At 67.2% G+C, this 84,848-nt stretch carries 80 protein-coding genes and 1 other RNA gene (1 of these 81 only partly in view); 38 read left to right on the top strand and 43 right to left on the bottom strand.

Going from position 1 to position 84,848, the window contains the following annotated elements:
* The first annotated feature begins 245 nt into the window (after positions 1-245).
* On the top strand, positions 246-1,928 hold the full coding sequence (gene ettA, locus IEW15_RS04160; RefSeq protein ID WP_188575197.1) for an energy-dependent translational throttle protein EttA: 1,683 nt from the start codon (positions 246-248) through the stop codon (positions 1,926-1,928).
* 176 nt (positions 1,929-2,104) lie between these two features.
* Here the strand turns inward: ettA and IEW15_RS04155 are convergent, their stop codons facing one another.
* Both IEW15_RS04155 and IEW15_RS04150 read right to left on the bottom strand, forming a co-directional pair.
* Positions 2,105-2,797 (bottom strand): MlaC/ttg2D family ABC transporter substrate-binding protein, encoded by a 693-nt coding sequence (locus tag IEW15_RS04155; RefSeq protein ID WP_188575195.1) that lies wholly within the window; start codon positions 2,795-2,797, stop codon positions 2,105-2,107.
* Between the two features lie 91 nt (positions 2,798-2,888).
* Positions 2,889-3,626 (bottom strand): MlaA family lipoprotein, encoded by a 738-nt coding sequence (locus tag IEW15_RS04150; protein WP_188575192.1) that lies wholly within the window; start codon positions 3,624-3,626, stop codon positions 2,889-2,891.
* 374 nt (positions 3,627-4,000) lie between these two features.
* Here IEW15_RS04150 and IEW15_RS04145 point away from each other — a divergent pair, with 374 nt between their 5' ends.
* The 6 genes from IEW15_RS04145 (at position 4,001) to IEW15_RS04120 (ending at position 13,055) form a co-directional block, all read left to right on the top strand.
* On the top strand, positions 4,001-5,008 hold the full coding sequence (locus tag IEW15_RS04145; RefSeq protein ID WP_229707809.1) for an ArsR/SmtB family transcription factor: 1,008 nt from the start codon (positions 4,001-4,003) through the stop codon (positions 5,006-5,008).
* A gap of 76 nt (positions 5,009-5,084) precedes the next feature.
* Complete coding sequence (gene metF / locus IEW15_RS04140) at positions 5,085-6,044, top strand: methylenetetrahydrofolate reductase [NAD(P)H] (protein WP_188575191.1); 960 nt, start codon at positions 5,085-5,087, stop codon at positions 6,042-6,044.
* 53 nt (positions 6,045-6,097) lie between these two features.
* Positions 6,098-9,607, top strand: coding sequence for a methionine synthase (gene metH / locus IEW15_RS04135; protein ID WP_188575189.1), 3,510 nt, complete (start codon positions 6,098-6,100; stop codon positions 9,605-9,607).
* Positions 9,608-10,085: 478 nt separating this feature from the next.
* The gene (locus tag IEW15_RS04130) at positions 10,086-11,225 is read left to right on the top strand and encodes a Re/Si-specific NAD(P)(+) transhydrogenase subunit alpha (protein WP_188575188.1); all 1,140 of its coding nucleotides are present in this window, start codon (positions 10,086-10,088) and stop codon (positions 11,223-11,225) included.
* The gene (locus IEW15_RS04125; protein WP_188575186.1) at positions 11,225-11,641 is read left to right on the top strand and encodes an NAD(P) transhydrogenase subunit alpha; all 417 of its coding nucleotides are present in this window, start codon (positions 11,225-11,227) and stop codon (positions 11,639-11,641) included. The genes IEW15_RS04130 and IEW15_RS04125 overlap by 1 nt, the downstream gene beginning before the upstream one ends.
* Positions 11,642-11,705: 64 nt before the next feature.
* Positions 11,706-13,055, top strand: a complete 1,350-nt coding sequence (locus IEW15_RS04120) for an NAD(P)(+) transhydrogenase (Re/Si-specific) subunit beta (RefSeq protein ID WP_372402862.1) — start codon at positions 11,706-11,708, stop codon at positions 13,053-13,055.
* 108 nt (positions 13,056-13,163) lie between these two features.
* On the opposite strand, the gene IEW15_RS04115 is transcribed toward IEW15_RS04120, so the two are convergent.
* The 4 genes from IEW15_RS04115 to IEW15_RS04100 form a co-directional block, all read right to left on the bottom strand.
* Positions 13,164-13,655: a winged helix-turn-helix transcriptional regulator gene (locus tag IEW15_RS04115; protein ID WP_188575182.1), complete on the bottom strand. Its 492-nt coding sequence runs from the start codon at positions 13,653-13,655 to the stop codon at positions 13,164-13,166.
* A 29-nt stretch (positions 13,656-13,684) separates the two neighbouring features.
* A complete protein-coding gene (locus tag IEW15_RS04110; RefSeq protein WP_188575180.1) occupies positions 13,685-14,662 on the bottom strand; it encodes an NAD(P)H-dependent flavin oxidoreductase in 978 nt (325 codons plus the stop codon).
* Between the two features lie 69 nt (positions 14,663-14,731).
* Positions 14,732-16,441, bottom strand: a complete 1,710-nt coding sequence (locus IEW15_RS04105) for an alkaline phosphatase family protein (RefSeq protein WP_188575178.1) — start codon at positions 16,439-16,441, stop codon at positions 14,732-14,734.
* A 188-nt stretch (positions 16,442-16,629) separates the two neighbouring features.
* On the bottom strand, positions 16,630-17,196 hold the full coding sequence (locus IEW15_RS04100; protein WP_188575176.1) for a TIGR02444 family protein: 567 nt from the start codon (positions 17,194-17,196) through the stop codon (positions 16,630-16,632).
* A 129-nt stretch (positions 17,197-17,325) separates the two neighbouring features.
* Between IEW15_RS04100 and purE the strand changes: the two genes are divergently transcribed.
* Together purE and IEW15_RS04090 are read left to right on the top strand one after the other, a co-directional pair.
* Positions 17,326-17,871, top strand: a complete 546-nt coding sequence (purE, locus tag IEW15_RS04095) for a 5-(carboxyamino)imidazole ribonucleotide mutase (RefSeq protein WP_229707805.1) — start codon at positions 17,326-17,328, stop codon at positions 17,869-17,871.
* A 72-nt stretch (positions 17,872-17,943) separates the two neighbouring features.
* Positions 17,944-19,095 (top strand): 5-(carboxyamino)imidazole ribonucleotide synthase, encoded by a 1,152-nt coding sequence (locus tag IEW15_RS04090; protein ID WP_188575174.1) that lies wholly within the window; start codon positions 17,944-17,946, stop codon positions 19,093-19,095.
* On the opposite strand, the gene IEW15_RS04085 is transcribed toward IEW15_RS04090, so the two are convergent.
* Together IEW15_RS04085 and IEW15_RS04080 are read right to left on the bottom strand one after the other, a co-directional pair.
* On the bottom strand, positions 19,096-19,839 hold the full coding sequence (locus tag IEW15_RS04085; protein ID WP_188575172.1) for a COQ9 family protein: 744 nt from the start codon (positions 19,837-19,839) through the stop codon (positions 19,096-19,098).
* Between the two features lie 51 nt (positions 19,840-19,890).
* The gene (locus IEW15_RS04080) at positions 19,891-20,607 is read right to left on the bottom strand and encodes a TenA family protein (RefSeq protein WP_188575170.1); all 717 of its coding nucleotides are present in this window, start codon (positions 20,605-20,607) and stop codon (positions 19,891-19,893) included.
* Positions 20,608-20,937: 330 nt separating this feature from the next.
* Between IEW15_RS04080 and rpsU the strand changes: the two genes are divergently transcribed.
* Complete coding sequence (rpsU, locus tag IEW15_RS04075) at positions 20,938-21,144, top strand: 30S ribosomal protein S21 (RefSeq protein ID WP_188575168.1); 207 nt, start codon at positions 20,938-20,940, stop codon at positions 21,142-21,144.
* A 237-nt stretch (positions 21,145-21,381) separates the two neighbouring features.
* On the top strand, positions 21,382-21,696 hold the full coding sequence (locus IEW15_RS04070; protein ID WP_188575167.1) for a Dabb family protein: 315 nt from the start codon (positions 21,382-21,384) through the stop codon (positions 21,694-21,696).
* Here IEW15_RS04070 and IEW15_RS04065 read toward each other — a convergent pair.
* A complete protein-coding gene (locus tag IEW15_RS04065) occupies positions 21,654-22,745 on the bottom strand; it encodes an AraC family transcriptional regulator (protein ID WP_188575164.1) in 1,092 nt (363 codons plus the stop codon). The two genes, IEW15_RS04070 and IEW15_RS04065, sit on opposite strands and share 43 nt — an antisense overlap.
* Positions 22,746-22,929: 184 nt before the next feature.
* On the opposite strand from IEW15_RS04065, the gene IEW15_RS04060 reads away from it, so the two are divergent.
* The gene (locus tag IEW15_RS04060) at positions 22,930-23,877 is read left to right on the top strand and encodes a TauD/TfdA dioxygenase family protein (RefSeq protein ID WP_188575162.1); all 948 of its coding nucleotides are present in this window, start codon (positions 22,930-22,932) and stop codon (positions 23,875-23,877) included.
* 8 nt (positions 23,878-23,885) lie between these two features.
* Here IEW15_RS04060 and IEW15_RS04055 read toward each other — a convergent pair whose 3' ends face one another.
* Complete coding sequence (locus IEW15_RS04055) at positions 23,886-24,479, bottom strand: UbiX family flavin prenyltransferase (protein WP_188575221.1); 594 nt, start codon at positions 24,477-24,479, stop codon at positions 23,886-23,888.
* 168 nt (positions 24,480-24,647) lie between these two features.
* On the opposite strand from IEW15_RS04055, the gene IEW15_RS04050 reads away from it, so the two are divergent.
* On the top strand, positions 24,648-24,815 hold the full coding sequence (locus IEW15_RS04050; protein ID WP_188575160.1) for a YdcH family protein: 168 nt from the start codon (positions 24,648-24,650) through the stop codon (positions 24,813-24,815).
* Positions 24,816-25,021: 206 nt separating this feature from the next.
* On the opposite strand, the gene IEW15_RS04045 is transcribed toward IEW15_RS04050, so the two are convergent.
* Together IEW15_RS04045 and IEW15_RS04040 are read right to left on the bottom strand one after the other, a co-directional pair.
* Positions 25,022-26,659: an acyl-CoA synthetase gene (locus IEW15_RS04045; protein WP_188575158.1), complete on the bottom strand. Its 1,638-nt coding sequence runs from the start codon at positions 26,657-26,659 to the stop codon at positions 25,022-25,024.
* Between the two features lie 92 nt (positions 26,660-26,751).
* Complete coding sequence (locus IEW15_RS04040) at positions 26,752-28,668, bottom strand: acetate--CoA ligase (protein WP_188575156.1); 1,917 nt, start codon at positions 28,666-28,668, stop codon at positions 26,752-26,754.
* A 703-nt stretch (positions 28,669-29,371) separates the two neighbouring features.
* Here IEW15_RS04040 and IEW15_RS04035 point away from each other — a divergent pair.
* Positions 29,372-30,658: an MFS transporter gene (locus IEW15_RS04035; protein WP_188575154.1), complete on the top strand. Its 1,287-nt coding sequence runs from the start codon at positions 29,372-29,374 to the stop codon at positions 30,656-30,658.
* 7 nt (positions 30,659-30,665) lie between these two features.
* On the opposite strand, the gene IEW15_RS04030 is transcribed toward IEW15_RS04035, so the two are convergent.
* The 4 genes from IEW15_RS04030 to IEW15_RS04015 all read right to left on the bottom strand — a co-directional run bounded on the left by IEW15_RS04030 (position 30,666) and on the right by IEW15_RS04015 (position 35,436).
* The gene (locus IEW15_RS04030) at positions 30,666-32,435 is read right to left on the bottom strand and encodes a serine hydrolase domain-containing protein (RefSeq protein ID WP_229707804.1); all 1,770 of its coding nucleotides are present in this window, start codon (positions 32,433-32,435) and stop codon (positions 30,666-30,668) included.
* A gap of 192 nt (positions 32,436-32,627) precedes the next feature.
* Positions 32,628-33,218 carry a DUF1013 domain-containing protein gene (locus tag IEW15_RS04025; RefSeq protein WP_188575151.1) on the bottom strand — a complete coding sequence of 197 codons (591 nt, stop codon included), beginning with the start codon at positions 33,216-33,218 and terminating at the stop codon, positions 32,628-32,630.
* A gap of 195 nt (positions 33,219-33,413) precedes the next feature.
* Entirely contained in the window at positions 33,414-34,424 is a 1,011-nt protein-coding gene (locus IEW15_RS04020; RefSeq protein WP_188575148.1) for an NAD(P)H-quinone oxidoreductase, read from the bottom strand.
* Between the two features lie 178 nt (positions 34,425-34,602).
* A complete protein-coding gene (locus IEW15_RS04015; protein WP_229707803.1) occupies positions 34,603-35,436 on the bottom strand; it encodes an MBL fold metallo-hydrolase in 834 nt (277 codons plus the stop codon).
* Between the two features lie 296 nt (positions 35,437-35,732).
* On the opposite strand from IEW15_RS04015, the gene IEW15_RS04010 reads away from it, so the two are divergent.
* Positions 35,733-36,587 (top strand): MBL fold metallo-hydrolase, encoded by an 855-nt coding sequence (locus IEW15_RS04010; RefSeq protein ID WP_372402053.1) that lies wholly within the window; start codon positions 35,733-35,735, stop codon positions 36,585-36,587.
* 216 nt (positions 36,588-36,803) lie between these two features.
* Here IEW15_RS04010 and IEW15_RS04005 read toward each other — a convergent pair whose 3' ends face one another.
* Positions 36,804-37,727 carry a cyclase family protein gene (locus IEW15_RS04005; RefSeq protein WP_188575213.1) on the bottom strand — a complete coding sequence of 308 codons (924 nt, stop codon included), beginning with the start codon at positions 37,725-37,727 and terminating at the stop codon, positions 36,804-36,806.
* A 602-nt stretch (positions 37,728-38,329) separates the two neighbouring features.
* On the opposite strand from IEW15_RS04005, the gene IEW15_RS04000 reads away from it, so the two are divergent.
* Together IEW15_RS04000 and IEW15_RS03995 are read left to right on the top strand one after the other, a co-directional pair.
* Complete coding sequence (locus tag IEW15_RS04000) at positions 38,330-39,106, top strand: 3-hydroxybutyrate dehydrogenase (RefSeq protein WP_306432578.1); 777 nt, start codon at positions 38,330-38,332, stop codon at positions 39,104-39,106.
* A gap of 62 nt (positions 39,107-39,168) precedes the next feature.
* Entirely contained in the window at positions 39,169-39,996 is an 828-nt protein-coding gene (locus IEW15_RS03995; RefSeq protein WP_188575144.1) for an alpha/beta fold hydrolase, read from the top strand.
* Here IEW15_RS03995 and rutR read toward each other — a convergent pair.
* Genes rutR through IEW15_RS03970 form a run of 5 tightly spaced genes read right to left on the bottom strand, consistent with a single transcriptional unit; the run spans position 39,980 to position 45,301 of the window.
* Positions 39,980-40,633, bottom strand: coding sequence for an HTH-type transcriptional regulator RutR (gene rutR, locus IEW15_RS03990; protein WP_188575142.1), 654 nt, complete (start codon positions 40,631-40,633; stop codon positions 39,980-39,982). The two genes, IEW15_RS03995 and rutR, sit on opposite strands and share 17 nt — an antisense overlap.
* A gap of 4 nt (positions 40,634-40,637) precedes the next feature.
* On the bottom strand, positions 40,638-41,582 hold the full coding sequence (locus IEW15_RS03985; RefSeq protein WP_188575140.1) for an ABC transporter permease: 945 nt from the start codon (positions 41,580-41,582) through the stop codon (positions 40,638-40,640).
* On the bottom strand, positions 41,579-42,700 hold the full coding sequence (locus tag IEW15_RS03980; RefSeq protein ID WP_188575138.1) for an ABC transporter permease: 1,122 nt from the start codon (positions 42,698-42,700) through the stop codon (positions 41,579-41,581). The genes IEW15_RS03985 and IEW15_RS03980 overlap by 4 nt, the downstream gene beginning before the upstream one ends.
* Positions 42,697-44,265, bottom strand: coding sequence for an ABC transporter ATP-binding protein (locus tag IEW15_RS03975; RefSeq protein WP_188575136.1), 1,569 nt, complete (start codon positions 44,263-44,265; stop codon positions 42,697-42,699). The genes IEW15_RS03980 and IEW15_RS03975 overlap by 4 nt, the downstream gene beginning before the upstream one ends.
* Before the next feature lie 55 nt (positions 44,266-44,320).
* Positions 44,321-45,301 carry a BMP family protein gene (locus IEW15_RS03970; RefSeq protein WP_188575134.1) on the bottom strand — a complete coding sequence of 327 codons (981 nt, stop codon included), beginning with the start codon at positions 45,299-45,301 and terminating at the stop codon, positions 44,321-44,323.
* 310 nt (positions 45,302-45,611) lie between these two features.
* Here IEW15_RS03970 and IEW15_RS03965 point away from each other — a divergent pair, with 310 nt between their 5' ends.
* Entirely contained in the window at positions 45,612-46,667 is a 1,056-nt protein-coding gene (locus tag IEW15_RS03965) for an isopenicillin N synthase family dioxygenase (protein WP_188575132.1), read from the top strand.
* 33 nt (positions 46,668-46,700) lie between these two features.
* Here the strand turns inward: IEW15_RS03965 and gloA are convergent, their stop codons facing one another.
* Positions 46,701-47,237 carry a lactoylglutathione lyase gene (gloA, locus tag IEW15_RS03960; protein WP_188575130.1) on the bottom strand — a complete coding sequence of 179 codons (537 nt, stop codon included), beginning with the start codon at positions 47,235-47,237 and terminating at the stop codon, positions 46,701-46,703.
* A gap of 299 nt (positions 47,238-47,536) precedes the next feature.
* On the opposite strand from gloA, the gene IEW15_RS03955 reads away from it, so the two are divergent.
* The 3 genes from IEW15_RS03955 (at position 47,537) to IEW15_RS03945 (ending at position 49,536) form a co-directional block, all read left to right on the top strand.
* Positions 47,537-48,010, top strand: a complete 474-nt coding sequence (locus IEW15_RS03955) for a 2,4'-dihydroxyacetophenone dioxygenase family protein (protein WP_188575128.1) — start codon at positions 47,537-47,539, stop codon at positions 48,008-48,010.
* Positions 48,011-48,088: 78 nt separating this feature from the next.
* A complete protein-coding gene (locus tag IEW15_RS03950) occupies positions 48,089-48,451 on the top strand; it encodes a nuclear transport factor 2 family protein (protein WP_188575126.1) in 363 nt (120 codons plus the stop codon).
* A 125-nt stretch (positions 48,452-48,576) separates the two neighbouring features.
* Entirely contained in the window at positions 48,577-49,536 is a 960-nt protein-coding gene (locus IEW15_RS03945; protein WP_188575125.1) for a helix-turn-helix domain-containing protein, read from the top strand.
* Positions 49,537-49,581: 45 nt separating this feature from the next.
* Here IEW15_RS03945 and IEW15_RS03940 read toward each other — a convergent pair whose 3' ends face one another.
* The 19 genes from IEW15_RS03940 to tkt all read right to left on the bottom strand — a co-directional run bounded on the left by IEW15_RS03940 (position 49,582) and on the right by tkt (position 68,984).
* The gene (locus IEW15_RS03940) at positions 49,582-51,003 is read right to left on the bottom strand and encodes a PepSY-associated TM helix domain-containing protein (protein WP_188575124.1); all 1,422 of its coding nucleotides are present in this window, start codon (positions 51,001-51,003) and stop codon (positions 49,582-49,584) included.
* Positions 51,004-51,066: 63 nt separating this feature from the next.
* A complete protein-coding gene (locus IEW15_RS03935) occupies positions 51,067-51,483 on the bottom strand; it encodes a hypothetical protein (protein ID WP_188575122.1) in 417 nt (138 codons plus the stop codon).
* Positions 51,484-51,545: 62 nt separating this feature from the next.
* Entirely contained in the window at positions 51,546-52,040 is a 495-nt protein-coding gene (locus IEW15_RS03930; protein WP_188575119.1) for a cache domain-containing protein, read from the bottom strand.
* A gap of 115 nt (positions 52,041-52,155) precedes the next feature.
* On the bottom strand, positions 52,156-53,037 hold the full coding sequence (locus IEW15_RS03925) for a glycine betaine ABC transporter substrate-binding protein (protein WP_188575117.1): 882 nt from the start codon (positions 53,035-53,037) through the stop codon (positions 52,156-52,158).
* Between the two features lie 80 nt (positions 53,038-53,117).
* Positions 53,118-53,963: an ABC transporter permease gene (locus IEW15_RS03920; RefSeq protein WP_188575115.1), complete on the bottom strand. Its 846-nt coding sequence runs from the start codon at positions 53,961-53,963 to the stop codon at positions 53,118-53,120.
* Complete coding sequence (gene proV / locus IEW15_RS03915) at positions 53,963-55,303, bottom strand: glycine betaine/L-proline ABC transporter ATP-binding protein ProV (RefSeq protein ID WP_188575114.1); 1,341 nt, start codon at positions 55,301-55,303, stop codon at positions 53,963-53,965. The genes IEW15_RS03920 and proV overlap by 1 nt, the downstream gene beginning before the upstream one ends.
* 503 nt (positions 55,304-55,806) lie before the next feature.
* The gene (locus IEW15_RS03910) at positions 55,807-56,256 is read right to left on the bottom strand and encodes an Hsp20 family protein (protein WP_188575112.1); all 450 of its coding nucleotides are present in this window, start codon (positions 56,254-56,256) and stop codon (positions 55,807-55,809) included.
* A 323-nt stretch (positions 56,257-56,579) separates the two neighbouring features.
* Entirely contained in the window at positions 56,580-56,801 is a 222-nt protein-coding gene (gene rpmE / locus IEW15_RS03905) for a 50S ribosomal protein L31 (RefSeq protein ID WP_188575110.1), read from the bottom strand.
* A gap of 128 nt (positions 56,802-56,929) precedes the next feature.
* Positions 56,930-58,225, bottom strand: a complete 1,296-nt coding sequence (locus tag IEW15_RS03900) for a peptidoglycan -binding protein (protein ID WP_188575107.1) — start codon at positions 58,223-58,225, stop codon at positions 56,930-56,932.
* Positions 58,226-58,297: 72 nt separating this feature from the next.
* Complete coding sequence (locus IEW15_RS03895; RefSeq protein WP_188575105.1) at positions 58,298-59,473, bottom strand: flagellar motor protein MotA; 1,176 nt, start codon at positions 59,471-59,473, stop codon at positions 58,298-58,300.
* A gap of 219 nt (positions 59,474-59,692) precedes the next feature.
* Positions 59,693-60,199 (bottom strand): OmpA family protein, encoded by a 507-nt coding sequence (locus IEW15_RS03890; RefSeq protein ID WP_188575103.1) that lies wholly within the window; start codon positions 60,197-60,199, stop codon positions 59,693-59,695.
* Positions 60,200-60,428: 229 nt separating this feature from the next.
* Complete coding sequence (locus tag IEW15_RS03885) at positions 60,429-61,307, bottom strand: inositol monophosphatase family protein (protein WP_188575101.1); 879 nt, start codon at positions 61,305-61,307, stop codon at positions 60,429-60,431.
* Positions 61,308-61,457: 150 nt separating this feature from the next.
* Positions 61,458-62,024 (bottom strand): elongation factor P, encoded by a 567-nt coding sequence (gene efp, locus IEW15_RS03880; protein ID WP_188575099.1) that lies wholly within the window; start codon positions 62,022-62,024, stop codon positions 61,458-61,460.
* Positions 62,025-62,248: 224 nt separating this feature from the next.
* Positions 62,249-62,917, bottom strand: coding sequence for a thiamine phosphate synthase (gene thiE / locus IEW15_RS03875; protein WP_188575097.1), 669 nt, complete (start codon positions 62,915-62,917; stop codon positions 62,249-62,251).
* Complete coding sequence (locus IEW15_RS03870; protein WP_188575095.1) at positions 62,914-63,834, bottom strand: class I fructose-bisphosphate aldolase; 921 nt, start codon at positions 63,832-63,834, stop codon at positions 62,914-62,916. The genes thiE and IEW15_RS03870 overlap by 4 nt, the downstream gene beginning before the upstream one ends.
* A gap of 203 nt (positions 63,835-64,037) precedes the next feature.
* Positions 64,038-64,421 carry a hypothetical protein gene (locus IEW15_RS03865; RefSeq protein WP_188575093.1) on the bottom strand — a complete coding sequence of 128 codons (384 nt, stop codon included), beginning with the start codon at positions 64,419-64,421 and terminating at the stop codon, positions 64,038-64,040.
* A gap of 73 nt (positions 64,422-64,494) precedes the next feature.
* Complete coding sequence (locus IEW15_RS03860; RefSeq protein ID WP_188575091.1) at positions 64,495-65,703, bottom strand: phosphoglycerate kinase; 1,209 nt, start codon at positions 65,701-65,703, stop codon at positions 64,495-64,497.
* Positions 65,704-65,820: 117 nt separating this feature from the next.
* The gene (gap, locus tag IEW15_RS03855) at positions 65,821-66,828 is read right to left on the bottom strand and encodes a type I glyceraldehyde-3-phosphate dehydrogenase (RefSeq protein WP_188575089.1); all 1,008 of its coding nucleotides are present in this window, start codon (positions 66,826-66,828) and stop codon (positions 65,821-65,823) included.
* 146 nt (positions 66,829-66,974) lie between these two features.
* Positions 66,975-68,984, bottom strand: coding sequence for a transketolase (tkt, locus tag IEW15_RS03850; RefSeq protein WP_188575087.1), 2,010 nt, complete (start codon positions 68,982-68,984; stop codon positions 66,975-66,977).
* Positions 68,985-69,379: 395 nt separating this feature from the next.
* Between tkt and IEW15_RS03845 the strand changes: the two genes are divergently transcribed.
* From IEW15_RS03845 to ybgC, 10 genes are all read left to right on the top strand, one after another.
* Positions 69,380-69,694, top strand: a complete 315-nt coding sequence (locus IEW15_RS03845; protein ID WP_188575085.1) for a hypothetical protein — start codon at positions 69,380-69,382, stop codon at positions 69,692-69,694.
* A gap of 28 nt (positions 69,695-69,722) precedes the next feature.
* On the top strand, positions 69,723-70,073 hold the full coding sequence (locus tag IEW15_RS03840; RefSeq protein WP_188575083.1) for a cell division protein ZapA: 351 nt from the start codon (positions 69,723-69,725) through the stop codon (positions 70,071-70,073).
* Between the two features lie 13 nt (positions 70,074-70,086).
* Positions 70,087-70,295, top strand: a non-coding RNA gene (ssrS, locus tag IEW15_RS03835) — 6S RNA.
* 62 nt (positions 70,296-70,357) lie between these two features.
* Complete coding sequence (locus IEW15_RS03830) at positions 70,358-71,020, top strand: 5-formyltetrahydrofolate cyclo-ligase (RefSeq protein WP_229707801.1); 663 nt, start codon at positions 70,358-70,360, stop codon at positions 71,018-71,020.
* Between the two features lie 68 nt (positions 71,021-71,088).
* Positions 71,089-71,967: a TIGR00282 family metallophosphoesterase gene (locus tag IEW15_RS03825; RefSeq protein ID WP_188575081.1), complete on the top strand. Its 879-nt coding sequence runs from the start codon at positions 71,089-71,091 to the stop codon at positions 71,965-71,967.
* Between the two features lie 238 nt (positions 71,968-72,205).
* Positions 72,206-72,955 (top strand): YebC/PmpR family DNA-binding transcriptional regulator, encoded by a 750-nt coding sequence (locus tag IEW15_RS03820; RefSeq protein ID WP_188575079.1) that lies wholly within the window; start codon positions 72,206-72,208, stop codon positions 72,953-72,955.
* Between the two features lie 63 nt (positions 72,956-73,018).
* Entirely contained in the window at positions 73,019-73,519 is a 501-nt protein-coding gene (ruvC, locus tag IEW15_RS03815) for a crossover junction endodeoxyribonuclease RuvC (RefSeq protein ID WP_188575077.1), read from the top strand.
* Positions 73,520-73,548: 29 nt separating this feature from the next.
* Positions 73,549-74,202 carry a Holliday junction branch migration protein RuvA gene (gene ruvA, locus IEW15_RS03810; RefSeq protein WP_188575075.1) on the top strand — a complete coding sequence of 218 codons (654 nt, stop codon included), beginning with the start codon at positions 73,549-73,551 and terminating at the stop codon, positions 74,200-74,202.
* The gene (gene ruvB, locus IEW15_RS03805; RefSeq protein ID WP_188575073.1) at positions 74,199-75,260 is read left to right on the top strand and encodes a Holliday junction branch migration DNA helicase RuvB; all 1,062 of its coding nucleotides are present in this window, start codon (positions 74,199-74,201) and stop codon (positions 75,258-75,260) included. The genes ruvA and ruvB overlap by 4 nt, the downstream gene beginning before the upstream one ends.
* A gap of 114 nt (positions 75,261-75,374) precedes the next feature.
* Positions 75,375-75,812, top strand: coding sequence for a tol-pal system-associated acyl-CoA thioesterase (ybgC, locus tag IEW15_RS03800; RefSeq protein ID WP_229707800.1), 438 nt, complete (start codon positions 75,375-75,377; stop codon positions 75,810-75,812).
* 42 nt (positions 75,813-75,854) lie between these two features.
* On the opposite strand, the gene IEW15_RS03795 is transcribed toward ybgC, so the two are convergent.
* Entirely contained in the window at positions 75,855-77,252 is a 1,398-nt protein-coding gene (locus IEW15_RS03795) for an amidase (protein ID WP_188575071.1), read from the bottom strand.
* A gap of 523 nt (positions 77,253-77,775) precedes the next feature.
* Between IEW15_RS03795 and tolQ the strand changes: the two genes are divergently transcribed.
* The 7 genes from tolQ to tilS all read left to right on the top strand — a co-directional run.
* The gene (tolQ, locus tag IEW15_RS03790) at positions 77,776-78,510 is read left to right on the top strand and encodes a protein TolQ (protein ID WP_188575069.1); all 735 of its coding nucleotides are present in this window, start codon (positions 77,776-77,778) and stop codon (positions 78,508-78,510) included.
* 4 nt (positions 78,511-78,514) lie between these two features.
* Positions 78,515-79,003 carry a protein TolR gene (gene tolR, locus IEW15_RS03785; RefSeq protein ID WP_188575067.1) on the top strand — a complete coding sequence of 163 codons (489 nt, stop codon included), beginning with the start codon at positions 78,515-78,517 and terminating at the stop codon, positions 79,001-79,003.
* A gap of 712 nt (positions 79,004-79,715) precedes the next feature.
* Entirely contained in the window at positions 79,716-80,228 is a 513-nt protein-coding gene (locus IEW15_RS03780; protein WP_188575065.1) for a TonB C-terminal domain-containing protein, read from the top strand.
* A 113-nt stretch (positions 80,229-80,341) separates the two neighbouring features.
* Positions 80,342-81,604: a Tol-Pal system beta propeller repeat protein TolB gene (gene tolB, locus IEW15_RS03775; RefSeq protein ID WP_229707807.1), complete on the top strand. Its 1,263-nt coding sequence runs from the start codon at positions 80,342-80,344 to the stop codon at positions 81,602-81,604.
* A 153-nt stretch (positions 81,605-81,757) separates the two neighbouring features.
* Complete coding sequence (gene pal / locus IEW15_RS03770) at positions 81,758-82,267, top strand: peptidoglycan-associated lipoprotein Pal (protein ID WP_188575061.1); 510 nt, start codon at positions 81,758-81,760, stop codon at positions 82,265-82,267.
* A gap of 201 nt (positions 82,268-82,468) precedes the next feature.
* Positions 82,469-83,467, top strand: a complete 999-nt coding sequence (ybgF, locus tag IEW15_RS03765; RefSeq protein ID WP_188575059.1) for a tol-pal system protein YbgF — start codon at positions 82,469-82,471, stop codon at positions 83,465-83,467.
* A 12-nt stretch (positions 83,468-83,479) separates the two neighbouring features.
* A protein-coding gene (tilS, locus tag IEW15_RS03760) for a tRNA lysidine(34) synthetase TilS (RefSeq protein WP_188575057.1) crosses the window boundary here: on the top strand, positions 83,480-84,848 show its 5' portion. 164 nt of this gene lie beyond the right edge of the window; the window shows 1,369 of its 1,533 coding nt (coding positions 1-1,369); the start codon lies at positions 83,480-83,482; its stop codon lies beyond the right edge, outside the window.

The raw sequence follows: 84,848 nt of genomic DNA, 5'->3' as shown, positions 1-84,848 counted from the left end.
GGCCATCAGCGCGCAATCCCGTTGAAACCAACGGAATCATCGCACCGCTCGCACGCTGGGGAAAGTCCGACAGGCTGCTAGGACAGGCCATTGCCGCCCCGTATGGTCCCGGTCGGCGTTGAAGCCGTCTGGCGCATGCGGTACAACCGGGACCGAACCGGGCCCGTCAGTGGCGGGCAGTCCGGATGGTGTTTTCTGCCCATGGGCCGGCTTCGGCCGGCACAAGGGCTCGATCGGGGTGGCAGATGGCTTCCTATCAGTACGTCTATATGATGCGCGGCCTGAACAAGGCCTATCCCGGCGGCCGTCAGGTCGTGAAGGATGTGACCCTCTCATTCCTGCCGGGCGCCAAGATCGGCGTGCTCGGCGTGAACGGCTCGGGCAAGTCCACCCTGCTGAAGATCATGGCGGGGCAGGACACTGATTATACCGGCGAGGCCTGGGCGGCCGAGGGGCTGAAGGTCGGCCTGCTGTCGCAGGAGCCGCAGCTCGACGCCTCGAAGTCGGTGCTGGAAAACATCATGGATGGTGTCCGGTCGGTCAAGGATCTGCTGGACAAGTTCGAGGCGGTCAGCGCGAAGTTCGCCGAGATCGAAGACCCTGACGAGATGGACGCGCTGATCAACGAGCAGTCCGAGCTTCAGGAAAAGATCGAGGCGGTCAATGGCTGGGACATCGACCGGACGGTCGAGATCGCCATGGATGCGCTGCGCTGCCCGCCGGCCGAGAGCGACGTGACCACGCTGTCGGGTGGTGAGCGTCGCCGCGTGGCCCTGTGCCAGCTGCTGCTGTCGAAGCCCGACATGCTGCTGCTCGACGAGCCGACCAACCATCTGGACGCGGAATCGGTCGCGTGGCTGGAGCGGTTCCTGCACGATTATCCGGGCACCGTGGTGGCGGTCACCCATGATCGTTACTTCCTCGACAACGTCGCCGGCTGGATTCTGGAGCTGGATCGCGGCCGCGCGCTGCCGTTCGAAGGCAATTACTCGGCCTGGCTTGAGCACAAGTCGAAGCGGCTCGCCCAGGAAGAGAAGGAAGAAAGCTCCCGCCAGAAGACCCTCAAGCAGGAGCTGGAATGGGTTCGGTCCTCGCCCTCCGCCCGGCGCACCAAGTCGAAGGCCCGTCTTGCCGCCTATGAACGGCTGCTGGAACAGGATCGCGAGCGCGTCACCGATGCGGCGCAGATCGTCATCCCGGCCGGGCCGCGTCTTGGCAATGTGGTGGTCGAGGCCGAGCACGTCTCGAAGGGCTTCGGTGAGCGGCTGCTGATCGACGATCTGAACTTCCGCATCCCGCCCGGCGCGCTGGTGGGTGTGATCGGCCCGAACGGTGCCGGCAAGTCGACGCTGTTCAAGATGATCACCGGCGCCGAAACGCCGGATACCGGCAGCTTCCGCGTCGGCGAGACGGTCAAGCTCGCCTATGTCGATCAGAGCCGCGACGCGCTCGACCCCAACAAGACCGTCTGGGAGGAAATCTCCGGCGGTCATGAAGACATCGTGCTCGGCAAGCGCACGGTGAAGAGCCGGGCCTATTGTGGCGCCTTCAACTTCAAGGGCTCCGACCAGCAGAAGAAGGTCGGCCAGTTGTCGGGCGGTGAGCGCAACCGCGTGCATCTGGCTCGGACCCTGAAGTCGGGCGGCAATCTGATCCTGCTCGACGAGCCGACCAACGATCTGGACGTCGACACCCTGCGGGCGCTGGAAGACGCGCTGCTCGACTTCGGCGGTTCGGCCATCGTCATCAGCCATGATCGCTGGTTCCTCGACCGTATCGCCAGCCATATCCTCGCCTTCGAGGGCGACAGCCATGTCGAATGGTTCGAGGGCAATTTCGAGGCCTATGAAATCGACAAGCGCCGCCGCCTGGGTGACGCCGCCGTCGAGCCGCACCAGATCAAGTACAAGCCGCTGACCCGCGGCTGAACCTGACACGTCGAGCATAGCCGATATGTGATCATCGCCCGCCTCCGGCCATCCGAGGGCGGGTGATTTTCATTTGACCCCTCGGCCGGACACATCAGACACGAAAAACCGGCCGCTCCCCGGGGAACGGCCGGTCTCATGTCGTGGCGCGCCTGTAAAGCCGTGCCTTGTCGGGGTCAGGAATTGCGGGCGGTGGCCTGCTCTGTCCGGCGGTTCAGTTCGGTGACCAGACCGTTGATGCCCGAGCGTTCGATCACCGACGAGAATTCCGAGCGCTGGGTGATGGCCATGCTCACGCCCTCGATGGCGATATCGATGATCTTAGGGGTTGGGCCATCGACCCGGACGCGGAAGTCCAGCGGCACCGGCGGTCCGTCGGGGCGCCACATGCGGCCCGAGACCACGGCCATCCGATCGTCATTGCTGTCAGGCCTCGCACCCGTGGTGGTGAAGGCCTTGGCCTGTCCGGACTGGGCCAGCTTCTGGCTGTAGGTGCCTGCGACATAATCGGAAAACCGGCTGGAATAGGTCGAGACGACATAGGCGTCGAAGGCGTCGCGGAACGCCGCGCGCTGGCTTTCATCGGCCGCGCGCCAATGGCGTCCCAGCACGAAACGCGAGATCCAGTCGAAGTCGAAGCCTTCGTGGAACAGGGCGCGGAAGCGCTCGGTCCGCTGCTCGGCCGACAGGCCCGGCTCGGACAGCGCCGCAATCGCGTTGTTGCCGAACGCCTCGATGGCAGCCGATGCCGCTTCGGGGTTCGCTTGTGCCGAGGCGGCGGTGATGGCCGTCGACCCGATGACAGGCAGGACCGGTATGGCTGCGCCAAGGGCGAGCGCAACGGCGAGCCTGCGAAGGCGGATGGTCATCGTGATGACTCTCCCGGTGTGGCGGCATGGGCCACCGCATGTATGGCCACACGCCCGAACGAGGTGCGCGCTCTTCTATATGGTCCGCGGATCACTCCGCGTCGAGGTCCAGCCGGAAGACGTCGTCATTCTGGCGGCCACTGGTCGTTTTGCCATTGGCGATCAGGTTCAGGCGCCGCTGCCAATAAGCGCTGCGCACCGCCGCATAGAAATCGACCGAACTGCGCTGCAGATCGTCGAGCGCCTCGATTGCGCCTTCGCGGGCGACGATGCCGTTGGCGATGGCCAGGCCCAGCATGACGTCGCTGTCGTCGATGGCATAGCTGACCGGATCGGCAAAGGAACTGGCACCACGGCCGACCGTGTGCCGCAGGGTCGAGGGACCAAGGATCGGCAGAACGATATAAGGTCCGGGGCCGATGCCCCAGACCGCGAAGGTCTGGTCGAAATCCTCGTCATGCGCGGGTGGCATGCCGGCATCGGATGCCACATCGATCAGGCCGCCGACGCCGGCGATGCTGTTCAGCATGAAACGGCCGGCGGTATCGGCGGCGCGCTGGGGCTCGCCCTGTGCCACATCGTTGATGAACACCAGCGGCAGCGACAGGTTGACCAGGAAGTTGCCGATGACGGTGCGGATCGGGGGCGGCACCATCTGGCGATAGAGCAGGGCGACCGGCTTGATGATCAGCCCGTCGACGAACGTATTGGCCGAAAACACCGCCCGGTTCAAGGGTTCCAGCGGGTCCGACAGCTCAACCGGCTGGGCGGCGGGGCCAGTGGTCGCCACCGGCGCATCGCTACCGGCCGTGGCGCAGGCCTGCAGCATCAGGGCCGCCGCGACGGCGATGCCTGCCCGCCGGATTGTTCGGTCACTCCGTGCCGACGTGCCGACAGGCGCCGCATTTCGGACAGATACACCGGTTTCAGTGACCAAAGGTTCAAACTCCGCCCGGCTTGCGTCTGTGGCCATACGCTGCTGTCCTCCGTGTCCACGGCCCGCCCCTGGTGCCGCGTGCATTCATCCCCTGGAAAATACAAGGGACACGATGACCTATCATAATCGGTTGTTCCAGACCACGGAAAAGCCGCTTGCCCCCGTGGCCCGGGGGTATGGCGGTTGTGCCGCGCTGCCGGCTTGCAACAGGCCGCCAAAAGATATAAAGATATGTTTATGTCTTCCAGGGGGAATGTGACGGTATGATGGGTATGGTGGCCGGTGAAACTCTGTCGGGCAGGGGGGACATGGTCGGTGTCGCGGCCATGGATACGCTGCTCGACGGGCTGAAGGCCGCGGCCGAGCCGACACGTCTCAGGCTGCTGGCGCTTCTGGCCCATGGCGAGTTGACGGTGACCGAGCTGACCCAGATTCTGGGCCAGAGCCAGCCACGCGTCTCGCGCCATCTGAAGCTGATGTGCGAGGCGGGGCTGCTCGACCGGATTCCGGAAGGCGCCTGGGTGTTCTATCGCCTGGCACGCGAAGGGGCCGCCGCCGGGCTCGCCCGCCGCCTGGTGGAACTGTTGCCGAGCGATGATGCGGCTCTGGCTGTGGATGCCGGCCGTCTGAAGCGGGTGAAGGAAGATCGCGCGCGTCAGGCCGAAGCCTATTTTCGCGCCAATGCCGCCGAATGGCGCCGGATACGGTCGCTGCACGTTCCGGAGGCGCAGGTCGAGGCGGCCTTGAAGACCCTGATCGGCGGCTTCGCACCCCGCAGCCTGCTGGATATCGGCACCGGCACCGGCCGCGTGCTCGATCTTCTGGGGCCGCTGGTGGAATTCGGTCTGGGCGTCGACCGGTCACGGGAAATGCTGGCGGTGGCGCGCGAACAGTTGGCGGCATCGCGGCTGGATCATTGCCAGGTGCGGCTGGGGGATCTGAACCAGCTTCCAGTGGCCGATGCCGCCTTCGACGCCGTGATCGTGCATCAGGTGCTGCATTATCTGGACGATCCGGGACATGCGCTGGCCGAGGCGGCGCGGGTGTTGCGGCCGGGTGGCGTGATGGTGCTGGTCGATTTCGCGGCCCACGCCCTTGAAGACCTGCGACGGGATCATGCCCATCGCCGGCTGGGATTTTCAGATGCCGAGGTGAAGGACTGGCTGATCGGCGCGGGGCTGGTGCCATTGCCGCCGGAACGGCTGCCGGGCGATCCGCTGACCGTGGTGTTGTGGCCGGCCACGCGGCCGGCCGTCGGCCATGGCGGCGCCTGAGACGAGACGATATCGCGAACAGAAGCACCCGGACCACGAACCGGGGCCGGATCGAGATCATTGGGGAGAGGGTGTGATGACGGTGACCAGCGACAGGCGCGCATTCGTGCCGGCGGCACTCTGGGACCAGCCGGCACCAGTGCCGGAGCTTGGGGTCTCGTTCGAGTTCTTTCCGCCGCGCGGGGCACAAGGAGAGGCGCGGTTGTGGGAAACGGTGGAACGGCTGGCGGCCTATGCGCCCGATTTCGTGTCGGTGACCTATGGCGCCGGCGGCTCCACCCGCGATAAGACCCACGACACCGTGGTGCGGATGCGCGACGAATTCGGTCTGGATGCTGCCGCTCATCTGACCTGTGTCGATGCGGCAAAGCGTGATGTGATGGCGGTGGCCGACGCCTATGACGCGGCCGGCATCAACCATATCGTGGCGCTGCGCGGCGATCCGCCCCAGGGCGGCGGTGCCTATGTGCCCCATCCCGAAGGCTTTGCCTTCGCGGTCGATCTGGTGCGGGCGCTGGCGGCCCGCGGCGGGTTCGAGATCAGCGTCGCGGCCTATCCCGAGGTTCATCCCCACGCGTTGAACCCTGATGCCGATCTGGACAATCTGAAGGCCAAGCTGGACGCCGGCGCCACCCGCGCGATCACCCAGTATTTCTTCGATCCGGCGGCGTATCTGCGGTTCCGCGACCGGGCGGCGGCGGCGGGTATCACTCGGCCGATCCTGGCCGGATTGATGCCGGTGCTGGGTTTTGCCCAGATCCGGCGGTTTTCGGCGGCCTGTGGTGCCGGCATTCCGGACTGGATGATCCGGCTGTATGATGGCGCCGAGGATGACGAGGCCACGCATCAGGCGGTGTCGGCGATGCTGCTGGCGGAACAGGCGCGGCTGCTGGCGGCCGAAGGCTGCCACGATCTGCATTTCTATACGCTGAACAAGGCCGATCTCACCATCGCCGCCTGCCATCTGCTGGGCATCCGGCCGCGACGGGCGGCGGCGGATGGCAGGTCGGTGGAATCGGCCGCCGCCGCCGGCTGACCCGGCCATCCGGCATCACGATCATTTCCAGACCCCAGCGCGATCGAGGCAAGATGTCACGGCTTCTCGACTTTCTAGGCTCCAACGTCCTGCTGCTCGATGGCGGCATGGGCAGCCAGCTTCAGGCGCGTGATCTAAGCGTCGACGGCGATTACTGGGGCAATGAAAACTGCTCCGAAATCCTCAATCTCAGCCGCCCGGATATCATCCGCGACATCCACACCGCCTATTTCGAGGCAGGGGCCGATGCGGTCGAGACCAACACCTTCGGCGGGTCTCCGATCACGCTTGGCGAATTCGACCTCACCGACCGGGCGTTCGAGATCAATGTCCGGGCCTGCGAGCTGGCGCATGAGGCGGCGGAGCGGTTCAAGGGCGATGGCCGCGAACGCTTCGTCATCGGCTCGATCGGGCCGGGCACGCGTCTGCCGACCCTGGGCCATATCGATTATGACCGCCTTGAAGCGGCGCTTGCCGTGCAGGCAAGGGGCCTGATCGCCGGCCGGGCCGATGCCTTCCTGATCGAGACCTGCCAGGATCCGCTGCAGATCAAGGCGGCGGTGAACGGGGTCAAGATCGCCCGAGCCGAGGCCGGCGTCGACCTGCCGATCATGGTGCAGGTGACGGTGGAAACCGTGGGTACCCTGCTGGTCGGCACCGATATCGCGGCGGCGACCGCCATCATCGATGCGCTGGATGTGGACGTGATGGGGCTGAACTGCGCCACCGGTCCGCAGGAAATGCAGGAACATGTCCGCTATCTGGCCCAGACCTGGCGGCGGCGGATTTCGGTACTGCCCAATGCCGGCCTGCCGGAACTGGTCGACGGTGCGACCCATTATCCGCTGGGCGCGCGTGAACTGGCGCAGTGGCTGGAACGCTTCATTGCCGAGGACGGCATCGACATCGTCGGCGGCTGCTGCGGCACCGACCATACCCACATCGCCGCCATCGACCAGATGCTGCGGCGGCGTGGCGGCGCGCGGCATCGGCCGGCGCCGGTGAAGCGCGATGTCCATTGGGTGCCGGGTGTGGCCTCGCTGTTCGGATTCGTGCCGTATTTCCAGGAAAACGCCTATTTCTCGATCGGTGAGCGTTGCAACGCCAACGGTTCGAAGAAATTCCGCGAGATGCAGGATGCCGGCAACTGGGATGGCTGCACGGCCATGGCGCGCGAGCAGGTGAAGGAAGGCTCGAATGCCATCGACCTCTGCGCGGCCTTTACCGGCCGCAACGAGATCGCCGACATGACCGCGCTGACCACGGCGATGCGGGGCGCGGTTTCGGCGCCGCTGGTGATCGATTCCACCGAGCTCAACGTCATCGAGACCACGCTGAAGCTCTATGGCGGCAAGCCGATCATCAACTCGATCAATTTCGAGGATGGCGAGGCGCCGGCACGGGCGCGCCTGGAGCTGGCGCGCAAATTCGGCGCCGCCATGGTGGCGCTGACCATCGACGAAGAGGGCATGGCCAAGACGGTGGATCGCAAACTGGCGATCGCCGAACGGCTCTATGCGCTGGCGGTGGATGAATACGGCCTGGCGCCCGAGGATCTGCTGTTCGACCCGCTGACCTTCACCATCGCCACCGGCAATGAGGACGACCGCAAGCTGGGCGTCCAGACGCTTGAGGGTATCCGGCTGATCCGCGAACGGTTCCCGCGCTGCCAGATCATCCTGGGCCTGTCGAACATCTCGTTCGGCCTGAAGGCGGCGGCCCGCCATGTGCTGAACTCGGTGTTCCTGGACCATGCGCTCAAGGCCGGGATGAGCGGTGCCATCGTGCATCTGTCGAAGCTGATGCCGCTGCACAAGATCCCTGAGAACGAGGTGAAGATCGCCGAGGATCTGATCTTCGATCGCCGGGCCAAGGACTATGACCCGCTGATGGAATTCATGGCGCTGTTCGCCGACCGCAAGGTCGAGACGGCCGCAACCCGCGTGCGGCCCGACACAGTGGAGGAGCGGCTGAAATTCCGGATCATCGATGGCGACCGCGAGGGGCTGGGCGCCGATCTGGACGAGGCGATGGCCAGGATGCCGCCGCTTGAGATCATCAACACCGTGCTGCTCGACGGCATGAAGGTGGTGGGCGAGCTGTTCGGCTCGGGCAAGATGCAGCTACCCTTCGTGCTTCAGTCGGCCGAGACCATGAAGGCTGCGGTCGCCTGGCTTGAACCGCATATGGAAAAGGTCGACGGCGAGGAGAAGGCCACCATCGTGCTCGCAACCGTCAAGGGCGACGTGCACGACATCGGCAAGAACCTGGTCGACATCATCCTGACCAATAACGGCTATCGGGTCATCAATCTGGGCATCAAGCAGCCGGTGGCGTCGATCATCCAGGCCGCACGCGAGAACAGGGCCGATGCGGTGGGCATGTCGGGCCTGCTGGTCAAGTCGACCGTGATCATGCGCGAGAACCTTGAGGAAATGACCCGCGAAGGGATGGACGTGCCGGTACTGCTGGGTGGCGCCGCCCTGACCCGGAAATATGTCGAGGAAGACTGTGTCGCCGCCTATGGCGCCCAGCGTGTTGCCTATGCCCGCGACGCCTTCGACGGCCTGTCGCTGATGAACGCCGTGGTCGACGGCAGGTTCGATGACGCGCTGGCCGAGGCGAAGCGCAAACGCGAGGCCCGGCCGTCGACCAGCCGTGGCCCGAAGAAGCGGGCATCGAGCGACGAAGAGCTGAAGGCGATGCTCGACCGGCCGGTCGATTTCGACGAGGTGCGCATCCGCCGCTCGGAACTGCATGCCGATGTCGAGGTTGCCGAGCCGCCATTCTGGGGCGCGCGGGTGATCGAGCATGTGTCGCTGAAATCGGTGGTGCCGTATCTGAACGAGACCATGCTGTTCCAGTTCCACTGGGGCTATAAGCGCGCCGGCCGCAAACCGGCCGAGTTCGAGGCTTATGTGAAGCAGGAGCTGTGGCCGAAGCTCGAAGCCCTGCTGAAGACCTGCGCCAAGGAGAAGATCCTCGATCCGCAGGCCGCCTATGGCTATTGGAAGGCGGCGGGCGAGGGCAATGATCTGGTGCTGTTCCAGCCCGACGGCACCACCGAACTGGCCCGCTTCCGGCTGCCGCGCCAGGATCGCGAGGGCGGCTTGTGTCTGGCCGATTTCGTCCGCGACATATCGGACCCGGTGCGCGACGTGGTCGGGCTTCAGGTGGTGACGGTGGGGCAGCATGCCTCCGATGTGGCGCGGGAATGGTTCGCCGCCGACCGCTATCAGGATTATCTGTATCTGCACGGCCTGGGCGTGGAAGTGGCCGAGGCGATGGCCGAATACGTCCACAAACGCATCCGCGCCGAACTGGGCTTCGCGGCCGAGGATGCCCGCGAGATCGACCGGATGCTGAAGCAGGGCTATCGCGGTTCCCGCTACAGCTTCGGCTATCCGGCCTGCCCGAACCTGGCCGATCAGCGCAGGCTGCTGGACTTGCTGGGGGCCGAGCGGATCGGCGTGGTGATGGGGGATGAGGACCAGTTGCATCCCGAACAGTCGACATCGGCGATCGTGCTGTTGCACCCGCAGGCGAAATACTTCTCGGTCTGACCGCGCCGGCCGCCCGCGGCGACGCCACCCACCCGGCATCCTGCGATCATGATCGAAGCGGATGCCGGGTGTTTTGTCCCGTGAAGCAGCTTGTGGTTGAAGAAGCCGGTGCGTGATCCGTGACCGTCCGGCGCAGGCTTTCTGCGACGGATCGATCTAACGTCATGAATCGGGCGTTGAACCCTGCCGCCGATCGGGCGATAAGTGCTGTGGGGGCCTTGGCCGGCGATCGGCCGTCATCGGCGGCGGAGGGGCGCCGGAATGCCCGCGCGGTGACAGGCGGCACGCGCTGCCGATATGGGTGCCGGATCGCGGTGCAGCGCGGCAGGATGCAGTGCCGTATGGAACGGTGTTCCAACAAATCGCGTGCTTGGCAAATAAAGTTACTTGAGGCAAGGATGCCTGCCTCATAATATTGCTGCGCCGCAGCGCTGACCGCGTTGCGCACCGCAGCGACAGAACGAGGGCCGGAGAGACCATGAGGATCGCAGTTCCGAGGGAGACCCGTGCGCATGAGAGGCGCGTCGCGGCGACCCCCGAGACGGTCAAGAAATATCGCGAACTCGGATGTGAGGTCGTGGTAGAGACCGGTGCCGGGCTTGGCGCCGCCATCACCGACGATGCCTTCAAGGCCGCCGGGGCCGAGATCGCCGCCAGTGCGGCCGAGACCGTGGCCGGCGCGACGCTGGTGTTGAAGGTGCAGGCCCCCGATGCGGGGACGGAAACCGAGGCGCTGCCCGCGGGCGCCGCCCTGGTCGCCATGCTGAGCCCTTATGCCAATCGCGAACTGGTGCAGCGGCTGGCTGCGGCCAACGTCACCGCCTTCGCCATGGAACTGGTGCCGCGGATCACCCGTGCCCAGTCGATGGATGTGCTGTCGTCGCAGAGCAATCTGGCCGGCTATCGCGCGGTGATCGATGCCGCGGCCGAGTTCGGCCGTGCCATGCCGATGATGATGACCGCGGCCGGGACCGTGCCGCCGGCGCGTGTTCTGGTGCTGGGCGCCGGCGTCGCGGGCCTTCAGGCGATCGCCACCGCCCGGCGTCTGGGTGGTGTGGTGTCGGCCTTCGACGTGCGTCCGGCGGTGAAGGAGCAGGTGGAAAGCCTTGGCGCCTCGTTCGTGGAAGTGCCGAATGACGAGGCCGCAACCGCCGAGACCAAGGGCGGCTATGCCCGCGAGATGAGCGACGCCTATAAGGCGCGTCAGGCGCAGGTGCTGGCCGATCATGTCAAGAAGATCGACATGATCATCACCACCGCCCAGATCCCCGGCAAGCCGGCCCCGATTCTGATCACCGAAGAGATGGTCCAGGCCATGAAGCCGGGCTCGGTGATCGTCGATCTGGCGTCCGAGACCGGGGGCAACTGCGCGCTGACCCGCCATGGCGAGATCGTCGAGGTTCATGGCGTGCGGATCGTGGCCTTCCCGAACGTGCCGAGCCGGGTGGCGGTGAACGCGACCCAGCTTTATGCCAAGAACCTGCTGACCTTCGTGACGCTGCTGGTCGACAAGGAGACCAAGGCGCTCAAGGTCGATACCGCGGACGAGATCATCGCCGGGACATTGCTGACCCGTGATGGCGCCGTGGTGCATCCGAACTTCAAGGAGGGCGAGTGATGAGCGCGCTCGACCAGCTTCAGTCCGCAGCCGATGCCAATGTCGAGGCGGCGAATGCCAGCCTCGATGCCGCGCGTCAGGCGCAGGCCGAAATCGCCCGCCTCGCCGTCGACGGTGCCGCCGCCCATGGTGGCGTCGATCCGCTGGTGCTGGGCCTGACCGTGTTCGTGCTGGCGATCTTCGTCGGCTATTACGTGGTCTGGAAGGTGACGCCGGCGCTGCACACCCCGCTGATGGCGGTGACCAACGCGATTTCCGGCATCATCGTGGTCGGCGCGATCATCGCCGCCGGCCCGTCGACCTTCGGCTTCGCCACCGTCATGGGCTTCCTGGCGGTGACACTGGCCTCGGTCAACATCTTCGGCGGCTTTGTGGTGACCAACCGCATGCTCCAGATGTTCAAGAAGAAGCAGTGAGGACGGGATCGTGAACGCAAATCTTTCCTCCCTGCTGTATCTGGTTGCGGCCATCTGCTTCATCATGGCGCTGAAGGGGCTGTCGTCTCCGGTCAGCGCCCGCAATGGCAACCGGACCGGCATCGCCGGCATGGCGCTGGCCGTTCTGGTCACGCTGTTCCAGCCCGGCGTCGAGAATTACTGGCTGATCGTGATCGGCGTGATCATCGGTGGCGGCATCGGCACCGTGATCGCGCTGCGCATCCAGATGACGGCCATGCCGCAGCTCGTCGCGGCCTTCCACAGCCTGGTGGGTCTGGCCGCGGTGTTCGTGGCCGCCGCCGCTTACTATGCGCCGGAAGCCTATGGCATCGGCACGGTCGGCGCCATCCATGCCAACAGCCTGATCGAACTCAGCCTGGGTTCGGCCATCGGCGCCATCACCTTCACCGGCTCGATCATCGCCTTCGGCAAGCTGCAGGGCATCTTCAAATCGGCACCGGTGCGCTTCCCGATGCAGCATTGGGTCAATCTGGCGCTGGGTGTGGCGGTCATCGCGCTGATCGTGGTGTTCTTCCTGACCGAGTCGCCGGTGGCGTTCTGGCTGCTGACCCTGATCGCGCTGGCCCTCGGCATTCTGCTGATCATCCCGATCGGCGGCGCCGATATGCCGGTGGTCGTGTCGATGCTGAACAGCTATTCGGGCTGGGCGGCGGCCGGTATCGGCTTCACACTTGAAAACCATCTGCTGATCATCACCGGCGCGCTGGTCGGTTCCAGCGGCGCGATCCTGTCCTACATCATGTGCAAGGGCATGAACCGCTCGTTCGTCAACGTGATCCTCGGCGGCTTCGGCACCGATGGCAGCACGGCGGCGGCGGGTGGTGCCGATCTGGGCGACCGGACCGTGCGCCAGGGCAGCGCCGACGATGCCGCTTTCATCATGAAGAACGCCTCGTCGGTGATCATCGTTCCCGGTTACGGCATGGCCGTGGCGCAGGCCCAGCATGCGCTGAAGGAAATGGCCGACCAGTTGGAAAAGGCCGGCGTCAAGGTGCGCTATGCCATTCATCCGGTGGCGGGCCGTATGCCCGGGCATATGAACGTGCTGCTGGCCGAGGCCAATGTGCCCTATGACGCGGTGTTCGAGCTGGAAGACATCAACCGCGACTTCGCCTCCACCGATGTGGCTTTCGTCATCGGCGCCAACGACGTGACCAACCCGGCCGCCAAGACCGATCCGACCAGCCCGATCTATGGCATGCCGATCCTGGATGTCGAGCGGGCGGGCACGGTGCTGTTCATCAAGCGCAGCCTGGCCTCGGGCTATGCCGGCGTCGAGAACGAGCTGTTCTATCGCAACAACACCATGATGCTGTTCGGTGACGCCAAGAAGATGACCGAGGGCATCGTCAAGGCGATCGAGCACGCCTGATCCAGCGGCGGCGCATCCACGGTTCAACACAAAAGCAGCGCGGCTCCGGGAAACCGGGGCCGCGCTGTCTCGTTGGGGCAGGTCGTCTTCTGGTCGTCTGCCGGTCGTTCAGCCGCGCCGCCGCCATCCGGCAAGGCTGTGGGTCTTGTGGCCGGCGCCGGGGCCGGGCATGGCGGTCACCTCGCGCGGGTCCAGCGCCCGGCCGTCTTCCGACCGCACCGCCATCGTCTGGACCGGTCGCCCGGTCGCGGTTTCGACGAGGGTCAGGCGGGGGCCATCGGGGCTGGCATCCCAGGTCTCACCCCAGTGCAGCAGCGCCACCAGCACCGGATACAGATCGCGCCCCTTCGCCGTCAGCCGGTATTCGAACGACCGGCCATCGGTGGGCGAGGCGCGCTTTTCCAGGATGCCGGCGGTGGTGAGCAGCTTCAGCCGTGCCGCCAGCACACTGGACGACATCCCCAGATGCGCCTGAAAGGCATCGAAGGTGCGCATGCCATTGAAGGCATTGCGCAGGATCAGCACGGCATGGGCGGTGCCCACGACGTCCAGCGCCCGCGCGATGCTGCACTCCATCTGATCCAGTGCGATCCGGTTCATGCGCGCCGCCATTCGCCTCCGTCAGCCGTTCAGCGCGCGACCATGCCCGCGAGCCGGGCGTTGATCAGGCTTTCGGCTTCCGACATGATCCGGTCGATCAGCTCCTGGCAGCTCGGCACGTCGTGGATCAGCCCGGCGACCATGCCGCAGCTCCAGGCGCCGGCATCCATGTCGCCGTCGATCATCACCTTCGGATAGACGCCCGCCACGAGATCATGGATGTCGTCGATCTTGAGATCTGGGCCTTTTTCGCGCTCGATCTCGACGATCCGGTCGACGGCGGGGTTGGCCAGCACGCGTTCGGTGTTGGTCAGCCGGCGCATGATCAGCCGGGTATCGAGTTCCGAGGCGGCGACGATCGCCTGTTTCACGTTCTCGTGCACCGGGGCTTCTTTGGTGGCGATGAAGCGGGTGCCCATGTTCATGCCGTCGGCGCCCAACGCCAGCGCCGCCACCAGGCTGCGGGCATCGGCCATGCCGCCCGATGCCACGAAGGGAATGGTCAGCTCCTCGGCCGCGCGGGGCAGCAGGATCATGTTCGGGATGTCGTCCTCACCCGGATGACCGCCGCATTCGAAGCCGTCGACGCTCACCGCGTCGCAGCCGATCTTCTCGGCCTTCAGCGCATGGCGCACCGAGGTGCATTTGTGGATCACCTTGATGCCCGCTTCCTTCAGCGCCGGCATATAGGCCTGCGGGCTGCGGCCGGCGGTCTCGACGATGGTGACGCCACCCTCGATGATCGCGCGGATGTATTCAGGATAGGGCGGCGAGGCGAAGGTCGGCAGAAAGGTCAGGTTGACGCCGATCGGCTGGTCGGTCATCTCACGGGCGCGGGCAATCTCGCGGGCCAGAAGCTCGGGCGTCTTCTGGGTCAGGCCGGTGATGATGCCAAGCCCGCCGGCATTCGATACGGCGGCGGCAAGCTCGGCAAAGCCCACATAATGCATGCCGCCCTGGATGATCGGATGCCGGATGCCCAGCAGCTCGGTGATGCGCGTCTTCATGAAGCGTTCCTGCCTTCCCTCAGATGTCGCGGCTTGTCGCCGCTGACGATATGACTTCGGGAAACGAAGCTATCCTGCTTCGCCCAGGCGTGCAATCGGCTGTGGTGCCTCTCGGGTGGCGCGGATCATCAGATCGCGCCAGTCGCTCATCGGTCGCACCGGCGCATCGGCGGCAAGCATCAGCCCCGGCGTCATGCCTTCGGCCATGAACGCGCGGATCAGCGACCGGTCGCGGCTGATGACATGGATCGGCACCGATCGCGGCGCGCCGGCCGGCGTCACCAGCGGCGGCTGATGGTCGCCGACCACGATCAGCAGGGCATCCTTGGGCATGCGCTCGGTCGCCCAGCGCCCGACCAGCGCCAGGGTATAGTCCAACGCATTGGCATAGCGTTCGGCCCAGTCGGTGGTTGCCGCCGGAAACGGCTGTGCCGCGGGCGGGGGCGCGGTTCCGAAGACAGTGCCGTGATCGGTGCCGGCCATCGCCCAGTCACCGAGCAGCGGCGGCAGCGGCCCCCAGGGATGATGGCTGGTGATCATGGCGAATTCCAGGAACAGCGGCTGGCGCCGGCCGGAGGGCGGCGCCTGTTCCTCGGCCACGAACCGGTCCAGGCTGAACTGGTCGGGCACCGTCGGCCAGCCGAAGGCCGGGCCGCGATAGTCCAGCGCCGCCGCATCCAGCACCCGGTCATAGCCGAACAGCGCCGCTTCCGGCCAGACCTGCCGGATGGCGGGCATCAGGGCCACGCTCCGCCAGCCGGCCCGGTTGAACAGGTCGACGAGCGTGGTCCGGCCGGCGGTCAGGGCATAGTCATAGGCCGGCTGACGATCCAGCGTCAGCCCTGAAAGCAGCGTGCCATGGGCAAGCCAGGACTGGCCGCCCACCACGGGGCTGTCCAGCCAGGCACTGGCGACCGTGAAACCGGCAGCCTTCAGCACCCGATCCAGATCATTCAGCCTGTGGCCGATGGTGGCCGCGATCCGCGGGTCGTGCTGCGCCGACCAGCCATAGCTTTCCATGAAGAACAGGTGCACGTCATGGCCACGCAGCCGCGGGAACAGGGCCGGTCCCGGCAGGATGGCGGCCGGATCGTCGGCGATCGCGGCGGCAAGCTCGGCATCGATGCGGGCGCGCTGGCCCAGGTGATCGGCCTGAACTGCGGCCAGCCGCAGGGCGCCTGCCCCCACCGGACCGCCACCCCGGCCGGCGGCGAGCAGCGCCATGTCGCCGGCCAGCACCAGCCCCAGCAGGCATACCGCCACCGCCCGCCGGCGCGGCCCGGACAGCGACCGGCGCGCCAGATCCTGGCCGCGCCGGGCCAGCACATAGACCAGCATGGCCGGCAGCAGCCATAAGGCCAGCACCAGGGCCAGCCGCATCGGGTCGCCTGCCAGCACATCCCACAGGGCCGGCAGCAGGAACAGGTCGCGGCCCAGATCGAGCGGCCGGCCGGCGGCGGCATGGGCGACCAGATCGGCGCCGCGCAGCAGCACCAGCGCCGATAAGCCCAGCGCCGCCAGTTTCAGCAGCAGATCGGGCAGCCAGCGTTCCGACCGGGCCGGGCTGCGGTTGAGCCCGCTGCCGCGGTTGACCGGAAAGGCGCCGGGCAGCACCAGCGCCAGCAGGATGACGGCCGCGACTTCGATCGACAGCCGTAGATGCGGCATCGACAGCCAGTCCGACGGGCGCGCCGGCAGGTTGACCAGCAATCCGGCGGCCACCCAGATCAGCAACAGCATCAGCAGGCCGTGGCGCGGCCGGTGTTGTGGTGAGGGCACGCGTGGACGGCGCGCACCGGCGGGCCGGCTGGAAACGGGCTGAGCTGTGGGCACCTGGGGCGCAATCCGGCTGCACGGGGTGGACTGTGGGGCGGGCGCGCGGCAGCAAAGCCGGGCGGCCGCGGACGACCTCGGACCACGTGTCGTCCGGCTGTCAGCATAGGGCAATGCCTTCGATCCCTGAAAGATCAAGCCTGATCCTCTTCCGGCGCCCGGTCGATCAGCGGCCCAAGGCAGGCGAGCAGCCGGTCGGTCGCATCCGTCCAGTCGGCCTGCGGTGCGGCAAGCAGGCGACCATAGATCTGGAGCATGCCGGCGAATGAAGCCCGGCCCTGGCAGCCTTCGGCAGGCCGGGCCAGGGTGTTCAGGGTGGGGCCGATCGCATCCAGCAGCGCTGTTTCGGCCGCGATTTCGGCCACGAGCAGGTGGTCGCCGATCGCACGCGCGCGGCCGGCATCGACGGCACCTCCTGCCGGCGCCGGGCCACGGAGCTGCCGCCGCAGCGTGCGCAGCGGCCGCACCACCTGCGCCCGCCATCCGGCCAGCGCATCATCCAGCGCCGCCACGCCGTGGCGATCGAGCTGCCGGCCCGTCGCTGCGGCATGATGCAGCATCAGGATCAGCGGCACGTCGGCGCCGAAGCGATCCTGCACCGCCAGACACACCGGTGCCGCGCAGGGGCGGGCATAGACCGCATGGGCATGGGCGGCAATCGGCGTGCGCGGTGCCGTCAGGTCGGTGGCGGGGCTGGGCATGGCGGGCGTGTTCCGGCAAAGTCTGTGGGGGCGGTCAGTATACATGCCCCCGGGGTATCCGTATAATCCGCGGCTCTTCGCTCCACCGCTCTGCCCCCGGGGCCACCTTTGCCAAGGACATGCAGCCTGATGACCGAAAAGATGACCTCCACCCGTGCCGAGGCCGCTCCCCAATCGGAAACCGGCGCACCCGTGGTCGGCATCGTGATGGGCAGCCAGTCCGACTGGGCGACGATGTGCCATGCCGCCCGGCTGCTGGAACGCTTCGGCGTGCCGCATGAGGTCCGGATCGTCTCGGCCCACCGCACGCCGCAGCGCATGGCCGATTATGCCGCGACCGCGCGTGCACGCGGGCTTCAGGTGATCATCGCCGGTGCCGGTGGCGCCGCCCATCTGCCGGGGATGATCGCCGCCCAGACCAGTGTGCCGGTTCTGGGTGTGCCGGTGCAGAGCCGGGCGCTGAACGGGATGGACAGCCTGTTGTCGATCGTGCAGATGCCCGCCGGCATCCCGGTCGGCACGCTCGCGATCGGCGAGGCCGGCGCCAAGAATGCGGCCCTGCTGGCCACGGCGATCATTGCCAATCACGATCAGGCGGTGTACGCGGCGCTGGAGGCCTTCCGCGCCGAACAGACCGATGGCGTCGCGATCGAGCCGGTCGACGATCCGGCCTGACCGGCCGATTTTTCCGCCGGAACCCGATCTGCCTCCCGCTTCTCTCCGCCCGTCAGCCATGGACCCGCACCGATGACCCAGCCCGCCGCCACCGCCACCGCCCGGCCGTCCCCCCTCAAGCCCGGTTCGGTGATCGGTATCATGGGGGGCGGGCAGTTGGGGCGGATGGCCGCGATGGCGGCGGCACGCATGGGCTATAAGGTCCATATCTATGCGCCGGAGGCGGAAAGCCCGGCGGCCGAGGTGGCCGATGCCCGCACCCGTGCCGCCTGGGACGACGAAGCGGCGCTGGCCGCCTTCGCCGAGGCGGTCGACGTGGTGACCTTCGAATTCGAGAACGTGCCCGCGGCCAGTGTCGCGCGGCTGGCCGGCCGGCGCCCGGTCCGCCCGTCCTGGACCGTGCTGGAAAGCACCCAGGACCGGCTGACCGAGAAGGATCTGGTCAACCGGCTCGGCATCGGCACGGCACCCTATGCCCGCGTCGACGACCTGGACGGGCTGGTGGCGGCGATTGGCGCGCTGGGCCGGCCGGCGATCCTGAAGACCCGCACCCTTGGCTACGATGGCAAAGGGCAGGCGCGGATCGGCGCCGATGGCGACTTCCTGGCGGCAGCCGAGGCGGCCTTCGCCACCATCGCCGGTGCGCCGGCAATCCTGGAGGGCATGGTCGATTTCACCTGCGAAATCTCGGTGATCGTCGCCCGCAGCCCGTCAGGGGCGGTACGCTGTTTCGAGCCGGCCGAGAACAGCCATCGCGACGGCATTCTGCATATCAGCCGGGTGCCGGCGCGGATCAGCCCGGCGATCGCCGCCGAGGCCGAGCGGGTGGCGCGGATGCTGGCCGAGGCCATGGGGCTGGAAGGCCTGCTGGCGGTGGAGATGTTCGTCACCCGCGATGGTCGGGTTCTGGTGAACGAGATGGCGCCGCGGCCGCATAATTCCGGCCACTGGTCGTTCGATGCCGCCGCCACCAGCCAGTTCGAGCAGTTCATCCGCGCGGTGGCCGATCTGCCGCTGGGTGATCCGTCGCGGCTGGTGGATGCCCGGATGGAAAACCTGATCGGCGACGATATCGAGCGCTGGCAGGCGATCCTGGCCGAGCCCAGGGCCAAGCTGCATCTTTACGGCAAGAGCGAGGCCAAGCCGGGGCGCAAGATGGGGCATGTCACCCGGCTTGGCACCGCCGCCGTCACGCCCGTATCCGGGGACGGATCGGGCGCCTGATCAGCGCCCGCGCATCCTGAGCGGGTTGCGCCGCAGAAGACCGCCGCCACCGGGCAGCAGGCGGCGTGGGTCGGGCAGCAGCTTCTCCACCCGCCCGCGCAGCTTCTGGATGCGCATGACATCGGCGATCCGCCGGTCGAGAAACGCCCAGCTGTCGGCGAACCCCTCGCTGCGATCGTCCAGCCAGACCGCCAGGGTGGAACTGTAGACCCCGGCCAGTGTCGCCCGTTTGGTATAGAAGCTGAAATCGGTGGCGGTATCGCCCGCCGCCCACCACATCGCGTCCACCGTCCGGTATAGCGTCTTCAGGCCCAGAGCGGCGTTCTGCGGCAGTGCCAGAATGCCCAGCGCGGTGCGGATCGCTTCGCGATGCAACGCGTTCTGTTCCAGCCGCACCCGGACGGCAGTGCTGATCCGGACCCGCATCGGCATGGTGGCAAGGCCCATCGCCTCAAGCTCCGCGACCATCCGCCGGTCGGCCCAGTCGCAGAAATGCACGATCAGATCCACCCGGCCCCGCGGGAACAGCCGCCGGATGGCCACCGGGTCGAAGCCCGTGGCAATGCCTGCCCGGCGCACGACGTCGTCGGTCCAGCCGTCGAAGGGCAGGTCGGGCAGGGCTGCTTCCAACACCAGGTCGCGATCGCGCAGCACCTGAGGCAACACCGCCTCGGTTGGTTCGGCGCCGGCTTCGGTGTCGGCAGGCAGCGTGTCGCCATCGATCGGGGTAAGTGGCTCGGTCATCAACTAGCTCCCATGGCGGTCGGTTCCGGGCGGTTGGCACGCGCCAGCGCGTCAATCCCGGCCGTTCTGATAGGCGGCGTCGAAAAAAGCCCGTTCGGCCGCAACCGCGCGGCGGAACAGATCCTCTACCCGCGCACGGGCGTCATCATCCAAAGTGGGGCCGACACGGTCGAGTTCCGAGACCAGCCAGCCCACAAAGTCCCGGAAGAACGGGTTGTCGTGCAGGGTGATCCATTCCGCATGCTCGAACCGGTCGGGCAGCCGGCCATCGGCGCGGGCGGCCCAGGTCAGATAGCTCCATTCCGCCACAACCAGCACCGCCAGACAGCAGGGGTAATCGGCTGTCAGCCGGGCCTCGGTCATCAGCGCCTGAAAGGCGGTGGTGGCGGAATGGTCGGGTGTGTCTCGGCGCATGGCCTCCGTCACGCCCAGCGCATCGAATGCGCGCAGGAAATAGTCGTTCTCGTCGCTGGTGACCATCGCCGCGAAGCGGGTGAGCGGAATACGCGCATCGAACCGGTCGGCTGCCGCGATCGCCGCCCCCAGCAGGGCCACGAAACTGTCGACGAACCGGTGATCCTGGATCAGATAGCGGCGCATCACGTCATCGGCGACGGTGCCGGCGATCAGCTCTCCGGTGAAACGATGCGCCACGGCGGCCGACCAGTCGGGCTCGCTCCGATCGCGCAGCCACAGGCTCAGCCGGCCAGTCGCGTCGGTGGCAGGTGCGTCGGTGACTGGTGCGTCGGTGGTGGGGGCGGGTGACATCGGGCGGGGTTCCTCCGATATGATCCTGAGTGATCTGGGTGCAGTCGCCACGCTTGAATGCGCCAGCCCGATCCCATATACTCCCTTTTGAACAAACGCGCACGCCGCCGACAATTCGGGACGGGAAGCCGGAGGGCTCCTCGTGCCGGCTTTCGTTTCTCTGAACGATTGAATCGGTTTGACTTTCGCCAGCCGCCTCTATAGGAAAGGCCGGCCGACGGTCGCCGAATGTTTCGACGGGCGTGTCTGTCGCGGTGTCTCGCGACGGGCCCGGACGATCGATGCGTCCGGACCGGGTTTCAATCGACTGAACAGACGGGTGTAGACTTGGTGCAGGTCATCGTTCGCGACAACAACGTCGACCAGGCGCTTCGTGCGCTTAAGAAGAAGATGCAGCGCGAAGGCATTTTTCGCGAGATGAAGATGCGTCGGCATTACGAAAAGCCGTCGGAGAAGCGCGCCCGTGAGGATGCGGAGGCCATTCGTCGGGCCCGCAAGCTCGCGCTGAAGCGCGCGCAGCGCGAAGGTCTGCTCTAAGCAGCAGGCGCTTGCCGCGCCCGATGGTTTGAGGCGATGCCGGATCGGCCCGATCCCGAAGCGATGCACCGCAGCCAGCCATGACGAAGAACCGCCCTCCGGCCGGAGCGGCGGTTTTTTGTTGTGCCGATCTGCGGCTGACGGGCATATGGTTCGCGGCCGGGTGGTGCTCCGCAACAGGGAGCATATCTGACCGCGCATCCCCGACAGACTGCCCAGACGAGAGGCCCGTGACCCATGATCCGCCATATCGTGATGTTCAATGCCAGGAATGCGGCGGATGTGCCGGCGATCCGCGACGGGCTGGCGGTTCTGGGCGGGATCAGCCATGCCCGCCGCTTTGAAGTGGGGCTGAACACCAGGCGTGACGCGTTGTCATCGGATGTCGATGTCATCGTCTATGCCGAGTTCGACGACGAGGCGGCGCTGGCGGCCTATAAGGCCGATCCGCTGTATGCGGAATCGATCGGCCGGGTCCGGCATCTGCGCGACATGCGCGTGGTCGCCGATTATGTAGTCGAGGATGCGGTTGTGGTCGACCGGCGGGGTTGAGCGCGGGCGAAACGTCCCGGGGCGTCACCGGTCCAGCGTCTGAAGGCGCGCGAGAACGCCGCCGCATCGGCATAACCCAGCCGGGCTGCGGTGGCATCGACCGTCAGTCCATCGAGTATCAGCAGCCGGCGGGCGCGTTCGGCCAGGGCTGCGTCGCGTTCCTGACGAAAGCCTGTGCCGGCTTCGGCCAACCGTCGGCGCAGGCTGCGTTCCGACAAGGCCAGGCGGCGCGCGGCGGTGCCAAGATCCGCCGGCGGCAGGCCATCGGTCACGTCGCGGAGCAGAACCTTCAGCGCCGCAACCGGCCCGGCCGCGCCACGATGCGCGGCTTCGGCCAGAAATGCCCGCTCAGCCGCGCGGGTCGCGGCCGGATGGGCCAGCGGCAGGGCGCGTGGCGGCAGGTCGCCTGAATAGCGCAGCCGGTGCGCGGGCCGTGCCGTGGCATTGTCGTCGAAGATAAGCGCCGGCCCCAGAACCGCCATGAACCGGTCTTGCAGGTTTGGATCGCGGGGCAGGGTCAGCGCGCTGCGCGCCATGTCCGGGCGAACAGCCTCGCCCAGAAGGTCGGCGACCAGAACCGCGGTCGACACCAGCCCGCGCGCCACCAGGAAGCGATGCACGGGCGGCGCCAGCGCATGCAGCGGCCGGTCGTCGAGGGTGAAGTCCAGTGCCGCCGGTGTCATGCTGACCGTGATCGCGCTGAACGACAGGCCCAGCGTCGGCAGGCGGCCCCACAGCGATAGCGCGTCACCCAGCGTGGGGCGGGTCAACATCGCCCAGCCGAACAATCCGAACGCCGAGACGCGATAGCGCAGGCCGGCTTCAAGCCCGGCAGCCGCAGGGTCGAGCCCCGGCAGGGCGGCAACCAGCGCCTCGATCATCGCCAGTTCCTGCCAGGCCAGGACATGGGCGCCGGGCGCGTCCAGACCGGATGGGTCAATCGCGGCCGTGGCGGCAAGCCTTGCGGTATCCACGCCCCGTTCCGATGCCATCGCCAGGATGTTGATCACCCCCACAGGGTCGCGGCGATCGCCGGCGGGAATCGTCATGCCATGCCTTCCTGCGGTTGCCGGTCTGACGCGTGCCTCAGGCCGCGCCTTGTCATTAAGGGTCGATCTGGCCGGAAAGATCAAGAACGCGGCCGATCACGACATGGTGTGGACCGACCCTCGGTTGCAAACTTCATGGGAAAGCCGGCTGCAAGCCCGGTTCGTCGAAGGGAGGATCAAAACCATGAATGCAGGACCGTTCTTCACGTCCAAACCGCCGTCTGCCGCCAGCAACCGGCCGGTGACATCGCCCCATTTCACCATCCGCCCGATGACCGGGGCGCTTGGCGCCGACATCGCCGGCATCGACGTGGCGACGGCATCAGACGATGCGCTCGACGATCTGCGTGCGGCACTGGTGCATCATCAGGTGGTGGCCATTCGTGGCCAGCAGCTCGATCCGGCGGGGCTGGAAGCAGTGACCAGCCGCTTCGGAGCCTTTGGCGAAGACCCCTATGTCAAGCCGATGCCGGGCTTCGCCAATGTGCTGCGGCTGCTGAAGGAAGCTGATGAGGAACACCCGAATGTGTTCGGCGAGGCCTGGCACAGCGACTGGTCGTTCCTGGATACACCGCCGGCCTTCACCCTGCTCTATGGCCAGGATATTCCGGCCTGGGGCGGCGACACCATGTTCGCCAGCATGCAGCGCGCCTATGAGGCGTTGAGCCCCGCGATGGTGCGGATGCTGGAACCGTTGATGGGGGTGCACAGCGCCCGGCGCGGCTACAGCCCGGCGGCACGCGGCGCCATGGCCGACCGGTTGCCGAACATGGAGATCGTGGTCAGCGAAACCGCCATGGACACCCGCACCCATCCGATCATCCGCACACATCCCGAAACCGGGCGCAGGGCCTTGTATGTCAGCGCCGCCTATACCATCGGCATCGACGGCTTCAACGAGCCGGAGGCGCAGGCCCTGCTCGGCTATCTGTTCGACCTGTCGATCGATCCGCGCTTCACCTGCCGGCTGCGCTGGGAACCGGGCACCCTGACCATCTGGGACAACCGGTCGGTGCTGCATCTGCCGATCGGCGACTATCAAGGCGCCCGGCGAGAGATGTATCGCAGCACGGTTGCCGGCGACCGGCCGGTTCTGCTGCCCGAAGGTGCGCAGGCCCAGCCGGAACATTGAGCCGGAGGCTATTCCGCGCGCGGCCCCGCCGCCTCACCCCAGCGCTTCACGCCGCCACTGTCGATGTCGAACAGGTCCAGCACCCGGCCCACCGTGTGGTCGACCAGATCGGCCAGGCTGGCGGGGCGGGCATAAAAGGCCGGCACCGGTGGTGCGATGATCGCGCCGGCCTCGGCCGCCTGGGTCATCGCCCGCAGATGGCCCAGATGCAGCGGCGTTTCCCGCACCATCAGCACCAGCCGCCGGCGTTCCTTCAGCACCACGTCGGCGGCGCGGCTGAGCAGGCCGGTGGTGTTGCCATAGGCGATCTCCGAAAGGCTGCGGATCGAACAGGGCGCCACCACCATGCCCATGGTGCGGAACGACCCGCTGGAGATGGCGGCCCCCACATCGCGCGGATCGTGAACCGCATCGGCCAGCGCCTTTACATCGGCCACCCGACGGTCGGTTTCATAGGCGATGGTCATCTCGGCCGCCTTGCTCAGCACCAGATGGCTCTCGATGCCGAGGTCGCGCAAAATCTCAAGCAGGCGAATGCCATAGATGACGCCGGATGCGCCACTGATGCCGACGATGAGCCGCTGTGGCACAGCGCCGGGCATGCTGGCCGCAGCCTTGCCATTCGTTGCCGACACGGGATCGTCACAAGGGGGGTTGAAGCCGTCCGCTGTCATATCCACGTAACTTTCTGTGGGATCGCCCCTGTCGATGCAGACTGGTTCACGCCGGGCTGGTCGACCTCAAGATGGTGTTACGCAACGGAGGTGTCCATGAGTGTTCAGGCGCGTGTCGAAGCCTTGAAGCACAAGCATGCCGTACTCGAAGAGGCGCTTCATACCGAATACACCCGGCCCAAACCCGATGAAACGGCGATCAACGAGCTGAAGCGCAACAAGCTTAAGCTCAAGGAAGAGATTTCCCGCCTGGAGATCAACTGACCCGCGAAGCTCCCGCAAGCGCAGGCTGTCCGGCGCCCCGGCGATAGGCCGGGCCTGCCCGACGGTGCCGTCAGCCCGGCCCGATGAAAGGCCGCCTGATGGTGGATGGATGATCCGCGATCCCGCGAAACCCCTGCCGCCCGGATGGATGGCAGGGGTTTTCGTTGAGCGGCGCACCGGCTGGACGTCTGGCCTGTGAATGGGGCTCAGAGCGCGCGGGCCTTCTCGCGCAGCACGAATTTCTGCACCTTGCCGGTCGATGTCTTGGGCAGGTCGGTGAAGATGAAAGTCTTGGGCAGCTTGAAGCGCGCCAGATGCTTTTCGCAATGGGCGCGGATATCGGCTTCGGTGGCGGTGCTGTCGGGCTTCAGGGTCACGAAGGCGCACGGGGTTTCGCCCCATTTCTCGTCCGGTCGGGCGACCACGGCCGCTTCCAGCACCGCCGGATGACCATAGAGCACCTCTTCCACCTCGATCGACGAGATGTTCTCGCCGCCCGAGATGATGATGTCCTTCGACCGGTCCTTCAGCTCGATATACCCGTCCGGATGGGTGACCCCCAGATCGCCGGAATGGAACCAGCCGCCGGCAAAGGCCTTCTCGGTGGCGGATCGGTTCTTCAGATAGCCCTTCATGGTGATGTTGCCGCGCATCATCACCTCGCCCATGGTCTGGCCATCGGCCGGCACCGGTTCCATGGTCTCAGGATCGGCGACCATCAGCCCCTGCTGCAAGGTGTAGCGCACACCCTGGCGTGCCTTGATCCGGGCGCGTTCCTCCAGCGGCTTTTCGTCCCATTCGGACTTCCATTCGCAGACGACCACCGGGCCATAGACTTCGGTCAGGCCATAGACATGGGTGATCTCGAAGCCCATCGCCTCCATGCCGGCAATCACCGATGACGGCGGGGCCGAGGCGGCGGTCATCATGTGCACGGTATGGTCGAAGCTGCGCTTTACCGCGTCGGGCGCATGCACCAGCAGGCTGAGCACCGTCGGCGCGCCGCAGAGATGCGTGACATGATTAGTGGCGATGGCATCGAAGATCGCCTTCGCCTCCACCTTGCGCAGGCAGACCTGGGTGCCCGCGGCGGCGACCATGGTATAGGGGAAGCACCAGCCCGAGCAGTGGAACATCGGCAGTGTCCACAGATAGACCGCGCCCTTGGGCAGATCCCAGGTCAGGATGTTGTTGATGCCGTTCATCCAGGCGCCGCGATGGCTGTAGACCACGCCCTTCGGGTCGCCGGTCGTGCCCGAGGTATAGCCCAGCGACAACGACTCCCATTCATCGGCCGGCATCTGCCAGGCGAAATCCGGGTCGCCCTCGGCCAGCAGGGCCTCGTATTCGGTCTCGCCCAGGAAATCGCCATGGGTGATCGCCGGATCGTCGATGTCGATAACCAGCGGCTTCGTGTCCAGCAGGTCGAGCGCCGCCTTGATCACCGGGCTGAACTCGCGGTCGGTCAGCAGCACCCGGGTTTCGGCATGGGTCAGAATGAAGGCCAGGGCCTCGGCATCCAGGCGGATGTTCAATTCGTTCAGAACCGCGCCGATCATCGGCACACCATAATGTGCTTCCAGCATCGCCGGCGTGTTCGGCGCCATGATCGACACCGTGTCGCCCCGGCCGATGCCGCGCGCCTTCAGCGCGCTGCCAAGCCGGCGGCAGCGGGCATAGAGGTCGCGATAGGTCCAGCGCTGGTCGCCATGGATCACGGCCACGCGGTCGGGATGCACGTCGGCGGTGCGCTCCAGCAGCGACAGCGGGGTCAGCGGCTGGTGGTTGGCCGGGTTGCGGTCCAGGTCGCGCTCATATTTCGACGGGGCGATGTCGGCCGGCATGGGGCGTGGTCTCCGGTGGTGTCGCTTGACGAAGGGCAGGCGTATCGAACAGATCGGCAGCGGCGCGGCCGCCGCCGCCGATCGGGGGCGGATCAGTCGTCGAGGGTCGAGGTGTCGCCTTCCGGCAGGCCGAGTTCGCGCGCCTTCAGCAGACGGCGCATGATCTTGCCCGACCGTGTCTTGGGCAGTTTCGACACGATGACCAGTTCCGATGGCTGGGCGATCGGCCCCAGATCCTCGCGGACATGGGCGATCAGCTTCGCCACCAGCGCATCATCGCCGGTCTGGCCGGCGCGCACCACCACGAAGGCCTTGATCCGCTCACCTTTCAGGTCGTCGGGCAGGCCGACCACGGCGGCTTCGGCGACCGCGGGGTTGCCGACCAGCGAGCTTTCGACATCGGCCGTGCCGATCCGATGGCCGGCGACGTTGATCACGTCGTCGGAACGGCCGAGCAGGGCGATATAGCCTTCCTCGTCGCGCACCGCCAGGTCGCCGGTGACATAGCCGCCCAGGCGCTCCGACCAATAGCTGGCATAACGGTCGGGATCGCCCCACACCGTGCGCAGCATATAGGGCAGGGGCTTTTCCACCACGAACAGCCCGCCCTGTCCGGCGGGCACCTCGGCGCCGGTATCGGGGTCGACGATGCGGGCGATCAGGGTGGGCATGGCGATGCCGGCGCGGCCGGGGCGGCTCGCCATGGCCGGATAGGTGCCCAGCATCGGGTTCGCCACTTCGGTCTGGAAGAAGTTGTCGACGCAATGGGCGAAGGGCACGCCGTCATCCGACAGAATCTCGCGCTGCGCCCACGACCATGCCTCAGGGTTCAGCGGCTCGCCGGCGCAGGCCATCACCTTCAGGCTGCGGCGGCTGTATGTCTTGACGAAATCGGTGCCGAACCGCATCCACATCCGCACGGCGGTCGGCGCCGTGAACATCTCGGTCACACCGAAACGGTCGACGACGTCCCAGGTGACGCCGGCATCGGGATAATCGGGCGTGCCCTCGCGGATGATCTGATGGCAGCCAACCAGCAGCGGGCCATAGGCGATATAGGAATGGCCGACGATCCAGCCGATATCCGACAGCGACCACCACACCGAGTCCTGCGTCACCCCGAAAAACGTTCGGATCAGGGTGTCGCAGCCGACCATATAGCCGCCATGGACATGAACCACGCCCTTGGGCGCGCCGGTGGTGCCGGAGGTGTACAGGATGAACAGGGGATCTTCCGCCTCCATCTCTTCGGCGGCAATAAAATCCGGCTGGTCGGCGATCAGCGCGGCGAAGTCGACCTCGCCGGCCTGAACCTCGCGGCCGGTGCGGCTCAACACCACCACATGATCCACCTTGGGGGCATCGGCGCCGGTCAGCGCCCGGTCGACGATGCCCTTCAGATCCACCACCTTGCCACGGCGCCAGGTGGCGTCTGAGACCAGCACCACCTTGGCGCCGCTGTCCTGGATGCGCTTTTTCAGCGCGCCATCGCCCATGCCGGCATAGACCATGGAATGCACCGCGCCGATGCGCGCGCAGGCATGCATCGAGAACACGCCCTCGGGCGTCAGCGGCATATAGATCACCACCCGGTCGCCGCGTGCGACGCCCAGGCTTTTCAGGCCATTGGCGATCCGGCTGACCTGGGCCAGCACTTCGGCATAGGTGAAGCTGCGCTCGTCGCCATTCTCGGACACGAAGGTCATTGCCTTGGCGTCGCCGCGGCCGGCGGCGATATGGCGGTCCAGGCAGTTGATCGAGATATTGGTGCGGCCGCCGACGAACCATTGATGGTTCGGCATCTCGAACCGGCAGACCTCGTCCCAGGGGCGGCTCCATTCCAGGCTGCGCGCGCGCGTGTCCCAATAGCCGAGCGGGTCGGCATTGGCCGCCGCGACATAGGCCTTGGGATCGCGCACGGTGGCGGCCTCGACGACGCCGGCCGGCGGATTGAAGCGTTCGGTGACGGTCAGAAGCGCTGCGATCTTGGCTGCGGCCTGATCGGACATGGTCGTTTCCCCCTCGATGACGCTGCGTACATGCCGGTCACGATCGTGCTGCCCCGCCGGTGTGCTGCTCCGCCGGCGTGCTGCCCCGCCGGCGGGGCCATTCTGCCGCGTCGGCATATGGCCACAGGCATAATATTCGGCATGTGCGGCATGCTCTACGCGCAATTCCGTGTGCTTCACGGTTGTGTCTGTTGATCGTGTAAAACCGACATCAAGTCAAGGCCGCCAACCGTCGCGCAGGGCTCCCGCGCCCCCCTTCAATGGTCGGGGGGACGCGGGTCGTGACCGGCCCGCACAAGTCGCCTTCGGGTGCGGTCGCAGGTTGTGAAACCTGCGGCCGAATGTTGTAGGCAGTCAGGTGAAGCATGACCTAACTTGAAATAATATTTCAAATATTAGGCATCGATCAAAATCTACTTGCGACAAAATACCATAAAAGACATCATTTGGATGTCGCGGCCATCTCCTTCGTCCCCGCCGCGGCTCGTTTCCGGGAGTTAGCCGGCCGACCCGCATGTGGTCGGCCGGTCTCTTTTCGTGGCGGAGGGCAGGGGCGAGGCCAAGCGACGCTTGCTCTTGACCCAAGCGTGACAGGGGTATGAGGGACGAGGGCTCACTGTGATGATGACGGGCGACGACGGGGGCGGGTATATCCGGCCCCGCCATCAGTTTCAGCGCCCCCCATCCCGGAGCCGTCGCGTCCATGTCCGCCACACAGCGTCCCGCAGCCGATCCATCCTCGACGCCTGGCTTCGGCCTCGCCGCCAGGACTGTGGTCCTGATCGGCTTTCTGTCCCTGGGCCTCGCCTTCTCGACGCGGGCGGCCCTCGGTCTGGCGATGCCGGTCTGGGAACAGGCGGAAGGCTGGAGCCGCGCCTCGGTATCGGATGTGGCGGCGCTGGCACTGGTGGTGATGGCCGTGCTGGCGCCGACCGCCGGCATGCTGGCCGACAGTCACGGCCCCCGGCGGCTGTTGACGGCCGGGCTGGTGATGGTGGCCGCCGCCTGCGGGCTGGTGGCGATTGCCGACAACACAATGATGCTGATGCTGGCTTTCTCGGTGGTCGGCGGCATCGGTTTCGGCGCGGTGGCAACCCATGTGGTGGCGACCGCGGTGGCATTGATGGTGCCGGCAGAGCGACGCGGCCTTGCGACCGGCATTGCCACGGCGGGTGCGACGGCGGGGCAGTTGGCGCTGGTGCCGGTGCTGTCGATGTGGATGACGCCCGATGACTGGCGGACCGGCTTCATGGGGCTGGGGCTCGCGGCCCTTGCCGCGGCGGTGGCGGCCCTGGTCTTGCTGCCCCGTGCCCGCGCCATGGCGGCCAGCCGCGCGGCCAGTCGTGATGGCTCGGCACAACCAGCCGCCGAGCCCCTGGGGCGCCGGCTGGCCGTCCTGGCCACCAGCCCGGTCTTCCATGCCCTGTTCTGGAGCTTCGTGATCTGTGGTGTGACCACGGCAGGCGCGATCGAAACCCATCTGATGCCCTATGCCGCGTTGTGCGGGTTTCCGGCGCTGCCATCGGCCACGGCCTATGGGGTGCTGTGCGCCATCAACCTGATCGGCATGATCGGCGCCGGCCATCTGGGCGACAGGATGGACCGGGGCCGGCTGCTGGCGGTGATCTATGCCGGCCGGGCGGTGGCACTGGTGCTGCTGGTCTTCGTGGGCGACACGTATGCGCTGCTGCTGATCTTCGCGGTGCTGTTCGGCCTGTTCGATTATTCCACCGTCGCCCCCACGGCCGGGCTGGTCGCCGACCGCCTGGGGCTGCACCGCATGGGGCTGGCGATGGGGCTGCTGTCGGCCGGCCATTCGCTGGGGGCGGCGCTTGGCGCCTGGGCCGGCGGCCGGATCTTCGCGCTGACCGGCGACTATCTGGGCCTGTGGTATGGCGGTGCGGCGCTGTCGGGCGTGGCGGTTCTGATCGTGCTGACCCTGGCCGCACCGCGCGGCCGGGACATGCGGTCCCGGCCGGCGATGGCGTGACGCGGTATCAGTCCAGGCTGGCGGCGATCGCCCGCAGCCAGGCGATCGTCTCCATGCCGCGATTGGTGGCCTCGTCCATGCTGGTGCCATAGCGGCGGTTGGCCGACAGCTTGACGATGGTCACGCCGCGCGACGGGTCGACATAGACGAACTGGTTATAGATGCCGGTGGCGCTGAATTCGCCCCGGTTGCCCGCCGGCAGCCACCATTGATAGCCATATCCATGCCCGGACGTGCCGCTGGCGATATGCGGCCGGCCCGGCGCCAGATGCGGGGCCGTAACAGTCACCGAGGCGCGCACCCAATCGGCGGGCACGATCTGCCGGCCCTGCCAGACACCACCATTGCGGTACAACTCGCCCAGTCTGGCGAAATCCCGCGCGGTCAGGTTCAGGCCGGCAAAGGCCATCTCGACACCGGCCGGGTCGATCAGCCAATGGCCGGCATGGGTCATGCCCAGCGGCTCCACCAGCTTTTCCTGCATGTAATCGGTGATCGAGCGGCCGGTGGCACGGATCAGCAGCGCGCCCAGCGCCTGCGTGTCGCCGGAATTATAGCGGCAGATGGTGCCGGGCGGGTTCTCGGCCACCATCTCGGCCACGAAGCGATCGAGCGAGCCGTCGCCGCTCATCGCCGTACCCAGGCGATGAACGTCCGACTGATTGTCATTGTAGTCCTCGTTCCAGCGCGCACCCGACGACATCTGCAACACATGGCGGATCGAAACGCCGTCATAGGCCGAGCCGGGCATCACCGGCACGTAATCGCTGATCGGCTCGTCGACCCCGCCGATATGGCCCTCGGCGATGGCGATGCCGACCATGGCCGAGACGAAGCTTTTCGCCACCGACCACGAGATCCACTGAACGTCGCGCCCGCCTGTCAGCGCATAGCGTTCATGGCGGACCATGCCGTCCTTCAGCACCAGCAGGGCGGCGGTGTCGGTGTCGGCGAAGAAGCCCTCGAAGGACCGCGCCTCCCCGTCGAATTCATGGGCGGCCGGCAGTGTGACCGCCGGGCCTTCGGGAAACACGAACGGCGTGGCCGCGGGGACCATCGTCGTTGCCGGCAGCCGGTCTTTCAGCCGCGGAAAGGTCTCGTGCTGAGGGGCGCCGCTGAACAGCTTGAAATCTTCAATGGCGGCCGTGGGTTGATCGGTCATGTGCTGGTCTTTCGCGGGCATGGTGGGCCGGAGGGGAGACGGTGGGGCGGGGCTGAGCATCCCGGCGATCCGGTCGCGCAGGCGCTCCGGATCGATGGGCGTCAGCCCCAGTCGATTGAAGAAGGACGTCCCGAAGGCAAGCGAGACGGCGGCAAAGGCCGTATCGAAGGCAGGGGCTGTGCCGGACGGCGCCATGTCGCGCGCGATCGCCTGCGCCACATGGTCGACCAGCCGGCGATAGATCGTGCCCAGCCGCACGCGCAGCGCCTCGTCGCGCAGCGACAGGTGCCACAGATCCATGATCACCATGTTGGTGGTCTTGTCGGCGAAGATCCGGTTGAACAGCAGGTCGGCCAGATCATCGGGCGTGCCTGCGGCCGCGCCCTCGCGCACCAGGGCCAGCTGGGCTTCGCCCCGCGCCAGCAGGCGGTCGATCAGGCAACCGACCATCGCGTCACGGTTGCCGATGAAATACCGCACCAGCGGTCGCGGCTGGCCGGCCTCGGCGGCGACATCGGCCAGCGTCGTCTCGGCCAGCCCTTTTCGCACCACGCAGGCCTCGAAGGCCGACAGGATGGCTTCCCGGCGCTCTTCCGCCACCGAAGGGCGTCCCATCACGGCCTCTCCCACCATAAATTGTCATCTGTGACAGGATAGAGGCCCGCGAGCATTCTTGTCAAATATGACAATCAATTCGCTCATGGCGGGCCGGTGGGTTGCGGGCAAAGAAAAAGGCGGTATCCATGGGGATACCGCCTTTTGATCTGTCTGCCGCGCCGCATCGGCCCGTTGTGCCGTGCGGGGCGATCAGTAGTCGTCGTTGGCGCTGTCGTCGTCCTCGTCGAAATGCACCGGCTGTGGCGGGGCCTCGTTGGGGTCGCGGTTCAGCCGCTTGATGGCCAGTTCGCGGTTCAGGTCGGTCTGGGTGCACAGGCCCAGCAGCACCGGATCGCGCGGTTTGATGTTCGCGCTGTTCCAGTGGGTGCGGTTGCGCACCGCATTCACCGTCTGCTTGGTGGTGCCCAGCAGCTTGCAGATCTGCACGTCGTCCAGCTCAGGATGGTTCTTGAGCAGGAAGGCCAGCGCATCCGGCCGCTCCTGGCGCTTGGCGACCGGGGTATAGCGGGGGCCCTTGGTGCGGCGCATCAGCGGCACCGTGGGTTCACGCAGCTTCAGCCGGGCCTTCGGATCACGCTCGCAGCGCGCGACTTCCTCAGGGCTCAACTGGCCGCTCTTGATCGGATCCTGACCGACGATGCCGGTCGCGACCTCGCCGTCGGCGATGCCCTGCACCTCCAGCGGATGAAGGCTGCAAAACTCGGCGATCTGGTCGAAGGTGAGGGCGGTGTTTTCGACCAGCCAGACGGCAGTGGCCTTCGGCATCAGGGGACCAGCCATGTCGCTCCTCGTTCGAACTCGTTCGGGCAACCGCTCAGGGTCAGGCGCTTGGGGGCCGGGCCCCGGCGGCGGTCATGCCGATGACTATAGCGAAGCACCGGCTTTAAACGAAAGCCGCGCGACAGGCAAGGGCCGACTGGCCGCCGTCTTTCGACGGCCGGCCGGTCGGGCACTGTCACCGCAACGGATCGGGGCTTAAAGATCGGCCACCTTCAGCACGATCTTGCCGATATGGTCGCTGGATTCCAGCCGGGCATGGGCATCGGCGGCCTGGGCGAGCGGCAGGATGGTATCGATCACCGGGCCGATCGTGCCGGCGCCCAGCAGCGGCCACACGGTTTCCAGCAGCGCATCGGCGATCGCCGCCTTCTCGGCCACCGGCCGGGCGCGCAGGGTGGATCCGGTGATGGTCAGCCGCTTCATCATGATCGGCCTGAGGTCGATATCGGTCTTCGGTCCCTGCAGGAAGGCGATATAGACCAGCCGGCCGTCGCGGCGCAGAAGCTCCAGATTGCGGGCCAGATAGGGGCCGCCGACCATGTCCAGGATCACGTCGACGCCGGGGTCGCCCGCGGTTGCGGCCACGATCGCGTCCTTGAAATCGGCCTGGCGGTAATTGACCGCCAGTGTCGCGCCCAGATCCTCGCAGGCCCGGCACTTGTCGTCGGTGCCGGCGGTGGCATAGACCGTGGCCGCCAGCGCGCGGGCGAGCTGGATGGCGGTGGTGCCGATGCCGCTCGACCCGCCATGCACCAGCAGCCGTTCACCGGCCTTCAGCGCGCCGCGGTCGAAGACATTGGTCCAGACGGTGAAATAGGTCTCGGGCAGGGCGGCGGCGCGGACCAGATCGAAGCCGTCGGGCACCGGCAGGCACTGTTCCTGCGGGGCTGCGACATAGTCGGCATAGCCGCCACCGGTGACCAGGGCACAGACCCGCTCGCCGACCGTCAGGCGGGTGACGTCGCGGCCGGTGGCCACCACCACGCCCGATACCTCAAGCCCCGGAATGTCGGACGCGCCGGGCGGCGGCGGATAATTGCCCTGGCGCTGCAGCGCATCGGGCTTGTTGACGCCGGCGGTGGCGACGCGGATCAGCACCTCGCCGGGGCCGGGCTGCGGCACCGGCCGGGTGGTGGGTTTCAGAACCTCGGGTCCGCCGGGGGTCGAGATTTCGATGGCGGTCATGGTCTCGGGAAGGCTGGTCATGCGGACGTCTCCGTCTTGTCCTGCGACGGCCTTGGCCATCGTGGTCCCTGCCAGGCCGGCCGTGTCTGAAGGCCGGCGATCCTGGCGGGGCAGTCGGGGGGGGAGCATGACCTGAAACGGCGGCGAGGTGAAGTGTTCCACCCCGCCGCCATCCGGTTCGCTCGACCGCGACGGCGGATCACGGTTCCAGAACCATGCCCTCACGCGCGACCACGCTGCCGGGCCGGCCTTCGGCGACCTCGGCCGCGATGCCGTCCATGATCGTATCGTCATGGGCGGGATCGTGATGGAAGACGACATAGGTCTTCACGCCGGCGGTATCGGCAAGCCGCATGCCGGCCTGCCAGGTGGAATGCCCCCAGCCGACGCGGGCCGGATATTCGGCGTCGGTGAACATCGCGTCATAGATCATGATGTCGGCACCGGCCACCAGCTCGGCCACCCGCGGATCGACCCCCTCGACCGGGTGTTCGGTGTCGGTGATATAGCAGATCGACCGGCCGTCGAATTCCACCCGATAGCCCACCGCACGTTGTGGGTGGTTGAGCAGGGCGGTCTGGATCCGGATGCCGGGATGCGGCTCAAGGACGTCGCCGGGCAGGAAGTCGCGGAAACTCATATCCGCCTTCATGATCTCGACCGGCACCGGAAACACCGGATCGCTCATCAAGGTGCACAGCAGGTCGCGCAGGCCCCGTTCCGGCTTCAGATGGCCCGCCCACATCCGATAGGTGTTGCGCGGGTCGAAGGCGGTGGAGAAAAACGGAAAGCCGCAGATATGGTCGAAATGGGTATGGGTCAGGAACAGATCGGCCTCGACCGGCACCTTCAGGCGCAGGCCCTCGTCCAGAACCCTGAGTCCGGTCCCGGCATCGAAGATCAGCCGTTTTTCGCCGCACCTCATCTCAAGGCAAGACGTGTTGCCGCCATAGCGCACGGTCGATGGGCCGGGGCAGGCGATGCTGCCGCGCACGCCCCAGAACTTCACCCAGAATTCCTGCTTGTTTACCAATCTCTTATCCGCCAAGTGGAGCGGCCTCTCCTGTCTGACCCCGCGAGTGTCCACGATCTTGGTGACAAAACGGCGACGTCACCCCGTGCAGTTCCGGCATGGCCGGTCCGCCTGGGTGCTCACGCGATCTGTCCCTGCCCGTGCAGCCGCTGCGTCTATTGGCCGCGGTCATGCATACTCCCCGCCGGGCAGTGTGCCCGCTTCCAGTGCATGATGCAAACCGCGCACATCTTGCCGTCGGCGCTTCCACAGACTACCGTTCAGGGCAGCACCGGTGGATCACGACGAACGGGCGCATGATGACCTTCTCCGTCGCCTTCTGGGGTGTTCGCGGCAGCATAGCCTGCCCGACCCCGCGCCATATGCGGTATGGCGGAAATACGTCGTGTGTGGCGGTCACATGCGGCGACCGCCAACTCATATTCGATGCAGGCACGGGTCTGCGTGATCTTGGCCATCAGATGAACATGGCCGGTACCCGCACGGCGACCCTGCTGTTGTCTCATACCCATTGGGACCATATCGTCGGGTTTCCGTTCTTTTCGCCGGCCTTCCGCCGGGGCAACCGCTTCGAGGTGCTGGCGGGTCATCTGATCGCGACCGGCGGCATCCGGCGGGTGATCGACCGGCAGATGCAGTCGCCGACCTTTCCGGTGCCGCTCGCCGCCATGAATGCCGACATGACCTTCGATGATTTCGCCGCCGGCGACACGCTGATGCTCGGCCCCGATATCCGGGTGCGGACCCTGCCGCTGAACCATCCCGACGGCGCCACCGGCTATCGCGTCGACCATGCCGGCCATTCGGTCGCCTATATCACCGATACCGAGCATTGCCCCGGTGCCCCCGATGAAAACGTGCTGGCGCTGATGGACGGCGTGGATCTGGCGATTTACGACAGCACCTATACCGACGCCGAATTTCTGGGGAAAGTCGGCTGGGGTCATTCCACCTGGCAGGAAGGTGTTCGACTGGCCCGCCATGCCGGTGCCCGCAGACTGGCGATCTTTCACCACGATCCCGATCATGAAGACGATTTCATGGACCGGGTGGGCGCCGATGCCCATGCCATGTGGCCGGGCGCGCTGGTGGCACGCGAGGGCATGATCGTGGATCTGATCGCCGGCACCTGCCGGATCCTGCCGCGCTGATCAGCCGGTACGTCCGAACTGCGGCCGGTCTGACCCGACCGGGCCGGGCCGACCGGGCCGACAGAGAGGACGGCGCCGGGTCGCCGATTGCGCCGTCCCCAAGGCGGGCACGGACGGGCCGGGAACTGGAAGAGTGCCCGCCCGTGCCGGATCTGCCGTCCCGCGTGCTGCCATCACCGGACGGCAAGGCCTGTTCTCAAGTCAAGGCCGGCCCCGTCAGCGGATGGCGACAGGATTGATGATCGCCTGGACGGCGCCGGTATAACGGGGCTGGCCCAGCACGAACATGAACTCGTAGGCCTTGTCCTCGGCGAGTTCGGCCGTGTTCATGTTCTCAAGGATATAGATGCCGTTCTGCGCCAGCAGAACCTGGTGCACCTCGAACACGCCGGTGCCCGGCTCGAAGGGGATCACCTCCAGCGCCCAGCTATCGGCGCCCACCGCCACCACGCCCTTTTCGGCCAGATAGCGGGCACCTTCAACGCCAAGGCCGGGTTCGACTGATCCGAACCGTTTGTCGTCCTTGCCGATCAGGCTGATCCAGCCGGTGTTGAACAGCACCACGTCGCCCTTGCGGATCTCGACGCCCTGCTTCTGCGCCACCGCCTCGATCTCGGCCTTGTTGAAGGCGGTGCCTTCCTTGACGACATCGGTGCCGTAATGGGCCGCCATGTCGAGCATGACGCCGCGGGTGGTGATCGGCGGTACCTTCTCGATGCCCAGCTTCTTCAGGCCGGACATGTCGACGAAGTCCTTGGCGTGGTTGCCATTGTAGTAGACGCCATCGATGCCGATATGGCCCAGCCCGTCGATCTGGCTGCCGATGCCGAGCCAGCCTTCGATGATGTCGTCGTTATAGGTGGTCTTGGTGCTGCCCAGGCTGCCGCCCTGAACCTGACCGGGCTGGACGACATAGATCTTGAAGCTGCGGGGCGCATAGGCCGGGGTCTGGCTGTTGATCTCGATGCCAAGCGCGTAGGTCTTGCCGGTGGTGATCAGCTTCGAGGCTTCCAGCACCTTTTCGGCGTTGAGATTGTTGGCGGCGCCGATCTGGTCGTCCGGGCCCCATTTCGACTTGGTCCAGTCGTCGGCGGCAAGCGCTGCGCCGCCGATCAGGCAGGACATGGCTGCCGCGACCATTGTGGTCAGGCCGCGGTGCACGGTGGTGTGGTTCCGGTCGGTCATCCTCTGGATCTCCTCCCTGAGCCCGGACCTGAGGAAGGCCCGGCGCTCCGCCTGTCGTGTCCGGGTCGCTTGCTACCGCCCGGTTCACTGACATGCCCGTCCCACATCGGCCGATGGATCGTGGCCGGTGGATCGGGCATCCGCTCAATGGGGCATCTTCTCGACATGTGATCTGACGTCGCATTATCCGGCCCCATTGCTGAAGATGGTTAACCGAAGATGTATCATGCGCAAGGCAATTATAGTTTTGGTCCCGTTATGCGAAATCTTCGGATAAGATTCGCGTCACTAAAGACATTTCAAACATGATTTGGAATTTGTGCGCATGCTCACATCATCAGGGCAGGGCGTGCGCCGCAGCAGGCGATACGCTGCTTCACGCTGGCCGTGGCCGGGCGGGCAGCGCTAGACTGCGGCACGGGTTGAGCCTGCGGCGCGGCCGGATGCCGCGTCACCCTGCGGAGCACTGGTCCGCATGACAGGGTCATCACGTCCCAAGGGGGGCATCCGGTCGACGGGGCCGCCCCGTCCGAGCACAAAGGAGCCGTTTCGTCATGATGCTCAAGGGAAAGACCGCCCTGGTCACGGGATCGACCAGTGGCATCGGCCTGGCGATTGCCCGCTCGCTGGCCGCGGAAGGCTGCGACCTGATCCTGAACGGCTTCGGCGACGCGGCGGAAATCGAGGCCCTGGTCGCCGAGATTGCCCGGACCTGCGGCGTCGCGGTGGTCTATGACGGCGCCGATATGAGCAAGGCCGACCAGATCGAGGCGCTGTTCGCGAATGCGGCGCCAAAGGGTGTCGATATTCTGGTCAACAATGCCGGCATCCAGCATGTCGACAAGATCGAGGATTTCCCGGTCGCCCAATGGGACCGGATCATCGCGATCAATCTCAGCTCCGCCTTCCATACCAGCCGGCTGGCGCTGCCGGGAATGAAGGCCAGGGGCTGGGGGCGGATCCTCAACATCGCCTCCGCCCATGGTCTGGTCGCATCGGCCGAGAAGTCGGCCTATGTGGCAGCCAAGCACGGCATCGTCGGGTTGACCAAGGTGGCGGCACTTGAGACCGCCGAAAGCGGTGTCACCTGCAATGCCATCTGCCCGGGCTGGGTGCGCACGCCGCTGGTGGAACGCCAGATCGAGGCCAAGGCCAAGGAAGGCGGCATCGACATCGAGGAAGCCAGCCGCGACCTGCTGGCTGAAAAGCAGCCGACGCTGCGCTTCACCACGCCGGAACAGCTTGGTGGCGTCGCGGTTTTCCTGTGCAGCCCGGCCGCCGACAACATCACCGGCATCAGCCTGCCGGTCGATGGCGCCTGGACCGCCCGCTGATCCACCCCACCCCCAGAAAACCGGCCGCGCGCCGATCCATGAGCCCCGGAGCCCCCGATCCCATGTCGACCGATATCCCCACGACCGGCACCGACCCGCATGTCTATATGGTCAATGGCAACCCCGTCACGGCGCGGGTGCAGGGCGATCCCTCGGCCAGCGAGGGGCCGGTTCTGGTGCTGCTGCACGGCGCCGGGCTGGATCGGCGCTTCTGGCGGCCGGTCTTCGATCATGCCGGCATCCCGTCGCCGATCATCGCCTTCGATCTGCCCGGCCGGCAGGGCAGCGAGGGCGAGCCTCTGATCCGGATCGGCGACAGCGCCGCCTGGATCGTGGCGGCGCTGAAGGCGGCCGGTGTGCGGCGCTGTGTGCTGGCAGGCCACAGCATGGGCACGCTGATCGCAATGGAAGCCGCCCTGCTGCTGTCGGGCGACGACCAGATCCAGGTCGAGCGGCTGGTGCTGCTGGCGCCGGCCGATCAGATCGCGGTCAATCCCGACCTGCTCGAACAGACCCGCACCGATCCGGCCGCGGCGCAGGGGCTGATGAACAAGTGGTCCTATGGCATCCCTGACGGGCCGTATTGCGCGGAAGCACGCGCCAATGGTGCCGACACGCCGGCGGGGGTGCTGTTTGCCGACCTCACGGCCTGCGACAGCTTTGGCAGCACCCTCAACCTTGCCGCGGCTTTGTCGGTGCCGGTCGACGTGGTGGTGGGCGAAGCCGACAAGATGACCCGCGCCAAACAGGGCAGGGCTCTGGCCGAGGGCCTGCGCCATGCCGAGGTGACCGCGATCGAGGGGGCCGGCCACATGATGCTGCACGAAACCCCGGAGGCGGTGTTTGCGGTGCTGCGCCGGGCGGTGGGTGCCATCAGCCCCGCGGTCTGATCCCGTCGAGCAGCAGCCGGGTCAGGTTGTCGGCGGTGCGGGCGGCAAAGGCCGGGTCATCCAGCGTGCCGCCGCCTGACACCGCTTCGACCTGCACCGCGAAATCGGCGTAATGCTGGGTGGTGGCCCAGATCGCGAAGATCAGGTGCCGCGGGTCGACCGGCGCCATGCGGCCGCTGGCGACCCAGGCGTCGATCACCCGGGCCTTGTCGTCGACCAGATCCTTCAACGCCCCGTCCAGAATCGGCCGGAGCAGCGGCGCACCGCGCAGCATCTCCATCGCGAACAGCCGCGATGCCGCCGGATCACGCCTGGACCACACCAGCTTTTCAAGCACATAGCCGCGGATCGCCGCCAGCGGCTCGCAGGCGGCATCGATCTCGCGCAGCGGTTCCAGCCAGCGGTTCAGCACCCGGTCGAGGGCAGCGGTATACAGCCGCTCCTTGGTCGGGAAGTAATAGAGCAGGTTGGTCTTGGACATGCCGGCCTCGCGGGCGATGCCCTCGATCCGCGCGCCGTCGAGCCCGACGCGGGAGAACACCGCCACCGCCGCGGTCAGAATCCGATCGATGCGTTCATCCGATGCCCGGTGGCGGCGAGGCTGCGGTGACGGGGCTGGGGTGCGGGTGGCCTCCATCGGCTCAGCGGCTCTCCCGTCGATAGAACTGGCCTGAGGCCTGCGGCGCACGGCTGCGTCCGACCAGGCCCACCAGGGTCAGGATGGCCGCGAGATAAGGCAGCACCACGAACAACTGGTACGGCACATCGGTGTTGGCGAATTGCAGGCGCAACTGGATCGCATCCGACAGCCCGAACAGCAGGCAGGCGGCCGCGGCGCCAAGCGGCGACCAGCGCCCCAGAATGACCGCCGCCACCGCGATGAAACCCTTGCCGGCGGTCATGCCTTCGGTGAACAGAAACACCTGCGACAGCACCAGCACAGCGCCGCCCAACCCGGCCAGCATGCCGCAAAGGGTGACGGCGCCCAGCCGGTAGAGCCTGACCGACAGGCCCGCGACATCGGCCGCGCGCGGGTTCTCGCCCACCGCCTTCAGCCGGAGGCCAAGCCCGGTGCGGGCCAGAACCAGGGCTGCCAGCGGCACCGCCAGAATGGCGGCCCAGGTCATGGGATCGGTCGCGAACAGCGCCTTGCCGACGATCGGGATGTCGGCGAGCCCCGGGATGGTGATGTCGGCAAATCCCGGCACACGGTTTTCGGCCGCGCGGCCGGTTGCGGTCAGCCGGTGCAGGAAGGCCGCGACCCCCAGGCCCAGAAGATTGGCGCCGATGCCGGCGACGATCTGGTTTGCGCCGGCATAGACCGTGGCGATGCCGAACCCGGCCCCCAGCAGGCCGCCGGCCAGGGCGCCGGCCACCACGCCGAACCCGGCCGAGCCGCCGGCGATCGCCCCCCATGAGGCGCCGAAGGCGCCCAGGATCATCGATCCTTCCAGGCTGATATTGACCATACCAGCGCGTTCCGAGAACACACCGCCGATGGCGGCGAACACCAGCGGCACCGACAGCCGGAGCATGGTGGCGAACAGATCGGCCAGGGCTGTGGGGTTGGTGAACAGGTCGATCATGGCTGCACCGTTCCCGAGGCAGACGCCGTTCCCGAGGCAGAAGCCGGGGGCTGCGTGGGCGCGGGTCGCGTGCGGGCGAACAGCCGGTCGAAGGCGCCATGGCGCTGAAGCGCCAGTCCGGATGCCGCGAACAGCACGATCAGGCCCTGAACGATGGTGACGGCGGTGGCATCCAGCCCGGCGCTTTTCAGAGTGGTCACGGCGGTGCGCAACAAGGCCATGAACGCGGCGGCCACCATCGACCACACCGGATCGCCACCGGCCAGGAAGGCCACCACCAATCCGTCATAGCCATAGCCCGAGGCGAAGCCCGCGAACAGCCGGTGCTTCAGGCCGATCACCTCGAAGGCGCCGGCAAGCCCGGCAGCGGCCCCGCCCAGGGCAAACGCGATGATGGTGGTACGGCCGACCGCGATGCCGGCATAATGCGCCGCACCCGGCGCCTTGCCGGCCACCTCGACCCCGAAGCCCCAGGCGGTGCGCGCCAGCGCGATGCGCGCGATCACCGCCACCGCCAGCCCGACCAGCAGGCCGATATGGGCTTCGGTATCGGCCATCATCAGTGGCAGGCGCACGATGTCGGGCACCTCGGGCGAATAGGGATAGGGGGCGCCGGGCGCCTTCAACGGGCCGCTGGCGGCATAGCTGATCAGGTTCAGGGCCACGTAATTCATCAGCAGGGTCGTCACCACCTCGTCGATGCCGCGCCGTGCCTTCAGCACGCCGGCAATACCGGCCCACAACGCCCCGCCAAGTGCACCGGCCAGCGTCGCGGCCGTGATCGCCAGCAGGGCATTGGCATCGTCGGGCATGCGCAGGGCAACCACGGTGGCAAACAGCCCACCCATATAGATCTGGCCTTCGGCGCCGACGTTATAGAGCCCGGCGCGCAAGGGGATGGCGACGGCGATGCCGGCCAGCAGCAGCGGCGCCATCCGCGCCAGCAGATCCGAGATGCCCCAGTAATCCAGAAGCACGCGATCGACGATCTGGCCACCCAGGTCGATCGGGTCACCGCCGGTGGCCGCGATCAGCAGGCCCCCCACCGCCAGTGCCAGAACCACCGCGCCGACCGGCACCGCCGGCCCGGCCGCGAGCCGTCGCAGATCCACGCTCATGCCGCCGCTCCGGCAGTGTCGTCGGTGGACGGGCGATCGATGCCGCCCATCAGCCGGCCCAGGCTTTGCAGATCGGCGTCGTCCCGCGACAGGATGCCGGTGATCCGGCCACCGCTCATCACCGCGATCCGGTCGGCGACCATGCGCAGTTCATCCAGTTCGGTCGAGATGTACAGGACAGCGGCCCCCGTCGCGGTCAGGGCCAGAACCTTGCGCTGAACGAAGGCGGTTGCGGCCACGTCCAGCCCCTTGGTCGGCTGTTCGGCGATCAGCAATCGGGGCTGATGGCCAAGTTCCCGCGCCAGAACCAGCTTCTGCTGATTGCCGCCCGACAGGGCCCGGACCGGGCCGTTCACCGCGCCGCGCACATCGAAATCCGCCACAGCGCGGGTCAGGCGTGCCGCGGCCAGCACCCGGTCGATGATGCCGAAGCGCCGCCGCACGGGTGGCCGGTCCACGTCGCGCAGGATCAGGTTGCGGCTGCCATCCATGTCGAGCACCAGCCCGGCATGGTGGCGGTCGCGGGGCACATAGGCGACCCGGTGGCGCGCCAGACGCTGGCGCGGCCGGCCGGGTTCCACGGTGACCCCGTCGACCAGAACGTCGCCGCTGCGCGGCCGGCGCAAGCCAGCCAGGGCCTCGGCAAGCTCGGCCTGACCATTGCCGTCGACGCCGGCGATGCCCAGCACCTCGCCTTCATGGATGCGGAACGACACGCCACGCACGGCCGGCCGGCCGGCGTCGTCGTCGACATCCAGCGCCGCCACCTCCAGCACGGGAACCGCATTGTCATGGCCGGCGGCGGGGGCCGGCATCACCTCGGCCCCTGCCGCCGGTGCCGGCATCGCCGCCTCACCCGGTCCGACCATCAGGGCCGCCAGCCCGTCGGCATCGACGGCGGCGATCGGCAGCGTCGCCACCAGCCGGCCACGGCGCAGCACGGTCACCGCATCGGCGGCGGCAAACACCTCGGCCAGCTTGTGCGTGACCAGCAGCACCGTGCGCCCGGCAGCCGCCAGTCGCCGCAAGGCCGCCATCAGGCTGGACGCCTCGGCCGGCGTCAGCACGCTGGTCGGTTCATCCAGAACCACGATCGTGGCGCCGCGCACCAGCACCTTCAGGATCTCGACCCGCTGGCGCATGCCGGGGGGCATCTCTTCGACCCGCCGGTCCAGATCGACCGAGAAGCCCAGATCGCGGGCCAGCGCCCGGCCGGCTGCGGCAGCGGCGATCACGCCGGTCCCCACGCCGCCGCCGGTCGCCAGCGCGATGTTCTCGGCACCGGTGAAGCGGTCGACCAGCGTGAGGTGCTGGTGGATCATGCCGAAGCCATGATCCAGCGCCAGCTTCGGGTCGCCCGGCGGCACGACCCGGCCATCCAGGCGCACCGTGCCCGCGTCGGGGCGATACAGCCCCGACAGGATGTTCATCAGCGTCGACTTGCCGGCGCCGTTCTCCCCCAGCACCGCATGGACGGTGCCGGGGGCGATATCCAGGGTGACGTCGGCCAGGGCCGGAACACCACCAAAGTTTTTGGCGATGCCGTCGAGCGTCAGGCGCGGCATGGTCGGTCTGGTCCTTGTGTCGAGGAGGGGGCTTACGGCTGTCGGGCCATACCGCTCAGATCTTGCGCTTGCCGCTGGCCAGATCGCTGATCAACTGGTCGACCTCGGCCTTCACCTCGGCCGGCACGTCGGCATGGAAGCTGCCGAAACGGGCGGCATCGGGCGTGTCCAGACCATAGACGTAAGCCTTGCCGCCGGCCTTGCCGGCCTTGGCGTCTTCCAGGAAGTGCACCAGTGCCGCGTTCACATCCATGATCACCGACTGCACCACGGTTTCCGGCCAGTCGACAATGGCGTCGTAATAGATGCCGAAGGCCTTGATGCCGGCTTCCCTGGCGGCGGTCAGCGCGCCGTTGGAGGCAAGGTCCATGGTCGGAAAGATCACATCGGCGCCTTGCGAGATCTGGGCGCTGGCGGCTTCCTTGCCCTTCGCGACATCGTTCCAGTCGCCCATATAGGTCACCAGCACCCTGGTGCCCGGCCGGCCGGCCTCGGCGCCCTTGGTGTAGCCATCGACCAGTTCGGTCGAAAACTTGATCTCGGTGGCGCCCAGCCAGCCGATCGTGCCGCTGGTGGAGAGTTTCGCCGCCATATAGCCCAGCACGTAACCAAGCTGGGTGTAGTCGAAATTGATCGTGGCGACATTGCCGCCGGCCTCGGCACCCGACGACACCACGAACAGCGTGTCCTTGAACTGGCGGGCCAGCTTTTCGGCCGGATCCTGGAATTCACCGCCATGGCCGATCACCACGCCATAGCCGCGGCGCGCGAAATCGCGCATCGCCGACAACTGGTCGGGTTCCGCCACGCCCTCGGCATAGGCGACATCCAGGCCCATGGTCTCCTTGGCCTTCATCAGCCCTTCATAGGCGCTCTGATTCCAGGCCTGATCACGGATGCTGCCGGGCAGAACCGCGGCCACGCGCACGGCCTCGTCGGCGGCGCGGACGGCAGGGGCGGTGAACGCCGTGGCGGCGATGATGGCGGTGACGCCGGCGAACATGCCGAGCCGGCGGGCGAGGCGCGAAATGGCCATGGTGTGGCGGTCCTTCAGAGCCGAGGGGATGCGTGCTGGGGCATCGGTAAAGCAAGGCCCGTGCCGCTCTGCCCGATGGCCGCAGATGAACCGCTCGCTGCCCGAACTGGCTGCCGCTGCATCGCCATGCGTGCATAATTTATGAACAGACAGGGAATGTTGTCTATATTTTGACCAATTGGTCGGAATTCGCCGCCACTCCACGGCGGCATGGCCGGCCGTCTCTCGCTGTGGTCCGCTTCTTGCTGGCATCCGCTTCGCCCGCTCCGGCGGGCCATCTTCACCGACAGCCGAACGGAGACCCCAGACCATGGCCGTGGTTCAGACCGGCAACGGGCCGCGCGAACTCGTCGCAACCGGGCTTGCCGCCCGCAGCCTCGCCTTCACCGATATTCCGGTGATCGATTTTCAGGCGCTGGTCGATCCTGCAGCCAGTGCTGCCGAGCGGATGGCGGTGGGAGATGCGGTGCGCGATGCCTGCACCCGCGTCGGCTTTTTCTATGTCCGCAACCATGGGGTCGATCCGGCGGCGATCGAGGCGACCTATGTGGCGGCCCGCGATTTCTTCGCGCTGCCGATGGATCGGAAGATGCAGATCCACATCCGCAAATCGACCAATCATCGCGGCTATGTGCCGCTGCTTGAGGAGAACACCGATCCCACCGCGCGCGGCGACGTGCATGAAGCCTTCGACATGGCGTTGGAGGTGCCGGCGGATGATCCGGACGTGCTGGCCGGCAAATCGATGTACGGGCCGAATGTCTGGCCGGAGCTTGATGGCTTCCGCCCGGCCATGGACGCCTATTACGCCCAGATGTACGGGCTTGGCCGCCGGATCTTCCGCGGCTTCGCCCTGGCGCTGGGCTTGCCCGAGGATCATTTCGAGCCCTTGATCGGCAAGCCGATGGCGCAGTTGCGCGTGCTGCATTATCCCAGCCAGGACGGGCCGGTCGACGAGAGCCAGATCGGCATCGGCGCGCATTCGGATTATGAGTGCTTCACCATTCTGAACCAGCAGGCCGGCATCTCGGCGCTTCAGGTGGTCAACGGCGCCGGCGAGTGGATCGAGGCACCGCCGATCCCCGGCACCTTCATCGTCAATGTCGGCGACCAGATGGCGCGCTGGACCAATGATGTCTTCGCCTCGACCGTGCATCGGGCGATCAACCGTTCAGGACGTGAGCGCTATTCGATCCCGTTCTTCTTCGGCCCCGATTACGACACCCCGATCGAGGTGCTGGAGACCTGCGTCACGCCTGAACGCCCGGCGCGTTATCCGACCGTCACCTCGGGCGCCTATATCCTGTCGCGCTTCGACGAGACCTTTTCCTATCGCAAGGCGGGTGGCGAGGCCGATGCCGGCTGAACCGGCCGCCATCGGCCTGTCGTCATCGCGTGGCTACGGCACGATCAGCGCGGCAAGGCCACCGGCCGACAGAATCTCGATCCAGTAGCCGTCGGGGTCGCGGATGAAGGCCAGCCCCTTCATCCGGCCCTCGTCGGGCCGTTTCACGAAGCTGACGCCGAGCGCCTCGAAGCGCGTGCAGGCCGCCTCGACATCGGGCACGGTGATGCCGATATGGCCGAAGCCGCGCGGTTCGGCATTGCCATTGTGATAGCCGGCGAAATCAGGGTCGGTTTCCGTGCCCCAGTTATGGGTCAGCTCCAGAACCCCCTTCTGCCGGAACACCCATTCCGCGGCGGCGCGCGGATCTTCCGGCACCGGCGCGTCGTCGGCACCCATATAGCCCATGAAGTAGAGCGAGAATTTCATCTCGGGAAAGTCGAAGCGCCGCAGCAGGCGCATGCCCAGAACCTCGCCATAGAAGGCCACCGACCGTTCAGGGTCGCGCACCCGCAGCATGGTCTGATTGAGCACGAAGTCGCTGGTCGCCGTCTCGCTGGTTGCCAGGGGGGCGCCATCAGTACTGGCCATGGGGTATCCTCGCCATCGTCGTCACATAGGGATGGTCGTCACATCAGTTCGGTGCGGCCGGGGCATGGCGCGGATGACCGCACCGGCCATGTCGGCACCATAACCCGATCGCGGCTGCGCCGGCATGTCCTGAACGGGCATGCGCACGCACAGCCGGATCAGACTGCACCGCCAGACATGCGGCCCGGCCCATCTGTCGCTAGCCTGTTCAAGCCCGCAAGAGGCCCTGATCCGATCAGGTGACGGCCGCGAAACGACGGGCGCAGACAAGCATGACGATGGGAGGACGACCCGTGCAGATGTCCACCGGCAAGATTGCCAAAGCGCAGAGCCCCGAAGAATACGTCCAGATCGACGATGGTCCGTGGGCGCCGTTTCCCGACGCCTTCTCGGCCGGCGGCATCACCTGGAAACTGCTGCATGTCTCGCCTGAGGCGGGCAGTTGGACCGCGATCTTCACCTGTCCGGCGGGGTCATCCTTCGCCGCCCATATCCACACCGGTCCTGGCGAATATTTCCTGACCCGAGGGCGGATGGACGTTCGCGGCGGCCGTGATCAGGGGGGCGATACCGCCGTGGCACCCGGCTATGGCTACGAATCCTCGGGCGCGCGCCATGACCGGACCTTCTTTCCTGAGCCGAGCGAATTCTACATGACCTTCCTGGGGCCGCTGGCCTTCATCCAGGCCGATGGCCAGGTGATCGCCAATATCGGCTGGGCCGAGGCACAGGGCGCATGGCAGGCGTTTCTGGCAGAGGTGGATGCGGCCTGAGGGCGCATCCGATCCGGTCAGGTCAACGCCAGGGGGCGCCGGCCGGCCGGCGCCCCGCAGATATCGAGGATCAGTCCCATGTCCATGAGTGCCCGGCAGGATGATGCCACCGCAGCGACGGAGCGCGTGCTCGCGCATCATCTCGCGGCCTTCGCCGACGGCGTGCCCGCCATTCTGTCCGATTATGCCGAGCATGCGGTGGTGATCACGCCGGATGGCGTTCATCGCGGCCCCGTCGAGATCAGTGGCTTCTTCGAGGCCTTCCTTCGCGGGGTGTCTCCGGCGTTCTGGGAGGCGTTCCGGATAGACCGGCAGATTGTCGAGGGCGAGGTTGCCTATCTCGTCTGGTCGGCACCGCCTTTCGTGGCGATGGCAACCGATACGCTGGTGGTGCGCGATGGCCGGATCGTGATCCAGAGCTTCACATCACTGTCGGCCTGAAGGGGAGAGGGATGCCGGGCGGGCGGATTGCGTTGTCCATCGCCGCCATCATGGTAGGATCATGTCGTGTGGGACGAAAATGACGTTGAATAACAAGAAGACGTCGGTCCGGGAGGACATCCGCCATGGCCATGACTACGGAGACCGTGTGGCGAAGCGCCATCCATGAGGACAAAGACCAGCAGGAGGCGTGGCGCGAGAGACTATGCCGGGTCTATGACGCCTGGACGCTGACCGGCCCGGCGCAGGCGGCTTTCGACGTGGAGATCTTGCAGCGCAGCATCGACAGCTTTCAGGTGATCGAATGCCGTTGCGATCCATGTGGCGGCATACGCAAGCGGCCGGGCATGTCCCATGACCAGCCCGATCAGATGGCGGTGCAACTGGTGCTTGGCGGGCGCGAGCACTTCACCATTGATGGCAGGGGCATGGTGCTTGGCGCCGGTGACGTGCTGATCTGGAACACCACCCGGCCGATGCGCTTCGAGGTGGTCGAGCGTCTGCACAAGATCTCGGTCCTGATGCCGCTTGCGCGGTTGCGGCAGTGGCTGCCCGGATCCTGGCACGCGATCGACAGCCGGATGCCGGCGGGATCGGCCGCGGCTGCCGTGGTTGCCGACTTTATCGGTATGATGGCGCCAGCGGTGTTGTCGGGCCGGGTGGGGCGTGGCGATGCGCTGACGGAAGCGATGCTGGGCGTGCTGGTGGGCGCGCTTGATGCCGGTCACGCAGCCTGTCCGCCGGGCGGGCTGCGCGAGGCGCAGATCCTGCGGGTGAAGGCGCATATCGAACGGCATCTCGACGATCCGGCGCTGTCGCCGGCGCGGATCGCGGCCGCGACGGGCATGTCGTTGCGCCATCTCCATGGCCTGTTCGAGCCGGAAGGCATCACCCTGTCGCAATACGTCATCGCGGAGCGTCTGCGCCGTTGTCGCCGCGATCTGGCAAGCCCGGTGATGGCGCAGCGCACCATCACCGATATCGCCTTTTCCTGGGGCTTTCAGAACGCCGCCCATTTCAGCCGCCGGTTCAAGGCGGCCTATGGCACGTCGCCCAGTGACTTCCGGCACAGCCCGCATGGCTGACCGCGCCGGTCGTCGAAGACGCGCGGCCGGTCAGGTGGTGGCTGGTCAGGTGGCGGCATGGCGGCGGCGTGCGATCAGGAAGGCCGCGGTTTCGGCGGCGAGTGCCGCCAGCATGGTGGCCCCCATCACCGGGAAGATCACCGCCGGCACCAGCATCAGGGCGGCTGCACGCGCCATCACCCGGCCTTCAACCTGTCGGGGTGCTGCCAGCCGGCCCTTCGGGCGGCGCTTCCACCACATCACCGGTGCTGCCAGGCACATAGCGGCCAGGCCGATGCAGGCGATCAGCAGCACCAGCCGGTTCACGGGGCCATATTCCTGGCCCATATGGACATTGACGCCCCATTCGGTCAGCCGGGCAACGGTGCCGTAATCGGCATAGCGGGCATCGATCAGGGTTTCGCCGGTCCAGCGGTTCAAATGGATGATCTGCTGGCGCGCCAGATCATGCGGAAACACCATCGCCGTATAAACCCCGTCGGGCGCCCGGGGCACCGACAGCTTGTATCCGGGGGCGACGCCAAGCCGGCGGGCGATGGTATCGGCGCGGTCGATGCCGATATCGGGCATGGCAGAACCACTGCCGGCCGGTGCCACCGATCGCGGCAATGGCGCGTCTTCCAGCGTCCAGGCGGTGTCCCCCAGCGCCGATGTCGGTACGGGCGAGACCGGTACCGCCTGCCAGACACCCAGCGGATAGCCGAGGCCGGCATCGGTGGCGGCCCCGCGCACCGCAGGCCCCCAGACCTGGGTCCAGGCCATGCCCGACAGCGCCAGGAACAGGATCACCGGCGCCACGACGATGCCGATCACCGCGTGCATATCGCGCCAGAACACCCGCCCGGCCGGACCGGGCCGGCCGCGGGACGCCGTGCGGATGCAGAACACGCCGCCAGCGTTCTGTCCGCCGCGCCCGCGCGGCCACCACAGATAGACGCCGGTCAGGATCAGCGACACCGTCCAGCCGCCGACGACCTCGATGATCAGATTGGGGATGTCGCCGGCGATGATCAGGCTGTGCAGCCGGCGCACCACCATCATCGGCGCCGCCAGATCGGCACGGTCACCCAGCACCCCGGCATCGCGCGGGTCCAGGAACACCGTGCGGGCGGTGCCGTCGGCATCTCGGATGGCGATGCCGGCGCTGCGGTCGGTGGCCGCCGGTGCCAGATAGGCGGTGACGGTGGCCTGAGGGTGGCGTTCGGTGACGGCCCGGATCAGCGCCGATGGCGGCACCAGCGCATCGCCGGCCGCGACCGGCTGGTCCAGCACCAGCAGCCGGCCGTCGATCAGCCGATCCAGGCTGTCCTTGTAGAGATAGAGGCCGCCGGTGGTGGCCAGCAGCAGCAGGAAGGGCAGGGCGATCAGCCCCGCGAAGAAATGCCAGCGCCAGAGGCCGCGATAGAGCGCGCGCCCCAGCGTGGCCGTCGCCGCGCGTGCCTGCGCGGGTGTGGCCGTGATGGTCATCAGAAGGTCCGATCCGCAACCTGAAGCAACAGATGCGCGGCCGCTGGCAGGCGGCGGCGCGCGTTATGCGAGGGTCGGGAGCGGGCGCGGTGGTGCCGTGGCACCAAGAGGCGGGCCGGCGCGGGCGGTGACCGGCGCGGCGGCGGGGATCATCACCTGTGGCCGGGGCTCTGCCACCATGGCCGGCAGCGGCAGGGCGACCGGCACCGGCAGACGGTCGGCCATGGCGGTGACGGCGAAATCGCAGACCGTGCCGGCGCCGGTGGTGTTGCCATCACCCGATGCCTCGCCCGGGGCCGCAATCACCAGCCCCAGGCAGGTGACGATGTCGAAGCGGCCATCGGCGCGTGCCGTCGGATCGGGCATCACGCCGGCCGGCAGCATCGCGCGCAGGATCACCGCCAGGGCGATGGCCCAGGCGGCGAGGCCATGGCGATGGCGGCGCCCGCTGCGGCGGCCGCCGGCTGACCGGCTGCGCATTATCATGGCCCCTTTGTGCCGCAGGACCACCGGCCGGATACTGCGACAGAGTGTCGCAGGCATCAGTCGTCGGGATAGAGGAAGGCCGAGACGCCGATCAGCAGGTCACCGCTGCGCTGGATATAGGCCTGTTTCTCAAGCACGCGCCCGCTCGCCTCATGGGCATAGTCATAGCGTGACCAGCCGGCACCGGCGGGCGACCGGGCGATGCGGATCCAGTCCTGAATGAAGGCCACGCCATTGCGGTCGCGGATGCCGCGCAGGTTGCTGCCGGCCTGTCCTGGCCGGCGGGCATGGGCACGGCAGGTGCCGTCCAGGTCATAGACGAAGACATAGAGGTCGCCATCATTGAAGACACGGGGCCCGCGCGTCACCTCGGCAAGTCCGGCCGCCTCGCCATGGGTGTCGAAATAGGCGACGGCGCGCGCCACCATCGCCTGCGCATCGGCGGGCCCGTGGCCGGTTTCTCCCGGATGAAGCCTGGGGGCGGCAGTCGCCGTCATCGCCATCAGGGGCAAGGCCAAGGCCGCCAGCAGGGTGGGCAGGTGTCGCCGCATCGGCCATCTCCAGGCACATATAAACCATGGATAGAATAACAGCGACCGTCACCAACGAAAAGAGCCACCGCCGGTTGCCCGGGGTGGCCCTTCCGTCAGATCAGGACGGCAGAGATCAGCCGATCTTGCCGGTGACCCAGTATTCCACCCGCGCCGGATGGTTCTCGATGTAGTTGTCGACCGCGGCCTCATACGAGGTCTCGTTCGCCTCGGCCATCAACGCTTCCAGCTCGGCGAGCGGGATGTTGAAGCGGCTGAGGAAACCGAAGGCTTCCGGCTGCTCGCGATCCAGGCCCATACGGGCGATGGCATGGACCCGCTCGGCACCGCCGAGGGCGCCCTCGGGATCGTCGAGATAGCGCAGGTCATAGGCGCCGAACATCCAGTGCGGGCTCCAGCCGGTGACCACGATCCACTCGTCGCGCTTGATGGCGCGGTCGAGGGCGGCGGTCATCGCGGCGCCGGAAGCCGAGACCAGCTCGTAGTCCAGACCATAGGTCTTGATCGCCTCATCGGACAGCCGCATCAGGCCGGCACCGGGGTCGATGCCCTGGATCTTGCTGTCCAGCTTCTCGGCGACCTCGGGCTTCTTCAGGTCGGCCAGCGACTTGAGCTGATCTTCCGGAATGTAATTCGGAACCACCCAGCCCAGCTTGGCGCCGGTATAGATCGGCCCGAGATCGATGATCTTGCCGGCGGCCTTCTTGTAATAATCGCCATGGGTGTCGGGCAGCCAGGACATCATCATCAGGTCCAGATCGCCGTTTTCGACACCCTGATACTGCGGCCCGATATCGGCGAGTGTCAGTTCGACGTCATAGCCAAGGCGGTCTTCCATCAGCTTGGCGGCAAGCTTGGTCACCGCTTCCGCGTCGGACCAGGCGGTCCAGCCGATGTTGATCTTCTTCTCCTCTGCGGCCGTGGCCGGGGCCGCCAGCACGCCGGTGACGGCGGTGGCGACGAGCGCCGCGAGGGCACGCTTCGGGATGAAGCTCATGGTGGTCTCCTTCAGGTAGGTGCGAGGATCGATCAGAAAGTGAACGGGATGGTGGCCAACACAGAGCCGGCCATCGGGGCTCAGCGCTTGCGCGCCTTGCTGCGTCCGACGCTCTGGGTCAGCCGGTCGAGCACGATCGCCAGCACCACCACGCCCAGCCCGGCTTCGAAGCCCAGGCCGATATCCAGCCGCTGGATGCCGCGCAGCACCTCGTTGCCAAGGCCACCCGCGCCGATCATCGAGGCGATGACCACCATCGACAGCGACAGCATGATCGTCTGGTTGACGCCGGCCATGATCGCCGGCAGCGCGTTCGGCAGTTGGACCTTGTAGAGCAGCTGGCGATCGCTGCACCCGAAGGCGCGCCCCGCCTCGACCATCTCGGCCGGCACCTGGCGGATGCCGAGAGCGGTGAGGCGCACGGCCGGCGGCATCGAGAAGATCACCGTGGCGATGGCGCCGGGCACCTGGCCAAGGCCGAAGAACATCACCGCCGGGATCAGATAGACGAAGGGCGGCATGGTCTGCATCAGGTCGAGCGCCGGCCTGAGCATGTTCTCGACCCGGTCGGAGCGGGCGGCGGCAATGCCCAGCGGCAGGCCGATCGCCAGACTGAGCAGGGTGGAGGCGATGACCAGCGACAGGCTGCGCATGGTCGCGTCCCACAGATCCATGCCGACCAGGGCGAACAGGGCGACGATTACGAAGACGGCGAAGCCGCGGCCAACCCGCCAGAAGGCGATAGCAGTGATGATGATGATCATTATCCACCACGGCATCCATGCCAGGGCAACGGCGAAGGCGTCGACGACGGCTTTCACCACATCGGCGATCGCGTCGAAGGCGGGGGTGAAATTGTCGAGCAGGAACTCGACCACCGCCTCGACGCCATCGCCGATTGGAAGGGTAAATCCGAGATCACTCATTATTCTGCAGCCTCCCCGCCACGTTGACGTTCAGGGCCATCGGCCGCCAGTGCATCCGCCGGCGCCATTGCATCCGCTGGCGCCAGGGCCTCGGGTGCCTGTGGATCTTCCGAGCCGCGATCCAGCGCATTCAGCAGCGCACGCCGGCTGACCACACCCAGATACAGCCCGTCGGCATCGATCACCGGTACCGGATAGGGTGCCGACGCGACCGTGCCAAGGATGGTCGACAGCGACGCGTTCGACGGCACCGTCACGGCATCGGGCAGGAAGGCGGCCTTGATCACCGCTTCCGGATCGGCCAGCGCAGTCGGATTGCCGGCGGCCTTGCGGTCGCGTTCGGCAATCGCGGCGGCCAGACTTTCCACCGACACCATGCCGCGGAACCGGCGGCGGCGGTCGTGAACGATGGCAAAGTCGCGTTCCGCCCGGCGCAGGCGTTCAAGGGCCGCGCGCAGGTTGGACTCCGACAGGTTGATCACCGTCAGGCCTTCGCGACGGGCAACATCGGCGGCGGTATAGACATGCGCCACATCGACACCGCGGAAGAAGGCCCGGACATAATCATCGGCCGGGTCGCGCAGGATCTCGTCGGGCGTGCCGACCTGGATCATCCGGCCGCCTTCCATGATCGCGATCCGGTCGCCGATACGCATTGCCTCGTCCAGATCGTGGCTGATGAACACGACCGTTCGGCTTTCCTCTTCCTGCAGGCGGATCAGCTCGTCCTGCATCTCGGTGCGGATCAGCGGGTCGAGGGCCGAGAAGGCTTCGTCCATCAGCAGCACGGTCGGGTTCTGAGCCAGTGCGCGGGCAAGGCCGACGCGCTGCTGCTGGCCGCCCGACAATTCATGCGGATAGCGGTCGGCCAGATGGCCAAGCCCCACCTTGTCCAGGGCGGCCCTGGCGCGCTCGCGCCGCTCGGGCACCGGCATACCGCCCACGGCCAACCCGAAGGCGGCATTGTCCAGCGCCGACAGATGCGGCATCAGCGCGAAGCTCTGGAACACCATCGCGATATCGCGACGGCGCAGATCGCGCAGGCTGCGCATATCCATGGCGGTCACATCGGTGCCGTCGATCAACACACGGCCTTCGGTGGGGTCGATCAGGCGGTTGAGCATACGCACCAGCGTGCTCTTGCCTGAACCGGACAGCCCCATGATCACGAAGATCTCGCCGGCCTTGACGGAAAAGCTCACCTCGCGCACGGCGACGGTGTTGCCGGTGGCCTCATGGATGGCGGCTGAGCTTTCACCCTTGGCAATGCGCTTCAGCGCCTGGCTGGGGTGAGGCCCGAAAACCTTGGTCATTCCTTCGACGACGATCTTGTCGGTCATGCTCCATCGATCTGGTCGGGCGGCCCTGATCAGGGCGGCACTGCGGCCCGGCATGCGATGACACCAGACAAAAAAGGGCCCGGACAGTCCAGCCTTCATGCCGAACCATCGGGTGACAATCGCATCAGAGATGCGCATAGCCGTATTGAACGGGCCCATCAGCGCCGGCCCGCTATGTCCAGACGATCGAGATCGTCCACGGACAGATAGACCGCCGGGTTGCTCTGGACTGACTTGATGCCTGGTCCAGAATTCTATGCGTGATCTCTATGTATCACAGGCGACCGGTTTTGAAAACCCGTGGGAGGGCATAAAGTCTGTTCGTGATCACGCATCTAACGCATAAGAGGCGGGGATCGCATGCCGAACGCCCGCTGGTGTGCTGCCCCAAGGCCCATCCGGGCACAAAAAAAGCCCCCGCCGGGCCAGCGGGGGCTTTCTTCATCATCGCGTCACAGGTCAGCCGGATATGGCTGGTGACGGCAGGTTACATCCGGCCTCGATCACGCGGTGCCGACGGCGCCGATCGCGATCCGCTTCGGCTGGCGCGCCTCGGGCAGCTTGCGGACCAGGGCGATGCTCAGCACCCCGGCCTTCAGATCGGCGCTCTCCACCTCGACATGCTCAGCCAGGGTAAAGCGGCGCTCGAAGCTCGCAGGCGCGAAACCGCGGGTGACATAGGTGACACCGTCTTCGGTCGCCTCGGGCTTGGTGCCCTTCACGGTCAGGATCCGGTCCTCGACCGTGATCTCGACCTCGGATTCGACGAAGCCGGGCACGGCCAGTTCAACGCGGAAGCTGTCGTCGCCAAGACGGGCGATGTTGACGCCGTCTGTCCGGGCACTGTCGGCGATCCGGTCGACCAGATCGAACAGCGGCGAGCGGAATCCGTCGAGACCACGGAAAGCGGGAACGGTGCGGAATGCGGGCGCGTAATTCAGGAGACCAGCCATGGGTCACATCCTCCAGGAGCAATGTGTCGTGTGGGTGGGATCAGCCGCCGCTGGCATCCGTTCATACGCCCGTCACGGGCCGCACAGGGGAGGCGGTCGGCTGGTGCCGGTCTGACTGTCAGCCCCGGCACGACCATGATGTAGGAGCCCTGACAAGGGCGTTCAAGAGGTCCGGGCGCGCGGAAAATGTAGCCCGCGACACGACCGGATGCCAAGGCCCGGCAGACGCGAAAGCCCGGCGCCTGTCGGCCCCGAGGGGACGCAGATGCCGGGCTTTCGCGCGGGACGATCCGGCAGAGGGCCAGGGCCGCTCTGCGGGTCGCTCAGATACCGAAGTTCGCGAAGCGCTTCTTGAACTTCGCGACCTGACCGGCCTTCTCGGACAGACGGACGGTGCCGCCGGTCCAAACCGGATGGGTCTTGGTATCGACGTCAAGCTGCAGCTGATCACCAGCCTTGCCATAGGTCGAACGGGTCTGGAACGTCGTGCCGTCGGTCATCACCACGGTGATTTCGTGGTAATCCGGATGGATGCCCTGTTTCATGGCGATGCCTCCTCGCGGAAAATCGAGGCTGCGGAATACCATGGCTGGGGCAGGTCGGCAAGCCGAAACGCCATTCGGCCGCGGTATGAGGCCAGCCGACCGCCCGTGAGCGGTCGGCTGGCCTCAGATCATTTGTTGGTCAGCTTCAGCTCGATGCGCCGATTACGCCGATAGGCATCGCTGGTTTCGGCTGTATCGATGGGGTGGAACTCGCCATAGCCGGCGGCGGCCAGACGCCAGGGCGGCACGCCCTGCGAAATCAGGAACTTCACCACGGAAATCGCGCGGGCTGCCGACAACTCCCAGTTCGAGGCGAATGCCGCGGTGGAAATCGGCCGCACATCGGTGTGGCCGTCGACCTGAAGAACCCAGTTGATGTCGTCGGGGATCTCGCCGGCGATCTGGTTCAGCGCATCGCCCAGCCGTGCAAGCTGGGTGCGGCCGGCAGGGCTGATTTCCGATGCGCCACTGTCGAACAGCACTTCCGACTGAAAGACGAAGCGGTCGCCGACGATCTGGATGTCCTCGCGGCCGCCCAGCACCTCACGCAGCCGCCCGAAGAATTCCGAACGATAGCGCGCCAGTTCTTCGACCTTGGCGGCCAGGGCCTGGTTGAGCTTCTGGCCCAGATCGGCGATCACGGCCTTCTGTTCCTCGCTGCGTTCGCGGCTTTCATCCAGCAGGGCGGACAGCCGCGCCAGTTCCTGGTTCAGCCGTTCGAGCTGTGCCGCCATGTCGGTCAGCCGCGATTCGGCTGCATCGGCCCGGGACTCGGCGGTCTCGGCCCGGGCGGTCTGGCGGTCGACCCGGTCCAGCGCCGCCATCAGGCTCGACGACTGCGCCTCGATGGTGCGGTCGGCATCGGCCAGCCGGTCGCCGGCGCTCTGCAGGGCCAGTGCACGGTCGTCGGCGGTCTGCTCGCTTGCGGCCAGCCGCTCGTCCAGAATGCGCAGACGCTCTTCCAGTTCCGCCATCCGGTCGGTCAGGCTGCGTTTGTCGGCTTCGGCGCTTTCCAGCGCGCTGGCGATGCGGGCGCGGTCGGCCTCGGTGGTGCGCTGGCTTTCCGCGGCCTCGTTCAAGGCCTGTTCAAGCGCAGTGATCCGCTGATCGGCGGCCGAAACCCTGGCCGCCAGACTGTCGCGCTCGGCGGTCGACCGTTCCAGGTCGCTCGACACACGATCCAGGGTCACGCGCAACTCTTCCGAGCCGGCACGCTCCAGGTTAAGAAGCTCGGTCAGTTCGTTCAACTGCCGGGTCAGCTGGTCCAGCTTCTCCTCGCGGCCCGACAGCGCCTGGCTCAGGTAGAACTGGGCCAGCATGAAGACCACGAGCAGGAAGATGATGACCAGCAGCAGCGACGACAGGGCGTCGACAAAGCCGGGCCAGATATCGCTGCCGCCCTGTTTGCGGCGTAAACGGCGCATGAGCGTCGATCCTTGGAACGCGGTACCGAACTCCGTTGCCGGAGCGACGGGGTGGTCTGACAGTGGCGCGGATCAGCGCCGGGCGTCGTCTTCGGCGGCCAGCGCCGCGATGGTGCGGGCCAGAAGGCGGACTTCGGAACGGATGTCCTCCACAGCCTGCTGGCGCCCCTGGGGGATATCTTCCACCATGCGGGCCAGAAGGATGTCCACATTGCGCAGATGCGCGCGGCTGGCCTCGTCGAAGCCGTCATCGCGGTGCTGGGACTCGACCAGCAGCGTCAGCAGCGGCTTCAGGTCTTTCTGCTGTTCGGCCAGCTTCACCAGAACCGATTGCTCCACACGCATCTGATCGGTCAGCGTCGCCAGCCGTTCGGTCAGCGCGCGCAGGTTCTCGTCGCCCTGCCGGCGGGCTTCATCAGACCGTTGCAGCGTGCGTTTCAGATCCGACAGGTTCTCGGCCGTCTGTTCCACCAGCGCCGCCAGATAGGCGCCGGCGCCGGGCGCGCCCTCGATCTCGATGCCGCCCATGCCGCCGCCAAGCTTGGTCAGCCGCGAGAACCATTCCTCGACCTCGTTGAAGAACCGGCTCTGCGCCTGGCCCGCCTGAAGGTCCAGAAAGCCCAGCACCAGCGACCCGGACAGACCGAAGAGCGAGGATGAAAACGCGGTCCCCATGCCGGCGAGCGGTGCTTCCAGGCCGGCCTTCAGGTCGTCGAACAGCCGGCCGACGTCGCCGGTGCCGACCGACAGGTTGCCGATGACGCCGGCGACTGCGCTGATCGTCTGAATAAGCCCCCAGAAGGTGCCGAGCAGGCCCAGGAAGATCAGCAGCCCGATGATGTAGCGGCTGATCTCGCGGCTCTCATCCAGGCGGCTGCCCAGGCTGTCGAGCAGCGACCGGCTGGCCATCGGCGACAGCTTGGCGTCCTCGCGGGTCTGCGACAGCATCGCGGCGATCGGGTTCAGCAGATCGGGGGCGGGGGTGGCCGCCATGCCCGGCCGGTTCTGGCGGAAGCCTTCCAGCCACGCGACCTCGCTGTTCAGCCGCCAGACCTGACGGATGGCATAGGCGCAGCCAAGAACGGCGGTGCCCACGATCAGCGCGTTCAGGACCGGATTGGTCATGAAGGCGTCGATCAGGGTCTCGCCGAGCAGGGCCACCACGCCCAAAGTGAGGGCGAGGAAGATAATCATCCGCACGAGATAGCGTTGCGGGCGGGTCAGGCTGTCGGTGGTCGGGCGGGCCATGCGGATCAACCCTTGCTCTTCGAACGGTCTGAAGCGGACGACCGGTGACCGGCAGCCAGGTGGCTGGCGAGCCTGCGGTCATGGCCGGGATGGGGGAGGCGGGGGCGTCGATCGACGGCTGGCAGGCCATGTGTCTGGCCCGCATGCCTGGCGCCCGGATGGGGCAGGCAAGCCGGATGGGACGGGAAGATCTGGATCATCGCCATTGTCTGCGTCATCTCACCCGGCCCGCGCCACGTCCAGGTCCACGCGGTCGGCCGGACCGGATGTGGCGGCGCCGTGGACCTTCAACTCGATGCGGGTGGGGCCGATGCCGGCATCGGCCAGGATATCGCGGACCGCGAGTGCCCGATCCAGCGCCAACCGGCGCGATGCATGCGCCGGCGCACCGGCCGGCGCGGTCGCATAGGCATCCACCAGAACGCGGCTGCGTGCCTGCGGCTGAACGGTGGCGGCAAATGCGCGGATGATCTCGCGGCCGCTGGCGGGGATCTCGGCGCTGCCGGCATCGAACGGCACGGTGATCGCCGCCGCCGATACCGATTCGGCCGCCTGGACGATGGCATCGCCGGTGGCAACCGGTGCCGCCAGCAATGCCATCGCCAGTGCCGCGACGCCGGCGAGCCGGCACGACAGGCGCCCGTGCGGCAATGGGGAGGCAGCCTGCCGGTCGTGGCCCGGCAGGCGATATGGCGAATGGACGAGCGGCGTCGACGCGAGCGTCATGGCATCCCGATGGCTGATCGCCCGCGAGGCCCCAGAGCCCCGGCACGGCTGTACCGGCCGGTGCCCGCTGGGCGGACCGACCGGCCCAACCATAGCCCAGCCCCGGAAGCAGCGGCAAGCCCGCCGCCACCTCTGGTGCCGTGCTGCGGCATCATTCCATCAGATCAGGGCGTGGCCAGGCGGCTGCGACCGGGTTCAGAGAGGTGTCGGCGCGTGCGACGGTATGGTTTCAGCCGCGCGGCCCGCGCGGTGCGGCGGGGGGGCGAAGGCCGGGCGCCATCGTCTCGTCGGGGCGACGCGGACGCTTGGCCAGCATGGTGCTCAGCACCTTGTGGGTCTGGCCGTGCACGGCGGTGTTGCCGGCGATGATACCGCCGGTGTCCATCATGGCCTCGGCACCGGTGATGTCGCTGACGAAGCCGCCGGCCTCGCGGACCAGCACGATGCCCGCCGCCATGTCCCAGGGCTGAAGGTCGATCTCGAAAAAGCCGTCGAAGCGTCCGGCCGCAACATAGGCCAGGTCGAGCGCCGCGGACCCGAACCGGCGCAGGCCGCCGGTGTTCTTCATCATCCCGGCCAGCATCTTCAGATACTCGGTGTGGTTCGGCTTGTCGGCGCGCGGAATGCCGGTCGCGATCACGCAGTCGATCAACTGGCGGCGGGCGGCCACGCGGATGCGGCGATCGTTGACGAAGGCGCCATAGCCCTTTTCGGCCGAATACATCTCGTCGCGCAGCGGGTCATAGGTGACGCCGGCGATGATCTCGCCCTCGCGTTCCAATGCCACGGTCACCGCGAAATGGGGGATGCCATGCAGGAAATTATGGGTGCCGTCCAGCGGATCGATGATCCAGCGATGCGACGGGCCGGTGCCGGTGGCCTTGATCTCGCCGCCTTCCTCCATCAGGAAGCCGAAATCGGGGCGGGCCTTCGACAGCTCGGCGCGGATGGTCTTTTCGGATTTCAGATCGGCGCTCGACACGAAATCGGCCGGCCCCTTGCGGGACACCTGGAGGTTTTCGACCTCGCCGAAGTCGCGGATCAGGCCGCGCGCGGCCTTCTGGGCGGCACCGATCATGACGTTGAGAATAGGGGAACGGACGGCCATCGGTGGCAACTCCCGGCGGTAGGTCAGCAGACGGACTGAAAGAACGGTGGCACCGACGCATGCGGCGCCCCTTGGCGGACCGGACCGGCCTGCCAAGGGGCGCCATCATGCCCCGGATCGGCGGGTGAAGGGAACTGCGGATGCCGCAGGTCAGTCCTTCGCGCGCTCCAGATAGGTCTGGTCGGCGGTCATCACCACCACGCGGGTGCCGGTTTCGATATGCGGCGGCACCATGATGCGGATGCCGTTCGACATCATCGCCGGCTTATAGGACGCGGCGGCGGTCTGGCCCTTCACGGTCGGCTCGGTCTCGACCACTTCCAGGACCACCGATTCCGGCAGGGCCACGGCCAGCGGCTCGTCTTCGTAGGTGGAGACGGTCAGCATCATGCCGTCCTGCAGGAACACCGCCGGTTCGCCGACCAGATCCTTGTGGATATTGATCTGGTCATAGGTTTCCTGATCCATCAGGGTCAGCATATCGCCGTCGGCGTACAGGAACTGGTATTCCTTTTCGTCCAGCCGCACGCGTTCAACGGACTCAGAGGCCCGGAAGCGCTCGTTCAGCTTGGTGCCGCTGCGGATGTCCTTCAACTCCACCTGGAGATAGGCGCCGCCCTTGCCAGGCTGGGTGTGCATGGTGCGGCGGGCGACCCAGAGCCGGTTCTGATGCTCGATGATCATGCCGGGGCGGATGGCGTTGCCATTGATCTTCATAGGCGTCGGTCCTTCGGTGCCGGACCGGCCGGGCCTGGTGGGGCCGCGGCTGCGGTCGCAAACGGAACGGGATGGCGTCGGGGTGTCGGGGGGGGCTTGGTCGGGCGTCCCGGCGCCGCCATCCCGCGAAGCACCCGCCGCCGTCGTCGGTCTGCGGGGTGGTGCGCCGCCACCGGTTGCCGGGCGCCCCTTGATTTCGGGCGCCGGCATCGGGCGGACGGGCGTCAGCCCCGGCCGGGGGCGGGGCCTTCGTCTTCAAGTGCCCGCGCGATCTCGCGGTTGAAATCGGTCACCGCCTGGGCAGGACCGGCTTCGTAATTCCACACCCCGGCGGTGACCGCCAGGAAGTCGGCGCCGGCGCGAACCACGTCGGCGCAATTGGCGACCGTGATGCCGCCGATCGCGACACAGGGCACCTCCATCAGCGCCTGCCACCATTCCAGCAGATCCAGCCCGGCCCGTGCCGGCGGTTCCTTGGTGGTGGAGGGGAAGAAGGCCCCGAAGGCCACGTAATCGGCGCCATCCTCGGCGACCACCATCGCGCGATGGCGGCTGTCATAGGCCGATACGCCCAGAACCGCGTTCGGGCCCATGATCTTGCGGGCCTTTGCCTGATCCATGTCGTCCTGGCCGATATGGGCGCCGTCGGCCCCCATTTCAGCGGCAAGATCGGGCCGGTCGTTGATCAGCACCGCGACATTGCGGCTCTGGGCGACCGGCAGCAGACGTTCGATCGCGCGCCGGACCTGGTCGTCGGGCACATCCTTCAGGCGGATCTGAAGGCAGGCGACGTCACCGGCATCCAGTGCACGGGCAAGCGTGTCGGCGAACGCCGCCGGCTCGAAAGCCGGCGGCGTCAGCAGATAGAGACGGCAATCGCGGGACGCGGTCACGCCTTGCCCTGATAGATCTTGATGATCTGGTCGAGCAGCGCCAGCGCTTCCTCACGCGGGCGCTGGAAGGTGTTGCGGCCGATGATCGAGCCGTTGGCGCCGCCGTCGCGGATCTCGCGGATCTCTTCCATCAGATCCTCGGTGCCCTTGGCGTTGCCGCCCGAGAACACCACGATCCGGCGGCCGTTGAACGACGCCTGGACGACATGCGCGACCCGCTCGGTCAGGGTGGAACGGGCGATGTCGTATTTCTCGTAGACCTTCTTCGCCTCGTCCTGCTCAAGCTCGGCGGTCGGCGGCTTCACCTTGATGATGTTGGCGCCAAGCAGGGCCGCGTGGTGGGCGGCATAGGCGCAGACGTCGAGCGCGGTCTCGCCGGCCTTGGTCAGCATGCCGCCGCGCGGATACGACCACACAACGACCGCGACACCCTTGGACTTCGCCTCAAGGGTCAGCTCGCGCAGCTCTTCCATCATCTCGAACTGGTATTCCGAGCCCGGATAGATGGTGAAGCCGATGGCGGCGCAGCCCAGGCGCAGCGCGTCGTCGACCGTCGCCGTCACCGCCTGGTCCTTCTCGGTCGCCAGGCTGTTGGAGCTGTTGACCTTCAGGATGGTCGGGATGGCGCCGGCGAAGGTGTCGGCACCGGCTTCCAGCATGCCGAGGGGGGCGGCATAGGCCGACAGCCCGGCATCGATCGCCAGCTGATAGTGGTAGTGGGGATCATAGGCCGGCACGTTCGGCGCGAAGCTGCGCGCGGGACCATGCTCGAAGCCCTGATCGACCGGCAGGATCACCAGCCGCCCGGTACCGCCCAGGCGGCCTTCCATCAGGATGCGGGCGAGGTTGGTCTTCACACCGGGATTCTCGCCTTCATAATTGGCAAGGATCCGCTTCACGCGCTGAGTGATCTTCATCCGGCTGATGTTCCCTGGCTGACGCATCAGCGGCGAATATGCCACCGCTGCTGCTGTAAAGGCTTGTCCGGGCGCTGAAAACGTCCCGGCTCCGCGGACACGGCCCGCTCGATGGGCCTTTTAACCGAGGCGTGCGCGATTTGCAATCACCCGACCGGGTCAGACGGCGCGACATCTTCGTGTCAGAGGCCGAAAACGGCCTGTCAGAGCCGCATTTCGGCCTGGATCACCACGATTCCGCCCGAGGCAGCGGCTTTCACCGCATCCAGAACCGCAGGTGGCGCGGCCAGGATCAGATCGGCCACACCCATTTGTGCCAGCCGGTGGGCGCGCGCGGCATCATCGCCGCAATCGACCAGCAGGCGGATGCCGGCGGTGGCCGGGGTCGCGGTCAGAAGCCGGCAGATCTCCATTATCCAGCCGATACCGCCGGTGGCCAGCAGGCCCGGCGGCGTCGCCACGCGCGCGGGCCTTGTGATGGTGCCGGCCTCGATCGCCGCGGCCAGCCGCATGACGTCCGCCTGCGCGGCGATCAGCCAGGGCGGGGTGTCGGGGCAGGGCGGGGTATCGGCTCCGGCTGCGATCATCACCCCTCCCGCCGGATTGTGCCAGTTCCGGATTGGGCCAGTTCCGGATTGGGCCAGTTCCGGATTGCGCCAGTTACTGTGCCAGCGCGGCGACGCCGGGCAGTTCCTTGCCCTCGCAGAATTCCAGGAAGGCGCCGCCCGCGGTCGAGACATAGGTCAGCGCATCGAGCACGCCGGCATGCGCCAGCGCCGCGACGGTGTCGCCGCCACCGGCGATGGAGGCGAGGCCGCCCGCACGGGTCAGTTTTTCCACCGCCCTGGCCACCGCCACGGTGGCGGCATCGAAGGGCGCGATCTCGAAGGCGCCGAAGGGGCCGTTCCACAGCAGGGTCTTCGATCCGGCGATGCAGGCCTCGACCTCGGCCACCGTCTTCGGGCCGACATCCAGGATCATCTCGTCATCGGCGACCCCGGTGACCTCGACCGTGTGGCTGTCGGCACCGGCCTTGAATTCGCGCGCGACCACCGCGTCGACCGGCAGCACCACCCGGCAGCCGGCCGCCTCGGCCCGGGCCAGGATAGCGCGGGCAGTCTCGGCCAGATCGGCCTCGCACAGCGATTTGCCGACGGCGATGCCCTGCGCATGCAGGAAGGTGTTGGCCATGCCGCCGCCGATGATCACCGCGTCGACCCGGGCCACCAGATTGTTCAGCAGATCGATCTTGGTCGACACCTTGGCGCCACCCACGATCGCCGCCACCGGCCGGCGGGGATCCGCCAGTGCGGCACCCAGTGCCTCAAGTTCCGCCTGCATCGACAGGCCGGCAGCGGTCGGCAGGCGTTCGGCCAGCCCGACGGTGGAGGCATGGGCGCGGTGGGCGCAGCTGAAGGCATCCGACACGAAGATCTGGCCCAGCCCCGCCAGCGCATCGGCGAAACCGGCCTCGTTCTTCTCTTCGCCGGCATGGAAGCGCAGGTTTTCCAGCAGCGCCACATCGCCATCATCCAGCGCGGCGACCACCCTGGATGCGGCCTCGCCGATGCAGTCGTCGGCAAAGGCGACCGGCCGGCCGATGGCGGCGGCAAGCGGTGCCGCAACCGGCCTCAGCGACATCGACGGCACGATCCGGCCCTTGGGCCGGTCGAAATGCGACAGCACCACCACGCGGGCGCCGCGTTCGGCCAGGGCGCGCACCGTCGGTGCCTGACGGTCGATGCGGGTGGCGTCGGTGACGACACCGTCCTTCATCGGCACGTTCAGGTCCAGGCGGACCAGGACGACACGGCCGGCGACATCGATCTGATCCAGGGTCTTGAAGCGGAGGGGCTGGCTTGACGACATGGCGATAAGCGGTTCCGGTTGCTGCGGGCGAAGACGATGAGCGGGTATATTCTGACCGGTTCGACGGCGACAGGCCCCGCACATCGTTATGCGGGGCCTGTGCCGGTCAGGGATCGATCAGAGCTTGCCGAGCGCCACGGCCGTATCGGCCATGCGGTTCGAGAAGCCCCACTCGTTGTCGTACCACGACAGCACCCGCACGAAGGTGCCGTCGATCACCGAGGTCTGGCCCAGGTCGAAGCTGGACGAGTGCGGGTCGTGGTTGAAGTCGATCGACACCAGCGGCTCGTCGACCACGCCCAGAATGCCCTTCAGCGAGCCTTCGGCGGCGGCGGCGCGGATCGCGTTGTTGATCTCGTCGGCCGAGGTGGCCCGGCTGGCGACGAAGGTCAGGTCGATCATCGAGACGTTGGGGGTCGGCACACGCACGGCGACGCCGTCGAGCTTGCCCTTCAGTTCCGGCAGCACCAGGCCCACGGCGCGGGCGGCACCGGTCGAGGTGGGGATGATCGACTGCGCGGCAGCGCGGGCGCGGTGCAGATCCTTGTGCGCGATGTCCAGAACCGGCTGATCACCGGTATAGGCATGCACCGTGGTCATGAAACCGTGGACGATGCCGACGGCATCGTTCAGCACCTTGGCGACCGGGGCCAGGCAGTTGGTGGTGCACGAGGCGTTCGACACCACGACGTGGTCGGCCGTCAGGCCCTGATGGTTGACGCCATAGACCACGGTGTAGTCGGCATTGTCGGCCGGCGCCGAGACCAGCACCTTGCGGGCGCCGGCTTCCAGGTGCTTCGCCGCGGCGTCGCGCTTGGTGAAGATGCCGGTGCATTCCAGCGCCACATCGACCTTCAACTCGGCCCAGGGCAGCTTCGCGGGGTCGCGCTCGGCGGTGACCCGGATCGGGCCGGTCCCGACATCGATGCTGTCGGGGCCGGTGGTCACGGTGCCGGGGAAGCGGCCATGGACCGAATCATACTTCAGCAGATGGGCATTGGTCGCGGCAGGCGCGAGATCGTTGATGCCGACGACCTGAATGTCGGTGCGGCCCGACTCGACGATCGCACGCAGAACGCCACGGCCGATGCGGCCGAAGCCGTTGATCGCCACCCGAATGGTCATGCCTTCCTCCGAACTGTCTTCGACGTTAAGGGCGCCGACCGCCAGGACGGCGCCCCTGGGGGGATATAGGGACGCTTCGACATCTCCGCGACAGCGCTCCCCTCGATCAGAGGGAGGGGGGAGAGCGCAGTCGCGCAGGCCGGCTGTCAGATCCGCGTCTTCACGGCATCGACAACGGCCTCGGCGGTGATGCCGAAGTGACGATAGAGTTCCGGTGCCGGCGCGCTGGCGCCGAAGCCGGTCATGGCGACGGTGGTGCCGCGGGCGCCGATCCAGCGTTCCCAGCCGAAGCCGATGCCGGCTTCGACCGCGACGCGGACCACGTCGCCGCCCAGCACCTCGACCTGATAGGCCGCCGGCTGGTCTGCGAACAATTCCCAACACGGCATCGACACCACGCGGGTCGCGATGCCCTGGGCTTCAAGCGCCTCGGCGGCGGCCATGGCGATTTCGATTTCCGAACCGGTGGCGAGCAACACCGCCTTCGGTGCCGCCGATGCCTCGCGCAGCACATAGGCGCCCTTGGCCGACAGATTTTCGGCCTCGGCCGTCAGGCGCACCGGCTTCAGGTTCTGCCGGCTCAACGCCAGCACCGACGGACCAGTGGTGCGGTTCAACGCCGCCGCCCAGCACTCGGCGGTCTCGACCGCATCGGCCGGGCGCATCACCGCCACATTCGGCATCATGCGCAGGCTCATCAGATGCTCGACCGGCTGATGGGTCGGGCCGTCCTCGCCGAGGCCGATCGAGTCATGGGTCATGACATAGATGACCCTCTGCTCCATCAGCGCCGACAGGCGGATCGAGGGCCGGCAATAATCGGTGAACACCAGGAAGGTGCCGCCATAGGGGATGACGCCGCCATGCAGCGCCATGCCGTTCATCGCGGCGGCCATGCCATGCTCGCGGATGCCCCAATAGATATAGCGGCCGTCGAATTCGCCCGGCGCCACCGGCTTCATCGCCTTGGTGCGGGTGTTGTTCGAGCCGGTGAGGTCGGCCGAGCCGCCGATCAGCTCCGGGATCGCCGGCACCAGCGCTTCCAGCGCCATTTCCGAGGCCTTGCGGGTGGCAACGGCCTTGGGATCGGCGATGATCGCGGCGATATGGGCATCGAGCGCCTCGGCCCATCCGGCCGGCAATTCGCCCGCCATCGCACGGGTGAAGCTGGCCCGGGTGTCGGGATCGAGGGTTGCGAAACGGTCTTCCCAGGCCTTGCGATCGGCACTGCCGCGCCGGCCGGCGGTGGCCCAGGCATCGCGGATCGCCGCCGGAACCTCGAACGGCTCATGCGGCCACGACAGCGCCTCGCGGGCGCCGGCAATTTCAATCGCACCCAGCGGCGAGCCGTGAACGCCGGACGTGCCGGCCTTTTTGGGCGCGCCATACCCGATGGTGGTGCGGCAGGCGATCAGCACCGGCTTGTCGCTGGTGCGCGCACGCTCCAGCGCCGCGGCGACCGCCTCAGGGTCGTGGCCATCGACCGCATCGGTCGCCCAGCCGCTGGCCTCGAAGCGCTTGCGCTGGTCATCCGAGCACGACAGCGACACCGGGCCGTCGATCGAGATGCCGTTATCGTCCCACAGCACGATCAGCTTCGACAGCCGCAGATGGCCGGCCAGCGAGATCGCCTCGTGGCTGATGCCTTCCATCAGGCAGCCGTCGCCGACGATGGCATAGGTGTAATGGTCGACCACCGACCCGCCGAAACGGGCGGCGAGCAGACGCTCGGCCAGCGCCATACCCACGGCATTGGCGATGCCCTGGCCCAGCGGACCGGTGGTGGTCTCGATCCCGCTGGCATGACCATATTCCGGATGGCCGGCCGTGCGGGCGCCGAGCTGACGGAAGTTCCTGATCTCGTCGAGCGTCATGTCGGCATAGCCGGTCAGATGCAGCAGCGCATAGAGCAGCATCGAGCCATGGCCGGCCGAGAGCACGAAGCGGTCGCGATCGGCCCATTTCGGCGCCGACGGATCGAACTTCAGGAAACGGGTGAAGAGAACGGTGGCCGCGTCCGCCATGCCCATGGGCATGCCCGGATGGCCGGAATTCGCGCGCTCGACGGCATCCATGCTGAGCGTGCGCACGGCATTCGCCATGTCGCGCAGCGATGGCGCATCGGTCGAGGGGGCATCGGTCGTCTGAGCGGTCATCGGCCTTCACGCAGCATAAGAGGGACGGCAAAGTGCCGACGCTCGCTGCCGGTCCGCCGCCGACGATCCGTCAACTGCCTGAAACAAGCGCCGTGCGGCGCAAAGATGGCGGGCCGTCACCGCCCCGTCAACCGCCTATTTCCGCAAGGCTCCGTGCCGTGGGTGCCGTCGTTCCACCCGGGCATGCAGGGCCGCCATTCCCCGACCACAGGCCGATCGCGGGTCATTGACGGCGAGCGGTGGCAGTTCCTATCTTGGCCCGTCGATACCGGCCGATCATGTTCGCCGGTTCCGCAACCAGCCGTGCGACACCATGTTGTCATTTGCGTGCGTCTGTTTACCGCAGATATCTGTATCTTTGTATATCCTTCCCAAAGTCGATGGTGGCCGGACCGATGGCGAATATGGAATTGGCATGGCAGCGTCTGTCGAGCGCGCTCGCCCGCCTCGATGCCGCAAGCCGCAAGGCATCGGAACGCGTCACCCAGGCGCGTCATGCCGGTGAGACGGCGGCGGCCGGCGCTGCCGGTGCGCAGATCGAGGCTTTGCGGGCCGAAATCGAGACGCTGGCGGCCGAGCGGTCGGCATTGCAGCAGGCCCTGGCCGCGGCGCAGGACGCCCGCGGCCGGGCCGATGCCCGCGGCCACATGGCCGGGCAGGAGATCGATAGGGCGATCAACGCAATTGGTCGTGCGCTCGATGACCGCTGACCTCAACCGGATCGGAGACACAGGCGCGATGGCCGAAGTCGAGGTACGCATTCTGGGCCGGGCGTTCACGCTGGCCTGCGGCGAGGGCCAGGAAGACAGTGTCCGGGCGCTGGCCCACAAGCTTGAAGACAAGGTCCGCCAGGTCACCGGCGACCGGCCGGTCGCGGTTGATGCGCGTGTGATGCTGATGGCGGCCCTGCTGCTGGCCGATCAGGCGAACGAGTCGGAGCAGGGCCTGTACCGGGCGCGGATCGAGGTCGACAAGATGCGCCGCAGCGCCGATCGCTCGGCCGCCGAGGTCGATGCGACGCTGGCCCGCGCGCTCGACGATTTCGCCGGACGCATCGAGGCTATTGCAACCCGGCTTGAGAAACTCTAAATGAAGGTCAGGACGGGATCTGGCCTTCACGTCAGGCAACCTAAATCCCAGGGACCGATACCATCTACATGAGGGAGCTGTCCCTCTCCGTCGAGCGGACAGGGCACCGGCCGGCTAGTCCGGACCGGTTCTGCCCGGACCAAACGACGGAGGAAACGGCGCCCACCTGCTCAAGCGGGTCCATGTGGATTTTTAACCGCCAACGAAAGTGCCGGTTCCCCGTCCGCCCGATTGACGACCCTGATCGACCCTGGTTGCGGACCCGCAGCCGGGGCGAATTGCTTTTGCGGAGCCACGATCTGACGCAGCCGATTGCCCCCGATCCGGATGTGGCACTTGCCGCCCTGAAAGGCGTCTTGCGCCGGGAATTGCGCCGGGTGCGGCGCGAGGCTTCGGCCGCACGGGGATTTGAGGCAGCCAGCGCGCTTGCGGCACAGGCCGGCACCCTGGCCGATGCCCTGGCGGACATCGTGCCCGCCCGGTCCCAATCCGCCCGGCCGCGCATCGTGGCGGGTTATGTCGCGGCAGGCGGCGAGATCGACGTGCTGCCACTGATGCGGGCTTTGGCCGGCCGGCTGGGTGCCGCCATGGCGTTGCCGGTCGTGAACGCGCCCGACATGCCGCTCGACTTCCGCGCCTGGCGGCCGGAGATGGCCCTGACCATCGGTGCCTTCGGGATCCCGATCCCGGCCGCGGGCCCGACGGTGATGCCGGATCTGCTGCTGATGCCGCTGGTGGCGGTGGATCGGGGCGGGCACAGGCTGGGGCAGGGGGGCGGCTTTTACGACCGCACCATCGCGCGTGCCGAAGCGGCGGGGCTGCCGCCGGTCACCGTGGGCGTGGCCTTTGCCGAACAGGTCGTCGATGCGGTGCCCCGGGGCATGTTCGACCGGCCGCTGGATCTGGTACTGACCGATCGGGGACTGATGCGGCCCGACCGGTCCTGAGCGGCGCATCGGGCGCCGCGACGAACGTGAAACATGACGACAAGCTCAACACACGGAAAGGCTGAACGGTGCGGATACTCTTTCTTGGCGATGTGGTCGGGCGGACCGGCCGGCAGGCGGTGATCGATCATGCCACGACCATCAGGGCGGCACTCGGCGTCGATCTGCTGATCGTCAACGGGGAGAACGCGGCCTCGGGCTTCGGCATCACGCCCAAGATCTGCGAAAGCTTCTATGCCGCCGGCGTCGATATCCTCACCACCGGCAACCACGTCTGGGACCAGCGCGAGATCCAGGGCTGGGTCGACCAGGACCAGCGCCTGTTGCGGCCGCTGAATTTCCCGCCCGGCACGCCGGGGCGCGGCGCCACCATGGCGACCCTGCCCGATGGCCGCCGGGTGGTGGTGGCGAATGTGATGTGCAGCCTGTTCATGGAAACGCTCGATGATCCGTTCCGGGCCCTGGCGCCCGTGCTGCGCGATTATCCGCTGGGCGGTATCGTGTCGGCGATTTTCGTCGACCTGCATGGCGAGGCGACCAGCGAGAAGATGGCCTATGGTCATTATCTGGACGGGCAGGTGACCGCGGTCATCGGCACCCACACCCATGTGCCGACCGCCGATCATCAGGTTCTGCCGGGCGGCACCGCCTTTCAGTGCGATGCCGGCATGTGCGGCGATTATGACAGCGTCATCGGCATGGACAAGGCGGCCTCGCTGGACCGGTTCACCCGCAAGATGCGTGGCCAGAAGCTGCTGCCCGCCAACGGTCCGGCCACGATCTGCGGCTCGCTGATCGAAACCGACGACGCGACCGGCCTTGCCCGTTCGATCAGCCCGCTCAGGGTGGGTGGGCGGTTGAGCCCGGCCTGGCCGGGGGCGGAGCCGATGCCCGAGAGCCTGATGAACCTGCATCTGACGGGTGCGGCCGCCGACGCCGTCGGCTGATCCGGGCGAGGGGGCTGATCCGGGTGGGGCGGCCAAGCTGGCGCGACGCGGGGGCATCGCCGCATGACCGGGTCGTCTGAAGGGGTGCATCCGGCGCGAATTCCTGCTATCGAAGCCGTCGGAAGCGCCCCTGGCGTCGCCCCTTGCGGGCTGCGGTGCGTCGGGGGCGCCATGTGCATCACCGCGTTTCGGGTCTCACCGCGTTCCGGACGCCGGGCTGACGAGGTTTGAACGGCAGATGGCTGGTCATTCACAATTCAAGAACATCATGCACCGCAAGGCCGCGCAGGATAAGAAGCGCGCCAAGGTGTTCACGAAGCTGTTGCGCGAACTGGTGATCGCCGCCAAGGAAGGCGGCGCCGACGCCAATGCCAATCCGCGCCTGCGCAGCGCCGTGCAGGCGGCGCGCGTCGCCAACATGCCCAAGGACAATATCGAGCGCGCGATCAAGCGCGGTGCCGGTGGTGCCGAGGGCGACAATTACGAAGAGGTCCGTTACGAGGGCTATGGCCCCGGTGGTGTCGCGGTGATCGCCGAGGCGCTGACCGACAACCGCAACCGGACCGCATCGGAAGTGCGCTCGGCCTTCAGCAAGAACGGCGGGTCGCTGGGCGAGACGAATTCGGTGGCGTTCAACTTCAACCGGGTTGGCCGGATCACCTATCCGGTCGATGTGGCGGCGGCCGATGCCATGCTGGAAGCGGCGATCGAGGCCGGCGCCGACGATCTTGAAAGCGATGACGAGACCCATGTCATCTATACCCAGCCCGATCTTCTGCAGGAGGTCCGGTCGGGTCTTGAGGCGCGGTTCGGCGATCCGCAGGAATCGAAGCTGGGCTGGGTGCCGCTGAGCACGATCGAGATCGACGAGGAGCAGGCCCAGGGCCTGTTCAAGATGATCGAGGCGCTGGAAGACAATGACGACGTCCAGGAAGTCATCGCCAATTTCGAGGTCTCGGACGAGGTGATGGCCAAGCTGAACGCCTGATCGCCGAAAGACGCCGCTGTCGGGCGGCATCTGAACCAGATGGAGCGGGAGGCAGACGGCACCATGCGCATCATCGGCATCGATCCCGGCTTACGGATCACCGGCTGGGGGATCGTCGACGCCGAAGGCTCGCGCCTGGTGCATGTCGGCCACGGGACCGTCACCTCCGACGACAAGGCGGCGCTGTCGGAGCGGCTGCGATCGCTCTATGACGGGTTGTACGAGGTGGTCGCGCGCTATAATCCCGGCGGTGCCGCGGTCGAGCAGACCTTCGTCAACGCCAATGCCGCCTCGGCGCTGAAGCTTGGCCATGCGCGCGCGGTGGCTCTGCTGGTGCCGGCGCAGACCGGGCTGACGGTGGCCGAGTATGAACCGGGCGTGGTGAAGAAGGCGCTGACCGGCAGTGGCCGGGCCGACAAGGCCCAGGTCGCCGCCATGGTGGCCCGGCTGCTGCCCGGCATCGACCGGACCGCACGCGCCGATGCCTATGATGCGCTCGCGGTGGCCATCTGCCACGCGCATCATGGGGCGACACGCAGCGGCTGGGCAGTGCAGGCGCGCTGACGATCGATCAGGGGAAGGATGCGGTTTAGATGTTCGCGCGGCTGAAGGGCATCGTCGACGAGATCGGCGCCGACCATGCGGTGATCGACGTCCATGGCGTGGGCTATCTGGTCCAGGCGTCGCGCCGGACGCTGGGCGCGCTGGGCGGCACCGGTGCCGAAGCGGTGCTGCACATCGAAACCCATGTCCGCGAGGACCACATCCATCTCTATGGCTTCGTCGACCGGTCGGAACGCGACTGGTTCCGCCTGCTGGTGACCGTGCAGGGGGTGGGGGCCAAGGTGGCGCTGGCGGTGCTGTCGGTGCTGGAGCCGGGGGCACTGGCGGCAGCCATCGCCGCCCAGGATGCCCGGCCGCCGGCACGGGCGACCGGGGTTGGCCCGAAGCTGGCCAAGCGGATCGTGATGGAGCTGAAGGACAAGGCGGCACTGGTCGGCATCGGTGCCGCCGATGTGGCGGTGCTGGCCAGATCCATGCGCACACCCGAAGCGGCTGCCGCTGCCGCCGCCGCCAAGTCGCCCGACATCGCGGCGTTCGATGATGCCCTGTCGGCCCTGGTCAATCTGGGCTATCGCGAAAGCGAGGCCGAGCCGGCCTTGCGGCGCGTGGCGGAGGCGGCGGGCGAGACCGCGGCGGATGTGCAGATGCTGCTGCGCGGCGCGCTGAAGGACCTGGCGCGATGAGCGCCGGCGACGAGCGCCTGATCGCGCCGGCGAGCCTGCCCGAAGACCGGCAGGATCCGGCGCTCAGGCCCGAGAGGCTGGCGGATTTCGTGGGGCAGCGGCAGGTGCTGGGGAACCTCGCGGTGTTCATCGCCGCCGCCCGCGCGCGCGGCGATGCGCTCGATCATGTGCTGCTGCACGGGCCTCCGGGGCTGGGCAAGACCACGCTGGCCCAGATCGTCGCCAAGGAAATGGGCGTGGGGTTCCGCGCCACATCGGGGCCGGTGATCGCGCGGGCCGGCGATCTGGCGGCGATCCTGACCAATCTGAACGAATTCGACGTGCTGTTCATCGACGAGATCCACCGCCTGAATCCGGCGGTGGAAGAGATCCTGTATCCGGCGATGGAGGATTTTCAGCTCGATCTGGTGATCGGTGAGGGGCCGTCGGCCCGATCGGTGCGGATCGACCTGCCGCGCTTTACGCTGGTGGCGGCGACCACCCGCGCCGGGCTGGTGACCCGGCCGCTGCGGGAACGCTTCGGGATTCCGCTGCGGCTGAACTATTACGAGATCGACGAATTGGCGTCGATCGTGCGGCGCGGCGCGCGGCTGCTGGCGGCGCCGCTGACCGAAGATGGTGCCCACGAAATCGCCCGACGCTCACGCGGTACGCCGCGTGTGGCCGGCCGGCTGCTGCGCCGGGTGCGCGATTTTGCGGCCGTGGCCGACGCGGCGCAGATCGATGCCGGCGTGGCCGACCGGGCGCTGACCCGGCTGGAGGTCGACCCCCAGGGTCTGGACGCCATGGACCGGCGCTATCTGGGCTGTATTGCCCGCCATTATGGCGGCGGGCCGGTTGGGGTGGAAACCCTGGCCGCGGCCTTGTCGGAAAGTCGCGACGCGATCGAGGACGTGATCGAGCCGTTTCTGATCCAGCAGGGGCTGCTGGCGCGCACGCCGCGTGGCCGAGTGCTGACCCGGGGCGGCTGGCAGCATCTGGGCCTGATGCCGCCACCACCGAAGGATGGCGAGCCCGATCTGTTCGCGGGGCCCGGGGACGGCGCCGACGAGGCGTGACGACTTGCCTGAAGGTGGTGTAGTTTTTCGTGATATCCCGCCAGGGTGGTGGCCTCCGCAGAGATGCCACCCCATGCCGCCGTCGTGCTGCCATCGAGACAGAGGATCGCGCCCGTGACCGAGATACGCCCAGAAACCGTGCAGCCCGATATCATCCGGGTCCGGGTCTATTGGGAAGATACCGATGCCGCTGGTATCGTCTATTACGCCAATTATCTGAAGTTCATGGAGCGGGGGCGCACGGAATGGCTGCGCCGGCGCGGCATCGATCAGCGCCCGCTGCTTGAGCGTGACGGTTTCGGTTTCGCCGTGCGCGAGGTGGCGCTGGACTATCAGGCGCCGGCGCGGCTTGAGGATATGCTGACCGTTTCCACCGTGATCAGCGCCTATGGCGGCGCCTGGGTGACCTTCGATCAGATGGTGTCGCGGGGCGACCAGCTGCTGGTGCGGGGCACGATCAAATGCGTGGCCTTGAGCCCCGCGACCGGCCAGCCGCGCCGTCTGCCGAAGGAGCTTGTCGCACTGGTGCGCCCGGCCAGTACACCACGCTGACGCGGTGGGCAGCCGGGCGCAGCCCGATCAGTCCGGCTTTCCTCAGTCGAGGGTCGGCCAGGGGCGCTGTTCGTCGCGCATGCCTTCCCAGGCGCGGGCCATGCGCAGCACGCCCAGATCGTCGAATCGGCGGCCCACGATCTGCAACCCGATCGGCAGCCCTGCCAACGAGTAGCCGCAATTGACCGAGATCGCCGGCTGTTCCGACATGTTCCAGACCACGGTGTAGCCGATATGTTCGAACGGCCGGTCGGGATCGTCGACGGGTGAGGCCCACTCGGCCGGGAACGCCACATCGGGGGCGACCGGCGACAGCACGAAATCATAGCCGCCACCGTGGAACAGCCGGGCAGCCGCCTTGCGCATCTCCATGGTGCGGTTGAAGCCGCGCACGGCCTGCAAGGCCGTGCGGGTCTGGCCGCTTTCGGCCCAGGTGCGGATATAGGGCAGAATTTTGGCGCGGGTGGCCTCGGGCAGCCGCTCGACATCGTCCCACGACCGCACGCGCCAGAAATCGTCCAGCCCGTCGAGCATCTCGCGGGTCAGAACCGCCGGCACCTCTTCGACCACGGCACCGGCCGCCTCGAAGCGGCGCGCGGCTTCCTTGACAGCCGCGATCACCGCCGGGTTAGGCGTCATGCCGGCGCCGATATCGAGCATCAGACCGATGCGCAGGCCCTTGATCGCCTGATTGTCCAGATCCATCCAGTCGATATCGGCGGGCGGCAGGCTCATGCCATCGCGCCAGTCGGGCTTTGACAGCACGGTCATTGCCAGCGCCGTGTCGGCGACGGTGCGGGTCATCGGCCCGGCGACCCGGCCGACATAGGCGGGGTCGATCGGGATACGGCCCAGACTGGCCTTCAGGCCGACCACGCCGCACCAGCCGGCGGGCAGGCGGATCGAGCCGCCGATATCGGTGCCGATATGAATCGGACCGTAACCGGCCGCGGCCGCGGCACCGGCGCCGGCGGACGAGCCGCCGGGATTGGTTGCCAGATCCCATGGGTTGCGGGCCAGCCTGTGGAAGCTCGACAGGCCCGAGGACAGCATGCCGTAATCGGGCATGGTGGTCTTGGCCAGGATCACGGCACCCGCCTCGCGCAGCCGGGCGGCCGGGGGCGAGTCGGCGGCGGCCGGGGTCATGTCGGATGCGGCCGTGCCCACCGGGACCGGGCAGCCCTTGGTCGCCATATTCTCCTTGATCGTCACCGGCACGCCGTCGAGGGGGCCGAGCGCCGCCTTGCGGGTCCAGCGATCGGTGGCGGCGCGGGCGGCCTCGCGGGCGGCCTCAGGATCGAAAGCCCAGGTCGCGCACAGCCTGTCGTCCCACGCCTCGATCCGCGCGATCACGGCATCGGTGACCTCGGTCGGCGAGGTTTGGCCCTGGGCATAGAGCGTTGACAGCTCCACGGCTGACAGATCGGCGAGCGACGTCATGGAAAACATGCCTTTCGTAATGCTGAGCCCAAGGCCATTGGGGGAGGGAGGGCGGATGCGGCGCGGATCATGTCTCGTGGTGCGAAATTCCGCAGCGCGGCGGCCTTCGGGCTGACGGCGCCGATTATGGCGCCCGACGCAGGGCAGGGTCCAGGCAAATGCATCCCGACCCGATGAATTTCCTCTCGTAAATCTTTGTATAATATGGAGAATATTGCAGTGCAGAAGAACGGGCCCGAGACTGCTTGTGGCGCTGCGATGACAGCCGGTCATGTGACCGTGCGTCGGGCCTCAGATGGACCCTTCACAAGACCCGCGGCATGGCATATCTCGTGGCCCGGCCAGCCCTGATTGCAGCCCCGCCCAGGCGCGGTGGCGGCTGTCGTCAAGGCCTGCCTGCCCGTGTCAAATTCGTGAAACGGCAGCGGATTGCCCGGAAGTCTGCTAATCAAGCGGGTCGAAGAGACGTGGACCACCGGTTCTGATGGTCAGCCGGGTCAGGTCCGTTCCACGGAGGACGTGAATGGAGCAGGAGGTCGTTAGCCAGGCGGCGCTCGCCGGATCGGTGGGCGCGCATGATATGAGCATCATCAGCCTGGTGATGAACGCCGACATCATTGTGAAGTCGGTCATGCTCATGCTCGCACTGGCCTCCATCTGGTCCTGGGCGATCATTTTCGACAAGTTCCGATTGATGGGCCGGCTGAAGCGTCGCGCCGATGATTTCGAGAACCGGTTCTGGTCGGGCGGCTCGCTGGAAGAGCTGTATGACGCGATATCGGAACGCGCCGATCATCCGATGGCGCATGTGTTCTCGGCCGCGATGGGCGAATGGCGCCGGGCGAAGGTCAAGGGCACGGCGCTGGCCGACCCGCTGTCGCGGGCCAATCTGCGCCAGCGCATCGAGCAGGTGATGGACATCGCGCTGAACCGCGAGATGGCCATGCTCGAACGCAATCTGGGCTTCCTTGCCACCGTCGGCTCGACGGCGCCATTCGTGGGGTTGTTCGGCACGGTCTGGGGCATCATGAACAGCTTCACCTCGATCGCGGTGACCAAGAACACCACGCTGGCCGTGGTGGCACCGGGCATCGCCGAGGCGCTGTTCGCCACCGCCATCGGCCTGGTCGCGGCCATTCCGGCGGTGATCTTCTATAACAAGCTGTCGAGCGATATCGGCCGCTATGGCGCCCGGCTGGACAACTTCACCGGCGAATTCAGCGCGCTGATCGCCCGCCAGATCGAAGACAGGCGCTGAGATCATGGCCGGTGGCATCCGACGCGCAAAGGGACATGGCCGCCGCCGCCGTTGGGGCGGGGCTGAGCCGATGAGCGAGATCAACGTGACGCCGATGGTCGACGTCATGCTGGTTCTGCTGATCATCTTCATGGTCACGGCCCCCTTGCTGACCGCCGGGGTCGAGGTCGATCTGCCGGAAAGCTCGGCGGCGCCGCTGGCGGGCCAGGACGAACCCCTGTCGGTGTCGGTGGATGCCGAGGGACGGGTGTATGTTCAGGACAAGGAAGTGACGCTGGAGACCCTGCCTCAGACCCTGATGGCCATCGCCGCCAACAAGACCGATACCCGCATCTTCGTGCGTGGCGACCGGTCGATCGATTACGGCCGGGTCATGCAGGTGATGGGCACGGTGACCGGCGCCGGCTTCACCAAGGTGTCGCTCGTGACGACATTGCAGCAGACCGGTCCGCAGCAGACGGGTGCGGCACCGGCCGCCCGCCGGGGCAGCTGACGCCGCCCCTGTCAACCTGGCGCCGCGGTCTCGCGAACGGCGCTTTTCCGCTTTCTGAATGGAGCAACGGACCCACGTGAAGCGCGGTTTGACATATTCGCTGGCAACTCACGGCGCCGTTGCTGCGCTGTTGTGGTTCGGCCTGCCGTCACTCAGCCGCCCGCTGCCGCCGGAGGAACAGACGATCGTGATCGATCTGGTTCCGGTGACCGATGTGACGCGTGCGTCCCAACTGCGCCCCAAGCCAGAACCGAAGCCCGAGCCTGAAAAGCAGATGGCGCAGGCGAGTCCGCCTCCACCTCCACCTCCGCCGCCACCTCCGCCGCCTCCGCCGCCGCCCCCTCCGCCGCCTCCGCCGCCGCCCCCTCCGCCGCCTCCGCCTCCGCCCCCTCCGCCGCCTCCGCCTCCGCCCCCTCCGCCGCCTCCGCCTCCGCCCCCTCCGCCGCCTCCGCCGCCGGCACCACCGCCGCCCCCTCCGCCACCGCCTCCTCCTCCTCCGCCGCCGGTCCCGAAGCCGGAGCCGGCACCACCGCCGCCCCCTCCGCCTCCGCCCCCTCCGCCGCCTCCACCGCCGCCTCCCCCCAAGAAGCCGGAGCCGCCGAAGAAACCGGAACCAGAGAAGAAGCCTGAGCCAGAGAAAAAGCCGGAACCGCCGAAGCCCGAGCCGAAGAAGCCGGAACCACCGAAGCCCGAGCCGAAAAAGCCCGAGCCGGTGAAGAAGCCCGAGCCGGTGAAGAAGCCGGAACCGGAGAAGAAGCCGGAGCCCGACGATCCGCTTGCGTCGCTGCGCAAGAGCCTCGATCAGCTGAAGACGCAGTCCCGCGAGGACGCGCCGAAGGAACAGCAGGTCGCGCGTTCGAACCAGCCGCAGCAGGCCGTGATGCAGCGCAATGCCCAGCCGACCAATCAGGTCTCGGTCAGCGACATTGCCTTCATCCGCAGCCAGATCGAACGGCGCTGGTCGGTGCCCGTCGGCGCGCCGGAGGCTGAGAACCTGATCGTCGAGGTTCGCATTCGCCTGGCGCCCGATGGTACGGTGCAATCGGCGGATGTGGTCGACAGGGCGCGTATGCAGCGGCCGGGCGAGGAATCCTATCGCGTGGCCGCGGAAAGTGCGGTCCGCGCGATCAGGGCCGCAAGTCCGTTGGAATTGCCTGCGGGCAAATATGATCAGCTCAAGGACATTGTCCTGGCGTTCAACCCGAAGAACATGGTGGGCCGATGACAGACACGATCCGTTCCGCAAACGCAGCCAGCCGCCCGCGTCGTCGCACGCGGCCGGTGCTGCGTGTCCTCGCGGTGGCGGCGCTCGGGCTGGTCGTGGGGCTGGCTGGGGCGATGATGCCGCATCCGGCTTCGGCGCAGGTGCGCATCGACATCACCCGTGGCGTCGTCGAACCCATGCCGATCGCCATCAGCAATTTTCTGGCGGTCGATCCATCGGGCGCGCCGTTCGACAGCGATATTCCGGGCGTGATCGCAAGCGATCTTGCGAGCTCGGGCCTGTTCCGGCCGATCGACCGCAACGCGTTCCTTCAGGCGCCGGGCGAGATGACCCCGCTGCCGGATTTCGCCGACTGGCGGCAGATCAATGCCCAGGCGCTGGTGACGGGCCAAGTCCGCCAGGAAGGCAACCAGATCGCGGTTGAATTCCGCCTGTGGGATGTGTTCGGCCAGAGCCAGATGGCTGGCGTGGTCTATCGCGTCGACCCGAAGCTGTGGCGCCGCGTCGCCCATATGATCGCCGACCAGATCTATGAGCGGATCACCGGCGAGGGCGGCTATTTCGACACCCAGATCGTGTATGTCGCCGAAAGCGGCCCCGCCGATAAGCGGGTCAAGCGGCTTGCGATCATGGATCAGGACGGGGCCAATCATCGTTATCTGACCGATGGCCAGGATCTGGTGCTGACCCCGCGTCTGTCGCCGAACGCACGCGAGATCACCTATATGGCGTTCCGCAATCGCCAGGCGCGGGTGTTCGTCTATGATCTAGACACTGGCCGGCAGCGGGTGCTGGGCGATTTTCCGGGCATGACCTTCGCGCCGCGCTTCACGCCCGACGGGCGTTCGGTGCTGATGTCGATGGCCCGCGACGGCGCCACCTCGCTCTACAAGCTCGATGTCGCGAGCGGTGCCGTTCAGCGGCTCACCTCGTCGCAGGCGATCGATACCTCGCCATCGGTGTCGCCCGACGGCAAGCGGATGGTGTTCAACTCCGACCGGTCCGGCGGCCAGCAGATCTATGTGGCCAATGCCGACGGCTCGGGCCTGCAGCGCATCAGCTTCGGCACCGGCACCTATGCGACGCCGGTCTGGTCCCCTCGTGGCGACCTGATCGCGTTCACGAAAATGAACCGTGGCCGGTTCGTCATCGGGGTCATGCGCCCCGATGGCAGCGATGAACGGCTTCTGACCGATGGCTATCTTGTGGAAGGCCCGACCTGGGCCCCCAATGGCCGCGTTCTGGCCTTCTTCCGCAAAGACCGACCCGGCGGCGAGACCCGCCTGTATTCGATCGATATCACTGGATATAACGAGCGGTTGATCGTTACGCCCGGCGAAGCATCGGATCCGGCGTGGTCGGCCTTGATTCGATAGTGTTGGTTGATATACTCCAACCTGTCGTGTGCCTGGCGACCGGGTGAATTGTGACCCTCGCACAATTCACGCTGGCGATTGGAGCGAACGCCGGCCAGGACTACGGAACTGCTTTCCGGTGCTCCGACATGTCTCGGATACCTTAGGTACAAAATGCGCTTCAAGATCCTCACGTCTATCGCCGCTCTGGCATTCGTCGCCGCCTGCTCGTCCGCTCCGGAAGACACGGGCTCCACCGGCGCCACCGGCGGAACCTCCTCGTCCGTCGGTTCGAGCCAGGGCACCATCTCGACCGGCGCCCAGCCCGGTTCGTGGGAATACGTGCAGCAGACCGCTGGCGACCGCGTGTTCTTTGAACTCGACAGCTCGTCGCTGACCGCCGAGGGTCGCCAGACCCTGTCGGTTCAGGCCGATTTCCTGCGCGCCAATCCGGCACAGCGGGTGATCGTCGAGGGCCATGCCGACGAACGCGGCACCCGCGAGTACAACCTCGCCCTTGGCGAGCGTCGCGCGACGGCCGCCAAGAATTATCTCGTGGCGCTCGGCATCTCGCCGGACCGTATCGAGACGATCTCTTACGGCAAGGAACGGCCGGCCGTTCTCGGCTCCGACGAGGCTGCCTGGGCGCAGAACCGTCGCGCCGTGACCGTGCTGGTCAACTGACGACGGCTCCGTCACTCCTAGACGGATTTCCGGTCCTGACGGACCGGACGACGGCCGGCGATCCCCTTGCGGGAACGCCGGCCGTCGGCTTTTGCACGGCTTTGCGTTATACCTGTCGATGCCTTATCCGCAACGGTGCCGATCGATATCGGGATCCTGCGGCGCAGGCAGGCAGACATGGTCGATCCCCTGATCTAAGGCATGAACATCATGGCTCTCTTCCCGACCGGCTTCGGCGACAGGCATGCCGACGCATATGGGCGCCGGCTGACGCGCGGCATCGCCGGCACGACGGCACTGGTGGCGGTGACCCTGGCCTTGCTGCTGGTCGACAGCCCCGATGCGACGGCGCAGCAGCAGCCCCCCGCGACCGCGGCGATGGCCGCGGCATTCGAGAGCCGGTTGAGCGGCCTTGAAGAGGGGCAGCGCCGCCAGACCGGCCGGATCGAGGAAGCCGAATTCCGCCTGCGCCGGCTTGAAGAACGGCTGGATCGGATGGAACGCGACCTCAACGACCGGCTGGGCCGGATCGAGGCGACCTTGTCCCAGGCGCCGGGCGCCGGTGATGTGGCGGACGGGGCCGCAATCGGGACCGGTACCGGGTCCGCCATCGGCGCGGGCGGGGATGGCGCCAGCACGCAAGCCCCTGCCGGCGACCAGCGGGGCGGCGCGGTGCAGCCGCTTGGCACCATCACCACGCGGCGGGACGCCGACGGCAACAGCATCACCAGCACCCAACCCGCGCCGACGCAGCCGACCCCGCCGCCGGTGGCCGGCGGCGATGCGGCGAAGAGCCGGGTGGAGCAGATCCAGACCGAACAGGAGCTGTATCGGTACGGGCTCGATCTGCTGCTGAAGGACCGTGACTATGCGGGCGCCGAGGTGGCGTTCAACGAGTTGATCGGCCGCTATAAGCAGGGCGATCTGGTCGGCAACGCCTATTACTGGCTGGGCGAGACCTATTATGCGCAGGGCCAGTACGATCGTGCCGCCCTGACCTTCGGCGACGGCGTCAGCGGCCATGCGAAAAGCCCGAAAGCGCCCGACATGGTGTTGAAGCTGGGGATGAGCTTTGCGGCGCTGAACCGCAAGGACGATGCCTGCGGCGCCTATTCGATCCTGAACAAGCAGTTCCCCGATGCCCCCGCCAATATCAAGGTGGTGACCGAGCGCGAGCAGAAGAAGCTGGGCTGCAACTGATCAGGCATGGCGATGGCCGCGATGTCCACCGAGCACCGGAATGGCAGAGCGTGCGGCCGCCCCGATCGTGGCGGCACCGCTACCGGGCATGATGATCTGACCGGTCGCTTCGCGGCCGCCATGATGGCGGCCGGCGTCGTCGAGGCATCGCCGCATCTGGCCGTGGCCCTGTCGGGCGGGCCGGACAGCCTGGCGCTGACCCTGCTGGCGCGCGACTGGGCGCGGATGAGGGGCGGACGGGTCACCGCGCTGGTGGTCGATCACGGCTTGCGGGCCGGCAGCGACGATGCCGCCCGCGCCGCCGCCGGTCTGGCCGGCTGGCTGGGGGTGGCGGCCCGCATCCTGACACTGCCCCCCGGCAGCCTGCCGGCGACCGGCATCGAGGCGGCGGCACGCCGCGCCCGCTATGACCGGCTGGCCCGGGCCTGCCGTGATGCCGGCATCCTGCATCTGCTGGTCGGTCACAGCCTGGACGACCTGGCGGAAACGGTGCTGATCCGCCTGGGGCGGGGCAGCGGCATCGACGGCCTGGCGGCGATGGCGGCTATCCGGCCGCATCAGGGCCTGCGGCTGCTGCGGCCGCTGCTGGGCCTGCGCCGTGCCGGTCTGGCCCGGCTGGTGGCGCAGGCCGGGCTGACCGCGCTGCATGACCCGATGAATGACGACGGCGCGGTTCAGAGAGTGCGGTTGCGGCAGGCCGCTGCCCCCCTGTGCGATGCCGGGCTGGACCCGGCCGGCATCGCACAGTCGGCATCGCGCGCGGCGCGGGTGCGGGCGACGCTGGATGACCGGCTGGTGCGGGCCGCCTTTGCCGGCGGCCTGCGGTTCCACCCCTGGGGGGGCGCCGAGCTGCCTTTGCCGCTGTTCGCCGACCCGGCGCTGACCGGTGATCTGGCCCCCCGGCTGGTTGAACGCCTGTGTCTGGTGATCGGCGGCCTGGATCTGCCACCAAGGCAGGGGCCGGTGATGGCGCTGACCGCCGCGTTGATCGGTCAGGCCCGGGCCGCGACCCGGAGCGGCAACATGCCGCAAGGCGGCCGGACCCTTGGCGGCTGTCGCATCGTCTGGGGCGGCGGCCGGGTGACGGTGCTGCGTGAACCGGCGGCGGTGGCGGCACCCGTACCGGTCGTCGCGGGTGAGAGAACTGGCTGGGACGGGCGTTTCGTCGTGCAGGTGCCGAATACCGATGCAGTCGGCGACGGCAGGACTGCGGCACCCTTGACCCTTGGGGCGATGGGCACGTCGCTGGCCATGCGGCTGGGGCTGATGGCCCCGGCTGCCGCCCGCAGGCTGCGGAACGAGGTGCCTGGACGTGCAATCGCATCCTTGCCGGTGCTTCGGCGACTTGACGTGCCCGTCGCATTCCCCCACTTAACAGGGA

Origin of the sequence: Tistrella bauzanensis, assembly GCF_014636235.1 — a bacterium.
Lineage (GTDB): Bacteria > Pseudomonadota > Alphaproteobacteria > Tistrellales > Tistrellaceae > Tistrella > Tistrella bauzanensis.
The sequence above is the reverse complement of the archived record's forward strand: the minus strand, read 5'-3'. Positions and strand labels throughout refer to the sequence as shown.

Excerpts from the sequence above, each read along its gene's own strand:
- IEW15_RS03860 (WP_188575091.1), bottom strand. The coding sequence starts at position 65,703 with ATGTCGTCAAGCCAGCCCCTCCGCTTCAAGACCCTGGATCAGATCGAT.
- IEW15_RS04065 (WP_188575164.1), bottom strand. The coding sequence starts at position 22,745 with ATGACGATTCCCGCCGGCGATCGCCGCGACCCTGTGGGGGTGATCAAC.
- IEW15_RS03820 (WP_188575079.1), top strand. The coding sequence starts at position 72,206 with ATGGCTGGTCATTCACAATTCAAGAACATCATGCACCGCAAGGCCGCG.
- IEW15_RS04090 (WP_188575174.1), top strand. The coding sequence starts at position 17,944 with ATGACCCAGCCCGCCGCCACCGCCACCGCCCGGCCGTCCCCCCTCAAG.
- IEW15_RS04010 (WP_372402053.1), top strand. The coding sequence starts at position 35,733 with ATGATGACCTTCTCCGTCGCCTTCTGGGGTGTTCGCGGCAGCATAGCC.
- tkt (WP_188575087.1), bottom strand. The coding sequence starts at position 68,984 with ATGACCGCTCAGACGACCGATGCCCCCTCGACCGATGCGCCATCGCTG.
- IEW15_RS04070 (WP_188575167.1), top strand. The coding sequence starts at position 21,382 with ATGATCCGCCATATCGTGATGTTCAATGCCAGGAATGCGGCGGATGTG.
- IEW15_RS03870 (WP_188575095.1), bottom strand. The coding sequence starts at position 63,834 with ATGAAGATCACTCAGCGCGTGAAGCGGATCCTTGCCAATTATGAAGGC.
- rutR (WP_188575142.1), bottom strand. The coding sequence starts at position 40,633 with ATGGAGGCCACCCGCACCCCAGCCCCGTCACCGCAGCCTCGCCGCCAC.
- IEW15_RS04025 (WP_188575151.1), bottom strand. The coding sequence starts at position 33,218 with ATGGCTGGTCCCCTGATGCCGAAGGCCACTGCCGTCTGGCTGGTCGAA.
- tolQ (WP_188575069.1), top strand. The coding sequence starts at position 77,776 with ATGGAGCAGGAGGTCGTTAGCCAGGCGGCGCTCGCCGGATCGGTGGGC.
- pal (WP_188575061.1), top strand. The coding sequence starts at position 81,758 with ATGCGCTTCAAGATCCTCACGTCTATCGCCGCTCTGGCATTCGTCGCC.
- IEW15_RS03840 (WP_188575083.1), top strand. The coding sequence starts at position 69,723 with ATGGCCGAAGTCGAGGTACGCATTCTGGGCCGGGCGTTCACGCTGGCC.
- ruvA (WP_188575075.1), top strand. The coding sequence starts at position 73,549 with ATGTTCGCGCGGCTGAAGGGCATCGTCGACGAGATCGGCGCCGACCAT.
- IEW15_RS04050 (WP_188575160.1), top strand. The coding sequence starts at position 24,648 with ATGAGTGTTCAGGCGCGTGTCGAAGCCTTGAAGCACAAGCATGCCGTA.
- IEW15_RS04040 (WP_188575156.1), bottom strand. The coding sequence starts at position 28,668 with ATGTCCGATCAGGCCGCAGCCAAGATCGCAGCGCTTCTGACCGTCACC.
- IEW15_RS03965 (WP_188575132.1), top strand. The coding sequence starts at position 45,612 with ATGGCCGTGGTTCAGACCGGCAACGGGCCGCGCGAACTCGTCGCAACC.
- IEW15_RS04150 (WP_188575192.1), bottom strand. The coding sequence starts at position 3,626 with ATGCTGCAGGCCTGCGCCACGGCCGGTAGCGATGCGCCGGTGGCGACC.
- IEW15_RS04115 (WP_188575182.1), bottom strand. The coding sequence starts at position 13,655 with ATGAACCGGATCGCACTGGATCAGATGGAGTGCAGCATCGCGCGGGCG.
- metH (WP_188575189.1), top strand. The coding sequence starts at position 6,098 with ATGTCACGGCTTCTCGACTTTCTAGGCTCCAACGTCCTGCTGCTCGAT.
- gap (WP_188575089.1), bottom strand. The coding sequence starts at position 66,828 with ATGACCATTCGGGTGGCGATCAACGGCTTCGGCCGCATCGGCCGTGGC.
- IEW15_RS03885 (WP_188575101.1), bottom strand. The coding sequence starts at position 61,307 with ATGGCCGTCCGTTCCCCTATTCTCAACGTCATGATCGGTGCCGCCCAG.
- IEW15_RS03995 (WP_188575144.1), top strand. The coding sequence starts at position 39,169 with ATGTCGACCGATATCCCCACGACCGGCACCGACCCGCATGTCTATATG.
- IEW15_RS03975 (WP_188575136.1), bottom strand. The coding sequence starts at position 44,265 with ATGCCGCGCCTGACGCTCGACGGCATCGCCAAAAACTTTGGTGGTGTT.
- IEW15_RS04130 (WP_188575188.1), top strand. The coding sequence starts at position 10,086 with ATGAGGATCGCAGTTCCGAGGGAGACCCGTGCGCATGAGAGGCGCGTC.
- IEW15_RS04035 (WP_188575154.1), top strand. The coding sequence starts at position 29,372 with ATGTCCGCCACACAGCGTCCCGCAGCCGATCCATCCTCGACGCCTGGC.
- IEW15_RS03950 (WP_188575126.1), top strand. The coding sequence starts at position 48,089 with ATGTCCATGAGTGCCCGGCAGGATGATGCCACCGCAGCGACGGAGCGC.
- ybgF (WP_188575059.1), top strand. The coding sequence starts at position 82,469 with ATGAACATCATGGCTCTCTTCCCGACCGGCTTCGGCGACAGGCATGCC.
- tolR (WP_188575067.1), top strand. The coding sequence starts at position 78,515 with ATGGCCGGTGGCATCCGACGCGCAAAGGGACATGGCCGCCGCCGCCGT.
- IEW15_RS04110 (WP_188575180.1), bottom strand. The coding sequence starts at position 14,662 with ATGAAGACGCGCATCACCGAGCTGCTGGGCATCCGGCATCCGATCATC.
- IEW15_RS04100 (WP_188575176.1), bottom strand. The coding sequence starts at position 17,196 with ATGCCCAGCCCCGCCACCGACCTGACGGCACCGCGCACGCCGATTGCC.
- IEW15_RS03930 (WP_188575119.1), bottom strand. The coding sequence starts at position 52,040 with ATGCGGCGACACCTGCCCACCCTGCTGGCGGCCTTGGCCTTGCCCCTG.
- IEW15_RS04055 (WP_188575221.1), bottom strand. The coding sequence starts at position 24,479 with ATGCCCGGCGCTGTGCCACAGCGGCTCATCGTCGGCATCAGTGGCGCA.
- IEW15_RS04020 (WP_188575148.1), bottom strand. The coding sequence starts at position 34,424 with ATGACCAGCCTTCCCGAGACCATGACCGCCATCGAAATCTCGACCCCC.
- IEW15_RS03985 (WP_188575140.1), bottom strand. The coding sequence starts at position 41,582 with ATGATCGACCTGTTCACCAACCCCACAGCCCTGGCCGATCTGTTCGCC.
- IEW15_RS04125 (WP_188575186.1), top strand. The coding sequence starts at position 11,225 with ATGAGCGCGCTCGACCAGCTTCAGTCCGCAGCCGATGCCAATGTCGAG.
- IEW15_RS03970 (WP_188575134.1), bottom strand. The coding sequence starts at position 45,301 with ATGGCCATTTCGCGCCTCGCCCGCCGGCTCGGCATGTTCGCCGGCGTC.
- IEW15_RS04060 (WP_188575162.1), top strand. The coding sequence starts at position 22,930 with ATGAATGCAGGACCGTTCTTCACGTCCAAACCGCCGTCTGCCGCCAGC.
- IEW15_RS03920 (WP_188575115.1), bottom strand. The coding sequence starts at position 53,963 with ATGAGTGATCTCGGATTTACCCTTCCAATCGGCGATGGCGTCGAGGCG.
- gloA (WP_188575130.1), bottom strand. The coding sequence starts at position 47,237 with ATGGCCAGTACTGATGGCGCCCCCCTGGCAACCAGCGAGACGGCGACC.
- IEW15_RS03795 (WP_188575071.1), bottom strand. The coding sequence starts at position 77,252 with ATGACGTCGCTCGCCGATCTGTCAGCCGTGGAGCTGTCAACGCTCTAT.
- purE (WP_229707805.1), top strand. The coding sequence starts at position 17,326 with ATGACCGAAAAGATGACCTCCACCCGTGCCGAGGCCGCTCCCCAATCG.
- IEW15_RS03845 (WP_188575085.1), top strand. The coding sequence starts at position 69,380 with ATGGCGAATATGGAATTGGCATGGCAGCGTCTGTCGAGCGCGCTCGCC.
- IEW15_RS04045 (WP_188575158.1), bottom strand. The coding sequence starts at position 26,659 with ATGCCGGCCGACATCGCCCCGTCGAAATATGAGCGCGACCTGGACCGC.
- IEW15_RS04155 (WP_188575195.1), bottom strand. The coding sequence starts at position 2,797 with ATGACCATCCGCCTTCGCAGGCTCGCCGTTGCGCTCGCCCTTGGCGCA.
- ruvB (WP_188575073.1), top strand. The coding sequence starts at position 74,199 with ATGAGCGCCGGCGACGAGCGCCTGATCGCGCCGGCGAGCCTGCCCGAA.
- IEW15_RS03940 (WP_188575124.1), bottom strand. The coding sequence starts at position 51,003 with ATGACCATCACGGCCACACCCGCGCAGGCACGCGCGGCGACGGCCACG.
- IEW15_RS04145 (WP_229707809.1), top strand. The coding sequence starts at position 4,001 with ATGGGTATGGTGGCCGGTGAAACTCTGTCGGGCAGGGGGGACATGGTC.
- efp (WP_188575099.1), bottom strand. The coding sequence starts at position 62,024 with ATGAAGATCAATGGCAACGCCATCCGCCCCGGCATGATCATCGAGCAT.
- IEW15_RS04085 (WP_188575172.1), bottom strand. The coding sequence starts at position 19,839 with ATGACCGAGCCACTTACCCCGATCGATGGCGACACGCTGCCTGCCGAC.
- IEW15_RS03935 (WP_188575122.1), bottom strand. The coding sequence starts at position 51,483 with ATGCGCAGCCGGTCAGCCGGCGGCCGCCGCAGCGGGCGCCGCCATCGC.
- IEW15_RS03955 (WP_188575128.1), top strand. The coding sequence starts at position 47,537 with ATGTCCACCGGCAAGATTGCCAAAGCGCAGAGCCCCGAAGAATACGTC.
- ruvC (WP_188575077.1), top strand. The coding sequence starts at position 73,019 with ATGCGCATCATCGGCATCGATCCCGGCTTACGGATCACCGGCTGGGGG.
- IEW15_RS04000 (WP_306432578.1), top strand. The coding sequence starts at position 38,330 with ATGCTCAAGGGAAAGACCGCCCTGGTCACGGGATCGACCAGTGGCATC.
- IEW15_RS04030 (WP_229707804.1), bottom strand. The coding sequence starts at position 32,435 with ATGGGACGCCCTTCGGTGGCGGAAGAGCGCCGGGAAGCCATCCTGTCG.
- IEW15_RS04120 (WP_372402862.1), top strand. The coding sequence starts at position 11,706 with ATGGCGCTGAAGGGGCTGTCGTCTCCGGTCAGCGCCCGCAATGGCAAC.
- ettA (WP_188575197.1), top strand. The coding sequence starts at position 246 with ATGGCTTCCTATCAGTACGTCTATATGATGCGCGGCCTGAACAAGGCC.
- IEW15_RS03980 (WP_188575138.1), bottom strand. The coding sequence starts at position 42,700 with ATGAGCGTGGATCTGCGACGGCTCGCGGCCGGGCCGGCGGTGCCGGTC.
- proV (WP_188575114.1), bottom strand. The coding sequence starts at position 55,303 with ATGACCGACAAGATCGTCGTCGAAGGAATGACCAAGGTTTTCGGGCCT.
- IEW15_RS03890 (WP_188575103.1), bottom strand. The coding sequence starts at position 60,199 with ATGACGCTCGCGTCGACGCCGCTCGTCCATTCGCCATATCGCCTGCCG.
- IEW15_RS03910 (WP_188575112.1), bottom strand. The coding sequence starts at position 56,256 with ATGGCTGGTCTCCTGAATTACGCGCCCGCATTCCGCACCGTTCCCGCT.
- IEW15_RS03945 (WP_188575125.1), top strand. The coding sequence starts at position 48,577 with ATGGCCATGACTACGGAGACCGTGTGGCGAAGCGCCATCCATGAGGAC.
- tolB (WP_229707807.1), top strand. The coding sequence starts at position 80,342 with ATGATGCCGCATCCGGCTTCGGCGCAGGTGCGCATCGACATCACCCGT.
- IEW15_RS03865 (WP_188575093.1), bottom strand. The coding sequence starts at position 64,421 with ATGATCGCAGCCGGAGCCGATACCCCGCCCTGCCCCGACACCCCGCCC.
- rpmE (WP_188575110.1), bottom strand. The coding sequence starts at position 56,801 with ATGAAACAGGGCATCCATCCGGATTACCACGAAATCACCGTGGTGATG.
- IEW15_RS03895 (WP_188575105.1), bottom strand. The coding sequence starts at position 59,473 with ATGGCCCGCCCGACCACCGACAGCCTGACCCGCCCGCAACGCTATCTC.
- IEW15_RS04080 (WP_188575170.1), bottom strand. The coding sequence starts at position 20,607 with ATGTCACCCGCCCCCACCACCGACGCACCAGTCACCGACGCACCTGCC.
- IEW15_RS03900 (WP_188575107.1), bottom strand. The coding sequence starts at position 58,225 with ATGCGCCGTTTACGCCGCAAACAGGGCGGCAGCGATATCTGGCCCGGC.
- IEW15_RS03925 (WP_188575117.1), bottom strand. The coding sequence starts at position 53,037 with ATGAGCTTCATCCCGAAGCGTGCCCTCGCGGCGCTCGTCGCCACCGCC.
- IEW15_RS04005 (WP_188575213.1), bottom strand. The coding sequence starts at position 37,727 with ATGGTCGCGGCAGCCATGTCCTGCCTGATCGGCGGCGCAGCGCTTGCC.
- metF (WP_188575191.1), top strand. The coding sequence starts at position 5,085 with ATGACGGTGACCAGCGACAGGCGCGCATTCGTGCCGGCGGCACTCTGG.